This window comes from Rhizobium leguminosarum, from assembly GCF_001679785.1.
In the GTDB taxonomy this organism is placed as follows: Bacteria; Pseudomonadota; Alphaproteobacteria; order Rhizobiales; family Rhizobiaceae; genus Rhizobium; species Rhizobium leguminosarum_R.
On sequence record NZ_CP016287.1, the window covers coordinates 863112 to 975824 of the forward strand.

Genomic DNA, 112713 nt, shown 5'->3' on the forward strand with positions numbered 1-112713 from the left:
CATCCGGGTCGGCAGCGTCGACGAGGCCGTCACGGTTGCCAACGACAACGAATACGGGCTTTCGGCCGCCGTTTTCAGCGCCGACGTCAATGCAGCACTTGCCGTCGCCATGCGGCTCGAATCCGGCATCTGCCACATCAATGAATCCACAGTTTCCGACGAGCCGCAAATGCCGTTCGGTGGCGTCAAATCAAGCGGCTACGGCCGCTTCGGCGGCAAGGCCGCGATCGATGAATTCACCGAGCTCAGATGGATCACCATGGCCTCGGGAAAACGGCACTACCCGATCTGAATTGAGATCGGCCGAAGTGAACACTGGGAACGGGCTGGGAGGCCCGATCAAGAGGGAGGAATGATTTCATGAACGGCATTTTCCGCAACGGAAAATTCAACGCGGCATCGCTGAGCCGCCGCTCTTTCATCGCATCGACCGTGGCGGGTGGCGCTGCGCTAGCGCTTTCCGGCCGCACGGCCTTTGGTCAAAGCAGCGACACGCTGAAGGTCGGCTTCATCAGCCCGCGTACCGGCCCGCTCGGCGGCTTCGGCGAAACGGACGGCTATGTGCTGGAACTGGCGCGCAAGGCGCTGGCGAACGGCCTGCAGGCGGGCGGCAAGACCTGGAAGGTGGACATTCTCGACCAGGACACCCAGTCCGATCCCTCGCGCGCCGGCCAGTTGGCGAAGGACCTGATCAACAACCAGGCGGTCGACCTGATGCTCGCCGTCTCGACGCCCGAAACCATCAACCCGGTGGCCGACGCCTGCGAAGCGGCCGGCATTCCCTGCCTCTCGACGGTCATGCCCTGGGAAGCCTGGTATTTCGGCCGCGGCGCCAAACCGGGCGCGCCCTCGCCGTTCAAGTGGACCTATCATTTCGGCTTCGGCGTCGAAGAGTTCCACAAGGCCTATGTTTCGCAGTGGAACCTGCTCGAGACCAACAAGAAGGTCGGCGTCATGTATCCCAACGACGCCGATGGCAATGCGATCCGCACCCATCTGGCGCCGGCACTTTCCAAGGCCGACTTCACCATCGTCGATCCCGGAGCCTATGAAACCGGAACCACCGACTTTACCGCGCAGATCGCTCTCTTCAGGCAGGAGGGCGTGGAGATCTTCAATTCGTTCCCGATACCGCCTGACTTCGCCGCCTTCTGGCGTCAGGCCGCACAGCAGGGCCTTACCCAGCAGATCAAGATCTGCCAGATCGCCAAGACGGGCCTGTTTCCCTCCGACATCGAGGCGCTCGGCGACCTTGGCCTGAACATCGGCAGCGCCGCCTACTGGCACAAGGCCTTCCCCTACAAATCCACGCTGACCGGCGTATCGGGAGCCGAACTCGCCGACGGCTATGAGACGGCAAGCGGCAAGCAGTGGACGCAGCAGCTCGGCGCCAGCCTTGCGCTCCTCGACGCCGGCTTCGATGCGCTGAAGGCCAGCACCGACGTCAAGAGCAAGGAGGCTGTCGCCAAGGCGATCAGCACGCTGAAGACCACAACGATCGCCGGCAAGGTCGACTTTACCAGCGGCCCCGTCGCCAACGTCTCTCCCGGACCGATCATCGGCACGCAATGGGTGAAAGCGCCGGAGGGCTCGAAATTCGCGCTCGACTACGTCGTCACCGAAAACGCCACCGACCCCAATGTCCCGGTCGGCGCCAAGCTCACCGCCTATAACGGGTAACGCACAGTGCTGCAGCGGGAAGCTCAAAGACGGCCGGGGGGAGCCTTTCTCTCGGCCAAGGGGATCCACAAGCGGTTCGGCGCGCTGGTGGTGCTGGAGAATCTTGATTTTTCCATGGGCGATGGCGAGGCGATCGGCATTGTCGGGCCGAACGGCGCTGGCAAGACGACCCTGCTCAGCGTGCTTGCCGGCGCCTTCCGGCCGAATGAGGGAAGCATCACCTTCGACGGCGTCGACGTCACGCGCCGGACGGCGGCGGAGCGCTGCCGGTCCGGGCTCGTCCGGACCCATCAGATTCCCAAGCCCTTCGGTGGCATGACGACCTTCGAAAATGTCTTCGTCGCCGCATCGCACGGCAATACCGCAAGCCGCGACGAGGCCTATGAGCGCGTGGTGGATTCGCTTTCGCTCTGCGGCATGCTTGGCGTCGCCAACCGCCCCGCCGACACGCTCGGCCTGCTGGACCGCAAACGCCTGGAGCTTGCCCGTGCGCTTGCCACGCAGCCGAGGCTGCTGCTGCTCGACGAGATTGGCGGCGGCCTGACCGATGGCGAGGCGAGCGAACTGGTGGAGACCATCCTCGAATTGCGCCGCCGCGGCATCGGCATCGTCTGGATCGAGCATATCGTTCATATCCTCCTGCAGGTGGTGGAGCGGCTGATCTGCATGGACGCCGGCAGGATCATCGCCGATGGCGAACCGAAAATGGTCATGAGCAATGCGGAGGTGGTCAAGGCCTATCTCGGAGGGACACCCGCATGAGCCTTCTCTCCATCCGCGACCTCGACGTCCGCCATGGCCTGCTCCAGGCAGTGCGCGGCGTCAGCTTCGATCTTCCCAAGGGCGAGGTGCTGGCGCTGGTCGGCGCAAATGGCGCCGGCAAGACGACGCTGCTGCGATCGATCGCCGGCGCCCATCTGCCATCCTCCGGCCGCGTCCTTCTCAACGACGAAGATCTGGCCGCCGTCCCCTCCCACAAACGGATCGCCAAGGGCATCGCCCTGGTGCCGGAAGGCCGGCGCCTGTTTTCGCGGATGACAGTGGAGGAAAACCTGCTTCTCGGAAAGACCTCCGGCCGCAAGGGCGAGTGGAGCATCGACCGCGTCCTCGACGCCTTTCCGAACCTGAAACCCCGCCGTCACGCCAAAACAGGGCATCTTTCGGGCGGGGAGCAGCAGGCGACCGCCATCGGCCGGGCGCTGATGAGCAATCCCGATATTCTTCTCCTGGACGAGGTTTCGCTCGGACTTTCGCCTCTGGTCGTCGATCGCGTCTACGCCCAGCTGCAGGCGCTACTCACGTCGGGAACGACCATCGTGCTCGTCGAGCAGGATCTCGCCCGCGCCATGAGCGTCGCAGGCCGTGTCATCTGCATGCTGGAAGGACGCATCGTCCTCGACCGGCCGGCCGCCGCCGTCACGCGCGAACATGTCACTCAAGCCTATTTCGGATTGCACCGGACATCAGGCGAAAGGAGCGCATCGTGATCAACACCCTGCTCCAGGGCATTCTGCTCGGCGGCTACTACGCCGTTATCGCCTGCGGACTGTCCTTCATGTTCTCGGTCATGCGGATCATCAATCTCGCGCATGGCAGCCTGGCGGTCGCAGCCGCGTACGGGCTGTGGCTGCTCGCCGCCAAAGCCGGCATTCCGCCCTTCGCCGGCCTGCTGATCGTGCTGCCCGTCATGGCGGCCGTCGGCTGGCTGCTGCAGCGCTTCATTCTGGAGCGCAGCGCCCGCGGCGGCACGCTCCTGCCGATCCTGACGACCTTCGGCCTGTCGATCGTCATCGACAACCTGCTGTTCGAGCAGTTCGGCGCCGACACCCGCTCGCTCGCGCCGTTCATCGGCAACCTGTCCTATGCCTCCTGGCAACTGCCGGGGCACATCTACGTCGGCAAGCTTGCCGTCATGATGATGGTGACGGCAGTCCTTATTCTCGGCGGGCTGCAGTTCTTCCTGAGCCGCTTTGCGCTCGGTCGCGCGATCCGCGCCACGGCCGAAGATCCCGATACGGCGGGGCTGGTCGGCATCGACGCCCGCAGGGTAAACGCCGTCGCCACCGCGATCACCATGGTTACGGTCGGGATCGCCGGTGCGTTTCTCGGGATGCGGGCAACCTTCAGCGCCTATTCCGGCGGCCCGCAGCTTCTCTTCGCCTTCGAGGCGGCCGTGATCGGCGGAGCGGGATCGCTATGGGGCACACTTGCCGGCGGCATCGTTCTCGGCCTTGCCCAATCGCTCGGCGCGCAATTGCATCCGCAAGGCTTCCTGATCGGCGGCCATGCCGTGTTCCTGCTGGTGCTTTTCGTCAGGCTATCCCGGTTCGGCATGCCGGTGCTCGACAAAATTGCCGCCTCCCTGCGCACTCGTCTCCGGAGCCCGACATGAGCCCCAACGCGACCCTTGCCTCCAATGGAATATCGATAGAGCGCTGGACGAAAGCGTCACGGGTGGCGCTCGGCTGCATGGCCGCGGTGCTCGCCTTGCTGATGTTCGCCCCCACTGTCCTCGGCGCCGGCGCGATCGACCGGATGACCGCCCTGTTCATTTACGTGATCCTTGCCGCCATGTGGAATGCGCTTGCCGGTTTCGGCGGGCTCGTCTCGGTCGGCCAGCAGGTGTTCTTCGGCCTCGGCGCCTATTTCACCATCCGGCTGGCGGATGCGGGGCTCAATCCCTTCGTCTCGCTGTTTGCCGCCGCGATCGTGACCGGCGCGCTGTCGATCCCGCTTTCGCTGTTCATGCTGCGCCTGAAGGGCGGCGAGTTCGCAATCGGCATGTGGGTGATAGCGGAACTCGCCCACCTGCTCGTCAATCTCGACCGGCTGATCCAGGGGGAAACCGGAACCTCGCTGATCTCGCTCAACGTCTATGACGGCGCGACGCGGCGGGCAACGATCTACTGGCTCGCCTTGACGGCCATGGCCGCCCTGCTCGGTGCGCTCTTCATCCTGATGCGCAGCCGCGCCGGTGCGGCCATGCAGGCGATCCGCGACAATGAGGAGGCGGCAACCTCGCTCGGCGTGCGGGTGATCGCAACCAAGCGGCTGCTCTTCGTGCTCGCCGCCTTCGGCATTGCGGTTGCCGGAGGCCTGTGGCTGGCGACTGCCACGACCTTCCAGCCGAAGACCTATTTCAGCGTTCAATGGACGGCCTACATGATCTTCATGGTTCTGGTCGGCGGGATCGGCAAGTTCGAAGGCGCGATCCTCGGCGCCATCCTGTTCTTCGTGATCGAGACCGTCTTCGGCGCAGCCGGCGTCTGGTACCTGATCGGCCTCGGCGCCACGGCTTTGATATTCTCGCTCTACCTGCCGCGCGGCCTTTGGGGCGAAATCGAGCGCCGCTTCGATTTTCAACTTCTGCCGGTCGGCTACCGGCTGAAATTGCCCGGTCCGCATAAAATCAAATGGGAAGAATGAGCCGGCTTGCTTCCGGATTCTGTTGCGAAAGGTGACGTTCATGCTTTTTGGTAAAACGATCCTGGTGACCGGTGTGGCTTCCGGCATCGGCGCCCGCACGGCGGAACTGGCCGGGCAGATGGGTGCCGAGGTCATCGGCGTCGATGTGCGCGAGCCGGCGGGTGGCAGTGCCGCCTTCATCAAGGGCGATCTGTCCACGGCATCCGGCGTTGCCGAGATCGTTGCGCAGCTTCCGGTGCGCCTCGACGCGCTCGCCAATGTCGCCGGCCTCTCCGGCAACACCGGGGTCGTCTCGACACTCGCCGTCAATTTCTACGGGCTTCGCGCCCTGTCGGAAGCCGTGGCGCCCCGCCTGCGCGAAGGCGGCGCCATCGTCAACGTCGCCTCGATCGCCGGCTACGGCTGGCGCGCCAACCTCGAACGGGCAAAGGCGCTCATCGGCATAGAAGGCTTTCCCGAGGTGGCGGCGCTCGTCGCCGAACACGGTCTGAAGGATGAGGAAGGTTACCCGCTCTCCAAGGAGCTGCTGCTGCTCTGGACCATGCGGGCGGCCCATCAGCCGCTGTTCAAGAACCGCGGCATCCGGGTCAATGCGGTCAGCCCCGGGCCGGTGGAAACGCCGATCCTCAAGCAGTTCCGCGCCGTGCTTGGCGACGCCAGGGTCGACAGCGACATCACCCGCGTCGGCCGCGCCGGCACCTCCGCCGATATCGCACCCGCCGTACTCTTCCTCTGCTCGGATGGCGCACGCTGGATCAACGGCGCCAATCTGCCGTCGACGGCGGCCTCGAAGCTTCCATCAACGCCGAAGTCCTCGGCTTCTAGTTCTTGTCCCAAGGAGACCTCCGATGAATATTTCCCTCCTCATCAACGGTGCAGACCGCGCGGCCTCCGGCGGCCGCACCTATGATCGCATCGATCCCTTCACCGAGAAGCTCGCAAGCCGCGCCGCCGCGGCAAGCCTGGACGATGCTGCCGCTGCCGTCGATGCTGCCAGCGCCGCCTTCGGCGCCTGGTCGAAGACCGGCCCCGGCCAGCGCCGAGCGATCCTGATGAAGGCCGCCGATATCATGGATTCCAAGGTGGGCGAGTTTACCCAATTGATGATCGAGGAAACGGGCGCCACCGCGCCCTGGGCCGGCTTCAATGTCATGTTTGCCGCCAACATCCTGCGCGAGGCCGGCGCCATGACGACGCAGATATCAGGCGAAATCATCCCTTCCGACAAGCCCGGCACCATCGCCATGGGCGTTCGCCAGGCTGCCGGCGTCTGCCTCGCGATTGCCCCCTGGAACGCGCCGGTCATCCTCGCCACCCGCGCCATCGCCATGCCGATTGCCTGCGGCAATACCGTCGTGCTCAAGGCCTCCGAACAATGCCCCGGCACGCATAGGCTGATCGCCACCGCACTGACCGAAGCCGGCCTGCCGGCCGGCGTCGTCAATGTCATCACCAACGCGCCGGAGGATGCGCCTGAGATCGTCGCGGCGCTGATTGCCCATCCGGCCGTCAAGCGCGTGAACTTTACCGGGTCGACCAAGGTCGGCAAGATCATCGCCGAGACCTGCGGCAGGCATCTCAAACCCGCCCTCCTCGAACTCGGCGGCAAGGCGCCGCTTGTCATCCTCGACGACGCCGATATCGACGGTGCCGTCAATGCAGCCGTTTTCGGCGCCTTCATGAACCAGGGCCAGATCTGCATGTCGACGGAACGCATCATCGTCGACGAGACGATCGCCGATCAGTTCGTCGCCAAACTGGCCGCCCGCGCCAGCCAGCTCCCGGCCGGCGATCCGCGCGGCCACGTCGTTCTCGGCTCGCTGATCAGCCTCGACGCGGCGAAGAAAATGGAGGAGCTGATTGCTGATGCGACGGCCAAGGGGGCAAAGCTCGTGGCCGGCGGCAAGCGCTCCGGCACCGTGGTCGAGGCGACGCTGCTCGATCACGTCACGCCCGCGATGCGCGTCTACGCGGAAGAATCCTTCGGCCCGGTCAAACCGATCATTCGCGTCTCCGGTGAAGAAGAAGCCATCCGCATCGCCAACGACAGCGAATACGGCCTGTCGTCTGCCGTCTTCAGCCGGAATGTCCAGCGGGCAATGGCGGTTGCGGCACGGATCGAATCCGGCATCTGCCACATCAATGGCCCGACCGTGCACGATGAGGCGCAAATGCCCTTCGGCGGCGTCAAGGGCAGCGGCTACGGCCGCTTCGGCGGCAAGGCGGCAATCGCCGAATTCACCGACCTGCGCTGGATCACGGTCGAGGATTCCGCCCAGCACTATCCTTTCTGAGCAGGTTTGACAGGCGTCACCGTGCCACGACGCCATTGCGATCGTGGCACGGCCTATGCTCAGACCGGCGAAAGAGATTTCGCACCGCGCTTAGGAAAATGCTTCAACGCTTCGATATGGCGTGGGCGGCGCCTGCTACCGCGATCGATCCGAGCTCAGCTCTCCAGCCATTGAACGATAAGCTTGGCCGCCGCCCGCTTGCGCCCTACACGAATATCGGCGGCGCGGGTATCGAAATCCAGGCCGTTTTTCTCGCGCACCTGTCTCAGCCATGTCGGAAAGGCATAAAGATTTCCGCACCCAAGAACGGGGAGGCCGAGATCGTTCCGGTAGATCTTTTTCTCGCTTTCCGAGAACTCTCCACGTTCGACGATACGCCCGCTCAGCTCCCACTGCCAGTCCGGGTTCGGCCGGATATGCAATCGCACGACGTTCCTGGCGATCAGCGGATGAACTTCGGTGCCGCGCAGCGGGATCGCAATATGGATTCCCCAGTCCTCATCATCGCCAAATGGCAGGCCCAGCCTTTGCGCCAGGGCGACGGATTCGGTGGCATTGCGACGCCCAAACTCAATGTCCTTCAGATATTCGATGAAGCCGCCGATTGAAAAATCCCTGGCGGCGCCATCGCCGCCGAGGCGGAAATGCGGGACCATGGTATAGACCTGATCGGCACTGATCGGCCCGAGCCGCCGGCGAACCGCATCGAAAACGGGCTTGCCAGTTGTGGCATCCACCCAGCCACGACCATCGAAAACGCTGGCGTCCACGGCGGCAGCTACCGCCATATCATCGTCGAAGGGAGGTACGCCCTCAATGACGTGGGTGGTAATGTCTGTGGTGGTGACGGTGCCAAGATTCATATCGAGCGTGATCAGCTTGAATTCGGATGCCAGACGCTGACTTCGCCGAATGCATCACGCATGAAGGGCACCATTCTTGCGACGTCGAATTCCGGATCGCCTGCAAACAGCGCATGCAGAACAGGCATGATCGGCTCGGGATCGCAGATCCAAAAAAGACCGTCGCGCCACTGCCCGCGCCCATGTTCAATCCAGAAATCAACCATGGCGTCAGGCAGCTTCCCGCGATAGCCCGCAGCCTGCGAAGCAGAAACCGCTATACCGTCTTTGAGCGGTCCGAATTCATCCAGTATTTCCTGTAAGGGGCGCCGGGGTATAGCAGACATATTGGCTCCAGATGCTCATCAGCCGCTCGATATGGTCAGGGCGATCCTTTGTCGCCGCCACCCTTGAAGGGCCTCTGCGAAAGCTCTTTCGGAATGTCGTACTGATTCCAACCCTGATCATCGAATGTGTAATAGCGAAGCCCGTAGTCGAACACGTAGAGCTTGTCGTTTTGAACGAAGATCGCGCTCGGCTGCAGCACGAAGGGGGCGGAGCGCATCTTCACCTTGGGCGCGAATGGCTTTGCAAAATGGCCATCGAACCGGAACAGTTCGGTGCCGGTTGCAAGGATCAGTTCGTTGCGCCAGCAAACGCCGTCCTTGAAATTCTTCTCGCGGTCAGCAATGGACGAGATGTCGGTAAAGCCGGCTTGCGGATTGCCCTTCATCACCAGGCCATCGGAACCAATGACATAGTTGGCTCCGTTTCCATCGCTCTCGACATCGGCAACATAGGAATAGGCAGGAAGAGACCGGGCGATACGATCCGGTAATGCCTGTTGCTTCCAGGCGCCGGGGCGGCCGGTGAAAAGTGTTTTCAGGCGTGGATAGCTGTCCAATTCGGCATAAAGTTTTTTCTGAAGCTCAAATTCCTCCTCCTCCGACATATCCTCCCGATAAAGAGCGTGGCCGGGATAGAGATTGAAATGCCGCGTATTCGCCGCCTGCGTGGCGACGATGAAAATATCGCCGTTCTGTTTGGTCCCGAGGATCGTCCAATCGGGCACCTTATAAGGATATTCCGTCTGCAGCGGCGGGGAGACATCCTGCCAGGACTTGTCCTTGCCAAGCTTCAGAAAACCTTCGCCGCCCGCAACCAGCCATTGGTCCTCGACCGGCAAAATGGAGCTGAACAGGATCTCGGGCGCATCATCGGATTCGGCTTGGGTTCCGGGAATGATCGAATGCTCCGCACCTTTGGGCGTGATTACATAAATGTCACCGTTCAGGCTGAGCGTCACATAAGACGGCTCACCTGCGTCATCGGCCCGCGGCACAACCCTGACATCCCGCAATTCGCGCCGCACATCGAGGCGCGAGAATGTCCGCGCTTCGGCGTCGCGCGTCAGGATGATGGTATAGGGATCGTCCCAGCGCGGGCCGCCGATCAAAAGCGCAAAGTACCGATCGTCCGCCATGGCCGCAGCGTAAAGCGTCGGCTCCCATGCTCCGTAGAGCTCCTCGAAATCTTCGTCGTCAGGGGCGTCGGTCATCTTCACTCTTTCGATCTATTAGGGATAGCGGCCATTTCGAAGAACATCTGCAATGCGACCTGAAGGGAGTGGCTTTTCCTTGATACGGCCGGGTGCTCTCAAACCAGTTTTTGCCTTAACCTGCGCTTCCGCGCGGGCATTGGCGGCTTCTGCGCAGACCTTATCTATATCCTTTGTCTGCAAGAGCGCAGCTTGAGATCTTTGAAGAATTCTCCCCATGGGAGCAGTGCCAGGAAATTCCGGATGGTCAATACCGGCAAACTCTTTCCTGATATGTTCGTGCACGCCTCCTGAATCATTCTTATTGCTATGCTCATCGCTCGTCAGACAGATTGACTCGCCTTGGCCTTCAGTTGGCGCATTGGGAACACGTTCCGTCGTCGTAATTCCAGCTCGATCGCCTAACCGGTAGACCATGTCAGGCACTACATGGTGAGTCTTGCCGCCCCGCGCCGTGCATGGTGCAAAAATCTCATCATAAGGTCCTATGAGGCACTCTTTCTTCTTTTTGTCATCGATCCTCGTATTGGAACCGGGATCAAGTGGCGGCGGTGGAACTGGCTTCGGCTTCTTCTCCTCTTCCTCCTTTTTCCGGGCCTCGGTCATCTCCTTGAGCTTTTGCTCGATCTGGTCTTCCGACAACCCCTGAAAGGGAGAGAGGACACTCTGAACTTCGGCATCCGACATTGTGCGGACGTCCATCGGCTTTCCGGCCAACGTAGACAAAATGTCATTGGCGAGCGGAATGCGTTCGCTATCGTTGATAATGAGGCCGTATTTCCCTTCCCATGCTGAAGAATTAAACATGTCCAGAGGATTGCTGACATGTTGGCGACCACCGAGCAGGCGATTCTGAGTCATGACATAATCGCCCGGGCCAGAAAGGATCGTCTGAAAAGCACGCGCTTCAGCACCTTTTTCAGCCTGCGTTTTGCTGAGGTCGTCCAGGACGAGCGACGCAGCGCTGCCCCAAATGCCAAGTCTTTTGAGCACCTGCGAACCAATTTGCGATCCGGCGGTTGGAGTCTGCGTTGTCGGCGGAGCGGTTGTGGTCGCTCCTCTCGTTGTCCCGCCAACAGGCACCCCGCCACCCACACCCGTCATGGTACCGACATTCGCCTGTGCATATTGCGCACCCATGATCAGCGGCTCGGGCGAGGCATCGCTTACGACACGGCCCTCGTCACTGCCATTCGCGCGCAGCGATCCGCGGACAGGATCATCGTCTTTCGGCGGCGCATATGTCTCTGTCCCACGCACAAAGATCGCCTCGCCCTGCGTGTTCCGGTTGTTCATCCAGAAGCGATCAAGGTGGCGGATGACATGCGAGCTTTCGGCACGCACCTGATCGGCATGCCCGATCGGTTCGCAAACATTTTCTACGGTGCCGGATTTGACACCCTTTCTCGTTCCCGGCGCATCGCCATGGACGTGCGTCGTACGGGATCGCATGACCATGGCCTTCTTGCCGGTAAAGCGGACAGATGGCGTGTAGTCTTTGTCGTGCCCGCAATAGTCGACGATCGGGTACGGGATGGGAACAACCGAGGAGCCGACCGGCGTCAGGCAAACATCCGGAGACAGCGAGACGATCTTTGCCTCGTCAAGATCACGCAAACCTTCGCGCGGCTGCTTCGTCGTCCAGGGCGCCGGGTATTCGGGCTCGCCGACATAGTTGTCGCGCGGGATGCTCATGCAGCGACCTCACCGGCATCAGCATTAACTGCCGCTTTGACTTGGACCCGCGTCAACGTCAGCGATGTTTCGCCTGCCTCCTGAAGGGGAAAGCGGGCCCGCCAAGTCAGCATCACGCGACTATCGTCCCGCCAGTCGAAATGCACGCCGTCCAGCGAGAGCAGATACCACTCATCGCGCTCATGACCGGCACATCGGACCCCCAGCGTGATTCCCGGCAGTCGCCCTGCGGCTAGGGCGAAGCTAGGGTGCAGATGATCCAGCTGGTAGTCTTCATCCCCGATCAGATGCGGCATAACAACGAGCTCCGGATGAGCGCATTGCCAGAAGCGTGCGTCGAAATCCCTGGGCAGTAGCGGGTGGCGCTCGCTGAGCCAGACATCGTCATAGGTACCGGCATGTTGCTGGCGGAACCGCCACCAGGGCGATACGAGACCCAGTCCCTGCGGCTCGACCGGCTCTCGCCAGTTCAGCACCTCGCCGGGCGAGGTGATTTGCGGTGCGGCGACGGACGCGTGATCCCACGGCATGTCGAGATTGACGATGCCGCAACCGAGCGGATTGCGCGCTTCGACATCGGCGGGCGTTTCGGTTTCCGGGTCGCCGGTACCGGGAATTTGACCGCCATAAGCCTTGCTCCAGCAAATCGGCACCGAAGATGCCGGCTCGGCTTCGGTAAGTTGCCAATCCGTCAGCACCCGCTTTGCTTCCTTGGCCGAAAAGCCGGCCCATTTTTCCTTGACGACGGAGCGCCAGAAGCGCGCGCCATGGACTTCAAGCTTTTTAGAAAGCTGCCCGACTTGCAGGCCGATCTGCCATGACGGTGCTGGAGTACTGTCCGGTGCATAGGCATTGCCGAGGAAAGTGATGTCGGTTCCGACCTTCTCTGGCGTGAGATCGGTCTGACGCAGGAGAGGGCTGGCATGGGGATCGCCGTCATAGGCGTCCTCCCACAGGAAATCTTCCTGTTTCGAGGCGATGGCAAGCGAATCCCCCTGGCGGTGAACGAAGGTGCCGCGAACCGAGACCACACAATCCAAATCCCCGTTCGCATCGAATTGTCGGAAGGCCATGGCCGGAAAGGGAAGCCGGTTGATCAGTTCCAAGCGAACCTCCTCAGTTCAGATCGATCGGCTTGCCGCGCATCTGGAAGTGTTCGGTAGCAACGAAGTTGAACGTCTTGCCGAGGATGATCACTTCGCCATTGGCTTTCATGATGAATTTGGAATCGCCGCACTCGATGACGAATTCCTCGCCGACGGCGATCTTCTTGAATTTGCCGACGCTCTCCAGCGATGTCTGGCCGACATTGGTCACTTTGCTCACGCCGATCTGCTCGGCGCGAGCAATGCCGATCGTGTCGGATTTGAAAGAGCCGACGATGGTGTTCATGATGCCGGGCAGAGGAAACAGGCCGGAGGCGGCATCGCCCACGCCGGCTCCTGAACCGGCAAGTGCCGTCCCGGCATCGGCGCGCGGGCTTGGTCCCGAGACGACCCCCTCGCGGCTGCCAAGACCACCGGCGCCTAGGAAACCGAGCGCCGACGACGCAAGCGTGCCGGCAAAGGCCGCAAGCCCCGGCCCACCGCCGCCTGCAATTTGCCCGGCCTGCGCCAACAGCCCCGCCGTATGTCCGGAAAGACCGCTGACCGCCCCCATCAGCGCCATCGCCATCGGCCCCGTGCCACCGACGACGGTGTTCATCGAGCCGCCGACTTCATGTTTCTGGTTGCCGCCGACTTCGACCGTCCGATTGGCGCCGATCGCCGAAACTTCGTGCCGATCGATGCGCTTGGTGCGGTCATTCAGCACGCGCGTCGTCTGGTCCTTCTGCGCATGGAAGAACATGTTCTCGCTACCGGCCTCGTCCTCGAACGTCATTTCGTTGAAGCCGGTGCCTTTATGCGTGTTTGAGCGCATGACCATGCGTGTCTTGTTGGCCGGCAGGTCGTAAGGAACCGCGTTGCTGGGATTGGGGACCACGCCGGTCACCAGCGGCCGGTCGGGGTCGCCGTCGACGAAGGCGACCATCACCTCCATGCCGATGCGCGGAATGACCTGGGCACCCCAGGTGCCGCCGCCCCATACCTGGCTGACGCGCACCCAGCAGGTGTCGGAGCCGTCCTTCTTGGCCTTGCGGTCCCAGGGGAACCACAGCTTGATGCGGCCGTACTGGTCGGGGTGGATCTCCTCGCCGGACGGGCCGGCGACGATTGCCACCTGGGTGCCCTCGATCCGCGGCCGCTTCGTCTCGCGATGCGGCGTCATCGCCACCCGCGACGGCACCGCCTCGAATGTGTTCGTGTATTCCGGCTCGTTGCTGTTCGTCTCGTAGGAACGGTCGACGACGGTATGCACCGCCTTGACCACCACATGCTCCTCATAGGCATGGTCGGGATGGGCAACTTCATAGGGGGTGAAGCGACGCCCCGCCTCCAGGATGCGGGATGTGGAGCCGCCGAAGACCCGGTCGTGATCGGCTTCGGAGGCCTGCATCCTGAGTTTTTCCGCCCGCTCCGCCTCGGCGACGGAAGAAATGCGCGCCGGATATTCGTAGAGCTCGCGCTTGGTCGCCTCCGGCATCTGCACCAGCGACGGCGTCATGGTGCCGGGCACCATGCGCGGCGTTTCGAAATTCCAGTCGGCGGCGGCGGTGGCTTGATCACGCCCGAGGTATCGGGCGCCGGGATGCCGTGCTCGGAAAACAGCGTCTCGACGATATCGACCGAGGTCTTGTCCATCCAGATGCGGCAGTCGGAACGGCGCGACAGCAGCCACATCTGCGGCCTGAGCACCATGGAATAAGACCGCAGGCCGCGGGTGATGGGCGGTCCTTCGTTGAGTTCGGTCACCAGCCCGTTGAACGGCCGACGCACACCGCCGCCATCCTCGCCCTGCTGCACCTCGACGGAACCGCGGTTAGTATGCCCCCCGTCAGTTGGAGGGATAGTGGAAATTCTGATGTCGCTCACGTCGACTGCCTGCCGCCGCTTCGACCAGCGCCTCTTCGGCTTGCCTCCTGTTTTGGGCGCACCGCCGCAAATGCCGCAATGGCTGGCGCCGACGCCGCTGCGGCCATGATTGACGGATTTCGAGCCGCGGTCGTCGCGGCCCTCCTCGTCAGAACCCTGGGTGGCCAAGCGTTCGGACGCACCTCGCACTTCCGCCACCGATCACTTCGCTTGCCACATCCGCTCGGGCTTCGATAACCCCAAGCACTCATCAAGCGGCATGAGCAGTCAGCGGTCTGGGCCTCATGAACAATCTGCGAGAATGTGCTGCAGGCATTAGCGCCGCTTCACCGTTCGGTCTTGGCAAGCATCCCGGCGGCGGCGCGACAGCGGCGCTAGGTTTTCACTGCGGGGGGCTTGCAAGGCCTGGGGCGGCCGGGTCATGCAGGTATTCGTCAGCCAAGGAAGAGACGGCTCACGCCGCCTCCTCCTCGTCGAGCTCCGGCTGCAAGGAATGCAGGTAGTCGACGGCGCGCTGCGCATGTGCCGCCGCCGAGAATATGGCGCGCTTGTCGTTGCCCAGAACCTTCAGCCAGCCATCGAGATAGCTTGCGTGATCGGCGCGTGGTTCGAGCTCGGGAACGATGCCAAGATCGGCGCAGAGAAATGAGCTGCCGAGTTCGGCAATGAGCTCTTCGCGGGCGCGTTCGCTCCGGTCTTTCGCGTAGCGGCTGAGATCGCGATCCAGCCGTCGCGGTGCGGCGGTCCAGTGCGCGATCTCGTGGCTGAGGACGGCGACATAGGCGGCATCGTCCCGGAAGGCATCCAGGCATGGCATCTGGATGTAATCACGGTGAGCGGCATAATAGGCAGCCGATCCTCCGTGGCGGATCAGCGCCCCGGTATTGGCAAAAAAGCGGCCGGCATCGCCGATGCGGCTCATCGGATCCTGGTGAGGTGCGATGTCGTCAAAGCGCCCGTTGAGACCGGCGATCTGATCGGTGTTGAACACCGTGTAGGCTTTGAGGAATGGAATGTCCTGTTCGATCTCGGTGCCCGTCTCGGTCGTCTCGGTGCGGACGAACGAACTGGCAAAGACGACGGTTGTGCCGGTTTCGCCCTTGCGGACGGCGCCACCGAGTTCGATTGCCTGGCGAAACGTCATCCACCTCGATGAGGCAAAGCCACGGGCAATGGCTTCGGACCAGAGGAGCAGGACGTTGATCCCGGTGTAGGGTTGGCCGTTGTGGCGCAGTGGCCGGCTGACCTCACTTGCCGCATGTCCCGTCGTCCAGGGTTTGGTCCATGGCCGCACACCCTGTTCGAGATCGGCGATGATCTTGGTGGTGATGCGGCTGTAGATATCGGATCGTTGATTGGTTTGTTGCCTGCTCATGTCTGAACCTCCGTTTCGAGGTCGCGGCCATCGCGACCTGCTACGGCGGTCCGAAAGCCGGGCTGCAAGCGCTGCCTGCACCCGCAGGGCCGCAACGCAGTGGAGGACGGCAAAGCCGTTGCGGGCGGCGCGAGCCTGGCAGGACCAAAAGCCGGGGGCAGGACGCGACGGCCGCAATTCAAGTGGAAGGTTTAGACGGAGGCAGACGTGGCAAAACCCCGAGCCGGTGTTCCGTCGCCCACATCGCAAATGAACCGAGTGCGATACAACATCACGCGCCAATCAAGATCGTCATCCTGAGCGATGAACATCGAGGCATGGCGCGAGAATGGGCTCAACAGCCGGCTGGCAACGATCGATCGCGCTCTTGTTCGGCGAGGCAAGCAGCCGGAGGTATGTCGCTTCAAACTCTCTCAGCGATGTCCCTCGAAGAGCGCGAGGTGGGCTTTGCAATTGTCGCCACGTGGCGGAATGTTCGTGGGATTGTGGTCGGGCAAACTCGCCGGCGATGACTTCACGTCACTGCCAACCGATCAGCCGGGCTGTTGGTGGAGACCGGGGCCGCCAAGTCACTTCAGTAAAGGCAGGCGGAATCGGAATTGAGCACAGCCCTATGAAAGCCCCGCTGCTCGCTCTCTCACATTCGGGCAGGAGGCCAACCAGACCTTATCCAGTTCGCGAGCAACGCGGCTCATACCCGTTCCGAGCCAAGGCAAAATGGCCGCGATTGGGTACGATAGGAAATGACAATTTCAGCGCTCGAACCGATCCAGCATCCTCTTCAGTTGTGTGTTTTGCAGCCTAAGCTTCGTCGCCAGCTGATCCCGAAGCAGCCTGATTTCTCCATCCAGGCTGACTGCGTCGTCAGAAACGGCGGTAGCGCCTGGAGAAGGTGGCAGAACGACAGCAATCGTTTTCGCTTTCTTGCTCCGCCTGCTGCGCTTTCGCGTTGGACCCTCGCCTACTGGCAATGCCTTTGGCGAGGGGTGCCCGGCTACGTCGGCCTCATTGGATAAGGCCGGATCAACCGCTTTCTCAGGCGTGGCGCTTTCGACATCTGTCGTGTCATCAACACTGCTTACCGCTTCTTCGGCATGATGGGGGTCTACCGACCCCGCCTCGTGTTGTTCGTGAGTGACCGGCTTTTCGTTGGCCGCACGGTCTGCGGCTTTCGACCGGTTGTCGGCCGTTTCAGTCGGCTCGGCGATGGCTGATACGTCCGGCTTCACATCATCGGTCGAGCCGTGTTCTTGCCGCGGCTGCCGTCGCGGCGACACTAGCCGAGCAAGAAGTTTCCATGGAGACGCCATTTATTCGACCTCGAATTCTACTGCGTATGCAAACTGCGAGCAAAAACGTTGGCGGCAGAACGAACCGTCGCCAAAATCTTCACTTCAATAAGCATGAGAATGCGGCCAGCGCTTGGCCGTCTGCTGCCGATCAACCGAGGTTGAGTCGCTTTCGCAGATCGGCATTTTCAGCGCGGAGCTTCTCCGCCAGCAGCTTGCGCAGTCTCTGGTTTTCCTCTTCGAGCTGCAGAAGATCCACGATCTCATCAACTGCCGCCACCGACGGTGCAGCCGCTATCGACACAGCCTTCGGAGCACGTTTGACAGGTACACGCTTGGCACTCGTCGTCCCTTCGTCAGGCTTTGCTTTGCGTCCTCTCGTCTGCTTTCCAGCTTTGGCACCCGAAGCCGCTGCCGGTTGCAAAGAAACGGCGGCTGAGGCGGCTTCAGGCACCACCTTCTTGGCGCGAGGTTTGCGCACCTTCTTCGGTACATCGGGCGCCGCGGCGGCCGGCGTGTCAGCATTGGTTGTCGTATCTTTTTCGTCGGCCATTATGGTCTCCTGTAAAGCCGATGCATTTGTCTCCTGCTCAATCGGCAGTGTCAACAACGGCGCGGCCCGTTCTTCTCCGGATACAAGCATCTCGCTGCTTCTTGCCTGAGGAGCTAATGACATAAATGGCATTGCCTCGTCTTCCATATCTTGCGCAACGGACTTGAGATCCGTGTCTGCCCAGATCGAGCTCGGTTTAGAGTTGAGTTTTCGCCGACCTGATTTGTACTCGACGGCGAAGCTGCGCTGCACTTTTTTCACTTTAAAAAAGCCTTGGGTATCTGCGGTGACGTTTCAGCGACGTTTTAACCATCGCAACATGGCGTGCAAATAACGACTATTGCGCCGGCGGTCCACACCTGGCGATACCACAGCCACGGGAGCTGAGACGACAAAAGGCTCCAGTGGGCTCATATGGAGCGAACGTTACCGCTCTGGATGGTCATTCCTGGACGCTGCGGTTCGGCGACGAAGTGCGCCCTGAGGAATCCTACTTCGAAGGAATCGATGAAGAGGCTGACCCCAAGCTGATCCCGCTAGTCCAGCAGTTGATCAAGCAGAAGACCTCCCGGTGGTCCCCGGACATGGTAAGCGACCCCATCCAAGAAAGTCTGCTGAAGATCATTGCGGAAAAGAAGAAGGCTCTCAAGCCCGCCAAGAAGGCCGCGAAGGGCAAGCCGGACGCCGCTCCGGCCTCGAACGTCGTGAACATCATGGACGCGTTGAAAAAGTCCGTGGCCGCAGAGCTGAAATCGAGCAAGGCCCGGTGACCCCATGCACGACGTGAGCACGATACCGATCATGGAAATTGCCGTGTCTTTGCCGGATCGAGAGCATTTCGCAACGGCATCCACGATACCGGGCCTGATGGGCATCCTGATGTCGGAGAGATGGCCCAGGCAGCTAAATGATCCGACATGGAAGCACGCGCTTGCCTCATGTCTGTGGTCGCTTCAAGGCGAACTGCAGCCCACTAGAGCGAGACAAGCTTTCGTGTCTGCAGCTCGAGCCGCCCATTTGAAGGTTCTGCCCGACGACGAACAGCGGCTTCGGAGCCGTGCCGCGTCTTCGCGCCGAGAGGTTGTCGTGCGAAGACGCGACTTGGAAGCCGGGTACGTCGACGGGTGATCCCGATGACGACCTGGACAAGCTGAGGCATTCTCACTTCCAGGATTTCTGCTATCGTCCACAGGTCACGGGAGTAGGCGTCATGGTTGCAGCGAGTTTGGTTCCGCATGCATTTTACTGGGCGAAGTCCTCGAAGTATTTCGACGGACGACCAACGATCGTTCGGGTCTCCACGGTCTTCGGGGAGGATTCGGACTATTGGACGCTGGAGCTCCTGGGAACCGATCAGCACGCCATGCCCGCGGACTTCGAGATCATCGCTCCGGCGGAGCTCCCAGAAGAATACCCTCTCCGGCAAGCCGCCGAGTGAACGTTAATCAGCCCGGAAAGCTGTTCCGCTTGGCGGCACCCGCAGTGCCTCGTGCCCGGCGGTCCCAATGTTGGTGCGATATCGATGATCTCATCGTGCGAGACGGTCGGATCTTGCTTGTTCCCGGCAATAGCGAACCCGATCCTAAAGCCGGCTTCACGACGGTCTGGCAGTCGCTAAAGTTTCTCGACAGGCTCGCCGTTAGGGTTGGGCACCGGCGCCTCCCTTGTATCTCGGGCCGGGTGTTTGCGATCGTCAGGCTCCTGCGGTTCCTTATGGTCGGGGCGATTGACAGGCTGCTCTTTAGGATTGCCCCTTTTTGATGGGGCATTATTCTTTTTGGACATGGCCAGTTCCTCCACTTCAACGGTACGAACCGACTGGGGACATTGAAAGTTCCGAGGCAGCCAAACTGCCGACCAGCGCATAAAACTTAAGCTGAAATACATTCGGTGGCGCTGGCGGAGCGATCCTACTGTCGTCCGAGGAAGTTAAGAACGCTTGGTACCATCGGAAGGCGCCCCCACTCGGATACGGAGCGGTGTTCGTCGGCTCTACGGCCGCCATTCCTGGCTGTTGCGATCGTCGAGCTCGCGATCTAGGTAGAACGCTGCGCTGATCAGAGCGAGATGAGTAAAGGCTTGCGGGAAATTGCCAGCGAGCTGCGCCTTGGTATCAAACTCCTCGGCATATAGTCCGAGATGGTTGGCATAATTCAGAACCGACTCGAAGACCCTGCGAGCCTTCTTGGTGTCCCCCGCTCGTGCGAGACACTCTGCATACCAGAATGAGCAGGCTGAGAAGGCGCCCTCCTCCCCGTCAAGGCCGTCATTACTTCGATATCGGTGCACGACACCGTCGTCCGCTAGTTGGTCGCCGATCGCCGTCAAGGTCGACAGCCACCTCGGGTCCGTGGCACTGACAAACCTCACCAGCGGCATGAGCAGCAGCGAGGCGTCAAGCGTGTCGCCTCCCTTTGTCTGCACAAAGTGCCCCTTCTCCTCGTTCCAGAAATTGCTTAGCCAACTCGTGAGCGCAATTGTTACGCGATTTCTAAGGGCGGAGGATACCAGCTTCGATCGCCGCTTCCTGAAAGGCACGCGCTGCCGCCGCATGATCCGCTTCTCCGCTGAGCGACTTCATGCAGGCGCGTTTTGCAATGGCGAACGACCTCCCGCCTTTTTCGGGCCAGCAGGTCATGAGGGTCTCAAGGGCCTCGCGGCTGTTTTGGATGCTTTTGAAGTGATCGCCGCCCGCGACGGCGATCTCGATAGGTGTTTGCCAGATTTCTGTCGGCATCGAGTCCTCCTGCCAATGAATCTGATAGTACAAATGCCCCACTGCGAACGGCGTTCCAACGCTAGGACCTTGGTCTGATAGGTGCAGTTGATCGCCACCTATACATGCGGGTCATGATCGAGCGGGATTATCAAGAGGAAGCGCGCATCCCCTCGATAGCGGATATACCGATCAGCCATTTAGTGAAGTCGTAACGGCGCGCGCTTCGCGAAAAGCACGCGGGAATAGCATTCTCTTGGGACTGCGCAGAGGCGATGGTCAAACAGGTTTTGGAGACACCTACCAAACGCGCTGCGCCTTCACCGCTCATGCGAAAACGCCCTTTCCGACAACCGGGGTGGACGGTACTGCCATGTCGCGCGGCTCCAGCATGCCGGAAAGATAAGCGAGCCGTCCGGCCTCGATCGCTTTGCCGAACGCCTCGGCCATGGCAGGCGGATCGCCTGCAACGGCGACCGCCGTATTGAGCAGCACCGCGTCGTAGCCGAATTCCATCACCGTTGCCGCATGCGACGGTCTCCCGATCCCCGCATCCACGATCAGCGGGATGTCCGGAAAGGCGCTCCGCATGGCGGCGAGCGCGGACGGGTTGCGCGGACCTGCCGCAGAACCGATCGGCGAGCACCAGGGCATCAAGACCTGGCATCCGACGGAGACCAGCTTTTCACCGACCACCAGATCGTCCGTCGTATAGGGAAATACGCAAAACCCTTCCGCGCAAAGAATGCGTGCGGCTTCGACCAGTTCGAACACATCCGGCTGGAGACTGTCGTGATGACCGATCACCTCGAGCTTGATCCAGTCGGTACCAAATACTTCGCGTGCCATCTTGGCGGTCAGAATCGCCTCCGATGCGCTGTGACATCCCGCGGTGTTGGGCAGGACGTGCACCGCGAGCTGGCGGATGAGTTCGAAGAAGGCTCCACCCATCTTTCCGCCGGCCGTTTCGCGGCGAAGCGAGACCGTGACGATCTCGGCACCGGACCGGTTTACCGCCTCGGCAAGGACGGCCGGTGACGGATAACGCGCGGTACCGAGCAGAAGCCGCGAAGACAACTCAGCATCATAAAGAGAAAGCATGGATCAACCTCCCTGCATCGGGGACAGGATTTCGATACGGTCACCGTCGTCGAGCCGGTGGCCAGCTCGGTCCTCGCGATGGACGAGATCTCCGTTGACGGCGGTTGCCAACCAGTCGCCCTCGTATTCCAGAACATGAAGAAGTTCGGCCAGGGTTGCGGCCTCGCAGACCTGGGTTTCGCCATTGATGATCAGTTCCATGGGGTTAGCCTTTCAGAAGAATGTCGCGCGAGGAGAATATCGGCTGCCCGCACAGCCATGGCGGGTGCCAACAGGAAGCCATGCCGATGCATGCCGGCGATCGCGAGCCCCTCCTCGGTTTCGATTACTTGCGGAATGTTGTTGGCAAACGCCGGACGTATGCCGGTCCCGGTCTCGACGACGCGTGCCTCGCCAAACGCCGGATGCAGCGTATAGGCCGCGTTCAGGAATTCCATTAACGAACGCGCGGCAATCGGTCCGTCATCTTCAGCCTCGATCATCGTCGCCCCGACCATGAAACGGTGATCGTCGCGGGGCACGATGTAGATCGGATGGCGTGGGTGCAGCATCCTGATCGGCCTGGAAAGCGTAACATCCGCAGTTTCCAGGTAGAGCATTTCGCCTCGCACGCCGCGCAGGCCGGAAAGCCGCGGTATCGCCGCTGGCCCGGTGCAGTCGAGCACGCCGGCAAATCGCCGCTCCTGCGGCTGGCGTCCCCCGAAATGGAAGACTACGCCGTATTCGCGGAGTCTGTCGGCTAGCCCGGCCAGTGCGCGGCGTGGATCGAGATGCGCCTCCTGCTCGAAGAAAAGAGCCTTTTCGAAGCGGCCGGCAAGGGCAGGTTCTAAGTCGGTTACGCCCTTGCGATCAATCCAGACATGACCGGTCGTGCGCGCGGCAAACCGGGCGAGATCCGGAAGGTCGCGTGGCTGCGCCACTACCAGAGTACCGCGGCGACGAACCTCGCCGGGCACGGCCTCCTCCCACCATCCGGCCGCGCCCAGCCCCAGTGTCAGGACAACCTCTTCGGCAGCCTCCCGTTCGCAATAGGGTGCGAGCATTCCTCCAGCAAAATGCGAGGCGCCAAGCCCCACCCCGCCAGCCTCCTCGATCACCTCAACCGAAAAGCCCCGCTTGGCGAGTTCATAGGCCGCGGCGAGGCCGGCAACGCCAGCCCCTTTGACGAGAAACGTAGACACTATGTATTACTCGGAGCGTTTTCGACCGGCATGTAAAGATCGCCGCCATCGCGATATTTGGCGGCCATGGCTTGCAGACCCTCTTTCTGCGCTTCGGCGCGGATATCGTGAGAAATCCGCATCGAGCAGAATTTCGGGCCGCACATGGAGCAGAAATGCGCCACCTTGTGCGCCTCCTTGGGCAGTGTCTCGTCATGCATCGAACGCGCCGTTTCCGGATCGAGCGAGAGGTTGAACTGGTCCTCCCAGCGGAACTCGAAACGAGCGCGCGACAGCGCGTCGTCACGCACCTGGGCCGCCGGATGGCCTTTGGCGAGATCGGCCGCATGTGCGGCGATCTTGTAGGTGATGACGCCCACCTTGACGTCGTTGCGATCCGGCAGGCCGAGATGTTCCTTAGGCGTCACGTAGCAGAGCATGGCGGTGCCGAACCAGCCGATCATCGCAGCCCCGATGCCCGACGTTATGTGGTCGTAGCCCGGCGCGATATCGGTGGTCAGCGGCCCGAGCGTATAGAACGGAGCCTCGCCGCAGACCGCGACCTGCTTGTCCATGTTGGCCTTGATCTTGTGCATGGGCACGTGGCCGGGACCCTCGATCATCACCTGGCAATCCTTCGCCCAGGCGATCTTCGTCAGCTCCCCGAGGGTCTCCAGTTCCGCGAACTGAGCCGCATCGTTGGCGTCGGCGATCGAACCGGGGCGAAGACCGTCGCCGAGCGAGAACGACACGTCATAGGCCTGGGCGATGTCGCAAATTTCCTCAAAGTGCTCGTAGAGAAAACTCTCCTTGTGGTGGTGCAGACACCACTTGGCCATGATCGAGCCGCCGCGGGAAACGATGCCGGTGACGCGGTTGACGGTGAGCGGGATATAGGCGAGCCGCACGCCGGCATGGATGGTGAAGTAGTCGACACCCTGCTCGGCCTGCTCGATCAGCGTGTCGCGATAGACCTCCCAGGTCAGGTCCTCGGCAATGCCGTTCACCTTTTCGAGCGCCTGGTAGAGCGGCACGGTGCCGATCGGCACGGGCGAATTGCGGATGATCCAGTCGCGGATATTGTGAATGTTGCGGCCGGTCGACAGGTCCATGACCGTATCGGCGCCCCAGCGGATCGCCCAGACCATCTTCTCGACCTCCTCCGCCATCGACGAAGTGACGGCCGAATTGCCGATATTGGCATTGATCTTCACCAGGAAATTCCGGCCGATGATCATCGGTTCGGATTCGGGGTGGTTGATGTTGGCGGGAATGATTGCCCGACCTTCCGCGACTTCGCGGCGAACGAAATCCGGCGTCACGAAATCCGGCACTTGGGCGCCAAAACTTTCGCCGTCGCGAACGAGCGGTTCCCTGGCCGCCTGCCGGCCGAGGTTCTCGCGGATGGCGACGAATTCCATCTCCGGCGTGATGATGCCGGCCCGCGCATAGGCGAGCTGGGTGACGGCCCTGCCCGCCTTTGCCTTGAAAGGTTGGTTGCGGATCGGGAATTCCGGCGTCAGGTGGCTGCCGGACACGAAGCCGTTGTCCTCCGGCCTGACGATGCGGCCCTCATAGGCCTCGACATCGCTGCGGGCGACAATCCAGCTTTCGCGCAGGCGCGGCAGGCCGGCATCGATACTGATCGCGGCGCCTTCTACCGTATAGGGACCGGAGGAATCGTAGACGGTGACCGGCGGTTCGCCGGAGGTCGGATGCAATGCGATCTGACGGATCGGCACGCGGATGTCCGGGTGGATCGTTCCAGCTTTCAGGACTTTCGTGGAGGCGGGAAGCGGGCCGGTAGTGACGACCGGGGTGAGCTTGGTGGTTGCGATATTCATGGTTCGAGGCTCCAAGGTTTGACGTTTGGAGACCCAGTTCCAGAGTTGGAATGATGGAAGAACACGTCGGAATCCGAAGAACGGAGTCCCGCCCTCGCCGCCGCAGCGCTCGCACCGTCCCTACGCCAGTATGAACTGGATCAGGTTCAACGGGTCACTGCGCCTCGGCCGGCCGAAGCCGATCCGACCAGCAGTATCTCAGCCCCTTGGCGGGACCCCCCTGGTGAATAGGGCTAAGCTATTGTGAGCAATGGCGCTCCGTCAAGTCCTTAGGGTACCGGGACCCATATCCCGACCGTTTGCAACTTGTTTGTCGCCACTCCAAGGATTTCCCGAGACGAGACGCGCGTCCTTACGGCATAACGAGCAAGAAGCCAGATGATTTCCTGGCTGACCTTCATATTGCGTTTCCCGAGGCGCTTCTTTCGAGTGCCAGACTTGCGCGGCTTAATCTGCGCAAGACAACGCCGACGGTTGGTTCATAAACGCGCTTCACCAAAATGGGCTGAAGAAATTCGCAGCCATGCTCCGCCAGGACATCAACCGGCTGGACCGATAAGGATGAATCCGATCAACTTGCCGCAGTCGTCGCTTTCAGTGCTTGAAGCAGTTCTCTCGATGCCATTGCAGGAACTGAGAATGCGGCCGCTCATGCGAACCGCACCCATAATGTCGTCGGTGCTGCGTAACCCTTATTTATGGAACTGCAGTAAACAAATCGGTCGGTTCAGCTTTGCCGCACTACGGCAGTCAACTGAATTTCAACTATTGACCCACTAGGTAACAGCTAACACCCACTGCTGCCCTCGCTCCCACAGCCTCTCCCCCAAGTTTCAGCATGATGAGGTCCGATGCGAAGTCAGCCACTCGAGAGTGATCCCGAAAATCTTGGGACGCTGCGACGAACACCGTCATTGTGATTACTTCTGATATTCGCTCTCCTGGCGTCAACAAACTACCGGCTGCTCTGAGGGTATTCGAAGCCGCAAGTTCGACGGCCCCCTAATCATTTAAGGTCGTCATCGCATCTGACGGTGCCTGTTCGCGCTAGCGCACCGTCTAGTCGAGGCGTCATACCAGTGTAAACGATATCGCGATGACGCTTTGCTAGCCAGTAGTTTGACGCGCGTCGATCTCGGTGATCGTAGTGGAGCGTCATTCGGCGCAGTTTGTCGCGGGGGCTCACAACACCGATTTCTGCGATTGGTCGAGCGCCGCATACCGGGCTGGCGGCGTGAGAATAGGCCGGTCGAAGATGAAAGCAACAAGGACAACTCCAGAGCTTTTTTCCTCGTCCGTTAATACCGCCATCGCTTCATCTGCGTTGTTGGGAAGGATTCGCCATTGGCCCTCAACAACTCTGCATTTACAGGCCCTGCACGGTCCCGCTTGGCAGCTCGATCCTATAGAAAGTCCAGCTCCGCAGATTATTTCAAGAAGCGTTCTGCTACTATCAGTAGCGATGGACAAATCACAGTCCAAGAAACCGACTTTCACGATTTTGGGCACTGGCCCGAGTTCGATTATCCAATGGGCATGGCGTGCGAACATCTTTGCCAGCCAACGAATCTGGCCGAACCGACGAGGCCGGTCCGGCCGCCAGCGCTTGAACGTCAAGAGAGGGAACAAACCAGGTCGTTCATCAATCCGCGAGTTCGGCTCCGCCTGCATCCTTCTTGACCGTGATCGAGACGGGCGCTTCGCCGTTGGCCGCGATCTGCAACTGGAGTGTCTTCGGTGAAGGCGTCGTGTACAGCATGGAGTTTTCATTAGCGCGGTAATGCGTCTGCGCGGCCGCCCAGTCGGCGACACCTTTGAGATCGAAATGCAGCCCGGTGGTTTTTCCCGCAGCCATCGTGAAACCTGACAGGTCGCGATAGATGCTTTCGGTCTTGGCGTTCGTATCGTCGGTCAGCGTCAGATACATTTTCAATCCCTTGAGATCGGCCGTGCCGACGTTCGAGATGGCAATTTCCAGATGATCGGAAACGTCCTTCTTCGTGACCGGATCGAAGTTGTCCTCAACCTTGACGGAGAGAACGCGGATCGTCGCCGGCGTCCCGGTCTGGACAATCGGGTTATCGAGCTCCGTCGGTCTGGCGTCGGCCTTGTCGTTCTGGCCGTCGCCGTCCGTATCCGCGATCAGGGGATCGGTCGCCAGCAGTGTCTCGGCGATATCGGGGATGCCGTCATTGTCGGTATCGAGAGGGGCCGAGACCGCAGGTGCAGCGGAGGCTGTCAGACCCAGGAGAAAGAAGCTCGATACGAGAAAATTCGTCTGTTTGACGTGGGTCATGGTCAGTCCTTTTTGAGGTTTGCGAAGTTGGGCGGAAGCATAAACAGGGCGGCGAGAAGGGCTGTGAATAGGCCGATCAGCCAAGCGGCGTCGCTCCAGCGATCCCGCATGACGGTGACGAGTGGTTGACCGTAGTAGATTTCCTTGATGCCAAGAGCTGCGAAGCTCCAGCGTTCAAGATGTTTGGCGGGAGACAGCTGTTCAATGCCGTCACGGACCGTTTCATAGGTCGCAAAGGACGTCATGATCTGTTTTTCCCGCGGCTTGGCGATGCCGAGTGTACGAAACACGCCGGCGCCAACCTGGTTGTCGGGATCGAGCGTATCGCCGATCTGCGGCGCGATCAGAACTAGGGGAAGCCAGATGGCGAAGGCGGCCATGATGGCGTGCGCCGGCCGGCGCATGTGGAGCGCCAGAATCAAGCCGAGCAGGAAGAACGATCCGACGTACAGGGCGGCGGCGGCAAAGGTGACCAGAATTCTGGCCGTGTCGGCAGCAGTCAGCCCGACCCCGCCGATCAGGGTTATTCCGGCCGCACCGATGATGAACACGATGGCCAGGATCATGACCAGTGCTGCAAGGTTTCCGAGCATTTTTCCGGCGAGCAGAAGCCGGAACGACAGCGGACGGGTCAGGAGGAGACCGATCGTATTGCGACCACGCTCGGAAGCCGCGGCGCGATGCCCCAGGACGATGCCGAGGATGGCACCGATGATCTCCAGATATTCGATGAAGCCGCCCAATAGCGCCAACGGCTTAAACGACGGTGGCGCAAGCGCGTCCGCAGATTTTCCAAGCGAGAGCAGCAAATCGCGCGAGGCGGCATAATCGGCAACCTCCGCATTCATAGCCACCGCGCCAACGATCAGAGCAGTTGCGCCGCAGACTATGAGGAGGAGGCTGACGACGGCAAACAGTCTACCCCGCGCAGCGTCACGGATTTCCTTTAAGGCGATGGTGGTTAGTTGAAACGCGGTATCACTCATCGGTCTGGCTCCGCGTGGGATCAAGGTGCAACACACCGAAGCAGGCGGCGGCAGCCAGTAAAAAATTGGCAACGATCAGGCTCGACAGACCTGCGGCAGTCCAAGCGCTGCACTATCGGCCGGCGCGAAACCAAGAATGGATGCAGCAAGGTCGCGATAGGTCGAGGTCAACGAAACCGGGGCGAATGCAGGCCCTGTCAGGGCGAAAAACCAGCCCCCCGGCGGTGGCACCATCGCCTTAACCGGGTTCAACGCCGCCATCGGGTTGATGTTGGAGGTGATTTGCGGAAGAACGAAGGTAAGTGTCAGCCAAATGGTCACTGGAACGAGCAGCCCCATGGTCTCGGAGCGAAACAGGCTGGCACACGACATGGCAACCCAGCCGAACACTATCAGGAACAGGCCCGACAACGCGTAGAAGGACAGAAAGGCGATCCAATCCTCGGTCGTGGGAGGAAGCGCCGGTAACAGCAGCAGTGTCATTGCGTTGGTGAGCGCCGCACAGAGCAGCAACCATGTCAGCATAACCACCAATGCAAGCCGATATGGCGACGAGCACCGATCGGGTTGGCGACGACATCGATGCCGGACACGAAAGCCTGACCTGATGATGGCTTCAGGAGTGTCGTCAGGATATTGAGGGTCGTTGTCTTTCCCGCACCATTATGACCGAGGAAACCGAAGACGCTTCCTTGTTCGACAGCGAGCGAGATGGATTTCAGGGCCTCATAGCCGTCATAGCGTTTCGACAGCCTGTCGATGGTAATGGCCGGGATCATCGTTTTTCTCCTTTGGCAGCAGGAACGAGCATCGTTCTGAGAAGGCCGTCCTTGAGCCAGAATTGGTGAAACAGTGCTGCGCTCGCGTGGAGGACAATCAGTCCGATAAACACCGGTTTGGCCCAGGAATGAATGTCGCCGAAGGGTCCGTCGGTGTAGAACCCCAGGAGGCCAGTCACTGGGACGGCGACAAGTAGCGCGTAGAAAATCCAGTGGGTGATGTGCGAAACGAACGACATCCAACCGGGAATGCCGCCGGGGTTCGAAGGCGCGCCATGCGTCAGGCGAACGAACAGGCGCAACACAACGAGCGCGAGGATCGCTATGCCGAACCAGTAGTGCAGGTTGGCAATATTCTGGTCGAAGGGTGAGGCAGTCCCGCCTTCGGCCATCGCATCGACGCTCGCGGTCATGCTTTCGCCGAAGGTCAGCTGAAATGCGACAAGCGCGGCAATCAGCCAATGAAGCGCGATTTGCAGACCGGAATAGCTACGCGCACCCGGCTCAGAAGTGTTGGTTGAATAGCTCATAAATATACTTTCTCGCTGGGGCTTGGGCTTCGGAGATGATCGCGTCCGCCCGGCGCCTGGCCGGACGGACGTCGCACCGGGTGAGATCAGGCTTCCAGCACACCGATCTCATCCGAGCTTCGGTGGTTGAACGTCATGTAAACAACGATGGCGACGATGGCTGCCAGGAACAGTGCGCTGGTCATGATCGTGCCGAAGCCCAAGCCACCGTATTCGACTGGCTGCGAAAGCAGATCGCCGAATGACGCGCCCAATGGGCGGGTGAGGATGTAGGCAAGCCAGAACGACAGAATTGCATCGACTTTCAGAGCGAAATGAGCAAAGGCGATGGCGGCGATCACGGCTGCGAAGATCACGCCGGTTGTGAGATAGCCAAGATCGAAGTGCTCAGCGACGAGATCACCGGCGGCCGTTCCGAGCGCGAAGGTGAACAGGATGGCAAGCCAATAGAAGGCCTCGCGCCGGGTGGTGAAGACCGCATGGATCGACAGCGTGCGCTCCGACGCGTACCAGATGACGAACGTGGCGAGGAGTGCCGCACTGAAGGCGATCGTCGTGGTGGTCAGGGGAACCGCAAAATTATCGACCAGATTGTCGGTGATCAGCGTACCTACGACACTGATGAGCACGACGGTCAACCAATAGGCCCAGGGCACATACTTCTTTTGCGAAAACTGAAGGACGAGCGCCACAACCAGAATCGCGCTCATGATGATAGAGGTTGCGGTCAAACCGAGGCCTAGATTGACCGCCAGATAATCGGCGGCGGTTTCACCCATGGTGACGGCCATCAGTTTGATCAGCCAGAAATCGACCGTGACTTCCGGAACTCGGTTTTGACGTATAGTCGTGGATTCGTTTACTGCCTGCAGCATGGCGCATCTCCTGTCGCCTCGTTGACAATGAGGGCGCGCGCCATCGGGCGCGCCGGACGATTTTTTGAGATCAGCGGAACTTTACTTGCCGAGCAGTTTCATCGCGTCCGCGAAGAACACGTCTGCGCGTTTGTCGTCGTCGGCATTGCACCGCTCGACACCCTTGGCCTCCAGGTCGGCAACTGCCTTGGCGTCGGCCGCATTCAACGTTGCGGAGGACGTTGCTGTGCGCAATTCCTTCAGCATGTCTTCGCAGGGCACAGGCGCTGCATAGGCCGACGACACGAAACCGGTGATCGTTGCGATCGCAGCCGCAAGAAGAATCTTTTCCATTGGATATCCCATCAGGTTCAGGCGGCGCACCGACCTGGCGCGTCAAGCCTGATGAACCTTTAAGGGCGCAGACTTAGGACTGAATTAGAGGATAGACGTGGTTAGGCTGGTACGCGGGTCCGTACCTTCGGGAACAAAAGTGTAGCGATTAGCCCGGATCGATCCCGCCTGTTTGAAATCTCTATATGAACGCCGTATCGATCGGCCACAGTTCTGGCGATCGACAGTCCAAGGCCGCTGCCTTCCACTCCCGTATCGGCCACGCGATAGAAGCGGTCGAAAACTCGGTCCTTGAGCTCTTCCGGAATGCCGGGTCCGGTATCTGTGATCGTTAGCAGTGCCGTTTCGCCGTCAACGCACACGGCAACATCGATTTCACCGCCCGGCATCGTATATTTGACCGCATTGTCCACCAGGCATTCGATCATAACGCGAAAATCGGTGGCGTAGCCTGAAACCGTGACTGCGTCCGCGCGGACAAGTCCAAGATCGACGCCCTTGGTGTCTGCAATGGGCGAGAGGACCGCAATGACTTCGAGCGCCAGCGCATCGAGCGCGACACCATCGTCGCGTGCCGGGCGTTGTTCTGCTTCTTGGCGGGCAAGGCGCAAGAGCTGATCCGTCAGCATCGCGGCGCGGCGCACACCGCTCTCCAGATCGACGATACGGTCGGCGGCTTCCGGATCGGTCACTCGCGCCTTCAGATTTCCGACTTGCAGGGTGACTGCTGCAAGCGGCGTGCGCAACTCATGAGCGGCATCCGACAGGAAGGCCCTCTGCTGGTCGATTACGCTACGAAGACGTGACAGCGCGCCATTCATCGCTTCGACAAGGGGACGCGCTTCACCGGGAACACCATCGAGACGGATCGGCGTTGTGTCCGTTGGCGACCGTCGCTCAACGTAGCGCGTCACCTCCGTCAGCCGGCGAATGACCAGCCCGACCAGCCAGTACACCAGCCACCAGGAAAAAGGGATGGCGACAAGGAATGGAACGGCCGCGCCAAGGGCGGCATTTGTGGTCAGTTCATCGCGTACGACAGTCTGTTGTGCAACTTTGGTAACGTGGTCAGCACCGGCAAGCGTAAACAACCGCCAATGCGTGTTGCCGGCATCGAACTCGCTGAAGCCCTCGGGTGAAGGGTTGGGTATGGTAACCGCTGTGGAGGATCTGCGTGTGGCGCGTCCGTCCGGATAAACGACTTCGACGATGTAATCTTCGTCCGCTTCATGCGCCGGCAATGCCGTGGTGCTGACCTTGAGCGAACTGCCGTCACCGACAAACCGGGCGATCTGGTGTTGTTGCAGATCAAGCAGGTCCCAGGTTTCGCCCTGTGCCGACCAGTACGCGAAACCGGCCGCCAGAAAGCCGATCAGGGTCAAAAGCAACGAGAAGGCGAGAACGAGGGAACGGCTGAGCGACATCAGATTTCTTTCCGCACCATCCAGCCGGCGCCGCGAACGTTGCGGATGATATCCTTGTCAAACTTCTTGCGGACATAGTGGATCAGCACGTCAATGGCGTTGCTCTCAACCTCTTGCCCCCAACCATACAAACGCTCTTCGAGTTGCGCCTTAGACAGGATCGTGCCCGGACGTTCCGTCAAAGCCTGAAGCAGCGCGAACTCGCGCGCCGGAAGCGCTTCCGTGATCCCACGGTAAACGACAGTGTGGCTGGCAAGGTCGATCGTGATCTCACCGGCACGAATGGACGACTGCGCCTGGCCTGCATGCCGTCGCTGCACGGCGCGGATACGTGCAAGCAATTCGCCGATTTCAAAGGGCTTTACAACATAGTCATCCGCGCCGATGTCAAGGCCGGCGATCCGGCTATCGAGGCTATCTCGGGCTGTAATAATGATGATGGGCGTCTTTTGCCCAGCATTGCGCGCGCGTTCAAGCACTTTGGTGCCATCGAGTTTCGGCAGGCCAAGGTCAAGCAGGATCATGGCGTGACCGCCGACGGCGATCGCCTCTTCTCCGCTTTCGCCGTCCCTCACCCAGTCGACGCTCATGCCGGCATCGCTCAGCGCCTGAACCAGACTTTTGCCGATCATCAGATCGTCTTCTATCAGCAACATCCGCATACCGAGCGTCCCTCAGATGTCCATATCGCAACTTCTTGTCTGGACGCCGTTTTGCGATTGCGGGGCGGGAAACGCCTATCGTTAAGGGTGATCGCTGTCACCTAAACTTCCTTTACTCTACGGATATCCACGCTGCGGCCACTTCACCTGTAGCGGGATTGAAGTACAAGTCAGCTGGATCACCGCGGGCCGTCAATGCCTTCACCTTGTAGCACGAGCCCTCAATAGAGATAGACTTGACGATAGGGTATCCCGAAGCGCGCGCGCGACGACACCTTTCAATGGTTGTCGGGCGTATCTGCCCGATTGAAGGACTGCGCACAGCGCGATAACAGTTTGGTGGTCCGAACCGGCCACATGTTCGAGCCTCCACAGAGTAATCGCAAATTCACGAAATGCCGACTTGTGACCCGCGGCGTGAGAAAAAGTCCGGGCAAGCGCCCGGACTCCTAGATGGGTGTCTCTAAAGCAGCTGAACTTCGGCACCTTGTACCATGGCTGTCCATGACTGGCAGTTGCTTCGATCCGCACGCTACAAACCCGTTCTCACGCGTGGCCGCTGCAGTTCCGCCACGGCCATGACGAACCGAAGTTCCTCTTTCCCGCAGTTCATGTAGGCATGCTTCTCTTCTACGTGCCAAGACCGATGAACCCGCGTGAACGAGGTGCTCGCTATCGGCCAATTTCAGGGTCAATTCGCCGACTTCCACGTCCAGGAGTTCGAGCGCTCCCGGCGAATGCCGGGCGATTCAAAAATTTTTCCGGGAAACAGCGTCCACTGCCAAAGCGGGATTTCGTCCGGTCCATGCGTTCCAACCAGCAGCGTAGCACTACCACTCTTTGGGCCGAGCCAAAGGATGGAGGCGTCTCCCGGAGGGACAATGCGTACCGGAACCATTGGCGGCCACTCCGATAAAATCCGCCACTGAAACGCCCAATGCAATAGCGGCCCTGCGGAGCGTCGCGATGCTGGGTTGGCGGTTCCTCACAATCTCGACGAACATGCCTTTTGCTCAGCCGGACTTTAGAGACAATTCATCAAGTGTCAGGCCGCGTTGCCACCTGAACGCCACCAAGGATGCCGGACGAGACATTGACTGACTAACCGGGACCGGACATGCTGTGGCGGCTCCGTCCAATGTTGGAGCACAGGATCACTTTGAGGATCGGACGCTTGAGAACTCTGGCCGCAGGAAAAACGCTTTTTGTTTTTATCCCGGGGCTGTTTTTCATGGCGTCGTTAGCCGAGGCCACCGATGTCGGGACAACCTCAAATTTGGGGGAAACCGGCACTTGGATCATGACGCTCGGTGCAGGCATCGAATACGGCCCGAAGTTTCCGGGTTCGAAGCATCACGGTTTCAGCGCTATGCCCTCCTTCGATATCAGGCGTTTCGACGAGCCGGATGAGAACAGCGCGCCGGACGACAATATCGATTATGGCCTTATCGACGTCGGCGGCTTCGAGGCTGGTCCGGTGCTCGGGTTCCGCGACAGCCGTTCGCACTCCGATGACGACGGGCTAAAAGGCATTCATTCGGTGCATTGGGGCGTCGATGCCGGCGTCTTCGCGCAATACTGGGCGATCCCGAACCGGCTGCGGTTCCGCTCGGAAATCCGCCAGGCGGTATCGGACGGCAGCGGTCTGGTCGTCGATGTCGGCGCCGATTGGTTTAAGCCGCTCGGCGAGAAATGGCTCTTCTCGGCCGGTCCGCGCGCCTCTTTCGGCAACGGCGCCTATATGCGGAAATATTTCGGCATCTCTTCGACGGAAGCATCGCAGAACGGTGCCCTGCCCACCTTCGACGCAAAAAGTGGTTTGAAATCGATCGGCTTCACGGCCTCTGCCGCCTATGATGTGACGCCGACCTGGACGCTGCAGCTTTACGACCGCTTCGACCGACCGACAGGCGATGCAGCCGATAGTCCGATCACCTCGAAGCTCGGAGCCAAGAACCAGAATGTGATTGGCATTTCCCTCAGCAAGGCCTTCAGCGTCAATTTCTGATACCCCGCGCAGCAGCCCGTCAGTCGTTCCGCTGCGAGGCCGTTGCGATGCACCAGATGCCGATCAGGATGAGGCCGCTCCCGGCAAGCTGAAGCAGCGGCAATGGCTCGCCAAATGCGTACCAGGCGATGGCCATGATAAAGACATAGCTGATCGCCGTAAGCGGGAACGCCTTGCTGATATCGAGCTCTGAAAGCACCCTCATCCAGATCGCAAAGCAGGCGATCTCCGCCACAATCGCTGCCAGGAACCAGTGCGAGGAGAGGATCTGCACGAGCCAGTTCCCGCCGGAATTGCCCGATTCCTCGGCGCTGCGCTTCAGCAATATCTGCTGCACGGTGTTCAGAAGCGGTACGGCAAGCCAGATCGGCCGCATCACGCTCACGCCTCCACCTCGCCGCCATCGTCGGCGGTTAGCAGCGGCGATATCTTCTTAAGGATGAATTGCAGCACGGGATTGCGATGGCGGAAATAGATCGCATTTGCCGTCAGATGGCTGCCGAGCCGAACCTTGTTGCGATAATAGGCCTGACCGCTCTGATAGCGGCCGATACCGTAGCGCAGGCAGTATTCGAGATTGTTGAACCAGCTGAGATAATAGAGATTGTAACGCCTCCCCTCCTCCGCATCCATACAGAAGAATTTGTCGATCAGCCTGTTCTCGTCATGGACCAAGAGGTTGGCGGCCAGCAATTCGTCATCGACGAAATACATCGTGCAAAAGGAATGTCCCGGCATGCTTTTCAGGATGCCGTCGAAATAGGCTGGTGTCAGCTCTTCGAACTGCCATTCGCTCCGCTGCCGCGTCTCCAGATAGAGTTGCATAACACGCGGCAGGAGATCGCCGAATTCGGCTCGGTATTCCACCCGGACCTTCTCACGGCCGCGCAGCTTGCGGCGCATGTCCTTGCGTGTTCCCGGTGAAAGACTTGCGAAATATTCGTCAATCGTGTTGAAATCGATATCCAGCCATGCTGTCGGCATGCCGCCGATCTCGGCATAGCCGCTGGAGGACAGAACCGGCTCGGTTCGCGACGGGATGGGCTGCGGTAGATCCTTCAGCGCCATCAGCGAGCACCTTTCGGCCTGCGCATGCGCCTCGAAAGCTTCGAGAAGCTGGGCAAGGAGTGCCGGCCGCCGGGCTTGCGCAATTTTCGGATGAAAGCCGATGGCACCCGTCTCGGTGCAGGGGGAACCGAGACAGGCAAGACGAAGCGTCAAGAAGCCATTGAAGGTGCTGCGGATCTTTTCGACCGCCCGTCTGATGCGGCCGGCTTCCAGCGTCGTCTCCAGGGCGTAGCGGCAGAGGAATGCCGGCATGGCAGCAACGATCTCGCCACATTCGCGCACGACCACGTAGCGCCAGTCGAACCCCTCGATGCCGGCCTCCTCGACCACAAGCAGATAGTCATAGGTCTCGATCTCGTCGGGGAAGCAGGCATTCCAGGCTTCGCGGCCAAGCATGCGAATGCTCCGGACGATGGCGGCTCCGGATATGATGTCGCTTGAGGCGACCGCCTGAGGGGTCTGCACCCTAAGTGCTTGCTGCTGCATATTCCGCCTCGAAGAATTCTGCCGTCACGTCCGCAACATGCCTGTGCTGCCGGTCGACATGGATCATGTGATAGCTGTCATCGAGCCAGCGAAGCTCGCGGCGTCCGCCGATATGCGATGCGATATATTGGGCGTGCCCCGGGCCGCTCAGATCGTCTTCGCGCGAATGCAGGATCAAGGTCGGTGTGCGCATCTCGGGAAGACGCGCTTTCAGCGCCCGGCCAAGTTCATGCATCTCGATCAGGCCGCGTCCCGGGAAGGTTTCGAGCATACCCTCGCCGATCATGCCGGCCACCATTCGGCGCATGCGCTCGTCCTTGATGCCCAGCGAGGGTGTTTCCCGAAAACTCAGGCGGTCAATGAAAGGAATAAGCGATATCCAGCGGATATGCGGTGAGAACAGCGAATAATAGCGCGGCACGTTCCACCCATCGTAGTGGAAGCAGGGCGAATAGACGGCGACGGCGCGGATCGACAACGGATTCCGGTCGGCCGCCATCATCGCCAGCTTGCCGCCTACGCAAATTCCGGCGGCAAAGACCATATCGCTGCGTTCGGAAAGCCAGTCGCCTGCCGCCTCGACGCTGTCAAGCCAGTCCTCCCAACGCGAGCGCCGCAGCACCGCTTCGTTTTCGCCATGGCCGGCGAGAAGCGGCGCGTAGACGCTGAAGCCGCGGCGGTGGAATTGCCTGGCCACCAGCCGCATCTCGGCCGGCGCGCCCGTCAGGCCGTGAACGAGGACGACGGCCTTGCCGTTCGTGCCTTCGAGAAAGAAGGAAAGCCCGTCAGCTGGCATGCGGAAACTCTCCCTGCTGCCGGTTCTCCTTCGCCATGAAGCCCAGGGCATGGCATGTACTGATGACATGTGTGCCGGCCGCTTCCTGCTCCTGCTTGAACTGCTCGTGGAAATTCTTGAGCTTCGTCCAATGCGTCTTCGGGCGGTAGTGATGTTCGGCGTGGTAGCCGTTGCCGAACCAAAGCCAGTTGTAGAAGCGGTTATGGCTGCTGACGCCCCAGGCGATCGGCTCGTCGGGGTCGCCGTTCAGGTGCTCGTAATAGCCATTGAGGGAGGAGAGGCAGTTGCCGAGATAATAGAAAGGGAGGAAGAAGAAGGCAGCCTTCCAGTCGTAGAAAAGGGCAAGCAACACGAAGACGACGAAGGCGATTAGCTCGAAGCGCCCCCATTTCGCCTCGAACGGCCGCTTGCTGGCGATGGCCTGGTGGATGTCGCCAATATCGTCACGGAAGAAGCTGAAGAACGTGTAGGAGAAGACGTTTTCTGGCTCGCCATTTTTTCCGTGTTTGTAGATGGACAGGAGGTCCACCGTCTCGCCGTTTTCATTGGGGCGGTCGCTGTTGCCGGAATGATGGCGCATATGGACCCAGTGATAGTAGACCTGCGAAAAGCCGATGGTCACCGATTCCAGCAGACTGAAGGCGTAGTTCATCCACTTCGGTTTAAAGTATGGCGTATGGATGAAATTGTGGGAGATGCTGTTGATGTTCCACGAGATCGACACGGCATAGACCGCGCCGAGGACCGCCGACTGCCAAAGCGGACGGCTCTCGAAGCCTGCGATCAGGTAGATGTTGAAAGCCAGATGCGCGATGGCGGCAAGCACCGGCACGGTATCCCATTTCGTATGTGCGAAGATTTTCATAGTCCCGTCGCTCCGACACAGACCACGCCGAGCGTCACCAGGACGATGCCGAGCGCGTGGCGAAGATTGATGGTTTCCTTGAAGATGGCCGCGCCCGCAAAAGCGATCGCCGCATAACTCAGCGCCATCAGCGGAAATGCCACCGACAGCGCCACCTCTTCCAGCACGCGCGTCCACATCACCAGCTCGAAGCCCCAGAAAGTGATGCCGAGCCAGATCACCGGCTTCTGCAGGGTCTCAGCGAGCACGCTCGTCGCGCCGTGCTTGAAGCACAGTTCACGCCCGGTCTCCGCAAGAATGCAGAAGAGGATGGCCGCGAGCGTCCATCCGGTCCGCCCCGTCGTCATGGCATCAGCTCCGAAAGCACTTCGAGCAGCGCATGATTTGCCGCACTGTTGATATTGCGGGTCGCCATCATATCGCGTCGCCTGAAAGGTTGGTCGATCAGCACTTCGGCCTTTTTCATCGTGCGGGTATAGAAATCGCCACCATATTGCGGCGTGGAATAATCTCCGGTCACGTCAGCGCCGATGACGCGATGGTGTTCGCCGATTTCACTTAAGAGCCAGAGGACATACGGAAGCTGCATGCAGCCTTGGTCCCAATTGGTGACGGCATCGGCGTCGGACAGAGCGTCTTTGTCGATGGTGACATAGACCGCCTCGGTCTGGATGCGTCCGAGCAGCTTGTCGACGAAGTTAGCCTCACCGAGTTCCGATATCGATTGCCAATGCAGGGCACCGTCGACCTGGCTGAAGCTTGGGCCTGACCCATAGCTCGACTTCACTTTGCTCGGCGGGTGCATATAGGGATAGAGCTCCAGTCGGCCGTCGGACAAAGGCACGAGATTGGCGCCCTTGCGCTCCGGCGACTTGAGGTCGTGGCTGCAGACGCCGAGCGTTATCACCTTCTTGACGAGCGGCTGCTCCAGCGCCTTGTTGACCCAGGAGCCACAATGCATGCCGTTGTCGAAATGCACCCAGTCGGGATGGTTGTCGATGTGAACGACGGTCACCGGCTGGCGACAACGCTCCAAAGCGAGCGATAAGAGCAGCGCGGTCACATGATGGAAGTCACCGGAGCCCATGAAGCAGAGCCGTGACCCCTCGCGCGCGAGGGGTGCAGCCTTTGCCAGGTTGCGCCATACCCCGTCCAGCGCCTGCTGCCGGCCCCAGAGCCGGATAGCGCCGCCGCTTTCCTTGTCGCTGACTTCGTGCGCCCCTGCCATCATGCAGGAGCGCACGAAGTCGGGTTGCAACTCCAGCGCATCATCGAGATGAAGAAGAAGGAGTTGCAAGGACTATCTCCGTTCCGCGCGGGCTAGCAGCTGACCGAGAAGCGAAATCGCAAGCTCGATCTCCTCGTGGCTGATCATCAGGTTCGGGGCGAGCGTGATGACGTTCTTGTGGTAACCGCCGACATCGAGCACCAGGCCGTATTTCTTGCCGTCGACGACCAGATCGCCCTTCATGCCTTCATCGGACATCCAGTCGAGCGTGGCCTTGTCGGGCGTAAATCCATCCGGCTTGCAGATCTCCATGCGCAGCGCCAGGCCGAGGCCATCGACATCGCCGATGACTGCGTGCTGCGACTGCAGGTCCTTGAGGCCTTCCAGGAAGTGCGCGCCCTTCACCATGACGCTGGCGCCGAAGTCGTTTTCCGAGACCATCTTCAGCGTCTCGACCGCGACCGACGTCCCCATCGGGTTGCTGGCAAAAGTCGAATGGGTGGAGCCAGGCGGAAAGATCGTCGGATTGATCATCTCTTCCTTGGCCCAGATACCGGAAAGCGGATTGAGGCCGTTGGTGATTGCCTTGCCGAAGACCAGCACGTCGGGCGATACGCCGAAGTGTTCGATCGACCACAGCTTGCCCGTCCGGTAGACGCCCATCTGGATTTCGTCGACCACAAGCAGGATGCCGTGATCGTCGAGAACCTTCTTCAACTCCGTAAAGAAGTTCATTGGCGGGATGACATAGCCGCCGGTTCCCTGGATGGGTTCGACATAGAAGGCCGCATATTCAGACTTTCCGGCCTTCGGGTCCCAGACGCCGTTATATTCGCTTTCGAAAAGCCGGGCGAATTTCTGCACGCAATAGTGACCATATTCCTCCTTCGACATGCCCTTGGGGCCCCGGAAGTGGTAGGGAAACTCAATGAACTGCGCGCGCTCGCCGAAATGGCCGTAGCGCCGGCGATAACGATAGCTCGAGGTGATCGAGGTCGCCCCCAGTGTGCGCCCGTGATAGCCGCCTTCGAAGGCGAACATCAGGCTTTTGCCTTCGCTGTAATTACGCACGATCTTCAGCGAATCCTCGACCGCCTGCGAACCGCCGACGTTGAAATGCACCCGGCCCTTGGTGCCGAATTTCTGTTCGGCATCCTTGGCGATCATCGCCGCGAGCTCCACCTTTTCGCGATGCAGATATTGCGACGCGACCTGCGGCAGCCGATCGAGTTGGCGGTGGGCGACATTGTTCAGGCGCTCGTTGCGGTAGCCGAAATTGACGGCGGAATACCACATCTGCAGATCGAGGAAGGGCGTCTCCGTTGCATCATAGACGAAGGACCCATCGCACGATTCGAAGAATTTCGGCCTTTGCGAATAATGGACGGTGTCGCCGTGGGAGCAGTAGGCCTCTTCGAGCAGGCGCAACTCATCCTCGGAGATGACGAGATCCGTGGTATCGGCAAGTTTCAGATTGGAACGCATGAAGTCCTCTTCTCACGCAGATTTTGCCACGGGCAGCGCAAAGGGCTGCCGTGACGGGCTGGAAAGGATGCCTGCGACAGACGCCTGAATATCGGCGAAGCTGTCATAGGGGATGAAGGGGATGCGCTGCGCGTGGCAGTAGTCGGCAAGTTTCGCCTTGGCAAAGACCAGCATCGGCTCATGCGAGACGCAAAAGTCGCTGCGGCCGTCGCCGACATAGATCTGGTCGCCTGATGGCTTCACCAGGTCACATTTGCAGACGCCGGAGCCGCCAGCGCAGGCAGCGCTCATAAACGGAAAATCGAGATCGAAGGCTGCTTTACCGGCATCAGAGCCGCCGACCAGCCGGTTTGCGATGATCTGGATATCGGACAGGCCATGCCGCGCAAGGACGCGGCTGATGAAATGGTCGACGCCGTCGCTGACGATGATGAGGCTGAGCCCCGTTCTCTCGCAGAACTCCTTGAAGGCCACGAAGGCGCTGTCGATTTCGATCGTGTCGAGGAACGCGTCCAGTTCTTCGCGTGTCGCCTCAATCAACCGGACCTGGCGCCGCATGCACTGGGCCGAGGTGATCTTGCCGTCGATCCATTGATCTTCGATCTCGTGCCATTCGGGAAGCGCGAAACGCTCCAGGACGAGATCGGTCACGTCCTCTTTCGATATGGTCCCGTCGAAATCGCAAAATACCTGCATCGCATGCTCCGTCAAGAATGTGACAAAGCGTTTAGCGCCGCGAACTGAAGGCAGGATGAGGCCAAGATGAAGCGAAACTGAATTCGCGATTCAGGCGGCTGGAATATCCAGATCGACCCTCAGGCCACGTCCCCAGGCGGGCGTGCCGAGGGTGATCCCGATCTCGAGCCGGTTGCCGATATCGACGACGATCGGCAATCCTAGTCCCGCTCCTTCGCCTGCGTGGGCGTCGAGACGGTTGAACCGCTGGAATGCGGTGTCGCGCTGTTCGGGCGGGATACCGGGGCCGTTATCCATGATGGAGAGCCGCCACCCGCGCGCGCCCGGCTCGATGCGCACCTCGATCTTTCCACGGTCGGGCGAATATTTGATCGCATTATCTAGGAGATTGTCGATCATTACGCGCAGCAGGGCGTGGTCGGTCAGGACATTTGCGTCCTGCGCGCCCACAAGCCCGACATCGAAGTTTCGGTTGTTCAGCAAGGCGCCAAAATCCGCGACCGCCGCAGCCGCAATTTCCCGCAGCGGCAGCGGTTCGAGCTGTAGCGGCTGGTGGCTCACCCGCGCCAGCCGCAGCAGCTGCTCGATCAGATGCATGGCGCGATCATTGCTGACGACAAGGTCCTTCAGCAGGGCCCGACGTTCGTCATCGGAATCGGCGCGATCGAAGAGCTGCAGGAGCAGCTTGATGCCCGCCTGCGGCGTGCGCAGCTGATGGGCGGCAAGATCGGAAAAGCGACGCTCCATCGTCAAGGAGCGCCCGAGCTTCCGCAGCAGGTTGTTCAGCGAATGGACAAGCGGTGCCAGATCCCGCGGCAGGCCCCGCGTGGCGATCATCGACAGGTCATCCGGCGTTCGCGCCCGGATTTGCGATACGAGTTCGCGGATGTTGATGAGCCCGTTGTTGATCGCGAGCCAGATGATAATGGCGATGACGGGCACGAGGATCAGGAGCGGAAAGGCAAGATTGAGAAGAATGTTCTCGACGAGACCTTCGCGAAGAACGATCTTCTCGGCAACCTCGATGGTGATGTCGCTGTTGGGGATCGGCAGGGAATAGATCCGCCAGAGCTCCGCCTGATAGGTCACATCGGAGAAGCCGGCTGTGAACTGCTTGATCTCGGCGGGAAATGCATTGCTGCTGGCAAAGGCCAGCGCCCCGCCCTTCCAAGCGCGAAACGAATGAGCGTCGGCGTAATCATCCGCATCCTCGTTCAGGGCAAGCTGGTTGTCCATGTTGAAGTCGAGGTCTGGAACCTGCACCGTCGGCCTTGGCAGCGGCCGTGTCAGCGGATGCTTCATCAACGACCACAGCACGTTGGCATCGTTGATCAGTTGAGCGTCGTAGATATTGTCGATCTCGCGCGTCGCGCTGCGATAGGCGAAAAAGCCGATGACGGCGATCGTGATGATCAGGGTCGGCAGGATGCGCAGAAAGAGGCGTTGGCTAAGTGTCACTGCTGCCGCTCGACCATATAGCCGACGCCGCGGATGGATCGAATGAAATCGGTGCCGAGCTTCTTACGTAGACTATAGACAGTCACCTCGATCGTATTGCTCTCCACGGAAACATCCGTGTCGTAGAGCGCATATTCGATATCGCTCTTGGTGACATAACGCCCGCTCCGCTCCATCAAGAGGCGCAGGAGGTGAAACTCCTTGGCCGCCATGTGCAGCTGAACGCCATTATGGCGGGCCACCATCGCCGCGGGGTCGATCTCGACATTGGCACAGCGGATGATCGTCTCGTTGCGCCCCTGGCGCCGACGCAGCAAGGCGCGGAGCCGGGCGAGCAGCTCGTCGAGGTCGAACGGCTTACTCAGATAATCGTCGGCGCCTTCATCGAGACCGGTGACCCTATCCCGCACACTGTCGAGCGCCGTCAGCATCAGGATTGGAACGTCATTGCCACTTCGCCTTAGCGACCGCACCACATCAAAGCCGCTGGCCTTTGGAAGGTTGACGTCGAGGATCAACGATCCGTATTCGCTGTCGCGCAGCGCATCGAGCGCCGTTTCGGCATCGCGGAACCAGTCGACGCCATAGGCATGTTTCTCGAATGCCTTTTTCAGCGAGGAGCCGAGAATGTGGTCGTCTTCGACCAAAAGTATGCGCAACACCATCTCCTTGCGTTTCAATCTCCGATCCCGTTTCATCCGTCGCGATTGAGGCCGAAATCCGGCTTCATTCGCTCGGGTTCAACGAAAGGCCCTCGGTTTCAATCTCAAATCGTCGACGACATGAGATGAGGCCGGGGCGACCGTATTCGACAGATCCGCCGAGCGTTATGATCCGCTGGTTATCGAGAATTCTCATCCTAACTCAAGGCCGAAATGGGACCCTAGGACGATCAACGGCAACGATAGTGCCGCCGACCGGAATAGCGCCATGCCCGATGAGACCATATACCCCTGCTCCGCGCCTCGAACGTCAGCGAACGATCCCAATTTCGGAGGCGGCACTGAAGTTTTTAGCAATTTTCTCTTCTGCCGACTGCCTTAGGGACATGCAGGAAGATCCGGAGCGCCGCACTTCTTCTTTTCTGCGGCCGGCGGTCTCTTCGCCTGCTGCTCGACGGTCGCCGGCTTGGGCTGAGGCCGGGGCTTGGGTTCAGCCTGAGGCTTGGGCTCAGCCTGGGGTTTCGATTCAGCCTGTATCTTGGGTTCGACCTGCAGTTTGGGTTCGACCTCTGGTTTTGGAGCAGGTACCTGCGCCGGCGCTGCAACATGCGGCTCCCTGGGCAAGGCTGGCGGCGGGGCGACCTCTCGCGATGGCGGCGGCACAACATGGCGCGGATTGCCGAGCTGCGGCTCGCTGTTGTTTGCAACGCTGGATTTTGCTGGCGTATTGTCCATAATTGCCGGTGCCGTGGGCTTCGTCGGCAGGCCGTAAACATCGGGTTTCGGGCCTGCGCCACCTCCCCTCGGCTTCGCATTCGGAGCTGTGGTCGGTGCAGGGGTCTTGGCGATCTGGCTTTGACCGTTGACGGCAGGTGCGTTGGCCTCGGGCGACCGCGGCTGGCCCTTTGAACCTGGGAGCATATGCGCGTCCGGATTTTCGCTCTGAAGCGGTGATTGGGCGATCGTCCTCGGATCATGAGCCGTATTGGGCTCTGCTTTGAGCGGCTGCGTTTTTTCTGCGGCAGCCGCTTCCGGCTTGTTCGCCAGCTTGTCGGCGGGCGGCAGCGGCTGGCCGTTGGCGCCGGGAAGTGCGTGGGTGGCAGGATTTCCGGTCGGTGCCTGCGGCTGAGTTTGGGGCTGGACCGACGGGATGGATGCCGGCGCCGGCTTCTCGGCTGCGACCGGGGCCTGCTTTTGCAAGACCGCCGCCTTTTTCTGCACCGAGGGCGGCAAGGCAACGTGGAGCGCGGCTGCACCTGCCCCGGCGACGACGGCCGCGCCGGCGAGCTTTTCTCCTGTCGTCAATCCGGGCGCAGCCGGTGCGGCCTCGCTCTCGTTGACAACCGTGTTGTTGACGACTGTGTTGTGAATGTTATTGAAAATGATGTTGTTTTCGGGCGGCGCGACATTGCGCGGGGGTTCCACCCATTCGGGGACCGGAACGAAGACCGGAGCAGGCAGCACGTAGAGATCGACCGGTGGTCTGGGCGGCGCAAGCGTCACGAAATCCGGCGGTGGTGGTGAAAGGAAGACGACCGGCGGCGGCGGCGCATAACCGAAGTCGGCATCATCGAAATACAGGACAGGCCGGTCGACATAGACGATTTCCGGTGGTGGTGGCGGCGGCACGTCATACTCGATCACCGAAAATGACGGGGGCGGCTCGAGTGCTGCCTCGAAATGCTCCAGACGACGGCGGGCATCCCAGACGTGGGGACCACGCGGATAACGTCTCAGGTAGGACCAATAGGCCTCTGGCGTATCCGCATTCGACGTTTCGCGCCAGGTGATCGCTTCGCGGCGTGCTGCAATGATCGCACGCACCCGCCTTGCCATGGCGTCGTTCGGATAGGCTGCAAGGAAATCCTCGTACCCACGCATCGTGTCGCGATCGAGCGCGGCGAAATAGGCATCGCGTTCGTCGAAGTCGCTGATCGGCTTCGTCCGGTTAGCGTCATTGTCATAGCTGGACACCTGGTCCGGCGGCGGATTGGGAACACGATCGAAAAACGTGAAGGCGTTCTTGAAGTTGGAGGCATTCCAGGAAATCTGCGCACCCTTGGTCAGATCGCTGACCCGCAACCGTGTCCGGGCGAACACATCATCGAGCGGAAGCCCGCCGATGCGGATCATTTCCGCCAGGGCATGCGCATAGGAACCGTAAGGACCAGCCTCCTGCGGGGCGACCGTGCCCGGCGCGGCATTGAAGGCGATCAGCTGATTGGCGTCCGGGTCGACGAGCGCCAGACCACCGGCCAGCGGCTGAGTGGACTGCACGAATGGATTGGCTCTTGCTGCATCGAGCACGACGATGCTGCCGCGGTTGTTGATGCCGGCCAGCGATCTCGAGAAATCGGTTATCCGCAGAGCTTCGACCGGCACATCCGTAGCGTTGGCGATCTGGGCGTCGACCGGCAAGAAATAGTTATCGCCCTGATACTGCACGCCATAACCCGCCAGATAGACGAAAACGACGGTATTGGGTCCCGATGCATTCGCTTTCGTCAGAAAGTCCCGCATCGCATCCCGCAATCCGTTCTGGTCGAGGTCGCGCGCGCCGATCACGTCGAAGCCGGCGGCCTGCAGCGTTTGCGCAATCAGCCCGGCATCGTTGGCGGGCGTCGGCAAGGCGCCTGCCTTATAGCCGGCGTTACCCACGACGAGTGCTATTCTCTTTTCAGGGGAACCTTGCGCTTCGACTGGATTTACGGAAGCGATACCGGCCAGAACCAGCACAACGACAAAGAATGTCCAGATCGTCCTTTTAGGCGACAATCCTGTTGTCCAAAGAAGGCAAGGCATTCAGGTTTCTCCCAATCAACATGTGATGCAGTTCACTGTGAGCCCCGCAAAGTCGGGGCCAGGTGTATAAGCTTTCGCCAGAGACGGCTGGCGAGCTTTGCATCGCTACTTAGCAATCGTTTATGAGCGCTGGATTAGGCGAAGCTGAAGCGAAACTGAAGACAAGTCTGTCCCTTCGTAAGCCGCAGGCATCAACGTCCCTGGGCTGGGGCGTCTGGCAAGTCGCCGCGCCGTGAGAGAGCCGGGATCGTATAGGTCGTCTGCGTTATTTCGGTGACGGACGACTCGGAACACATATCGTCAAAACTTCCTGGCCAGGCACGTACAGCCCGCCCGGTTGCGCCGATCTCCGCGAATGAACCCCGACTGAATGATGCCTTCAGCTTTCGTTTCAAAGGGAGCGACTAGAAGAAAGTCGTTCAACCGCGGTCTTATCCGCCTGAGGAGACATAGTCATGATCCGCACGTCAATCATTGCAACCGCACTCGTCGCTCTCGTCGGCATCACCGCCGCAGCCCCCGCCATGGCCAATGACGTGCGTATCGAACAATATGGCTGGTCGAACTCTGCCGGTGGGGCACAGGAAGGATACGGAAACCGGATCAGAACCTACCAGAACGGTGGCTACAACCGGATTCTCGGGCGTCAATATGGCCGCCACAATCTTTCAGCTGTCGGTCAGGAGGGCAATGACAACTATGGCGCCACCTATCAGCGCGGCAACCGCAACGTAGCGGGCGTTGGCCAATTCGGCTCCAGCCATACGACCATCCTTACCCAGGACGGTAATGGCAACATCGCGGCCGGCGTCCAGGTCGGCCATGGCTGCAGCGCCAATGTCAGCCAGGGCGGCAACGGCAATGTCGCGGCTTTTGTCCAGGCCTGCCCGTAGGCGGCTGCACGATGACGTAAAAGAGTCAAGATCGCAACAGCAGGCCATCGGGGGAAACGACCATGCCAAATAGCATGAAACATCCGCACCGCGCGATGGCGCTTCTCGCCCTGGTCCTGCTTCCCGTCGGCGCGGTTGCCGCCATGACAACTGCCAACCAATCTGACGGCGCGCAGCTTTGCGAAATCAAAGCAACGCCTGGAGCAGGTATGGTGAGATTGGATGCGCTGGTCCACGCCGACAAGCATGTCGGGGGGACGTACACCTTCCATGTCGAAAAAGTGGGAGACGGCGGAAGCTCCACGATCAACCAGAGTGGCGATTTTGATGCCGTCGAGGGACATACGGCAATCCTTGGTTCGGTCTCGCTCGACTCGAAAGGAGCCAAATACAAAGCCACACTGGACGTCGTTATACGGGATAGGAGTTTCAGCTGCACGAAACAGATCGACGGCGACTAATCGGCCTCCACACGCTGCAATTTTCGTAAAGGGGCGCCGGTTTCCGGCGTCCTTTTGCTTTCAGGTCGAAACGCCTGAACGACAACTGAATGGGCAATTTCGACTGGGTTCAGCTGCAAGATGCGAACTTTGATCATCGGCTGAAGCAGCCGGAGATGGAGATCAGAATGAGCCGCAACATGTTTAAGATCCTTACCGTTACCCTTCTTGCCGGGAGCCTGGCGCAAGTAGCCTTGTCTGTGCCAGCCTATGCCGGCGGCCGAATCTCGTTCAACCTCGCACCGGACAACGCCGACGATGCGGGTCTTTTCTCAACCGGGCTGCGGGTCTATTCGCTCTACCGCGGCCGGAAAGACGCCGACATCCGGCAGCTGGGCCGGGGTAACGCGGCTGGTATCGCTCAGGCTGGCCGTGGCAACCTCGGCTTCATCCGGCAGCGGGGGAATGGTCATTCCGCGACCTTGCGGCAGAACGGCAACAACAATGCCTATGGCATTTTCCAGTATGGGCGAAATGCTGAAACCGACGTGGTGCAGGATGGGGTTAACGGCAGTGGTGCCACCTTCAGCTATGGCTGGTAAGGCGGTTCACAACAGTCCAAAAGGCGATGTCACGTCGTTTCAGCAGCGCATGTTCGCCGCTTTCCCCGAGGCGACCCCAATGGTGATCACCTACACAATCGCGTCGAACATCCGGACATCTCTTGGCCGTTGCCTCAGAGGAAGTCGCGCACAACACTGGCACCGCCCCCAATCCTGACCGGCTTTCCATCAGCAATGGCAACAGCCTGCCGGAGTGGCTCGGCCGGGGTCGTGTTGGGGAAATGGGATGTTGTCCCGCCTGCCGCGCAGACGATCATCGACGTCCAGATCGAGAAGATTCAGAAGATGTCGAATGGGTCGAAGCAAGCGAGCGCTAGTGACCTGATCGGCTATGGGAGCCGCCACGCGATCGCGCAGCTCCCGCTCTCACTCGGCGGTCGTCAGGTATCGACGTGGGAAATCGGCGTAGATTTTATCACCAAATGGTGCTATTTAAAGCGCCAGGACAAGGATAAGAAACGATGCGATCGACTATCAATCTAGACGACACTCTCGTGGAAAGGGCCAAGTCCCTGACCGGCACAAAAGAAACCGCTGCTCTAGGTGTTTAGTCCCGGCATTTGATGGTGCATTATTTTCCTTAGAATGGAGGGAGGCACTATGGGCCAGGTTCTACACGGGAGCGCCACAACGACAGAGGCAATCCGTCGAGCAATACAAAATAGTGAAGAGAGCCTGAGAGCGCTTTCAAAGCGGTATGGGGTCAATCAGAAGACAATAGCCAAATGGAAGAGACGGACATCATTGGCCGATCTTCCGACAGGCCCGAAGGACCCGCATTCGACAATCCTCTCCCTTGAAGAAGAAGCCGTCATCGTCGCCTTTCGCAGGCATACATTGCTGCCTCTTGATGACTGCCTCTATGCCCTTCAACCGACGATCCCGCATCTGACACGTTCGTCCCTGCACAGGTGTCTGCAGCGCCACGGCATTTCACGCCTGCCGGAAGTGAAAGGCGACAAAGAACCGAAGAAAAAGTTCAAAAGCTACCCGATCGGCTACTTCCACGTCGATATTGCCGAGGTGCAGACGGCTGAGGGCAAGCTCTATCTCTTCGTGGCGATTGATCGCACGTCCAAGTTCGCCTTCGCTGAGCTCTATGCCAAAGCTGGCAAGATGAATGCCGCCCAGTTCCTGCGCAACCTGATCGCGGCGGTGCCCTACACCATCCATACTATCCTGACCGATAATGGCATCCAGTTCACCAACCGGGCCTGTGACCAAAATGCCTTCCAGCACATCTTCGACCGAGTCTGTGAGGAATACGAGATCGAGCATCGCCTGACAAAGGTTAAGCACCCATGGACCAATGGGCAGGTCGAGCGGATGAACCGGACGATCAAGGAAGCGACTGTCAAGCGCTTCCACTACGACGATCACGCACAACTGAAAAAGCATCTCGCCGACTTCATCGACGCCTACAATTTTGGGCGCAGGCTCAAGACACTAAAGGGCCTCACCCCCTACGAGTTCATCTGCAAAAGGTGGACTTCCGAGCCAGATCGATTCATCATCGATCCTATCCATCAAATGCCGGGACTAAACACTTTGAAAGCGCTCTCAGGCTCTCTTCACTATTTTGTATTGCTCGACGGATTGCCTCTGTCGTTGTGGCGCTCCCGTGTAGAACCTGGCCCATAGTGCCTCCCTCCATTCTAAGGAAAATAATGCACCATCAAATGCCGGGACTAAACACCTAGTCCGCCAGGCGTTGGAGACGCTTGTCCGAGTAGAGTCCGGAAAACGCCTCATCGCGCTCGGCGGAACTATGCCCGATGCAGAGGCAGCTCCACGTCGCCGGAGCGCAGCTGCCAAGTGATACTGGCAGACACTTCTATATGGATCGATCATTTCCGCCATGTTGATGCGGAACTTCGGACGATCATTGAGGACGATCGTCTACTCTGCCATCCGGCTGTAGTTGGCGAACTGGCGCTTGGCAGCCTTCGAGATCGCGGGCGCGTGATAACGTTTCTGGCAGCCCAGCGCCAAGCGTTCGTTGCAACGCACGACGAAGTGATGACAATGATTGATCGTCACGGCATTTTCAGTATGGGCATCGGCTATACAGATGCCCACTTGCTCGCCTCGATACTGCTTGATCGGCGAGCGGCGTTATGGACCAGGGACAAGCGTCTTCAGGCGGCGGCCAAAAAGGCAGGCGCTTCATTGCATAAGCCGGCCAATGCTCGCAACTAAACACCTAAATAGTTCTGCCGAGCTTTCGCATTTTTCCGATCTTTCGCCTTGAAAGGATCTGAACCGGCGGCGCCTCAACTCAGTAAGCTAAGCCTGATAAACCGAAATTCTCGGCATAACGTTGATTTATGGAACATTCGCCGACGATATTTGCGAGCCAAGGTTGGATTTCTACTGTCAGATCCTCTCCGGACGCGCCGGACACTATCCTGCTCGGTGCAACTTTTTCCGGGCACTCGACATCGACAGTTGAACAATTCCTATTGCATTTGTCTTTTCACCGACGGCGTCCTCAAGGGAGGCCGGAATTGACCTTCCGGGAGGAAGGCTCGACGATCACACGCTGATCGTTGACGATCGCGTATGCATACTTGGGATCGTCGGGAATGGGCGTCACGACCACGGTCTGCGGCAGGGGCTGTCCGACGCCGCCAGCGTGGTCGCGTCATCGGCGCTCGCCCCTTCGCCGACAACGACGAAATCATCAATTTCGGACAGACTGCGGCTCACCCCTTCTCGAAAAAGAGGGTGGTCGTCCGCGATCACGATCGTAAAGGCTGTCAAGCTTCCCCTTCAGGTTCGGCGTCCTATCCAAGGTGAGCGCGGCTACCGTTTGCTCGACGCCATGCTCATCGTGGTTAAGGCGGAGTCTAATCGAGCTCGACAGCGGCGGCGGGAGCGTGACCGACGCCTTGCAGACGATTGCCTCCTCCTGCTTGCGACAATTCCGCTTGAACGAAACCATCCTTCTCGCCAACCAAAATACAGAGGCGCTGCATCAGGCCCGCGTCGCAGACGCCAGCCAATCCTGCAGGACGAGCCGGCTCGTCCCCCCGTGGACGGAACTGCTTCCATAGTTGGGCGTTTTTGTCAGTTAGATCGGGTACTGCTGGCATTCCGCCGGCGCTGCCGAATGGGAGAAAAATCATGAGAACGATATTAATCGCGATAGGTGCGTTAACTGCTTTAACCGGGTCTGCTTATGCCGCCGAGCCGGCCAAGATGGTCGAGACGAAAATGGGCAAGGTCCTGGCCACTGAAAAAGGCATGGTGCTTTACACATTTGACAAAGATACAAAAGGCAAATCCAACTGCGATAGCGATTGCCTGAAGAAGTGGCCAGCGTTCCACGCTGGAGCCAAGGCCAAGGCGGAAGGCGAATGGTCTCTAGTCAAAGCCGCGGATGGCAAAGAGATGTGGGCCTACGAGGGCAAGCCGCTCTACACCTATGTCGAGGATAAGAAAGCCGGTGAAGCCAACGGCGATGGCGTTGGGGGAGTTTGGCACGCAGCCAAATAGCTGAACCGGCGACCGTTGAACGGGCGGTCGTCGGATTGCCTTCAACCGCAAGACCGAGCTTTGAACTTCATGTCCCTTCTACGGCTGTCGCCGACGAACGCGGCCTCCGCCGAATGTTCATTCCTTGCCATCTACTAGATTCCAAGTGCTGATCAGAAGCAGGGATCGGGGACGCAGGTCTGCGGTCTTAGTTTTCCGCGTTGTGCATTTCTTCTGCTGGGTCGGGCGTGATGCGTTGGAGACGGCAATCACTTCCCTTGGCAGGAAATGTATTTAACTTGACGTTCATCGTCCTCAAAAACTCTTGTGCGGCGAACGGCTGAGACGTGCGGAGCCATTAACGATGATCCGGTATGCGTTGAACTGAACGTGGCAAAGCGAAAGACCGTTGATGACCAGGTACGAAATTGAGGAGCATGACGGCGGTTGGACGGTCGTGGACCACATCACCAGACTGCCCGCCTCCGGCGCGGCTCTGACGTCCCGTAGCCGGCTGGAGGCGCAGGCACTTGCAGATTACCGTAACGGTATGGCGAAGCCCACTGCTGAGCGCATAAAGCCGCGCCTCGAGAAAATTCGCCTCCTATGGAAGGCGGTCTTGGGCACCAACCGTTGACGCCTTACCGGAACCCATCGACTCGTCTCCGACGGCACGTCGCGCCTCTACATCGGAACGAAAGCAAGGGTCGCGTCCCGCTAAAGCCTCGAGGACTTCGCAGAGGCGATGGTCAACGAGTTTTTGGAGGCACCTAAAAACACACTGCACCTTCACCGGTGCAGATAATAAGACGACAACATGCGATGTCGCTGTACCTGCGACAGAAACCGGCCGCGCATCGTGATTGAAGTCAAGGGATACGGTGCGACTGGCTCAAAGATGACCGACATCATCGATGATCTCGATGCAATTATCGACGCCATGCGCCGTGACAACACATCTGCCTTTCACAACCGAGGGAATGAGATGAAAGAACCGGCTTTCAGACCTGAAGAAGATCGTCGATCGCATCGTTGCGGAATTTCGCGGTTCAACGCGACGATCTGAAGGCCATTCGCCAGCGAGGCATTTCGCCCCGAAAGTGGTCCGCAAGTTCCAAGCTACTAGCTGCCCATGACACTTGTAAATGATCCCAGTCCGCCGGTCACAAAAACTTAACCGGCACGTCTTTCGTCAGCAGTCTGGCGAGCTCCTCCGCATCCCAGTTGGTTAGGCGAACACATCCGTGCGAGCCAGTTTTGTCGATCCGGCTCGGCTCCGGCGTTCTTCCTGTCCGACGAGGCAACATCCCTATTCCCCCCGCCGCGAAATATCCGATACCTCGGTTTGTAATTGGTTCTCGGCGACCTTTTCGAGTCAGTCGCCTGCGTTATCGTTAAAGGCGAGTCCGCGCATTCGCCAAGCATCTCGAAGGGCATCTTCGATCTCCTCAATGGAGAACTCGTTGAAGCTTGCCCAGAGGCCGACGGCGAGAGCCTTGATATCGACCCCTGTTTCTGGATTACTTTCCGCCCTGTCGGCAAGTAATCCGATCTCTCTGGTGAGTTCTTCGGTTTCTGTCATCTCTTCACCTAAAACGGCCGAAACGTAGCGGCTTGCTGTGAATACACAAAAGGCATGGGAGCCGATTGCGTTCCGTCTCACCGAGCGCAGCGAAGCCGCCAGGGCGTCGGTCCCGCCCTCCTGCTGCAGAACGATTGCTCGCGCATGGAACAAAGCCGCAGCGCCGTTGTTCACCAGTATAGCTTCCTCATCGATCTGCCACGCCAGACGGCGACGCGCGGTCTGAAAGACGAAAACATGAACCCGTATATCGCGCAGTCCCTGTCGATTGCGATCTCGTCGCTCGCCCTCTTTTCGGGCAGCATTGCTCACGCCGACGAGGCCCCCTTCCTCAAATCATTGGCTGGAAGCTGGAATGGAAAAGGCACCGTCAAGGTGCGCGTAAATGCGCCAACCATTAATGTGACCTGTCGCTTCAAGTCGGATACGACTGCCGCATCTCTGTCGCTGGACGGAAAGTGCACCAGCCTCGCCATCTTCTCCCGCGTGATCACCGCGGATCTCAAGGCGACCGGCAACAGGTACTCTGGATCCTATGTCGGCGCGGGCACGGGCACCGCTGGCCTCGGGGGACAACGCTCTGGCGACACTATCAACCTCGGGATCACCTGGGCGAAGGAAGTTAACGGCGACCGGAAAGCACAGATGACGATCGAGAAAGTCGGGGCCTCGGGGATGCGTCTTACGACAGTCGATACCGATCCAAAGACTGGCAAGGCAGTGGTCACGAGCCGCATCGATCTTCGCCGGAGCTGATCTGGAGTAAATCAACTACTGTGCCGCCAGATGTTTCACAGGAGCCGTATTTGGCCGCGATTGAAGAGGCCAGATCAACGACACGAAAAGCAAATCGTTAAGCTCAGGGCCGCCTCTTACTGCAGCGGCGCTGTTTCTGAGCCGAAGAGACGTGAGGCGATGGAGATTTACAGAACGCCGCAAGACGATGTGAATGCTTTCAACACAGGAATACACCATGCGTCAGTCCAATGAAGAACAACTTCGAGCTCGTGCCTATGCCATATGGGAACGCCAGGGGTGCCCTTCCGGCAAAGATCAGGAACATTGGGACCTGGCCGTACAGGAAATGAACGGGCAGACGGCGCCCGAACGCGACCGCGGCCCTTGGCGAACGCCTCAGGAATTCGGGCCGCAGTCGACCAACCCGCCCCTTAAACCTATATCCGAGTAGTGGCCGCCACCAACGCGTGTCGATGTCTATTCGAAGCGAGCGACCATTCTGCGAAGTGTGCTTCATGGACCTTAGTCCTAACCTTCGGGAATGCCGCTCTACTGCGTGGGGAAGCGGCTCGGCATCCGGTCGTGGACGTTCTCAGGCCCCACGATCATCGCAGCAACCGAGATAGCCTTCTCTCGGTCTAAGGCGCTTGTTATGTAGCCCTCGAGCAGGACAACAGGGCCGAGCATCCTGATCTCGATGGCACCGCTGTCGAGGTTCGAATCGGCGGAAATGGCTGCTTCGAGATGCGCGACGCCGGACAGTCGCGGCGGCCGGCTGGGCAGGCCAGGACGGTCGGACGGCTTCGTCAGGGACTGCTTCCGATGCCATATCGATCTTCGGCGTGCTGCAGATGCTGTAATAGCCGCCGCCCTTCTTGATCCAGGTCAAGCCGTTCAGGCTGTTGTTCGCCTTATCCAGCTTGTACTGATCAAGGCAGTACGCCGGAGGCGACTGTAAGTAGAGCTTGGCGGTCCCGTAGCTTTCCCAGGAAGAACAGGTTTTCTGTTTCTTGATTAGCGAACTATTAACCATTTCCAGGGAATGTAATCGTGGGGCGGTTTTCGCCTGCACCAGAGGAATACACCCATGTCGCCACCGTTCGGCTCACTGATTTTCAACGGTGCAATGATCTGGTGCTCGATAGGTGCTGCATTCCCCGTGGCAGCAAGTTCTTTGACGCCGGAAATGATCAATGCCGCACCATTGGATGTTATTCCCGCGATCTATACACCGACGCCAAAGGACATCGATCCGACGTTTACGGCCAGCACGGCGCTGATATCTGTCGATCCGGCCGCAGTTGCCCTACCGTTCGACACGAACACGCCATCCGCGTCTGTCGCACGCCTTCAAGTTCTGCTTGACCGTGCCGGAGCATCTCCAGGGGTCATCGACGGGCTGGATGGTGGAAATCTGCGGAGCGCGCTTGCAGCATTCGAAGCCATGCAGGGTCTCAATGTTGATGGCAAAATCGGGTCGCAGGTAATTGATGCGATTGATGATCCAAAGCAGGTCATTGGCAGTTACGTGATTACCGGCCAAGATATTTCGATGGTTGTTGGTGCGATCCCCAAAGACTACGCGCAGATGGCACAGATGAAATATCTCGGCTATGCGACTGTGACCGAGGGGCTGGCCGAACGGTTTCACATGGGTGAGGATTTTCTGAACGCGCTCAATCCGAATGCACGATACGTAGAAGGCGAAACGATATTCGTTGCCGATCTTGGGGTAAACAAGACCGGCAAGGCGGTCAGGCTCGAAGTTGACAAAACGCAGGGCCAGGTCAGAGCGTATGCAGCCGACGACTCGTTGCTCGTCGCTTATCCTGCGACGATCGGAAGCGAAACAAACCCATCGCCATCAGGGACGCATACGGTCAAGACCGTTGTGTTGAACCCTGAGTATACTTACAATCCCAAGGTCAATTTTCAACAGGGAAACAATGACAGCGTTCTAACACTCCCTCCCGGGCCCAATGGTCCGGTTGGAACTGTGTGGATCGACCTGTCCGAGCCAACCTTCGGAATTCACGGCACACCCGAACCCAGCCGGATCGACAAGACAGGTTCGCATGGATGTGTTCGTTTGACTAATTGGGATGCGGAAGAACTTGCCAAATTGCTGACGAAAGACGTTTTAGTCGAATTCATGTGACTATGTCGGTTGGTTGCGGCTTTGTTCGCTGGGCGAGGCCATGCCGTTATTGCTCCTTCTGCATTGGTCGATAACTGGCAGCTATTCGAAGGCTGGAGCTCCCGCGCCTTGACAGGGATAGAACCGTCGACCCGCACCGCAAACTGTATCCATGAGTATGTCCATTTATGATGGAGATAGTTTGCCCTGTGGATGCCGGCGCATGCTGAGTTCGGAATTTCTGAGATCGTGGCCGTCGAAATAGAGCAGATCGAAGGCCATGAAGATGGCGTCGTTTGAGCTCTTCTTGCCGCCCCGGCCGCCGAGCGATTGCTGCAGCAGGCCGAAATCCGACCGGCCCTGCTTGTCGAGGACCACCGCCTCGCCGTCGAGGATCGCCGTGCCAACAGGAAGCCACAAGGCCGCTTGTTTGATTGCGGGGAAACGATCAGTGCAGTCATGGCCGCCGCGCGTCAGGATGCGAATACCCGTCGGCTCGACATGCACCGACAGGCAATAGCCATCCCATTTGATTTCATAAACCCAGTCGTCGCCCTTCGGCGGTCTCGCTTTCAGCAGAGCAAGACACGGTTCAATGCGATCTGGCATAGGTCGAGGGGAAGGTTCGGCTGCGCAGGATCTCGCGCTTTGCGCGGCCGGGATCGAACCGGTTTGTCGGCATCCCGCAGGAGCGGTTTTGACTTCGGGGTTTTGGTCATGGAACCATCACATCAGCAAGTACTTAAAATGCCGTCTACGGATGAATGAGTCCACGCAATGAGTGGCCCCTACCCCCATTGGGGCGTCAGCGCCTGTCTCTCGTCCGGTACCCGCCGGACGCGGTAATGCAGCGCTCAACAAGCCGCAGGAGGAATGGTCGAAATTCTGATCCGAGCGGAGACAGCACAAGCCCGGGTAGCGATATCCGGGTTGGCCTTATGCCGCGACGCGGCTATGGTTAGGATGCACGATTTGCGAACTATTATTCCTACGCCGGTGGCGGTGGAGACTGGCCAGCAACAAGGCAGACATGTCTATCCAACGTACGAGCTTTTATGTCATGTTAGCGCTGGTGACGATCGCGTTCATCTGGCTGCTTATCCCCTATTACGCGGCGGTCTTCTGGGCGGTGATACTTGCGATCATCTTCTTTCCAGTACACATGCGACTGGCGCGTTTGCTAGGGGGCCGCCGCAGCATCGCTGCCCTGCTGACCGTGCTGATGTGCATTGGTCTCGTCATCGTGCCGGCATTGGTTATTCTCGCTTCTCTCATCCAGGAAGGCACCAGTCTTTACCAACGGATAAGCAGCAACGAAATCGACCTCAATGACTATCTGGTCCGGATTCAGAATGCCTTGCCCGGCTTCGTCGACAACTGGCTGAACTCATTGAAGCTTGGCGGCTTTGCGGAACTTCGCGCTAACATCTCCTCAGGCGCAGTACAGGCAAGCCGGTCGGTCGCCGGCAGCCTGCTGAGTTTTGGCCAAAACACGCTGCAATTCTTCATCAGCTTCGGGATCATGCTTTATCTGCTTTTCTTCCTCTTCAGGGATGGCGCTGACCTCGGCCGCGCGATCCGAGATGCAATCCCGCTAAACGACGACTATACCCGGCAGTTTCGCGACAAGTTTTCCGCTGTCGTTCGGGCCACCGTCAAGGGAAATATCATCATTGCGATTCTTCAGGGCACGATCGGTGGCGTGACATTCTGGGCTCTGGGAGTCGAGGCCGCCCTGTTGTGGGGCGTCACGATGACGTTCCTGTCGATGCTGCCTGCAATTGGAGCAGCGCTCGTATGGGTTCCAGTCGCCATCTGGCTAGTCCTCATGGGTGCCTGGTTGAAAGCAGCGATCCTGGTTCTCGTCGGCGTATTTGTCATAGGGCTAATCGACAACCTGCTGCGTCCGCCACTGGTGGGCCAGGGGACGCGGCTGCCCGACTATGTGGTGTTGATCTCGACGGTCGGCGGTATCTCCCTGTTCGGCATCAATGGTTTCGTCATTGGCCCCCTGATTGCCGCCTTGTTTATCGCGGCATGGTCGCTTTTCGCCGAACAGCAGAACGCGGAGAAATCGAAGAGCAAGGATATTGAATAGAAACTTTATAGGCTTTCCGGCATGTTGGCCAACGGAGGGGCACTGCCCTTCATTGATATTTCATGCCTCCCATGTACTCCACCGACATAGTTCAATCTCGACGACGCGCTTGGATAAGGCGAAGTATCGCTCCTTTTTCGAGATCCCCTGCCTCCGAACGAAAAAGCGGTGACGAAACCAGCCCTGTTTCATTGCCGCTGCATTCGGCGCCATCGGTCTCCGATATCAGGTAGCGGTGCGCGTGACGTGGTTTTTAACGCGCAGGATGGCCTGCTAAACTAGCGAGATGCTGTCCATCTTGTCCATCAAGAACTGGCCGATCGGTTGGAGCTGCCAATTGGGCGGTGCCCTGGAAGTATCGGCCGCGCTCGCCGAGCTTTTATATGTCCACCAACGTTTGAGCGGCGCATCTGGGGTGCCTCCCCGCCTTGAGCTTTCCACTCACGACGTTGCCTCACCAAATAAAGTAAGAGGTTTACGTACTTTTTATCGATGCCCTGACCATATGAATGTCTTAAACGACGGCTTGCGCGCGCTCAGAGGAATCCCACCATGGCGAGAACCACGGCGGAATACCCTGACCCGGCACTTAGAGAGTGGCGATGACGAAACTCAGCATCCGACATAGCACGACCTACCGTTATCGTTATCCGATTGCGCTCGGGCCCCACCGATTGACCCTTCGCCCTCGAGAAGGGCGCGAACTCCTGCTCGTCAGCCATGACGTCGTTTCATGGCCAGATGCAAAAATGAGTTGGGCGACCGACGTGTTTGCGAATGCCGTCGCGACGGCTAGGTTCGCGGAGCCAACGGATTGCCTGAAAATCGACAGCAAAGCGGTGGTCGACCTAACGTCGGCAGCCTGGCCGGTTTTCGATATCGCAGCGTCCGCCATCACTTACCCCTTTTCCTATGGTGAGCACGAATGGAAGGACCTTGGTGGCCTGCGAGAAGTCCAATACCCCGATCCTTCCAACCTGTTTCAGCAGTGGGTACGGGCGTTCGTTAGATCCGGCTCGACTGATACCCTCTCGCTCTTAAAAGACCTCAGCGGCGGTGTGTCGAACGAGATTGCCTATCAAAGCCGGGAGGCCGAGGGGACGCAATCACCACTGGAAACTCTTGCTGTTCGATCTGGCAGTTGTCGCGATTTCGCGGTCCTTTTTGCTGAAGCCGCCCGGCTTCTGGGTTTCGGTGCGCGGATCGTGTCAGGATACCTTTTCAACCCCAATCAGATGCTTTTTGGCTCGAGGGACAGCGGATCGACCCATGCCTGGGTAGACGTGTTTCTCCCCGGCCCCGGATGGATTACCTTCGACCCGACAAATCGCTCTATGGGTGGTGTAAATCTCATCCCTGTGGCAGTGGTCCGTGATATTGCGCACGCAGTGCCGATCTCCGGTGGCTTCACTGGCGCCGCCGATGCGTTTGTGTCCATGGACGTTGCCGTCGAGGTTTCTGAGTTGTGACAGACCCTCAGCGTCACCAGGGGGGCTATATTGCGATTATCGTTTAGTGAGGCTGAACGCGCCGGTGGCCTTCGACAGACGCGGGCCATTGGACCATCGGTCCATCTCATCGTAGGGTCCGCCCTTATACAAGTTCGGGCGACCGGCAACAGGTACTCCGGATCCTATGTCGGCGCGGGCACTGGCACCGCTGGCCTCGGCGGGCAGCGTGCCGGCGACACAATCAACCTTGGCATCACCTGGGCGAAGGAAGTGAACGGTGATCGACGGGCGCAGATGACGATCGAGAAGGTCGGAGCGTCTGGCATGCGACTTACGACGGTCGATACCGATCCGAAGACGGGGAAGTCGGTTGTCACGAGCTGCATTGATCTGCGCCGGAGCTGATCCGGAGAATTCCCGTTGAGTAGCGATCAACCATGTCGTCCCATATAATCAACCCAACTTCAGCCCAGCACACCTCAGCCCCGTGGGTGGCAAGCAGATCGTCCAGTGCGCGATCGAGGCCAGTCCACGCGGATAAGCAGCACTCCGCGCGATGGAAGTGATGCTTCCGATTATTTCTTTCGCTTAGAAGCCGCCCAACCGCACGCCGCGCCAACGGCTATGCCGATTGCCATTCCAATTGGGACGCTGTCGAGCATCGTTGCACCGAATGCCGCCCCCAGACCGGCACCTACCCCGATCCCGAAAGCAGTTGCTCGCGCGGTCACTGGCCGCCCTCTCTCACTGTCGGCGACGCCGATGGACGTGGCTCGACTTCTCCTGGGGTGAAAAAAGTGAGATACGCCACAGCAAGAATGATCGCGATGACGAAGATAGTCAGCACCAATTTGATCATGCCTTTTGCGGCTTTTTGGTCTGTTTGGCTCATGCCGATTACAACATCGAGTTAGCATAGAAGTTCCGGGCACTCGGCATCGATTGCGGTTTGCCCGCGACGGATCGATTTTCACCCTCGGCAGAGTGCCGCTGCTCGGGCGATCCGTGTCGTTCTTGGGCGTCTGGTGAACGGCTGGCGCTCCCGGGTCTCGGGTGGCGGCCGGTTAAGCCGTTAGTAGCTTGACGACTTCATCAAGCGTCTCTTTGACCGGATAATAGCTCGGTTCGCCATCCTTCTGCAACACGGAGACATAGATGTGGGTGCTGCTGGGAAAAGGCCGGACGGCGACAACGTGTTCAGGATTAATGAAGACGAGTGGATCGTTAGGTCCTACGTAGTGGAACCGTACCAGTCTCATCTTGTCCTCCCAAGATTAGCTAGTTTCCGTCCATAAACGCTGGTTTTCTTGAGCTTGCAGCGCACTTGGGTTCCGCTTGGTGGCCGCTTTGAAGCCATGCGGTGTGGCTCATGGGTGCTAATTGCGGCGGCCAGGATTTCTGGTGGACATGCGCGCATTGGCAACTGCCGGCGTCACGCCGGTCCGGTTTTGGCTGGCGACATGGGATGTCAGGTCGGCCTGAGGCGGGCGAAGAGGGCGAGATTGTATGCGACCACCGAGGACCAGACATAAGCCTTGAAGTGGTCGAGCCCACGCCAGGTGCAGCGCCCCAAGCCGTAGGCGCGTTTGAGGCAGGAGATGCCGGCCTCGATGCCGGCGCGGAAGTTGCGCAGCTTGCGATAGACCCAGCGGCTCTTGACCATGTCTTCGATCCTGAGGCCGCACTTCTTGTGGAAGGCCATGTCGCAGATGCCCCAGGCTTTGGCTCGGCTCAAATTATCGCGGCTGGCATAGCCGCCGTCGGCCGCCGCCTGACGCGGCGCCTCGCCCCAGATGCCGATGTGGCGTTCCAGCATCGGCAGCAAGCGCTCGCTGTCGGCCGGGTTGCCGGTTTCGACGACGAGGTCGAGGATCAGCCCGCTTGTGCCGGTGGTCAAATTGATCTTATGGCCATACTCGACGTCGCGGCTGCCTTTGACGATGATGTCGGCATGCGGCTCGAACAAACTGACCAGCTTGTCGCCAGCCGGCACCGCCTCGCCGGCCAGGACCCGCCGCTCGGTCTGGGCGATGATCCGTTCGATCAGCGGCTTATAGTGGCGGAGTTGGGCCTGCCAGAGTTCGACCGCCGGGCCCGCCGCCAAGGGCAGTTGCGCCGCCGCCTGTTCGAGATAGCTCAAGGTGGTGCGCGTGATCCTGAGCAGCGCGCGATAGTGCTGAACTCGTTTCGGACGACCGCGGGTAAATTGGATCGCCCGGGATCGCTTCTTCGCCGCGCGGCAGTGATCGTGCCATGAGATGGCGCTGCCCAAGGAAGCCGCCTGCTGCAACAGCCGCACCATCACCCGCACGCAGTCCCACAAAAGACTACTGTCGCTCGGTTCGTGCATCAGCGCCGAAGTGACGGTGCTGTCGATGCGCACGACCTTGCCGCGTTCCACCTTGTCCTGCCGGGCGCTCGTCAACAGCACGCGATTGATCGCTTCAAAGGTCCCGGCCCGGATCGCGCTGATCGTCTTGTGCAAGACCGACTTCTTCGGGTTCCACCCCCACGGCAGCCGGGCAAAGGCCCGGAACGAGGCGGAATCTTCCAGATGAAAGGCCAACTCCTCATAACTCAACTGACGGTGTTGTTTGAGCAGGGCGCAACGCAGCACGGCCTCCGCCGGCAGGCCCTCGCGGCCGGTCTCCTTGACGCCGTGGCGGCGCAGGTCCTGCGCTACCAGCCCGAGCAGATCACGATGCTCATCCAGCCATTGCGACATGGCTTTCAGCTCGCGGCCGATCTCGTGTTCGGCGAAAAGATCGAATATATTGGCTTGGACGGTGCGTTCTTGGCGCATTGTCGGCTCCGGCGGTTGCGGGTTTGTCTTTAGAATCAATGGCTTGATCTAAAGTATACCTGAAACCGCCGGGCTTTGCCCGTCGCAATATCGCTATTCCTCCAATAATTTCAGTGGTTTACCGTTTGTGGACGGGCACTAGCTATTCCCGCCTAGAACGAGAAAAGTCGCGGTTGCTTGCAGGGCATCTCGTGGTGCCGGCAGGTATTTGAAGGTGCTACGGATCCAATTATGGAGCTGATCTGCGCTTCCGCCTACAAGGAGAACGGACGCTCGCCGCAGTGGCGACGCTCCCGGATGGCTCTGAACCGATCAACGGAGCGGCTACCTTGATCGTCCCGCATGGGATAAGGTTTCGATCATCGTTTTAGTGAACTGAACGCGCCGGTTGCCGCCGAGCGGCTCGGGACCTTCGACCATCGATCCATCTCATCGTGGGAGTAACCGCGATACCGTGCACCACGATCGAAACAAGGATGATCAGGAGCACTGTCGCCCAGACGGTTTGGACGTTCTCGAACTCGGCTTGACCCGTGGCGTATGCGAGATAATAGATCGACCCAAGCCCTCTGATGCCGAAGACGGCGATAATCACAGTTTCGCCGGGCGAATGTCCGGCTCCGAGTAAACTCAGCCAGCCGATGATTGGACGAACGAACGCGATCGCCAAAACGACGAAGGCCGAGACCCGCCAATCGATACCTGCCAGAAGCTGCCCGCTTGCCGCGATCGACCCGAGGCAGACAAGTAGGACCATCATCAGCAAGCGTTCTATCTGCTCCGAGAAATCATGAAGCTGCTCGTGAAAATCGTGGTCTCGTTCACTCGCTCTGAACGCGATCGCCGCAAGGAACACGGCGACGAAGCCGTAGCCACCGATTAGTTGAGTCAACCCATACGTGGTGAAGGTCATTCCAAGAGCGACGAAGCCGTCCTGCGTTTTTGCGAGGCTGCTTCCCATCATCCTGAACGACAAAAAACCGAAAGCCTTCCCCAGCGCCCATCCCATAAAGGCGCCCGCGGCCAGTCTCCAGAACACGTCCAGAAATGCCCAATGTTGCAAAAGGGAGACGCCCTCCTTCACGGCAAGCGCCAGGGCGATGGCAAGGTGGACGAACGGGAAGCTCAAGCCGTCGTTAAGCCCTGCTTCGGAGGTGAGCGCAAAACGGACCTCGTCCTCCTCTCCAGTCTGCGGTGGCCCGACCTGCACATCGCTGGCGAGGACCGGATCGGTCGGGGCAAGGCAAGCTCCGAGCAAAAGAGCAGACGCCGCTCCGAGACCCAGTATCCATGATCCGAGGAATGCGAGAACAACGATCGTCAGCGGCATTGCTATGCCCAGAAGCCGCCATGTCGTCATCCACCGCCTCCATCCAATCGGACGGTCTAGTTTAAGCCCTGCTCCCATCAGCGCGACAATGACGACGATCTCGGTCATCCGTTCGGTGAATTCGCGGTTCTCGAGAGGATTGAACTGCGGCAGAAGTGGGAACGGTGACCACGCAAGAAGCGCGCCAATGGCTAGACAGGCGATCGGGAGAGACAGTGGCAGTCGTCTCATTACCATCGGCAACCAGGCTGTCAGAAGCACGACCACGCCAACGATAGTAAGAGTGATGATATAAAGGTCCATTCACTCTGGTTTCCCGATGATCGATTTCTTACGCTCTAGCACACCGGGGCGAGCGATGTCCGGCGACAATCCGTTTCCAGCGGCCTTGGCCAAGGCGCTCCCGCGCCTTTCGCTGTTTACTGAACGTTCTTAATTTCACTCAGCTAATCGGCGAGAATGATACTTAAGTCAGATGATGCCGCGGGAAAGTCGGACTTAAGTCGGGCTAACAACCTCAGAAGCCACTTGCGTATTTCGGAAGAACGGGACAGTCGTTTCACTAAATCGCGGACAGTGGTTTCACTAATTCCGGGACAGCATGGTGTGGTCGATTTTCGCCTGCCTGGTTGAAGTCATGAGCGATTGATTTCGCCGTTTTCAGCGCCGGTCAAGTGGGATGGTGTTTTTTGCCGTCGCATGCTGTCGCCTTCAAGGGCAATGCGGTGCGCATTGTGGATGATCCGATCGAGGATTGCGTCTGCGATGGTCGGTTCTCCGATCATGTCATGCCACTGGGCGACAGGAAGCTGCGCGGTGATGAGCGTTGATTTCCGGCGATAGCGTTCCTCGAAGATTTCCAGCAGGTCGAGGCGTTGTTGATCTGTGAGCGTGTGCGTTCCCCAGTCGTCGAGGATCAGCAACTGGACGCGGGCGAGTTTGTCGACCAGGCGTGGAAAGCGGCCGTCAAGCCTGGCAAGGCCCAGATCTTCGAACAGACGCGGCATACGCAGGTAGAGGATGGAATGATCGAGCCGGGCAGCCTGACGGCCGAAGGCGCAGGCGAGCCAGGTTTTTCCCGTGCCGGTCTGGCCGGTGATGATCATATTCTCATGTGCCTTCAACCACGCCCCTTGCGCAAGCGACAGAGTGTTGCGGCGGTCGAGACCACGATGAGCGGCAAAGTCGATGTTCTCGATGCAGGCGTCGGGAAAGCGGAGCTTTGAAGCTGCAAGCCGGTTGGTCAGGCGCTTGTCGGATCGCAGAGCCGTTTCCCGATCGAGCATCAGGCCGAGCCACTCGTCGCGGCTGAGATCGCTGCTGTTGTTCTGAGCGGCAAGTTCGCGATAGGCCGTTGCCATTCCGGCAAGGCCAAGGGCCTGCATCTGATCGAGGGTTGGATGTGTCAGCATGGGTCTTTCCTTTCCTTCACTGGTAATAGGAGCCGCCGCGGATGTTGGTGTGCGGCGGGGTGGGTTTTGCCGGGTCTGTCTGGGGTTTGGTTCGATCGAGACCGGATTTGAGAATGGCGGCGACAGAGGAATAGGTGATGGAGTTGATGACCAGCGCCCGCTCGCACGCCGCTTCCAGGCGATCCGTCTCGTAACGGCGGGCAAGGGACAGAATGCCGAAGGCCGAGCGATATCCTTGTTCGGGATGAGGACGATCGCGCATCATCCGCTCGACCAGAATGGCGGTGTTCACCCCGATCCTTGCCGCCTGGTTCAAAAGCGATGCCGGCGTCGTGTTGGCATAACGCTGGTGGGATTTGGGCATATGCTCGTTGACCGTCACATGCCCGGATCGCTGAGAACGCCTGATATGGCTGGCAATCCGCTTGTGATCGAGAAATACCTCGACCACCCGGTGGGTCAGACGCACATCAACCTGTCGGCCGATCAAGCGGTGCGGCACAGAGTAGAAGGTCTTGTCGACCTCGACATGGTAATCGGGATGGACCTTCGCCGATTTCCATTCCGCATAGTCGAACGGCGTTGCTGGCAGCGGCGCAAGCGCCTTTCTCTCTACCTCCTCGAACAGGTCTCGGCGCGACTTTCCGATGTGGCGCATCGGGCGGTTGTTCAAGTCGTCAAGCAGAACCGAGATCGCGGCATTCAGATCAGCCAGACTGAAGAAGCGTCGGTTTCTGAGGCGAGCCAATATCCAGCGCTCGACGATCAGCACTGCACCTTCGACCTTGGCTTTGTCACGCGGCTTGCGGCTTCTGGTCGGCAGGATGGTCGTATCGTAATGTTCGGCCATAGCAGCGAAGGTGGCGTTGAGCGTCGGCTCGAACCACAGCGCCTTGGCGACGCCTGCCTTCAGGTTGTCGCACACGATCGCCTTCGTGACGCCGCCGAAGAAGCTCAGCGCGCGTTCCTGGCCCTCGATCCAGTCCGGCAGTTTCTGGCTGAAGCTGGCACAGGCGAATGTCAACGACGAGGCGGGAAGCATCGCCACAAAGATTTGTGCCGAATGGATGACGCCGGTCGAAGGGTCGATGATGGGGATGGTGTGGCCGGCATAATCCGTCTGCATCACCGCGCCCGCCTCATGACGGTTGCGGAACGTCGCGTGAGCGCGGCGTTCGAAGACGGCAAAACGGTCGCAAAACCATGTGTAGCCGTAGCCGTCGGGATGGCTCGCCCTGTATTCCTGCCAGAGCAGCGTCAGCGTTACACCCTTGCGCTTCAGCTCGGCGGAAACGGACCGCCAATCCGGCTCGACCAAGTCCTGTGGCGGCCGGCCAACGCGCCGGAAAAGATGTCGCTCCAGCGCGGCATCATCGTCCAGGCCCGCAGGCAACGGCCAGACCGAAAGTCCGGTCTCCCTCGCTCGCAACAGATACGTCGCCACAGAGGTTTTGCTGATCTTCAGGCGTTCCGAAACGGCGCGAACCGAAAGGCCCTGCTCGTGCGTCAGTCGCAGTATCGATCGAATGTCTTTCACTGTCGTTCGTCTCGCTTGCTTCCGTCTTGGCATGGCCCCTCTCAACCGATGATGAGGAGGCAATCTGCCAGAACGGCGCTTGCGAAAATCGACCTTAAATCCACGTCCGAGACTGTCCCGGAATTAGCGGAATCGCTGTCCCGTATTTACTGAAATCGCTGTCCGCGAATTACCGGAATCGCTGTCCCGAAATTAGTGAAACACGCACCACTACTCATGTATTAGATTGAGGTCACGTATAGGTCCGCTGAGGGGGGCGGAACGGGAGGAAGATATGAAGTTCAGCTCTGACAGCTACGGCCATGAAGAGTGCTGTTCACAAGGCCATAGTTCGGCGTCGACCATCGCGACAATCGAAGCAGCCCTTTCCGCCGATTCAAACATCGACAGCAGTGCCATCCAGATCAGGATGCTCGGCCCTGTCGTCCTGCTCGAAGGCTACATAACAAACACCGCAGACCGCGAGAAAGCCATCTCGCTTGTGGCGATGATCGTCGGCCAGGAGAACGTCCAGGACCGAATGCTGAGCCGTTTCCCCAGCAGTAGCCGACGGGATTTAGACGGGCTGGGACTAAGGTACTAAGGTAGATAGCCCCGGTATGAAGTCCTCGAACAGTTCCTCTGTTTGACGGTGGCCCCCAGCGGAGCCAACCGCATCAACGGAGGACGGCGGCGCGCTACCGTTTCCCGCAGGCACCGCAATCGTAGAGCACGTTGGCTAAATTCCTGCACCTTGTCGTAAAGCAAGAGAAGTGGTCGACGAAGCATCCGACATCACGTTTGTCGCTCATGTCGCTCCGATGAAATAGAAAAGTGACATATATGGCAAAGGGGTCGCGACCGCGTCGGATTGAAGGCGACTCTTTCAGGGCGGCGGGAAACGAAAGCACCTGCACCGTCAAGGAATACGAGCGGCGAAGGAGAACCGATTTTCAATTCGATGCAGCGGATGGCCTGTCGGAAGGCAGTCCGCGCCGCGCTATCTTCCGAACTACGGTTTTGAGACTTACGGGCGTCGACATGACTAGACCGGATCGGGCCGCCTGCGCTATCGACGTCTCGATGAAGTCGGCATCGATCTCGGACGGGTCGATCGGCGCATAATCCAGACCATTCGCCGTCGGCATGAGAAGCCCTACGCGCAGGTCAGGCTTAAGTCGCTTCAGTCGTCGAACGATCTGACGGGCGCGAGACTTCGAATTGCCGTTTAGAAATATGACGATCGCCGTGTCGACCCCGTCGATGGGAACAGCGAGAGATCCTCGCGCGGCATGATCGGAGTATGATGACGTCGTTGACGTTGCTCCCTGGACCTCCAGCACCTGCGAAAGCATCGCGGCGGCCGCGTCGTCCAAACCGCCGCGGCCTCCGATGCACAATAAGGAGCGGCCCTGGCCATCGGGAAGTTCCCGTTCGGAACCCGTTTCGAGACCGGCGTCCGATGCGGTCTCGTCCTCGTTCTCCTCCTCCTCCGCAATGTCCGACAGGTTCTCCACCAAAGACAGCGAGCTGGACGCCACCAGAATGATCTGGTTTTCCGACAATACGCCGCGCTGACGGTCGGTCTCGCCAAGCAGGAGCGCAGGAAGGCCCACATTGTCGTAATAGTCGACGAGATATTCCTCTTGCAGGAACTCCTCGGCGTTGTCGGAGGCTTCGTTCGGATCGCCCGCGAGGAGACGCTGGTAGAGTTTCTCGTGAGGCTCCAGAACCGGCTCGTTGCCAAGCAGGACATCGAGGACGCCGAACTGGGGAACATGTCTTCCGAGCACGACCAGACAGACAGTCAAAGGCGTCGATAGCATCAGTCCCAGCGGCCCCCACAGCCACGACCAGAAGATCGCCGAGATAATGATCGCCAGAGGCGAAAGACCGGTGTTTGCCCCGTAGAGCCATGGCTCGAGCACGTTGTTGCTGACGAGTTCTGTGGTCAGATAGAGAGCGCCGACCCAGACCACGAGCGACCAGCCAGGCGCGATCGCGAGGGCCAGAAACAACGGAAGGATCATGCCGATGATCGCGCCGATATATGGTACGAACCGCAGAACAAGTGTGAGCAGCCCCCAGAGGATGGCGTTCGGAATGCCGAGCGCCCATAGGCCGATGGAGATCGGCACGGCGTAGAGCGTGTTCACCACCAACTGCATCAGCAGGTATCGCCCGACCCGGTTGCCTGCGTCCTGCAGAGCCGCGGTCGTCCGGTGGAGATCTCCCAAGCCAACCAGCCGGATGAAACGGTCGCGCAGGTCTTCTCGCTCGAGGAGCATGAAGATCACCAGCACGACCACGAGACCAGCAGTCGCGAACGGGCTGATGAGCGGCAGAAGAAGGTTGCCTAGCGTCTGGATCGGATCGGAACGTGTCACGATCTCGACTGGCATTGGTTCGCGGGTCGTGGGCGTCTGGGCGGTCGGGCTCTTGCTTTCGATGGCCCGCGTCTGGATCTCGGCGCCGACGCGTTCGACCGCCCTGCTCAGATGGTCGAGGACGCCGTTTCCGGCGCCCGCTTGGGCGAGGGAATGAACCTTGTCGACCAGATTTCTTTGGTAGGTGGGGATGTTCTCCGCAAGGTTCGTCACCTGCGTCGCCACGACCATGCTGAATACGCCGATCGCGCAAAACGCCGACACGACGGCGAGAAGAACAGCGGCGATCTTTGGAACGGAGCGCTTGCGAAGGAAAGAGACGATCGGGGCCAGCGTGAACGCAAGGAGAAGCGAAAGCGCGAGGGGAACGAAGATCTCCTGGCCCAGCCGGAGGATGACGGCCACTCCAATGAGGATCAATATCGTGCTGCCCGACAGCTTGCTGCGAAGCTCGCCCTCTGCAAGTCGATGGGGATCGCCGGTCGGCGCCTTCGTGGTCTTTGAAAGTTCCGCGCCGTTCACCGCCCGCCCCCTATCTTCAGAGGAAAACCTATACGCTCGACATGGATGGAGGCGCACATCCTATTCGTAAGTGTTCAGTCGTATCGCAGGCTGGCTTTCAAGTCTCTAAGTTCGCCGTCCTGTCTAAGCGCGGCTTGCTCGGTGCCGAGGCGACAGGCTTCGTTGGTCGCCGATATCACCTCGTTCAATTGGTCGATCTGCCCCTGAAGTTCGAATGCCATGCAAGTCGAGGTGAGCCTGCTGCCATCGACGACAGCCTGCCGCCTCATCGCGGTTGCGGGTTGCTTCCACGCATCCGTGAACGCGTCGCGCCAGTAGGCAGGCGCCTCGGCAGACAAGTTGAGAACCATGTTCATCAACGGCCCGCTTTCAGCCGGGCCGGACGCATCTGCATCCAGTTCGGTTATTCTGATGTCCTGGAACTCGGTCACGTTCTTCTCCTTATGGCATGGGGCAGGCGGCGAACGTATCGCCCGCCGAGTGCGGATTAACTGCCTGCGGACAGCAGCATGAGGGCTGACCCCGTCTCCGTCGTACTTCGCGCCAAGCTTCGTCCAGTCGCTTGGTTGGATGTCGCGGCCGTCGTCCTTGTTCGTCATGGAAACCCTTGCTGATTGACGGCGGTGACTAAGAGTGAAGATGTCCGGCCAGGCGAGCCGGCCGGACGAATGGTTAGGCAGCCTTTTCGGCGTTCTGATTGACGACCTTCGTCGCGATCGACGTCAGGGCGATATCGGTCGCCTGTTCCTCGTCGAGCGTCGTCTGCAGGAGCTTCGCGGCGTCCTTCATGCCAAGCTCGAGCGCCCAGGTGCGCAGCGTTCCGTAGCGCGACATCTCGTAATGTTCGACAGCCTGCGCGGCGGCGAGCAGGCCGGCGTCGAGGGCGGGCGTGCCGGCATACTCTTCCATGATCTCCGAGCCTTCCTTGATGATGCCCATTATGGCGTCGCAGGTCTTCTGTTCCGGCTTCTTGCCTATGATCTTGAAGACTTCCTCAAGGCGCTCAACGTGCACCTTGGTTTCGGCCAGATGCTTGATGAAGGCGTCCTTGAGCTGCTTGCTCTGGGCGGCGTCGTTCATCTTTGGAAGCGTGGCGACGATCTTATGCTCGGCGAAATAGACGTCCTTCAACGTGTCGTGAAAGAGAATGTCGAGTGTCTTGGGCTCTTTGGCCATGATGGAGATCCTTGGTTTATGGAGGATGGGATGCGTGGCCACGTCACGGCTGAGTTGAAGCGGTCACTGCGCGAAGGCACTGGGCGACGAAGCGGTGGCTTCGTCTCGGTATGTCATGCTTGATTTGGGAACGCCCTTTTTGGTTCGATCGCGATCACACGACCAGCAACTGCCCCGTAGAGTTTTAGTTCCTTGCATGCCCGAATATACCCCGACTGCGAACAGCGGTTCACGTCGTGGAACATGTGCTTCGAGCCGCCCGAGCGGGCGCTGGTACTCCGCTACCATCACACTCGGGAATATCTTCCCGTCGGGGTGCCTTAACGACCGTCTTGGGGCGCAAAGCAGCCTTCCTTCGACGACGAAAATCCCATCACGGTCTGACAGCGTTCATGCAGCCATCTGCTCGCAATGGCGTTCTTTGCAGTTCGACTCGCGAAATAGCTGAGCGTTTAACTCTACAGGTTCAATTTTAACGCGGAGGAAATTCAAATCCCCCTGTTTGAAGATTTTGCCGATACGCAATGCGTTGTTTATACGGGAAAATTTGACTTGCAATCGAGTCGCAGGTGCAAACCTAGGCGGGCTTACCAACGAGGATGAAGTGCGCGAGGTACTGAGCGCCGGTGACGAGCAAGGAGTAAAGATGTCGGAGCAGGAACCACCGGTCCCGACTATCGGCGTGCCTCCATCGTCAACTTTCTGAAACCTCTTGCATGGTTTGCTTGCGGGCTCGATGAAGACCGCCATATAACGCGCGATGACGTATGATTCGAAGATTTTCGTCGGCCTGAGGCCAACAAGCAAAAAATCAGCTCCGCTCCGCGAGCCTTACCAGTCGAAATGCCAGTGGGACGGTTGCGACAGCGGCGGCGCCAATCGCGCGCCCGTTGGGCGAGATGCGGAGGGTTTGTACCTGGTGTTCTGCCCGCAACATGCGAGGGAATACAATAAGGGATATAATTTCGCGAGCAATCTGTCTGATCCAGCGACCGCCCGCTATCAGAGGGAAGCAGCAAACGGCAGCCGTAAGACGTGGGGGACCCGCGTTGATGAGGCGACAGAGATGCCGCTTCCTTCGACCGTTCGCTCCGGTACGGCAAAAACCCTTAACGCACGCAAGATTGCTGCACGACATCAAGCTACGAAAGCTGATCTCCAGCGGCGTAAGCTCAAGGTATTGGAAGCAAAAGCCTTTGAAACGCTCGGTCTTTCGCAGGACGCGACGCCTGAGGAAATTAGACGTCGCTACAAACTGATGCTCAAGATGCACCATCCGGACGCTAACCGAGGAGATCGAAACTCCGAAGATGAACTCCGCGCGGCAATCGACGCCCATAAGATCCTCAAGCTGAACGGGTTCTGCTAGATCTGAGACACGCTCTCTGCGGTCAATGATGAGTGTGAGCTGGAGGTTTTTGACAGATCGATGCAGAGCAACTCGGCAGCGCGACCGCTCGCGGCAGGAGGTCATCGCGTCTCCGGCCAGGCATCCTGATCTGTTGTAATTGAAATTAACACAAACCTGCCGCGGCATATTTTCTATGGAATTAGCCTATTACAGGATAACCGTTTCGCTGTCACATGGAAGAGAGGATCTGATTGCTCGTGGCAACTGAGAGGCTCCACTAGGTTCTTGGTCGAACCAAGGAGGCCGGAATGTCGTGCACCAAACTCACCAAGTTATTCTTCGGACTTGCTCTTTCAATCTCGGCGCTGACGTCGACACAGGCGTCCGCGGATGCCACGCTGGACCGCATCAAGGGACGTGGTACGCTAACGGTCGGCGTGATCCTCTCGGGTGCGCCTTTCGGCTATATTGATCCGAAGACGCAGGCGCAGAAAGGCTTCAATCTCGACATCGCCCAGGCGCTGGCCGATGACCTCGGCGTCAAGCTCGAGACGGTGACGGTGACGCCGCCGAACCGCGTGCAGTTCCTGCAGCAAGGCAAGGTCGATATCCTCATCGCCAACATGCAGTACACCGAGGACCGTGCCAAGATTCTCGACTACGTACCAACGCCCTATGACCGCAGCGGTGGCGCCGCCGTGGTGCGCAAGGACAGCGGTCTGAAGGACTGGGCCGACCTGAAGGGCAAGCCGGTCTGCGTGTCGCAGGGCTCCAACTATACGCAGCCTCTGATGGAAGAATACGGCGCAGTTGTTAAGGCGCTTCCGAGCCAGCCGGAATCACTGCTCGCGCTTCAGGGCGGCAACTGCGTTGCGGCCGTGCATGTCGGCGCGACAGTCGGCCTCCTGCTTCAGGACCGATCAGAAGAATGGAAGGACTATGCCATTCCCTTCCCCAGCGAGCTGATCCCATCGGATTCGGTGATTTGGTTGCGCAAGGGAGAGAAGGATACGCAGGCGGCCCTGGATGCTGGCGTCAAGAAGCTGCACGCGTCCGGTAAGCTGCTGGAATTCGCCAAAGCCAACCGGCTACTAAATACCCAGTACCTGCAGCAGGCAAACAAGACGCTTTCCGCCAGCAAGTAAGCGGCGGGACCGGCAGAGCACATGCAGGACATCAATCTCACCGACCTGTTCGTTAGTCTGACGGGCAGGCTCGGCCTGAATTACGAATTCCTCGCGACGGGATACGAGGCGCAGATCTGGCGTGATGGGTTCATCACCACGCTCTATCTGATCGCTTTGCTCATCCCTGTCAGCCTGGTGGCCGGCCTGCTCTTTGCCGCCGGCCTGACATCGGGCCGGGTCTGGCTTTCGGCGCCGGTGCGGGCCTTCGTGGAAATCACCCGCAACACGCCGACGCTGGTGCAGCTGATGTTCAGCTTCCTCGTCCTCAACACCTTCGTGTCGGATCTGGTCGGGGGCGCCCAGAACAATCCGCTGTCGCCGTTCTTCTGGGTGGTGGCGGTGGTCGGGCTGCATATCGCGGCCCTGCATGCCGAAGCGATCCGCGCCGGCATCGAGGCGGTGCCCACTTCGACCGTCGAGGCAGCCCGCGGCATTGGCTTCAGCCAGTTGCAGATCCTGCGTTACGTCGAAGTGCCGCTGGCATTGCGGGCATCGCTGCCGGCAATCGTCAACAATCTCGTCAATCTCGTGAAGCTCACCACGGTCGGCAACGCGATCGCGGTGAGCGAAATCACCTATGCCTCGATCATGGTCTGGACGCAGCGCGACAACGTCGTCTCGCTGATGATCGTCATCCTCTTGTTCTTCAGCCTCATCAACATCGTCGTCGCCCGTGTCGGCCTGTGGGTGGAGCGCAGGCTCGCCGTTCCAGGATACGGTCTATGACGGTCGCCACGCGCTTCCAACCGCGCAGGAGCAGCAAGATCCTGCGCAATGTCGGCTTCGTGGCGATGCCGTTCCTCGTTCTCTTCTGGTCGCTCGCCGACCTGACGCTCGGCCGCGAATTGCTCGAATGGGTCCCCTATCTCGCTTCCGGCTTCGGGATGAACATCCTTATCGCCCTGTGCGCCATGGCGCTGGGCACGCTGGTCGGCGTGCTGTTTGGCATTCTCGAACTCGTGCCCTACCGGCTGCTGCGCTATCCGGTCGTCGCCTATGTGCAGATTTTCCGCAACGCGCCGCATCTCGTGCTAATCTTCGCTACGACCTATATCTTTCCCTTCGAAATCGTCGTGTTCGGCAACTACCTGCCCTTTCCCGACTGGGTGAAAGCCGTCATCGGGCTTGCCATTCCGGCCAGCGCCTATGTCGCCGAAATCACCCGCGGCGCGATCCTCTCCATTCCGACCACCCAGTGGGAGGCGGCCAAGGGCCTCGGTTTCTCGCGCAATCAGGCGCTACGCTGGATCATCCTGCCGCAATGCCTGCGCCGTTCGCTGCCGCCATGGATGAACGTCGCAGCCTCGATCACCATGGGCACGGCGCTCGCCTCGCTGGTCGGGGTGCACGAATTGCTGCATGCGGCGACCGATGCCAGCACTGCCGTGCGCCGGCTCGATTTCACGGTCATCGCCTATATCGTGGTGATGGCCGCCTTCTTCACGCTTTGCTACCCGATCGCCCGCCTGACCCGTCGCCTGGAACGTCGCTTCAACGCGGCCTGAGGAATTGAGACGATGAACATATCCGCCGACAATGCGATCGTCCGCCTGGAAGACGTGCATCTGTCTTTCGGCCAAACCAAGGTGCTGAAGGGAATAGACCTTACCGTCAACAGGGGTGAGGCGGTCTCCGTCATCGGCCCGTCAGGCTCGGGCAAGTCGACGATCCTTCGCTGCATCAACGCGCTGGTGCAGCCGCAGAGCGGTCGCATCACGGTCAACGGTACCCGTGTCGACCAACTAACCCGAGAGAGCGAGCGCATCGCGCTGCGTAAGCGCATCGGCATCGTGTTCCAGCAATACAATCTGTTTCCGCATCTGACGGTGCTCGACAACATCGTGCTAGCGCCAACCCGCATTCTTGGCACCGACAGGCGCGAGGCGGAAAAGCTCGCCCGCGAACTGCTGGACAAGGTGCGGCTTACCGAAAAGGCAAATGCCTACCCCGGTCAGCTGTCTGGTGGCCAGCAGCAGCGCGTGGCGATTGCGCGGGCTCTGGCAATGAAACCGGAACTCGTCCTGTTCGATGAGGTGACATCGGCGCTCGACCCGGAGACTGTCGGCGAAGTGCTGTGGGTGATCCGCGATCTCATTCGCGACGGCATGACCAGCATTCTCGTGACGCATGAAATGCGCTTTGCCGAGGAGATCAGCGACACCGTCGTCTTTACCGAGAACGGTCGCATCGTCGACCAAGGCTCGCCCGAGCACATTTTCCACAGCGCAGACAATCCCCGTGTGCGCCAATTCGTCAGTGGGCTTTCCGGGCGCGGCGCGGTGCGCGGCGGCGAAGGCATCTAGGATTTTTTCATGACCACGACATCCGCACCGCTGACCCGCGCCTTTGCCGAGGCGATCGTCGCCTCGGACCCGAAGACCGATGCCGCCGCAATGGAAGCGGCACGTACGGCGATCGTCGATTTCCTCGCCTGCACGATCGCCGGCGCCACCGATCGCACCACCGCCGTCCTGGCCGACGCCGTCGGCGCCAATCTGCCGGGCGAAGCAATCCTGATCGGAGCCAAGCGCCGCACCGATCCGCTGGTTGCCGCCGTGGTTAACGGTTATGCCGGTCATGTTCTAGACTATGACGACGTACATGCCAGCGTGCGCGGCCATCCGACCACGGTGATCGTCCCGGCCCTGCTGGCGCTTGCCGCCGAGCGGGAGTTTAGCGCGGACGCGCTAGTCGCCTCCTATGTGGTCGGGCTCGAGGCTATGGCGCGGCTCGGCCTGTCGATCGGCTCTAAGCATTACGAGAACGGCTTTCATGCCACGGCGACGCTCGGCACGATTGGCGCCGCAGCCGCGATCGCGCATCTGACGCGGGCCTCGGCAAAGGAAGCCGCCATTGCGCTCGGCCTCGCTGCGACCCAGTCCTCCGGGCTGCGGCTGCAGTTTGGTTATGATGCGAAACCCTATCATGCCGGCATGGCGGCGCGATCCGGCCTGCTGTCGGCACGGTTGGCCGCGGCCGCTTTCGGTGGCGCGCCGGATTTCCTCGACAATCCGGTCAGTTTCCACTCGGCTTATGCCTTCGGTGCCGAGCGCCCCGCCGCCGTGACCGAGAACTGGGGGACCCCTTGGCAGATCGTGGCGCCGGGATTGACCCTGAAAGCCTATCCCTGCTGCACCGCCAGTCATCCCGTCGCCTCGCTCGGCATCGATCTGCATCGCGAAGGGCTTGCGGTGGACGCGATCGAAAGCATCACCTTCACCTATCCACCTGGCGCCGATGCCGCGCTGGTGGTGAGCAAGCCGACAAACGGCATCGAGGCTCGCTTCAGCCCGGAATACGTGTTCTCGGCAGCGCTGATCGACGGTGCCCTGCGGCTCGACCATTTCGACCACCGACCGTTGCAGCCGGACCTGATGGCGCTGGCCGGCCGTGCCGGACGTCGCCATGACGAGACCGCGCCGCGCATGTCCAGCGATCCGAAGACGCGCTTCGTGATCCTTGATATTGCGCTCCGCGACGGCAGTACGCTCACCCGCCGCTTCGATGGTCTTCCCGGCGTGACCGATCCGGCGACAAAGTTCCGCGACGCGACCGCCGGCAACCCGGCATTCGCAGAGATTCCCTCGCTGGTCCGCACGATGAGCAGCGCCACCGATCTGAACCGGCTGCTGGCACTGCTCAACCAGGACCCTGTCTGAAAACCAACCGACGAAGGACTTCGCCATGAGCATCGAGAGAGAAATCCATCTGGGCCTGTTTTTGCAAGGCGCCGGTCATCACGTGTCCGGCTGGCGGCATCCGCATGCCGAGGCAGGCAGCGAGAATTTCGACCTTTTGCGCCGCGTGTCGCAGATCGCTGAAAAGGCGAAGTTTGACATGGTCTTCCTGGCCGACGGCCTGACCAGCGGCATCGACGCACATCCCTCGACGATCGCTCGCTTCGAGCCGCTGACGCTGCTATCGGCGCTGGCGCTGGTGACGGACAAGATCGGGCTGGCGGCGACATCATCGACGACCTATGGCGAGCCCTATCATACCGCCCGCGCTTTCTCCTCGATCGACCACCTGAGCCATGGCCGTGCCGCCTGGAACATCGTCACAACATCCTATGCCCGCACCGCCAACAATTTTTCGAAGGCGCATCCAGAGCATGATGAGCGTTATGCCGTCGCGGAAGAGTTCGTCGATGTGGTGCGCGGGCTGTGGGACAGTTGGGACGACGATGCCTTCGTCAAGGACAAGGAGAGCGGCGTCTATGCCGATCCGAGCAAAGTCCACGTGCTCGAACACAAGGGCAAGTATTTCTCGGTCAAGGGACCGCTCAACATCCCGCGTTCACCGCAGGGCCACCCGATCCTGATCCAGGCCGGTTCCTCCGGGCCTGGCCAGGACCTCGCCGCGCGAACAGCTGACGTCGTCTTCACCGCGCAGCAAAGCCTCGAAGAAGCACAGGCCTTCTACAAGAGCCTCAAGGAACGCGTCGCGCGTTTCGGGCGGCAGGCGGACGATGTCGCTGTCATGCCGGGCTTCCTGCCAGTAATCGGCCGCACGGCGAAGGAAGCTAAGGAAAAGTTGGCCGAACTCGACCAATGGACGGATCTCAAGAGCGCCATGCCGCTGCTCGAAGAACGTATTGGCCACAGTCTCGCCGATTGCGATCCCGATGGCCCATTGCCGGACTTGCCGATCTCCGACCAGCTGCGCAGCCGCGCCGAACTCCTGACGGCGCTTGCCCGACGCGAGAACCTGACCATCCGCCAGCTGGCCCTGCGCGTTGCCGCCGGTCGTGGCCACCACATCGTGCTCGGCACGCCGGTGGAGATTGCCGACCGCATGCAGCAGTGGTTTGAAGGGCGCGCCGCCGACGGCTTCAACGTCATGCCGCCCTTCTTCCCGGAGGGGCTGGAGGACTTTACACAGCTGGTGGTGCCGATCCTGCGGGAACGTGGTCTGTTCCGCACCGAATACAGTGGCTCGACGCTACGTGACCACCTCGGACTCCTCAGGCCTGCCTTGCTTTCATTCTAGCTGCGAACTTGCCGTAGGATTGGTCTTCATCCGACCATTCTTAATTCACATTCCGTCTAATTTAAAGTCTAGAGGCGGCCAATTTAAATTTTCATGTCCAATACCACTGAAGGTCTGCGTGGCGCGGGGCTGGTCATATATGGCCTTCCCTGTTGATGAACCTGAGAAGACTACCAGCATCAAGGCCGCTGGCTGATCGAAGCCTGCTTAGGTCTCCAGAAACACAAAAGGCACCATTCGCGAGCGACCTTTCTTGGTACCGGCCAAAGCAAGCGAGGTCAGCTAGCGCCTTGGGCCGTGCCCCTTGGCTTGATTGTCCTCTCGTGTTCCACCGCGGCTGCTCAATCTCGATCAAGATGATCCACCGCGAATTCGCTCAAGAGTGCAACGATCTGCACTTCAACCCCCGGTAGCGCGTCTCTCTCCTGCGGTGTCAAGACGGCAAGATGTAGTTCAACCCATTCTTTGTTTAGAAATGCTGCTTGAAGATTGTCATCGTCATTGTGGACGGCGGCGAGATTTGCTCGAATAGCCATTCGTCTCAACTTGCCTGAAAGCGACTGATCTTGGCGCGCTCGAATTTCGGCTTCTTCTAACATTGATCGCTTCTGGCCGACGTTCTAGCGCCGCGTAGATAAGTCGAGATCGCCGTCATGACCGGAACCAATCTAGCCGCCAGGCAGGCAATGCTGCTCGGCGCGATGCTCGCCGGACAAGGCTTTGCGAACTCGCCAGCCTTGCCATGCGCCTGAGGGACGTCGGAATTCCAAAGGACGGTCTGCGCCTGCTGGCGGACAATATAGGACGCTATGTTGAAACCCTTTTGATCGTCCGGATAGAGGCATGTTACGACGCTGACGTATCACGTGTCGAAGAACCCTTAGCAAACAACGATCTTTCCCTTCGAACTGCTGCGGTGAGTAAGTCGACAGTCTTGCGAATTCGGGCATGACGCCGAAGGTCTTCATGAACCGACAGCCAGTAGCTGCGGCGCAAGAGGAACGACGGCTGCAGGACCGGGACAAGCAGGTGTTTTCCTGCAGCCAGATAGGCCGGCAGAACGCCCATTGCCATGCCGCTTTCAATCATGGCGCATTGGGCAATGATGCTCGTACTCGTGAACCGCATCGCCGGCTTCAGATCCGCAATGTCGAGATAGGCAAGCTCCCTCGTGTGGAGAAGCCCCGCGATGTAGCCGCAGAGCGTGTGGCCGGTCAGATCGTCCAGCGTCTGGGGAAAGCCGTTTCGCCCGAGATAGTCACGGGTGGCGTAAAAGCCCAACTCATAATCGGTCAGCTTGCGTGTCGCCAGGCTGCCTTCTTCCGGGCGATCGAGTGAAATAGCGATGTCGGCTTCCCGCGAAGAAAGCGAATAAGTCTGAGGCAGAGCAACAAGCTCGATGTCAAGGTTCGGATAGTCTTGCATGATGGCTGCAATGCGTCCGCCGAGGTAACCTACGCCGAGCCCCTCCGGTGCACCGATCCGCACGCGGCCCGTCATGCCTTTTGTCGTCTCGGCACCGAGCCCGCCGATCTCCTGGAGGACGATCGATTCCAGCTTGGCCGCCGATCGTCTGAGATCTTCGCCGGCAGACGTGATGCGCAATCGCCGCCCGGCCCGTTCGAATAGCTGAACCCCAAGGCTCTCCTCGAGCTTGGCGAGACGGCGGCTGATAGTTGAGTGGTCAAGCGCCAGGGCCTTTGCCGCATCGATAACCCGGCCAGTTCGAGCAATGTGCAGAAATACCCTGATATTGTCCCAATCCATTTTTCCAGAACTCCTTTTTGCACATGGTATGTGCTTCTCCGCGCCTTGTCTTCAGCGGCGTCGCCGATAAACCGGTTTGGATATCGATCGTAAGGCGGAGAAAAGCGATGGAGGGGGATTATGATTACATTGTCGTGGGGGCAGGGACGGCAGGGTGTATCCTTGCGAACAGGCTGTCTGAAAGCCCCAGAAACCGCGTGCTGCTCCTTGAGGCCGGCAGCAAGGACAACTGGATCTGGTTTCATATCCCCGTCGGTTATCTTTTCACCATCGGCAATCCCCGCTCCGACTGGATGTTCAAGACGGAGGCCGAAGCCGGCCTGAACGGCCGCTCGTTGTCCTACCCGCGCGGCAAAGTCATCGGCGGCTCCTCCGCGATCAACGCAATGATCGCCATGCGTGGTCAGGCGGCGGACTATGATGGATGGGCGAGCCTTGGTCTTGCGGGCTGGGGCTGGCAGGACGTTCTGCCCCATTTCCGGCAGATGGAAGATCATTTTATGGGGGAAAGCGCGCATCACGGCATAGGCGGCGGCTGGCGCGTCGAGGCCCCGCGTCTCTCATGGCCGATCCTCGACGCCGTTCGGGAGGCTGCAGCGGAACTCGGCGTCGCAAAGATCACGGATTTCAATACGGGTGACAATGAAGGATCCGGCTATTTTCACGTCAATCAGAAACGTGGTCGTCGGTGGTCTTCGGCAAGGGGTTTTCTGAAGCCGGTCTTAGCGCGGGCGAACCTGCGGCTTGAAACAGGTGTTCTGGTGGACAGGCTGGTCATCGAAGACGGGCGGGCAACGGGTGTGCGCTATATCCGCGACGGCGTCTTAAGAACGGCGACGGCAAGAGGTGAAGTTGTGCTGAGTGCCGGCGCCATCGGCTCCGTCCAGCTATTGCACCGGTCCGGCATCGGGCCGGCTGAATGGCTTTCTGCCGCGGGCATAGAACCGGCTCTCGCGCGGCCCGGCGTCGGGCGCAATCTCCAGGATCATCTGCAGCAACGCGCCGTCTACAGGATCAGCGGCGCCCGTACGCTTAATGAAACCTATCACTCGCTTCTGCGCCGTGGCCTGATGGGGATCGACTATGCCCTGCGTCGCCGTGGACCGCTAACCATGGCGCCGTCCCAACTCGGTCTGTTCATGCGCTCTGATCGGTCGCACGATCGCGCCAACATCCAGTTTCACGTCCAGCCCCTGTCTTTGGACAGGTTCGGCGAACCGTTGCATCGTTTTCCCGCGATCACCGTCAGCGCCTGCAATCTGAGGCCAACGTCGCGCGGCGAGGTGCGGCTGCGCTCAGCCGATCCCCACGCACCGCCGCTCATCGCCCCGCACTATCTGACGACAGCGGAAGACAGGCGGGTGGCAGCGGACGCTATCCGCGCGACGCGGCGGCTGATGGCACAGCCCGCGCTGAGACCGTACCGGCCGGAGGAAGTTCTGCCGGGCATTGCCGTCGGCGACGATGAAGCATCGCTTGCGAAGGCCGCCGGCGATATCGGCACCACCATCTTCCATCCGGTCGGGACTGCGAAGATGGGTCGCGCGGACGATCCGCTGTCCGTCGTCGATGCACGCCTGCGCCTCCACGGGATAGCGGGTCTTCGCGTGATCGATGCGTCGATCATGCCGACGATCACCTCCGGCAATACCAATACGCCGACGGCGATGATCGCGATGAAAGGTGCTGCGATGGTCCTTGAGGATGCACGCCGATAACCATGCACAGCCTTTCGTTCCGCTATTGTCACCGCACACGGAAACTGACATGATGGATCGGCAGGCTTCAATGAGCCGCTGATATTCCATGAGCAGGGTAGCTCTCGACCGGAAACGGGCGGGAGCTTTTTTATTTTTTGGTGGGCGATGATGCATTCAGAAAACTGGCGGGTCGGTGTGCTGTTCTCCGAAACGGGTGTGACCGGAGCCGTGGAAAAAACCCAAAAGGCCGCGACCGTGCTGGCGATCGATGAGATCAACGCGGCGGGCGGCGTGCTCGGCCGGGCGATCGAACCCATCGCCTACGATCCGCAATCGACGCCCAATCTCTACAAGGAACTTGCAGTCAAGCTTTGCGACGAAGACCGGGTCCGGGTCGTTTTCGGTTGCCATATGTCGAGCACCCGCAAAGCTGTTCTGCCCGTCATCGAGGCCCGTGATGCACTGCTGTTCTACCCGACGCTCTACGAGGGGTTCGAATACTCCCGTCACTGCATCTATACAGGTGCTGCCCCCAACCAGAACTCCGTCCAGCTCGTCGACTTCCTGACCGAGCACTATGGAAAGCGGGTTTTCCTTGTGGGATCGAACTACGTCTATCCTTATGAATCCAACCGGACGATCAGCGACCTGTTTCTTCAGCTGGGTGGACAGGTCCTGGACGAGATGTATGTTCCCCTGAACCTCAAAACCGAGGACGTTGCCAAGATCATCCGGCACATTCGCGCGGCACAGCCGGATGTCATCTATTCGACGATTGTCGGCGACGGTATCATTCCCTTCTACACGGCGTTCAAGGAGGCCGGATTCGATGCGGCGAAAATGCCGATCGCGAGCCAGTCGACCAGCGAGGCGGACGTGATCCGTATGCGACCGGAGGTGGCCGAGGGTCATATCACCGCAGCCCCCTTCTTCGCCTCTCTGGATACACCCCGCGCCCGCGCCTTCGTCTCGGCTTACCAACAGCGATACGGCCTGCAGATGCTGCCAACCGCGCCGGCCGAAGCGGCTTATTTCCAGGTTTATCTCTATGCGGCTGCTTTGCAGCGCGCCGGTGGCGACGGGCTTGAGCAGCTTCTGCCGGCTCTCTATGATGTCGAGTACGATGCCCCGCAGGGTGCGGTGAAGATAGACCGGATGACAAACCACACGCATCTGTGGCCAAGGGTGGCAAGGGTGAATCCACAGGGCGACTACGACATCGTCTATGATCCGTCGCTCCGGGTGGCGCCAGACCCGTTCATGCGAGAATATCGCCCAGACTTGACGCAGACTTTCCCACATCGTGTTCAGGTTTGAGAGGGAGCGACGATGTCTTTCGCTCTTCTCAGAGATTTGCGGGATCTCAAGGTTCTGGTCATCCATCCCTGGACATCCGAAGGAGAGTTTCTCGTCGATCACCTGCGCCGTATCGGTTGTACGGTCAGTTGCCTCTGGCCGGTGCCGGCCGAGTTGCCGCACGGCACGGATGTCGTCTTCCTTGCCATGGAAGATGAGGCGCGACCGGAAATCGAACGCCTGCTGAAGTCTTTCCCCAATCCTGCGCCGACCATGCTTGCCATCGTCGGTTACGAAAACCCCTCGACCTTGCAGATCGTCCTGGAAAGTGGGGCGCTCGCCATTGTCGAGAGACCGATCAAACCGTTCGGCCTGCTGACCAATCTCGCCATCGCCCGCAACCTCTGGCTGGAGCGCCAAAAGCTGGTAAAGGAAGCACGCAAATACAAGCGCAAGGTACTGGGAGACCAGAAACTTGCCCGGGCCAAAGCCATTCTGATGGCCAATCGCGGCACAAGCGAGAATGAGGCGTATCGCGAAATGCGCGACCAGGCGATGGCTCGGCGCGTGCCGATCGATGAAATCGCCAATTCCATTATCAACGCCGAACAGCTCTTGCGCCCGTCCCAAAAACATGATTAGTTTTTCACGTGTTTCCAACAAAACACCTCCGGCACATCCCTTCGTTTGACGAAGCCATGTGCCGCTGTTGCACGCGGCGCAGCCGTGATGCGGTGATGGCAAGGGTGCCCGCAGGCTGTGACAGGCTTGGCGGGTTTTTTGTTGTCTGCTGACAGTGACGTCAGTTCTCTACTCATTTCCGGCATGAAAGCCTTGCCGTTCGGCGGGCCGTGCCGCCGTGCGCGCCAATCAAAAAAGGGGAACCAAGATGGTGTTCAACAGACGAGAATTTCTGAAAACCGCAGCGACCGCTTCCGCCGCACTCGCCCTGCCGGCTCTGGGCAGCCGCGCCTTCGCAGCCGATGCCATCAAGGTCGGCGCGCTCTACTCGCAGACGGGCGGGCTTTCCGTTGCGGAAAAGCTTCTGGCAAACGGCGTCATGATGGCCGTGGCCGAAATCAACGCGGCCGGCGGCGTTCTCGGTCGCCCCGTCGAGGTGGTCGTCGAAGACGGGGCTTCCGATCCGAAGACCTTCAGCGAGAAGGCTTCGAAACTGATCCTCAAGGACAAGATTTCGACCGTGTTCGGCTGCCACACATCGGCCAGCCGCAAGGCCGTGCTGCCGATCTTCGAGCGACGCGGCGCGATGCTGTTCTACCAGACGCATTACGAAGGCTTCGAGTGCTCGCGCAACGTCGTCTATTCCGGCGCCGTTCCGAACCAGCAGCTCTCCAACTACATTCCCTGGATCGTCGAGAAACTGGGCAAGAAGAAATTCTTCATCGTCGGCTCGAACTATGTCTATCCGCGCGAAATGGCCAAGGTTTCCAAGAAGCTGATCGAGGCGGCCGGCGCCGAGTGGGTGGCGGATGAATATCTGGAACTCGGCCATTCGGAATGGGCCGTCATGGTCAGCAAGATCAAGGAGTCGGGCGCCGACGTGGTCCTGTCCAACGTGGTCGGCGACTCCATCATCGCCTTCTACCGAGAGTTCAAGAACCAAGGGCTCTCGCAGGAGGTTCTGCCGATCTGCGCGACGGTCACCTCCGAAATCGAAATCGCGGCGATGGGGGCCGAATATGCGGCCGGAAGCTACACTTCCTTCCCCTATTTCATGTCGATCGACACGCCGGCGAACAAGAGCTTCATCGACCGCTTCAGGACCTTCGTCAACGATCCGAAAGCCGTCACCTACCATTCGCTCGAAGCCGCCTATTTCCAGGTCTTTCTGTGGAAGCAGGCCGTCGAAAAATCCGGCGATCTGTCCGCGGACGCGATCAGGGCCGGCATTCGCGGCCAAACCTACGAAGCGCCCGGCGGCAAGGTGACCACCGATCCCGACAACCTGCATTGCTGGCTGACGCCGCGCATCGGGCAATGGCAGGCGGACGGCCAGAGCAAGGTGGTCGATGCCTATCCGGCGCCGATCAAGCCGCTGCCCTATTCGGCCTATGGCGAGACGGAGAACAATCTGTTTTGCACCAGCAACGGTCTCGACGCCGCAAAGCTCAAGGGCTGACCCCTCCCCGCGTCGTCCCGCCATCCATGGGTGGCGGGATCATGTCTCGAAGGCAGGGGCCCCTCTTCCTCCGCAAACTGTCATCCCGCCGTCAGGATGGGTAAGGCGCAGGAGAGTTCGGCCCGTCCTTCTCACGAACGGTGGCGCTATGCTCGACATTCTGTTTATCGGCCTCAGTCTCGGCTCGATCCTTCTTTTGGTGGCGCTCGGCCTTGCCATCACCTACGGCGCCATGGGCGTCATCAACATGGCCCATGGAGAGATGGTCATGATCGGCGCCTATGTCGCCGTCCTGTCGGGCATCTGGCTGAAGGCAAGCCTTCTGCTTGCGATCCCGCTGGCCTTCGTCGTGACGGCCCTGCTCGGTCTGCTGATCGAGCGGGTGGTCGTGCGGCGGCTTTATGGCCGTCTGCTGGACACGCTTCTCGCCACATGGGGGATCGCCATCCTCCTGCAACAGGCCGTGCGGCTCGAATTCGGCCTCTCCTTTTTCGGCATTCATGTCGAAGGTCTTGGGGCCGGCCTGCAGAACGTCGCGGTGCCTGCCTACCTGCAGGGCACGTTCAGGCTCGCCGGCGCCGACATCAACGCCTACCGCACCTTCATCATCGCGGTTACCGCCGCGCTGACACTGGCGACATGGTTCATTCTCTACCGGACGGCGGCCGGCATGCAGGTTCGCGCCATCATCCGGAACCCGAATATGGCGGCAGCCTGCGGAATCGACGTGAAACGCGTCAACGCCATGACCTTCGCTTTCGGTTCCGGCCTTGCCGGCGTTGCCGGCGTCATGATGTCCGGCTTCAAGACCGTCTTTCCCGACATGGGCACGACGATGGTCGTCGACGGATTCATGGTCGTCGTCACCGGCGGGGTCGGCAGCCTTTTCGGCACCATCCTGTCATCAGGGCTGCTCGGCGAAATCAATGCGCTGGTCGCCATCGGTACGAACGACATCCTGGCACGTGCCGTCGTGTTCGGCGTCGTCATTCTCGTCATTCTCGTCAAGCCCAGCGGGCTGTTCTCGTTCAAGGGGCGCTGACATGAGCATCGAACGGAAATTCCAGATCGCCGCCTATGTGCTTTTCATCGCGGTGATCTTCGCCGCCCCCGTTTTCGGCGACGAATTCTGGCTGAACCGCATTTCGAAATACCTGGTCTACGGCATGCTGGGCGTCGCCATCGCGCTAACATGGGGATATGCCGGTATTCTCAATCTCGGCCAGGGACTGTTTTTCGGTCTCGGCGCATACATGCTGGCCATGTCGCTGAAGCTGTCGAGCCTGACCAGTCTCCAACAGGGCTCCGACAAGCCGGTTCCTGATTTCATGCTCTGGAATGCCGAGCCCGGCGCGCCGACGGAGCTTTGCTGCATCAACAAGGGCTCCTTTATCTGGCTTCCGTTTCAAAGCCAGTCGGTGGGTCTCGTGCTCGGCATCGTGCTTCCGGTGGCGATTGCCGGGGCACTCGGCATGCTGGTTTTCCGCAAGCGCATTTCCGGCGTTTTCGTCTCGATCATCACACTGGCGCTCGTTCTGCTCGTTCGTCTCGTCATGGTCGATGCGCAACCGGTGACGAACGGCTTCAATGGCTTGACGGATCTTGGCTGGCTGACCATCGGCGGCATCGAATTCGATCCCTACAGCCGGGCGACCTATTATCTGTGTGCCGCATGCCTGTCGCTGACACTCATCGGTGCCCGCCTTATCGTGGAAACCCGTGCGGGCATGATCCTGCAGGCGATCCGCGACGATCATGTGCGCGCCCGCTATCTCGGCTTCGATGTCTCGCTCTACCAGGTGTTTTTCTTCGTGATTTCGGCGGGGATCGCCGGCGTTGCCGGCATGCTCTACGTGGTCGTCGCGGAGTTTGCGTCTCCGACGTTCATGGACCTGTCCTTCTCGGTGACGATGGTGGTCTGGGCTGCCGTCGGCGGCCGCTCCTCCCTGCTTGGCGCCTGCATCGGCGCGATCCTGATCAACATGATCGAGACGGAGGTCAGCGAGACCGAAGCGCTGGTCGAGGCATGGAAGGCGATCATCGGTCTCATCTTCGTGCTGGTCGTTCTGTTCATGCCGCGCGGCCTTGGCGGCCTTGCACATGATGTGCTGCGGCAGTTTATCCGCCGGCTCAAGCCCGGCACTGCACCTTCACCGTTGCAGCAACAAAGCGAGGCATTGTGATATGAGTGCGATCGCATTGACCATCGACGGTCTCAGCGTCGATTTCGGCGGCTTCCGCGCCGTCAACAATGTCAGCATCACCATCGTCGATGGCGAGCTGCGTGTGCTGCTTGGCGCAAACGGCGCGGGTAAGACGACCTTGATGGATCTGGTCAGCGGCAAGACGCGCAGCACGCAGGGCAAGGTCTTCGTCTACGACACCGACATCACCAACTGGCCCGAACACCGCATCGCGCGCGCCGGCATAGGCCGGAAATTCCAGATCCCCAGCGTCTTTCGCGACCTTACCGTGCGACAGAATCTGGAGGTCGCCAATTGCCGCAACCCTTCAGTGCTCGCCAATCTTCGCTTCGGCTTTTCACGAGCGGAGGCAAGGCGTGTCGACGACGTCCTTGCCCTCATCGGCCTCGATGCCGAGCACGACGTGATGGCCGCCTATTTGAGCCACGGCCAGACGCAGTGGCTGGAGCTCGGCATGCTCATCGTTCAGGATCCCAAAGTGGTTCTGCTCGACGAGCCGACAGCCGGGATGACCCAGGCGGAAACCCGCAAGACGGCAGAGATCATCAACAATCTCAAAGGTCGCCATACCATTCTCGTCGTCGAACACGACATGGGGTTCGTCCGCGAAATCGCCGAGCGCATCACGGTTCTCCATCTCGGAGAGGTTCTGGCGGAGGGAAGCGTCGAAGATATCGAACGCAATCCGAAGGTTCGCGAAGCCTATCTCGGTTCGAAAGGAATATCCTAAATGCTGTCATTGAAAGACGTGCACAGCTATTACGGCCGCAGCCATATCCTGCACGGCATCACGCTCGACATTCCGGCCGGCAAGGTGACGAGCATTCTCGGCCGCAACGGCACTGGCAAGACGACACTGTTGAAAACGCTGATGGCACTGACCGACCGCATGACGGGCGAGATGCGTCTGCAGGGAAGAGACATGGCCGCATCCCCAACGCATGAAAGGGCAAGGGCCGGTATTGCCTACGTCCCTCAGGGCAGGGAGATCATTCCCGATTTTACCATCCGCGAGAACATCCTGATGGGTGCCTTTGCCCGCACCGATGGCAAACGCGAGATTCCTGCGCTGGTGCCAGAGCTTTTTCCCTACCTGATGGCCAATCTCGATCGGCCGGGCGGCGTACTTTCGGGCGGCCAGCAGCAGCAGCTCGCCATCGCCCGCGCGCTGGCCGCAGATCCGAAAGTGCTGCTTCTCGATGAACCCAACGAAGGCATCCAACCCTCCATCGTCGAGGAGATCGAAAAGATCATCATCCGGCTCAATCGCGAGATCGGCATGACGATCATCCTCGTCGAGCAGAGCGTCGCATTTGCTCGGCACGCGTCTCACCAGTTCGCAATGCTGGAGAAGGGAGGCGTGGTCGCGGCCGGCGCCATCGACACTCTCTCCGACGCGCTTGTTCACCGGCATATGGCTGTCTGAAACAGACCGATATCCTTTCATAGAGACAATGGGAACAACCATGACATCGACACAAAGCTATACCGCGGCCACCATCCAGTTCGAACCGACCATGTTCGAAAAGGCGCGCAATATCAGCCGGCTGGCAGCCCTTTGCGAAGAGGCAGCGGAGGCAGGCGCACGCCTGATCGTCACGCCCGAAATGGGCACGACCGGCTATTGCTGGTTCGACAGGGCCGAGGTGAAACCTTTCGTCGAGACTATCCCAGGAGCGACCACCGATGTTTTCCAGGCCGTTGCCAGAAAACACCGCTGCTATATCGTCGTCGGCATGCCGGAAGTCGATCCGGCGAGCGATCTCTATTACAATACCGCCGTCCTCATCGGTCCCGACGGCGTCGTTGGCCGGCATCGCAAATCGCATCCCTATATCGCGGAGCCGAAATGGGCTGCCAACGGCGACATCGTCCACGAGGTGTTCGAAACGGAGATCGGGCGGATATCGATGCTGGTCTGCATGGATCTGCACTTCTTCGAGACAGCGCGCCTGGAGGCAATGGCGGGTGCCGACATCATCTGCCATATCTCCAACTGGCTGCAGGAGCGCACGCCGGCACCCTATTGGATCAACCGCGCCTTCGAAAACGCCTGCTACGTCATTGAAAGCAATCGTTGGGGACTGGAGAGAACCGTGCAGTTTTCTGGTGGAAGCTGCCTGATCGAGCCCGACGGTACGGTCGCCGCATCCATCGATACGGGCGACGGGATTGCCTATGGCACGATCGATCTTGCCCGCGCCCGCCGCCGCGAGGTCTTGTTCGAACCGGTCTTCAAGTCCCGCCGGCCCGAGCTCTACATGAACATGATGACCAACAGCTTCACCTGGAATCCGGGGGATTACTTCCGTCTCTATGGCTACCAGCCGATCCCGCGCGGACGCGCATCCCGCGCCGCCGTCGCCCAGTTCGCCCCCACCTCCGTCGTCGCCGACAATCTCGCCCGCATCGCCGATCTGGCAGCCGAGGCGAAGGCAACGACAGCACCGGATATTCTGGTGTTCCCGGAACTGTCGCTGACCGGACTGGAGGCCCCGCATGGCCGGGCGGAACCGCTCTCGGGCCCGACGGTGTCGGCCTTCGTTCGTCTGGCGATGAAGCTCGGCTTCTATCTTGTCGCCGGATTTGCCGAAGAGGACGGGGGCAAGGTTTACAACAGCGCTGTTCTCGCTGGCCCCGAGGGGCTCGTGGGCAGCTATCGCAAGACGCATCTCGGCATTGCCGACAGCTGGGCGACGGCCGGCGACGAATGGAAAATCTACGATCTTGCCATCGGCCGCGTCGGCCTGGCGATCGGCCATGACGCGCTCTATCCGGAAGCCATCCGTTCGCTCGCGCTGATGGGATGCGACGTGGTCGCTTGCCCATCAGCGATAGCCGGCACTTTCACCGGCAGCCACAACGGCACGAAAATTCCGCATAACTATCCGATCCCCAAGGGCGCCGATCCCTATCACTGGCATGCGTTGCGCGTGCGCGGTGGCGAAAACAACCTCTATTTCGCCTTCGCCAATGTGCTGGATGCGGCGCGGGGATACCTGGGCAAGAGTGCGGTATTCGGGCCGGATTCCTTTGCCTTTCCGCGTCAGGAATCGGCAATCCTGGACGAGGACGGGATTGCGGCGGCAGCCGTCGACACAACCAATCTCGACACGCCGTATCCGACGAACATCGTCCGGCGAAAGGATCTTGTCGTCATGCGCCAGCCGCATCACTATCGGCCGCTCATCAAATGGCATCAGTGAGAGACCGGCAAGATGTCCACATTCACATTCGCGACCGTCCCGCAGATCATCGCGGGACCGGGTTGCATCGCCAGGCTTTCGGAGCTGACGAAAACGCGACTCGGGCCGCGCGTCATGGTGATTTCGGACGAAGGGGTCGTCAAGGCGGGGCTCGTTCAGCCGGCCGTGGCAAGCCTTGCGGACGGCGGCTCTGAAGTATCGATCTTCACCGGCGTTGTCGCCGATCCTCCGGAAGCCATCATTCATGCGGCTGTGGCGCAGGCGATCGATTTCGGCGCCACGGGTGTACTTGGCATTGGCGGCGGCTCGTCGCTCGATGTGGCAAAGCTGGTGGCCCTTCTCTGCAAAAGCGGCGAAGCGCTCGATGATATCTATGGAGTAGGCAAAGTAAGCGGGCAGCGCTTGCCGCTGGTGCTTGTGCCGACAACGGCAGGCACCGGCTCCGAAGTCACGCCGATTTCCATTGTCACTACGGGTGCGCACGAGAAAAAAGGCGTCGTATCGCCGGTGCTACTGCCGGATGCGGCGCTTCTCGACGCGGAGTTGACCCTCGGCCTTCCTCCAGCCGTGACGGCCGCAACGGGGATCGACGCCATGGTGCACGCCATCGAGGCTTTTACCTCCGCGAGTACGAACAACAATCCGGTTTCCCGTGCCCTTGCCAAGGAGGCGCTTCGGCTTCTCGGGGCGAATATCGAGATCGCCGTGATGAAAGGAACCGATCTCGCCGCCCGACAGGCGATGCTGCTCGGCGCCATGTTGGCCGGTCAGGCCTTTGCCAATTCGCCGGTCGCTGCCGTCCATGCTCTCGCCTACCCGATCGGTGGCCGCTATCACGTTCCGCATGGCCTTTCCAACAGTCTGGTCCTTCCGCATGTGCTGCGCTTCAACGCGATCGCGTGCGGTGATGCCTATGCGGAACTGGCGCCGTGCCTTTTTCCTCACCTTGAGCCCACCGGTCTGGCTGAGCGGCTTTCCGGTTTCATCGAAGGATTGGCAATACTGCCTGTGCGCCTCAACCTGCCCGTACGCCTGAGGGATGTCGGAATTCCGAAGGATGGGCTGCCACTGATTGCGGAAAGTGCCATGGAACAGACCCGCTTGCTGGTCAACAATCCGCGCACGGTGTCGCTGTCGGATGCCGCGAGGATCTACGAACTCGCTTGGTAAAAAGCTGCCTAGTGTCAGGATCGCGCCAACCGAGGCGCCAACATTTCGATTTCCTTAGCCGTTGGGGCGGATCACGGTGCCGCCACCGCCACGTTCAGCTTGGTCGGCAATTTCACCGGGCGTGGCCTTGCGCTGGCCGCAGCGCTTCCTGAAGCCCTCTCGATCGCCACAGAAAGGCCGATCTTGCTGCGATAACGGAAGCTATCGGCAGTTGCTTTGGCGATCCCAAAGACCTTTACAGGGCCGCCTTCGGTCACATGGGTTTCGACGTCATCGTGGAGCAGGCTTTCTGTAAAGCGCACAATGCGAATAGGTGTGCCATATGACTTCGGAGCTCAGTCTTTGCGACCTATGGCAAGCGACACGTGTGTCGGCAGATGATCGGTGCGGCGGTGGAATGCGAGAGCTGAAACAAGGCAGACAACGGCAATCGGAACACGCTCAGCGATCTCTGCCAGACTATATTGTCGACCCGTGCCTTGCCGCGGCCGGGACACTACCCCAAACATGAGCATACCAGGCGAAGGCGCCCCCGCGCTGGCGCCGGTTCGCGCACGGCTTGACCGGTTAAAAGGGCAGCCGCAGGAGGGTTGGCGTAGCGCCGCTCGGGAACGAGCGGAACCCGGGACCGACTGCCCCCGGCAAGCCGTTCCGCTTGGGGCGGCACCCGAGGTGCCCCTCGCCTCACCTACCCGGCCGTGCCAGTGACCTCGCGATATCGACGATGTCATCGCGCGAGGCGGTTGGGTCCTCCTTGTTCCAGGCGACGCCAAGCCCGACCCTGAAATCGATGCCTCTAACCGCCTTCAGCTCGAAGGCCCGGTTCGGCAGGCTCTCGGTTTCCTTCAATCGCTGGCTGAGCTTACCTCTAGCCCCAGTCGCGATCGTGCCCATGAAACAGTGACGACAGAGAATTTTGGCAAACGGTCCCCCAAGCCTTGATCATCAATGCGCGTGGATCTAATGAGACGCGTCAGTGATCCTAGGAGATTAGAATGCAAGTTCTGGTACGTGACAACAACGTTGAGCAAGCGCTCCGTTTTTTGAAAAAGAAGTTGCAGCGCGAGGGCGTATTCCGGGAGGCCCGACTTCGGGAGCGTTTCGAAAAGCCCTCCGAAAAACGTGCTCGTGAGAAGGCCGAGGGTATCAGGCGTGTCCGTAAGCTTGCTCGCAAAAAGCTTGAGCGGGAAAGCGGTATTTCGGCCCCCAGGAAAGCAAGAGCTTCTGGTCGCTAATGGAGACCGAATGACGGATGTTTCGTCTCGCTGATGCCGCCGCTCCGCCGCGACGATGTCGGGCGATGATCGCTTCGCTGCTCTCCGACGACAATCGCCAGGTCAACGCGCAGTTCACCGAGGTATCCGGCGATTTGACGACCTAACTGCCATGATCGACGGCGGTCGCCACGCTCCCATCTTTTGATACGCTTCTCTACCGTCAATCGACAGGCGTAAATATCGCAGTCTGGCGCAATGCAGTCGCCGGAGGTTCAACGCCTGGCGCACCTACGCCGCCATCGGCGACTAAGCCGACTGCCTCGCGACGATTTCGAAATCGATTTCAATCATGGGCTCGACAGTCTCGCCAGAGATTTTTCTTAATATCGACCGCGCGGCCTTTGTCCCGATCATGCGGCGGTCAATGCGAACTGTCGTCAGCGACGGATAGGTGTGTGGCGCGAAGTCGAAGTCGCCGAACCCGACAATTGCGACATCCTCCGGCATTCTGCATCCTCTTGCAACCGCTTCCGTCAGCGCCCCATGCGCCACGACGTCGGAACTTCCAAAGACGGCGAGCGATCCCCTTCCCCGAGCAAGCAAATGCGCCAATGCCTTCCGCCCGTCGCTGAAAGTAGACGGCGAGTTCATCTCGATATCGGGGATTTCCACCGCCGCGACACCAGAGAGCCGCTTGATGAATCCATCCCTGCGCTGAATGGCGCGAGGATCGTTCGCGCCGATTTGCGCATAACGATCATAGCCCTTCCTGATAAAGTATTCGGCGACCAAGGCGCCGACCTCATAGTGCGAGAAGCCGACAGCGGTATCGAGAGGCGACGGCGTGGAATCCCAGATTTCGACGATCGGCAGACCGGCCCCCGTCAACATAGCCCGCGTTTCCTTCAGATGGGTGATGCCGGTCAGGATGATGCCGTCGGGCCGCCGCGCCAGGATGGCGCGCGTTAGTTCCATCTCCCGGCGGTGGTCATAACCGGACAGGCCCAGCAGGAGTTGATAGCCTTCCAAGACGAGTTCTGCATTCAACCCTTCGATCGCCTCGGCGAAGATGGTGCTGGACACCGATGGAACGATCGCCGCAACCAGCCTTGTTCTGCGGGACGCCAGTCCACCGGCAAGGAGATTAGGCACATATCCTGTCATGGCGATAACGCGTTCTATAGCTTTAAGCGTCTTTGGCTTCACCAGGCTAGGTGTGTTGATCGCGCGCGAGACGGTCACCGGCGAGACCCCGGCAAGCCTGGCGATATCCGCCAGCGTCACCGGTCTAGGTAGGCTGCTTCCCTGTCCGGCCATGGTCATCTCCATCCTCAAATGATTTACGCTTTCATTTTGCCGTTTGGCAAGGCTCGCGACAAAAAAAGTTGTCAATCTCACTTAACTGCCAGGAAAGGCTTGCTGATTCATAAGACGTCCAAGTCTTGCGAGGCAAGAATTTGATGATAGAATGAAAGCGCTTCCATTTTCCGGTTGAGGAGCCGGAACGGAATTTCACTCGGGCATATGCTTGCCCAAGCCGGAGGAGAAATCATGCGTTTAATGCGTTTCATCACAGTGGCGGCGATGGCCGCTTCGATCGCTTCCTTAGCCGCAACTGCGGGTAAGGCCCAGGGCCAGGACTATCCCTCTAAAACAGTGACGGTGATCGTGCCGTTTGCCGCAGGCGGCAATACCGATACCTTCGGCCGCCTCGTGGCCGAACAATTGGGTAAGCGCCTTGGCCAGCGCTTTATCGTGGAGAACAAGCCGGGAGCCGGCGGCAATGTCGGCCTTGGCGATCTCGCCCGCGCGGAGCCTGATGGCTATACGATCGGCATGGGCACGGTCAGTTCCAATGCGATCAACCAGACCCTGTTCAAGACCTTGCCCTATGACAAAGAAAAGGGCTTTGCGCCGCTATCGCTGATCGCCCGGCTGCCGAACGTTCTGGTAGTCAATCCGGAAAAGCTGCCGGTCAATTCCGTGCAGGAACTTATCGAGCTGCTCAAGAAGGAGCCGGGCAAGCATACCTATGCCTCGTCTGGCGTCGGCACTTCGATCCATCTCGCCGGCGAACTGCTTGCCACCAAGGCCGGGGTCAAGATCACCCACGTGCCGTACAAGGGCAGCAGCCAAGCAATCATGGATGTGGTCGCCGGACATATCGATTTCATGTTCGACAACATTCCGACGGCAGCCCAGCAAGTCAAGGCCGGCAAGCTGCGCGCGCTGGCAGTCACCAGTCTCGACAAGGCATCGCTGCTGCCCGACGTGCCGACTATGGACAGCGTCATTCCGGGATTCGAGGCAACGTCCTGGCACGGCATTTTCGCACCGCCAGGCACGCCGCCGGAAATTGTCGAGAGGCTCAGCAAGGAGGTTCAGGCCATCCTTCACGACCCAGCCATGAAGGAGAAGATCGAAGGCATGGGCGCAACGCCGGTCGGCAGTACCTCGGAAGAGTTTGCGACCTTTATCAAGGGCGAAACCGAAAAATGGGCAGAGGTCATCAAGGCGGCGAACGTCCCGCTGCAGTGACATTTCCCACCGGCCGGCGCATCGCGCCGGCCGGCGCCTTCTGACCTATGGATCGTAAAGCCATGTTGAAGATTAGAAACGGTCGCGACTTTGTTGGCGGCGCGGCGATGATCGCCGTTAGCCTAATGTTCATTGGGTTCGGGCGAGAGCTCGATATCGGGAACTCGTTCCAGATGGGACCTGGTTACTTCCCGGTCATGCTGAGCCTGCTGCTGATCGGCATCGGAGTCCTCATCATGGTTCAGTCTCTGGTCGTTGCCGTCAGGGATGAGCCGGATGCACCGGCAAACTGGAAAGCCTACATCCTGGTGATCCTGGCGCCAGTCTTGTTCGGCCTGGCGCTCTCGCACCTAGGCCTCGCACCGACCATGTTTTTGATGGTGGGCGCTGTTAGTTGCGCCAGCAGATATGCCGGGTGGCGCCATTCGATTGCGCTCGCGCTGTTCATGGCGATCAGTTCGGTCGTTCTCTTTACACGGCTCCTGTCGCTTCCCGTCAGCGCCTTCGGCCCATGGATCCCTTTCCTGGGCAACTGACCGATTTATCACCCGCCTGGAGTTTCGTATGGACATCTTTTCCGACCTGTTGCTGGGTGCCGCCACCGCCTTCCAGCCCGTGAACCTGCTCTATGGCTTCATCGGTTGTCTGCTGGGCACCGCTATCGGCGTGCTGCCGGGTCTCGGGCCGACTGCGACGATCGCCATGCTGTTGCCGATCACCTTTGGACTGCAGCCGGAGTCGGCGTTGATTATGCTTGCCGGCATCTTCTATGGCGCCCAGTATGGCGGCTCGACCACCGCGATCCTGATCAATCTTCCGGGCGAAAGCTCGTCGGTCGTCACTGCAATCGACGGCTACCAAATGGCGCGCAACGGTCGCGCGGGCGCGGCGTTGGCAACAGCAGCGCTTGGATCCTTCTTCGCCGGAACGGTCGCGACTTTGCTTCTGGCGGTTGCGGCCCCGCCGCTTGCTGCAGTCGCGCTGAAATTCGGGCCGGCTGAATATTTCTCTCTCATGATTCTCGGCCTCGTCGCCTCGGTAGCGCTTGCCAGCGGTTCACTCCTAAAGGCGTTTGCGATGATCATTTTCGGCCTACTGCTTGGCTCGGTTGGCACCGATGTGGAAAGCGGCATGCAGCGATACATCTTCGGCATTCCAGAGCTTTATGACGGTCTCAATTTCGTCGCAGTCAGCATGGGCATATTCGGCATCTGCGAGATCCTCCGCAATCTCGAGAACGAGCATGAGCGTTCGGTCGGAGTGAAGAAAGTTACTGGCCTGATGCTGACCCGCGACGATTTCAGGCGCATCCGCGGTCCAGTCCTGCGCGGCACAGCGCTCGGCTCGTTCCTGGGCGTGCTGCCAGGCGGTGGCGCCATGCTATCCTCCTTCGCCGCCTATGCGCTGGAAAAGCGCATTTCGCCAAACAGGGCCGAATTCGGAAAGGGCGCGATCGAGGCAGTCGCGGCGCCGGAATCCGCCAATAACGCTGGAGCGCAAACCTCGTTTATTCCTATGCTGACACTTGGCATACCCGGTAACCCGGTCATGGCCCTGATGGTCGGCGCGATGATCATTCAGGGCATTACGCCCGGCCCCAACGTCATCTCCGAGGAACCCGAACTGTTCTGGGGCATGATCGTGTCCATGTGGTCGGGGAACCTGATGCTTGTCGTCCTGAACCTGCCGCTGATCGGGCTTTGGGTGCGTATGCTGGCCATTCCCTACCACCTGCTGTTTCCTGCAATCATCGGCTTCTGCTGCATCGGCGCCTATAGCATCAACAACAGCGCCTTCGACATCTTCATCATGGCAGGCTTCAGCGCGGTCGGTTTTGCGCTCTCCAAGCTGCATTTCGAGCCTGCGCCGCTGCTGTTGGGCTTCATTCTCGGCCCGATGCTGGAAGAGAATTTGCGCCGCGCCATGCTTATCAGCCAGGGCGATCCGACCATCTTCGTACGAAGCCCGCTTAGCCTGTTGCTCTTGGGGGTGGCGGTGGTCGTCCTGGGCCTGGTGCTGGCACCCTCGATCAGCCGCAAGCGCGACGAAGCCTTCACGGAATGACGCGATGCGAACGTTACTGACACAAGGAAGATCTCCGATGACCAGCAATTTGCATAGGGCCCTCACAGGCATCTCCGGCATTCTCGTCACCCCCTATGAGAACGCTGGAGAGGTCGATCCTCGGCGGCAGAGACCTATCGTGGACAAGGCGATTGCCGCAGGTGTGCACATCCTCGTTGCGAACGGCAATACGAGCGAATTTTACGCACTTGCAGTCGAGGAGGCCGAGACTATGGTCGGCGCTTCGGCGGATCATGTGGGTGGCCGCGTTTTGCTGTTGGGGCGGGCGTGGGCAGAGGCGTGCGTGACGCCTGCCGGTTGGCTAGCTAGAACCTCAAGGGCAGCAGGGGCATCGGCGTTGATGATCCACCAACCGCCGGATCCATTTTCATCGCCACGCGGCCTGACTGACTATGTCCGGGCAATCGCCGATGCCGCAGAAGGACTGCCCATAGTGCTTTATCTGCGCAACGACGCCATCGGCATCAAGGCCATAAGAGAGCTCTGTGAGCTGCCTGCGGTTGTCGGCGTCAAATGGGCGACGCCCAATCCGCTGAAACTGGCCGAGGCGATCGCCGCCACCGATCCCCACATCGTCTGGGTCGACGGACTGGCGGAGTCTGGGCTCCGGCCTTCTATGCGGTCTGCGCACGCGGCTTTACGTCCGGCCTCATCAATGTCTGGCCCGAGCGCTCCGTCGCCATTCATTCAGCACTCGAAGCGGGCGACTACCGCAAGGCCAACAGCCTGATTCGCGGGAATGAAAGCATTCGAGGAGATCCGCGCCGAGGAATTGAACGGCACCAATGTGACAGGAGTGAAGGCGGCGCTGGCAGCGATCGGTCATAATTGCGGCGCCACCCGGCCGCCTTCGGCCTGGCCGCTCACTCCATCCCAGCATGCGGACTGCAGGCATTCATCACATCAAACGAAATCCGGATCTGACCGAAGCCAATGCGTCGAAGACTGGCCGGAGACGTCAATGACACCGAAAAAGACCTACGAGCAACTGCGATCCGCCCGCTGGATGGTGCCGGACGACCAACGTTCCTTCGGCCACCGTTCGCGGACGATGCAGATGGGCTATGACCCGGCGGACTGGGAGGGACGGCCGATCGTCGCGATCCTCAACACTTGGTCTGATGCCCAGCCGTGCCACATGCATTTCAAGGATCGGGTGGAATGGGTAAAACGCGGCGTGCTGCAGGCCGGTAGCTTTCCCGTGGAATTGCCCGGCGCTGTCGCTCTCGGAAAACTTCGTCAAACCGACCACCATGCTCTATCGCAACTGGCGATCGAGGCGGAAGAGCTGTTGCGCTCGCACCCGGTCGACGGCGCCGTTACGCCGCACAATGCCTTCTAGCCATCCGTGGCTCTATTTCGGAGGTGCCTCCGAGGCTACTGAACGGGTCGTGGCGACCGAGGCCGACGTGCAGCTCTTCTGGGGCGAACCGCTGGATAGCCTGCGAGAGCGAACCGATCGGCTGAAGTCGCTTAGCAAAGCACTTGATCGCGATCTGCCGCCACCGGAATTCGGCTTGAGGATCACCACCCTTGTTCGCGATACGACGGAGCAAGCCTGGGCGGATGCGGAAGCCAAGGTGGCCAAGACGGCGGAGGGAGCGGCGGGAAGCTGGCAGGATCACCGCCACGGCATTGCCGTTGGTCAGCAACGCCTCCTGGATCTTGCACGGCAAGGCGACGTGCTGGATGACAATCTCTATACGGCGCCAGGCAAATTCGGTGGAGGCGGAGCGGGAACGACTTGGCTGGTTGGCTCAGCTGAGGATGTTGCGCGATCTTTGCGCAGATATGAAGAGCTTGGGATCACCCAGTTTGTGCTCTCAGATACACCATACCTTTCGGAAATTAAATGGCAGGGTCACCAGCTACTTCCGCTTCTAACCTAGCTGGCCGTTGATAGGACGTGGCGAGCGCGATGTCCTACCTTGCGCATTTTAGTGGGTGCGTTGCTCGAGCCGGGATCGATTTCTCTCAGTTGCCAGCCGCCTCGAGGAACTGGCCGAAACAGGCTGATCGCCTCCCTTGATGAAAATTCGAACGCCGGCTGATCCGCTTGCTGTCCTCGCCTCTCTTAATTCCTTCTGCCTCAGCATAGCGCTGTCTACAGGAGATTCGTCAGACGCAACCTCCGACGTTGGACAAAAAGAGCCGTCAGATGGTCTGCGTTCACCGGTCTCTGGCAAAATGAAGTCAAGGTGCTGGCCCGGACATTCGCTGAGTTCATAGACGCGATGACCGACGGTCGCGCCTCCTAGCTGAAAATCGAATATCGTGTCCTCGACCGAGTCAGGCGACGATCGCGCGAAATCTATTGTCCTCGCGCGCACGGAGGATTAACAATCATTCCATGAAGCTGCTTGTGTCCACATACGGATATGTCAAGCGCGGGGGCTGGTGGCCTCCGCCGTCGGAATCTCGGGTTCATACGCGATCCTGAAACCGACGGAGAAATTTCATGAATATCGAACGTGTAGAAGCGCGAGGACGCGTTATCGCCGTGCATTGGATTGACGGCACCACGTCATTCTATCCAAACCTCTTCCTGCGTGACAACGACCAAAAGGGGTTCCACCCACAGACCGGTGAGCGGCAGTTCGATCTGCTGTGCGTGCCGCTCGACCTGACAGCCGAAGCGGTCACGCTCGATGGCGACGCCGTTCACATCGATTGGCGAGGAGATCACGACAGAACGACACTGGCCGCTGATTGGCTTTACAACCATCGCCCGGGTGTACGCGCGGCCGACCCCGCCGATATAGCCGCCGAGATCTGGGAAGCGGACTTACACATTCCCAAAGTGTCTATCAGCGATCTCTCGGACGACCACGTCTTCTTCGAGTGGCTTTGCAACACGAAGAGGCACGGTCTTTCGGTGGTCACCGGGCTCGAAGATAACGAGGAAGCAGGCGTAGCGCTCGGGGAACGCATCGGGTTTCTGAGGCGCACGAATTTCGGCCTTACTTTCCGTGTCGAGACCATTCCCGATCCCAACAATCTTGCGTACACCTCGCACGCCCTGCCCCTTCATACCGACCTTCCGAACCAGGAGATGCCGCCGGGATACCAATTCCTTCACTGTGTGCGGAACGGCGCGGAAGGCGGCGAATCCGTGTTCGCGGACGCTTACATGATTGCCGAGAAGGTCCGCCGTAAGGACGCCGAGGCGTTCCGGCTGCTGACGTCGATACCAATTCCGTACCGCTTCCACGATCGCCAATATGATATTCGCGTGCATAGACCGATGGTCAGTGTTGATGAGCGGGACCGCGTTTTCGATGTCCGCTACAGCGCCCATCTCATGGACAGCTTCGATATACCCGACACCGTGATGGCCGACTACTATGCCGCCTACAGACGGTTCATGGCCGAGACTCGCGACCCGACGAACATCATCACATTCAAAATGAAGCCTGGAGAGATGGTCGTCTTCGACAACAGGCGGATCCTGCATGGTCGAACCGCTTTCGATCCGATGACAGGTCACCGGCTGCTCAAGGGCTTTTATGTCGACCGTGGCGAGTTCGACAGCCGGATCAGGATGCTGGCGCGACAAACTTGAACGGTTGCGCCGACCCATTCTCATAAAGGCCGGCAATCGCAAACAGCCAGGCGGCCGACTGCGGGTTCGACGAAGTCATGACCCTCCCGCGCTTACTCAGAGCGCGGCATCGGCCCCGCGGTGCATAGCACACTTGGCATGCTTACAGCGCTTGATAGCAAGGAAACCGCGGGCACAGCTATCCCCCAGGCGGCTCGCCTTGAAGGGATCGAACCTGGGGCCTGTTTTCATCGACACCGTCGAATTTTCACGGTTTCTCTTTTGCCCTCACAATGGCGTCCGCTTCCTTGCCGTATAGTTCCTCGAAGTGATCGAAGGTCTTGGAAAAATAACCAATACCCTGTGTCGCCGAGCGCAGCGCCCGCGCCAGATCGTTAAGTGCGCCACCCGGAACGAGCGCCCGGAAGATGTCCCATCCCTTGGCGGTTTCATCACGGTCGAAGCCGAGAACCTGACCGTTGAGAGCGGAGACGATCTGGACAAGGCTGCCTGAAAAGACCGACGGGATGTGGAACTCGCAGCGGAAGACCGGCTGCATCAACACGGTCGATCCTTCGGAAAGCGCCTGGCGCACCCCCATTTTCGAAGCAGTCCGGAAGGCGTGTTCCGAACTGTCAACGGTATGGTGCTGACCATCTAACAGCGTTACGCCGACATCGATGACTTCGAAGCCTAGCGGCCCTTTCTCCATCGCTTCGCGCGCGCCCGCTTCGACGGCAGGGATGTAATTGCGCGGAACGGCGCCGCCCTTGATGGTTTCGCCAAAGGTGAAGCCCTGGCCGCGCTCGTTGGGGTGAATGCTCAACTTCACATCCGCGAATTGCCCGGCACCGCCGGTCTGTTTGCGATGGCGGTAATGAACCTCCGATCGTTTCGCGATCGTCTCGCGGTAGATTGGGCTGGGCGTTCGGTCGGTCACGGAGATATGAAAGACATCGGACAGCGTTCGGCAGAGATCACGCAGATGCACCGGCCCCTGGGCGCGGACGAGTTGAGCGCCCGTGCCTTCCTCCTGCAAGACTTCCAGACCGCGATCCGTCTCGGAAAGTTTCGCCAGCGTTTCGGAAAGTTTGTTTTCATCGCGCTCGCTACCCGGAATTAGGATCCTTTCAAGCATCGGCGTGGGTGGTTCCGTCCACTCAGGCGGGGCGACCACCGCGCCGGAGGTCAACAGCGAAGGGACGGGCAGGTGGTCGGACTTGACCGTTGCGAAGACATCCCCCGGCGCAGGCAGAACCGTCGAATTGGACCGCCCGTTTGCGAGATTTTGAACGGCGCCGAGGCTGGAGCCGCCCAGTGATGCGCCTTGCCGCAGTCCCTCGCCAAGTGCGCGCACGAGCACCGTCTTGCCGACATTCTGGCGATGATAGGAGTGGAAGCTCACGGCCGCCAGCTTGCCTTCATCGACAGTTCCCGTATGAGCGAGACGCTGCCGAAGAACCCCTACCGGCGGCGCCTCGTGGCGCAGCGCCTTCATCAGCCTCGTCATGCCGTTGCCGTGAATTGCAGCACCGATCAGGACCGGGATAATTCTGTTTTCCCTTAGAACCCGTGATGAAATAGCATAGAGCGCATCGCTGGATGGCTCGCGGTCCTCGATCAGTTCCTCGAGAAGCCAGTCATCAAATTCGGACAGGTGTTCCAGGAGCTCGGCGCGCGCTTCGTGCTCGCGGTCGGCAGTGCTCTCGGGGATTGCGATCAGCGCCGAAGTCTGGCCTTCCCGGTATCGCCACGCCCGTTCCGAAATCAGATCGCAACTGCCAATGACCCTGTCCCCCTCGCGGATCGGGATCTGGCGAAGCAAAAGGGTGTGGTTGGCGTAGTCTTGAAGCGCGGCGATCACGTCACTCAACCGCCCTCGCGGTTCGTCCATCCGGTTGACGAAGAGGATGCAAGGCGTCCCCGAGGCTTCGACTATCCGCAGATAGGGCGCGGCGAGCACAGCCTCCGCGGGTGCCGATGAAACGCACAGTATGCAGGCGTCGCTGGCAAGAAGCGCGTGCTGCGCATGCGCCAACGCTTCGTTGGGTCCTGGCGCATCCAGTGCACACCACGCCTCGCTTCCAAAGGTGAATTCTGTGAGGTTCAATCCATAAGGCGAGCTGGATTTTCTCGGCGTCCCCTCCAGGGAGCCGAGCCTTTCCACGACTGTCGATTTTCCGGTCTGCGAGGGTCCAAGCACGGTGAAGCAGCGCATCGGCCTTCCTCCAACTGCCATAAACACAATTTTCAGCCATCATAGAATGCCCTGAACCGCTGCAAGGCGCCAGAGGTGTTCAGTGTCACAACGCTTGATCTGGACTTGCATTTGAGGCTGATCCATTCAGGGGCTGAGAACGCATTGACGAATTTGCGATATCGACGTCTATGCGCGACGAACCACTGACATTGTTTGCAGCCGCGGCCGAACGGGCGATCGCCGGGCAGCAGGAGCCGAATGCCTGAACCAGCACTGGTTCCTGACCCTTGCGGATGCCCGCAAAAGATGGAGGATTGGCGTAGAGACTACAATGAGGTTCGGCCACATGGCGCGATCGGCAACAAGGTACCGATTTCGCTTATGAACGGCTCATCGGCACCCCCGCCGAGCTGAGCCATAACCCCGAAAATTCCAGCTCCCGCTGACCCAAAGTCGGGGAGCATTTCAAAAGAACCCTGGAGCGAACTCAAAACTGGATAAAACTTAGGGGCAAGGTCAGGAGGCATGAAGCACGATAGTCGTGCAGCCTGGCCCCGCAGATTGTCGAATCGCAGGAAAGCCTAGCCCGCATCTCTCACAGCGCCTGTGGCGTTGGTTGACGTTGGGCTGTTGGCGGCGGTCGGGGCTGGGCTCCCCGCCGAGGACGCGGGCGGCCGTCGCCGCGATGTTGGGCGTTTTGTCTGGTCCGGCGATGTATCCTCTGTCGTTGGCGGGAAGGGCTCGGGTCCGGTGGCATCATCGGGCCGCGGCGCATATTCGGGCGTGAGCCAGGGCAAATTCCTCGGCATATGGGCAGGCCGAAGCCATCGCCACCTTGATGCGGCGGACCGAGATGCGGACCTGGGCGCCGATCTTCAAGAGCTTCAATCGGATCGTGCCGCAGGTGGCATCGGCAAGGCGGCTACCGGTGAGGCCGAGGCGGCGTAGCGCACAGATCAGCACATAGGCCAAGGATGCAAACCAGAGCCGCAACTGATTGGCGCGCATGGTGTGGGCGCTGGTGCGGTCGGCATAGAGATCGAGCTGGCATTCCTTGATACGGTTCTCCATATCGCCACGGGCGCAGTAAAGCTCCTCGTAAAGCGGTTGTGCCGCCCAGTATTCCGGTTCCAGCGAGGTGACGATGAAGCGCGGATTGGCCCCCGCCATCGTCCATTCGGCCTTGGCCACCACCCGCCGTCGGCATGACCAGCTGCCCTTCGTCGACCACAGGAAGTCGCGGAAGACGCGGGCAGCCTGGCCGCTTGCCTTGGCCGCAAGGCTCGCTTCCTCCAGGGCCTCGGCGATCTTCTCTTCCAACCGCTTGTTGCGGGCAAGGCCAAAGACATAGTCGACGCCGTTTGCCTCGCACCAGTCCATCAGTTCGTCGCGGGCAAAGCCGGAATCGGCCCGCAGGATGATGCGCACGTTGGGCCAGCGCGCGCGGATCTGCTTGACGATCCGCCCGACCTCCTCGACCGCGCCGGCGCTGGCGTCGATATTGGAGCGTCGCAGCTTGGCCGAAAGCAGATGCCGGCCGCAAAAGATGTAGAGCGGCAAATAGCAATAGCCGTCATAATAGCCGTGGAAGAACCGCCCTTCCTGATGGCCGTGCAGCGGATCGTCGGTGGCGTCGAGATCGAGCACGATCTCCTCCGGCGGCCTGTCGTGTGCGTCCACGAACAGCTCCACGAATAGCGCTTCCAGCGCCCCTGCGTCATAGGCGATCTTATGATAGCGCGTCGGCGCGCCGGGGCGGCCGTGCTCCAGCCGGTTCAACGTGGATTTGCCGGCAAGCACCGCACAGTCTTGTCGCTTCGGCGTCAGCCGCTCCGACAGCAGCGCAAGTACCGGGTCGTGGCGCAGCGTGTCGTGATCGTCGACATCCTCATAGCCCAGCGCGATCGCTGCAATGCGCTGCCCGACCAGCGTGCGCATGCTGTGGACCGTGCACTTGCGATCGCGGCCATCAATGAAGCAGCCGGCCACCCGGTCGAATAGCCCGATGGCCCCATCGACGTGGCGAAGCAGCAGCGCACCGGCATCCGAGGTGATCGCGCCGCCGTCGAAACCAGCGATAACTTTGTGGCCGTCGAAGCCTTCAAATCCGAACTGCGCGGAGATACAGTGTGTTTGCATCGGGCCTCCGTAACGAATCTGGTAAGCCTTTGTCGTAAAAGCAGTTTCTCAGATTCGCAGGCCCGATGCACCCCTTACTTTGAGAGATTCAGGCTAGCGCTTTTCCTCGGTAGAAGGCCGTGCGTAATCAGACGGTATAAAGGTTTCCAGCCGGCGAATGGGTTCGAGAACCTCCAGATGCGACGGCTGTCATGCGACGAATCTTGCAGGTCCTAAATCGTTCGTTCCACAATCAGGTCATGGACCGTCTCCAACCATCTCCCGAACCGCGACGGATCGCCGCCAACCTTCATCTCGCCCGAACTCTGAAAATCTTGAAGTGCGGTTTGGTAATCTGGATCGCCGCTGCGCAGGACATTGAGCGCTCGCGCAGCGCTGGCCGTTATCTCGATGGTGACGTCGCCCCGCTCGTCCCGGCGAACTCCGATCCTGAATGACGGTTGGCCATTGATGATGGCAAACCGAATACTCTGGACATGGCCGCCTGCCAGTTCAACGCCATCCGTATAGCGCTCGACAAGCGTGAGATTGACGTCCAGCGTGAGCCCGGCGTCCGAGGCGGCTTCGCACATCAGGGTGCCCACCATCTCGAACCAGGCGACTGTTCCTTGGCGAAATTTCGCTTGCGCGTCCATGTTCATCAGTCCTTCTGAAAGACCGCCGTTTGTCTTGCCGCAGGGGTCAATTGGGGATGCTTTTGAGAGGCTCGGCTCATTCGACCGTGAGGACGATCTTGCCCTGGATGTGACCCTTCGCCGCCTTCTCATGAGCCTGGCGCGCCTCAGGGAGCGGATAGGTGCTGTCAATGACAGTCCGGATCGTGCCATCATCGAGCAGGCGCCCGATTTGTTCCAGCTGCGCGCCGTTGGAGCGAACCTGGGTCGTCGACACAGTCATGCCCCGTGCCGCCGCCTCGTCCGCGCCGGCGAATCCAAGGGGGAAAATCGGAAACAGCGAACCGCCACGCTTTAGCGTGCGAAGGAAACGCTCTGTCTCCGGGCCACCGACGGCATCGATGACAAGGTCGAGATCGCGAACCACGCCCTCTGGAGCCTGCTTTCCATAATCGATGATCTCGTCAGCGCCGAGGTCACGCAGAAGAGTTTCGTTCTTGCCGGAAGCGACAGCGATGACATGAGCACCCTTCCACTTGGCCAGTTGCACCGCGAGATGACCCACGCCTCCGGCTGCACCGTTTACCATCACTGTCTTGCCAGCCAGCGGCACCGGCTCATGGCGGTTCGGCTGTAGCGGATTGGGTTCGTTGTGGCCAAGTTCGATCAAGAACTGCCACGCGGTGAGCAGCGACATCGGTGCCGCCGCAGCCGACACGTGATCGATGCCGGACGGCTTGCGAGCCAGTTCGGACGCGGGCACGCTCACATATTCCGCATAGCCCCGGCTCTCCCCTGCCAGACCGCTCGGAAACCGCACCATGGAATAGACTTCGTCGCCGATCGAAAACTTCCCGACATCTTCGGCGATGGCGTGGACCACGCCGGAAATGTCCGTGCCTGGAACGACAGGAAACGAGACCTTCGGCTGCCACTCCTGCGGAAGCATCTTGTAGCCCTCGCGCAAGTACCAGTCGGGCGGATTGAGGCCGATCGCATGGACCCGGACGAGGACCTCGCCAGCCGTGAGCGCCGGTCGCGGCGCCTCTTCGTACCGAAGCACCTCGGGGCCCCCGAACTCATGAAACCGTACTGCTTTCATAACCTGGCTCACGACAATCTCCATCGATGCATTCCTCTCAGACCGTTATACCCACTCGATTGCCCGTTGATAATGTTGGTGACTTTCGCTTTAATAATGCCATGAAGGAACAAATAGCGCTGGAACGCTTGACCGGTTTGATTGCGTTCGCACGCGCAGGATCGATGGGAAGCTATACGGCTGCCGCACATTCCCTGGCCATCTCGCCCTCGGCCGTCAGCAAAAGCATTCAACGGCTCGAACAGCGGCTGGGTGTGTCCCTCTTCACCCGCACGACACGATCACTCACCCTTACGCCGGAAGGCCGCGAGCTTCACGACCGCGCGCTCAAGCTGCTCCAGGACGCTGAAGCCATCGAACAGACGGCTATGGCAGCGCGGTCGGAGCCCTCCGGGACCCTGCGGGTCGCTGCGTCGCTGCTCATCGGCGTGCATGTGATAGCGCCGGCACTGCCGGCCTTTCGAGCCCTCTACCCCAAGGTGAGCGTCGATCTGCGGCTCAGCGACCAATATCTCGACATGATCGAACAAGGCATAGACGTCGCCGTGCGTATCGGTGATCCCGCGGACTCGCGGTTGTTGTCGCGCAGGCTGGCGCCATACCGGCTGTGCGCCTTCGCTTCCCCTGCCTATCTGGCGGCTCGTGGAATCCCAACGCACCCGGAGGAACTGGAGGGACACGAAACCGTCAGCCTGCGCTACCAGAGCACGGGCCAGACTTTTCGATGGCCTTTCAAGATAGGCGATAGAACCATTGAAATCCTCCCGCGGTCCAAGCTGATCGTCGACGCGAGCGATGCGCTGGTAGAGATGCTTGCCGCGGGTGGCGGCATTGGCGTTGCCGCGACCTTCGTGACGGCGCCGCACGTGGCGCGCGGAGATCTGGTTCCGGTCCTATCCGAATTTGCCGTCGAGCGGCACAACATCACTGCGCTCTGGCCCGAGAGCCGCAAGACAAATCCAGCCGTGCGCGCTTTCATTGCTCGGCTGCAGGATGTGTTCCGAGAGCGAATGAATGCTGCGTCGACGCCTTAACGTGTTGAGCTAACAGGCAGAAATATGATTTGCGTCATCACCTTCTCCAGATCGTTCTCGCGTGCGAGATTAGCGCCGGCACGATTGAGGATCTCCAAAGCCCGGGTGCGCTCCCGAAGGGCGATCTCGATTTGCCGCTGCTCGGTGCGATCTCTCAGGATCTTCACGAACCCGACCAACTCTTGCCCGTCACCGAAGAGCGGCGTCGTCTCTCCGACGGCCCAGATCCGTCCCCATCTTTTCGCATCCGCCAGCCTTCACCTCCTCCTTTGCCGTTCAGGCGAGCATCGGCGAGCGCAGCTGCCAGCAAATCGAGGGCGCCCTCGTCACTTGGGAAGATTTAGATCAGCGTCTTTCCGAGCATCTCCTCCTGCGACCATCCGAGCAGCCTTTCGGCACCTTTGCTCCAGCTGGTGATATTGCCTTCAGCGTCGAGGGTTATGATCCCGGTATCGATGGCGCTGTTGAGGATTTGTTGAAGGCGTTCGGCGGGAAAATTGATTGGGGATTTCATCGTGCCTCGTGGCTGACCTGCATTGCAGGCAGAACTACCACAACGCAAAAGCCTCGGAAGAGTTCATGCGAGAGGGTGTCCGATGGTCCGACCACGCCACGCGCCGCAAAGGGGAACGCTGATAGAATTCGCATGGATATTGAGATCGCGGCCGGGATCGCCTTATGGCCTCGCGCTCGGTGAACCACTCTGGCTGAATCGGACGGCGCAGGAACAGTGCTGCCTGAACAGATGCTAATCTGCCGTACCGTGGTTTTGCGGCGTAACGCGCGATAACGGACCACTCACGCTGCACTGAAAGCCATCTGGGGCAAAGGAGATGTCGGGAAGCGATCCGAACAAGGACCCCAAAGCTGATCGAACATATCTGGTGCCATAGCCTTGCCGCGTCGGTTCACGCACCGGCGGACCGCCCGCTTCGATCCAGTTCAAGTACAAATTGGGGCCGCCCGCTTCCGCGATCGTCCAGACGATTTCGACCGTCCCGTCGGGCTCGGACAATGCGCCATATTTGATGGCATTCGTTATGAGTTCGTGCAAACACAGTGCTATCGTGGTTCCGGCCTCGCGGCTGACCGTGATCTCCGGGCCGCTGACGTTGATGCGGCTCATGCCATCACCGTTGTACGGAGAAACCGTCAGGCCGACGACGTCGTACAGCGAGACCTCCTCTCCGCCGGCCTCGAAGACAGCAGTATGGACATTGGAAAGCGCCTGAAGACGGCTTGTGAAATCGTCGGCCAAGTCATCGATAGATGCAGCGCCGCGCCTGGTCATCCGGAAGATCGAGCTGACACTCGCCAGGATGTTCTTTACCCGATGATTAAGCTCCAGACGCAGCTCTCGCTCCCGTTCGATGGAATCGCGAACCTGGCGCTGGCGCAGTCGCACCAGCATATTCGACTGGATCGCGTTCACGAATTCCAACGGTGCGATCGGACGCGTATGGAACAGTAGGCGAGCATCCGGCCAGGAAGCCTGCAGTCGGGTGCGTATTCTCGCGACAGGCGCAGAACGCTCCAACAATACGAAGATTGGAACTTCAGACCAGCCAGCCTGCTCCGCGAGATGTTCGGCGATTTTGTCTACGACCTCGGAACTGAGCGCCTCGTGGGTGATAACGATGATCCCGGGTGACAAGGAAAGATGCTGGACCAGATCCTCGTCCGCCTTGACTGCTTTGACCTCAACCGCCTGCTCATGAAGGGACGCTGCTATATACTCGGCATCCTTGCGAAAAGGAGCGAGGACGAGAACCCAGTCCAGTTCGCTTTCGGGCGTAACGATGTTCATTTCGGATCAGGCAAGGGATTGTAGGCCACAACACTCACGCTGCCGCTCTCGATCAGCAGCTCGCGGACGTTGAGATCGTGCGGTCCATGACGCTCTTGACCACCGTGATGTTTCGGCGCAGGCGGCCTTCGTGCTCAACGATCCGAAGCAGGAGGACGGTGTCGCCGAGAAAGCTGACATCGACGTCGATCCCGACATTTTGGCCGAGCAGGCCGTGTTGCGCGACGATGAGCATGGTCAGGACACCGGACCTGGCGAGGTATTTCAGGAGCGATTGGATGTCGCGAACGGCTTTCTCCCGATGCGGCAGAGAGTTGAGGTAACCGGTCAAACTGTCGATCACCACGACCCGCGACTTGTTTTGGGTGACCGCCTCTTGAACGATCTGCCCAAATTCACCGGGCGAAATCTCGTTCGGGTTAAAATCCCGCAGGACCAGCTTACCATCCTTGTGGAATTGCCGCAGTTCCATGCCCAAACCTTCGGAGCGGCGGAAGAACGTCTCCAATCGCTCCTCAAACAGAAACAGCGCGACATTCTCGCCTCGTTCCAGCGCCGCCGTCGCGTAGAGGGACGACATGGTCGATTTGCCGGTGCCTGACTGGCCGATTACCAGTGTGGTAGTTCCGGCCTCCTGACCACCACCGAACATCTCGTCGAGTTCGGCCACGCCAGACTTGATCAGTTGTGGCTTGGCGATTTCTGGCGCTGTGCTCGGTGTGATACGAGGGAAGACGACGACGCCCTCACCTTCACGTATCGCCATATCGTGGTAGCCGTCAGCCACAGGCACGCTACGCATCTTGGAGACCTCGATGCGGCGGCGTATGCCGCCATATTCTTCCAGTGATTTGTCGAAGCGAATGACACCGTGCGCCAGCCCCTCGACCTCCTCACCGCTGCGGTCGTTGCCGGCTGTCTGCGTATCCAACAACAGCGCCACGACATCCTGTTTCGCCAGGAAGGACTTGAAGCCGATCAACTCGCGACGGAACCGCGGCGAGTCACCGGTGATCAAGCGGATCTCAAGAAGTGAGTCGTAGACGAGGCGGCGAGGCTTATGTTTTTCAATCGCGACTTCGATGGCTTTCCTGGTCTCGTCCAGCCGGAGATCAGTGGTCAAGAATATGCTCTGGTCGTCGGCCTCGTTGACCGCGCCGGATGTGGACAGCTCTTCGACGCGGATCCCGTCGAGCGTCCAACCGTGCGACACGGCAATGGCTTCGAGTTCCGCAGCTGTCTGCGAAAGCGTCACGTAAATGCAGCTTTCGCCCGCCTCGACGCCGGCGCGCAGGAATTGCAGCGCGGCCGTTGTCTTGCCCGATCCCGGCGCGCCCTGCAGCATATAAAGATTGGATGCCGGCAGGCCACCGCGTAGGATTTCGTCAAGTCCACCAATCCCGGTGCTGACGATCGAGGTCCTTTTCCGTTTTGTCATATTCGTCTTTCGCTAGGATTGTGTTGCGCAAATGGGACCGATGGCGCGCATCGTCTGGGAAGGGACGCAATTGCTGTTATATTTCTGTTTCTCAAAACATCAACAGCAGTGGATGGCCCAACCGACCCGCATTCGCTCACCTTCCAAACGCAGCCGCGGCGCTGTGCAAGCCATGTGACGGGTTGTTCAGACCTATCTACGCATGGCCTGCAGCAATTCAGCGGCCTGTTAAGTCGGGCTGCCGCTCGACGTTGAGAAAAATGTGCCTCGACTTCATCATCCGAGACGTCCGCTCGAGTATCGTTCAGCGCTTCAAGTACCTTGGTGCGAAACCAGGCGTCATGGGCCTCACTGCCTGAAAGAAGCTCCAGCGGCAGCGCACCCTCGTTGGCGGTCCGGGTTAGTAAGATACGAACCGCGTCCGATACCGTAAGCCCCATATTTCCAAGCACTGCGGCGGGGGATAACGCTATTTTATGGAACTCGTAGCAACGGCTTCGCTGCAGGCAAGCCAATCGACATCGCAATCGACTGCTCACAGCGGTCTGTGCACTCTCAGTCAAAACTAACTGCAGACGTGGACACGACACCTCCGGCGCTTTCGGCCATGATATTCCTCAAGGTGAGAGGAGAGATCATGCGCTTCAAGAACAAGACGGCCTTGATTACGGGCGGGGGAACGGGAATCGGTGCGGCGGTCGCCCGCCGGATTCGATTGGAAGGTGGGAATGTCACGCTCGTGGGGCGACGTCCCGATCCACTCCACGCAGTTGCCGAAGAGATCGGAGCCACGGTCGTTGTCGCCGATGCAGCCGACGGCGCCAGCATGAAGTCTGCCGCCCTAGCCGTTGCCGCGCAGTTCGGCAGCCTGGATATTCTCGTGGCCAATGCCGGCGGCCATGGTGTCGGCCCTACTGTCAGCATGTCAGACGAGACTTGGGATCTGGCGACCAGGCTCAATCTCAACACGGCCTTCGTCAGTGCGCGCGAAACGCTGCCGCATTTGATCGAGAGCAAAGGTAATATCGTCGTGATTGCCTCGATCGCGGGGCTTTTTGCCGGTCCGGATGCCGCAGGCTACGTCACCATGAAACATGCTTGTATCGGCCTGGCGAAGTCGCTGGCTCGGGACTACGGCCGCCTCGGCGTGAGGACCAATACCGTTTGCCCCGGCTGGGTGACGACGGCGATGGCCGACGAGCAGATGGAATTCATCATGGAAAAATTCAAGCTGAAGAGCATCGAGGACGCTTATGCCCTTGTGACGAAGGACGTGCCGCTCGGCTGTCCCGCAACGCCTGAAGATGTCGCCAATGCAGTCTGCTTCCTGGCCTCGGCGGAAGCCGCAATGGTCAACGGCGCCATCCTGACCGTCGACGGCGGAGCCGGAACTGTCGATCTGCCCACGCTCGCATTCACCTGAGGAGGAGACTATAATGAACCAGAATCCGAAAGACTG

General features: G+C 59.8%; 108 protein-coding genes, 17 pseudogenes and 1 riboswitch (2 of these 126 running past the window's edge). Of the genes and pseudogenes, 59 read left to right on the forward strand and 66 right to left on the reverse strand.

Features of this window, described 5'->3' with window-relative positions:
• The 8 genes and pseudogenes from BA011_RS28460 to BA011_RS28495 all read left to right on the forward strand — a co-directional run.
• Positions 1–292 carry the end of an aldehyde dehydrogenase gene (locus tag BA011_RS28460; protein WP_065283282.1) on the forward strand. The gene continues 1172 nt to the left of window position 1, outside the view, so only the last 292 of its 1464 coding nucleotides appear in the window; its start codon lies beyond the left edge, outside the window; it ends in the stop codon at positions 290–292.
• A 68-nt stretch (positions 293–360) separates the two neighbouring features.
• A complete protein-coding gene (locus BA011_RS28465) occupies positions 361–1680 on the forward strand; it encodes an ABC transporter substrate-binding protein (protein ID WP_065283283.1) in 1320 nt (439 codons plus the stop codon).
• Positions 1681–1686: 6 nt separating this feature from the next.
• Positions 1687–2442 (forward strand): ABC transporter ATP-binding protein, encoded by a 756-nt coding sequence (locus BA011_RS28470; protein WP_186806571.1) that lies wholly within the window; start codon positions 1687–1689, stop codon positions 2440–2442.
• Positions 2439–3167, forward strand: a complete 729-nt coding sequence (locus BA011_RS28475; RefSeq protein ID WP_065283284.1) for an ABC transporter ATP-binding protein — start codon at positions 2439–2441, stop codon at positions 3165–3167. The genes BA011_RS28470 and BA011_RS28475 overlap by 4 nt, the downstream gene beginning before the upstream one ends.
• A complete protein-coding gene (locus tag BA011_RS28480; RefSeq protein WP_065283285.1) occupies positions 3164–4072 on the forward strand; it encodes a branched-chain amino acid ABC transporter permease in 909 nt (302 codons plus the stop codon). Before BA011_RS28475 ends, BA011_RS28480 begins: the two co-directional genes overlap by 4 nt.
• The gene (locus BA011_RS28485) at positions 4069–5106 is read left to right on the forward strand and encodes a branched-chain amino acid ABC transporter permease (protein ID WP_065283286.1); all 1038 of its coding nucleotides are present in this window, start codon (positions 4069–4071) and stop codon (positions 5104–5106) included. The genes BA011_RS28480 and BA011_RS28485 overlap by 4 nt, the downstream gene beginning before the upstream one ends.
• Positions 5107–5146: 40 nt before the next feature.
• Positions 5147–5931, forward strand: a pseudogene (locus BA011_RS28490) (coniferyl-alcohol dehydrogenase).
• A 23-nt stretch (positions 5932–5954) separates the two neighbouring features.
• Positions 5955–7400 carry an aldehyde dehydrogenase gene (locus tag BA011_RS28495; RefSeq protein WP_065283287.1) on the forward strand — a complete coding sequence of 482 codons (1446 nt, stop codon included), beginning with the start codon at positions 5955–5957 and terminating at the stop codon, positions 7398–7400.
• Positions 7401–7555: 155 nt separating this feature from the next.
• On the opposite strand, the gene BA011_RS45335 is transcribed toward BA011_RS28495, so the two are convergent.
• From BA011_RS45335 to BA011_RS28540, 9 genes and pseudogenes are all read right to left on the reverse strand, one after another.
• Positions 7556–8263 (reverse strand): hypothetical protein, encoded by a 708-nt coding sequence (locus BA011_RS45335; protein ID WP_237352711.1) that lies wholly within the window; start codon positions 8261–8263, stop codon positions 7556–7558.
• Positions 8264–8274: 11 nt separating this feature from the next.
• Positions 8275–8589, reverse strand: coding sequence for a GAD-like domain-containing protein (locus BA011_RS45340; protein ID WP_237352712.1), 315 nt, complete (start codon positions 8587–8589; stop codon positions 8275–8277).
• 35 nt (positions 8590–8624) lie between these two features.
• Positions 8625–9800, reverse strand: coding sequence for a hypothetical protein (locus tag BA011_RS28510; RefSeq protein ID WP_065283288.1), 1176 nt, complete (start codon positions 9798–9800; stop codon positions 8625–8627).
• An 18-nt stretch (positions 9801–9818) separates the two neighbouring features.
• Entirely contained in the window at positions 9819–11495 is a 1677-nt protein-coding gene (locus BA011_RS45345) for a DUF4150 domain-containing protein (RefSeq protein WP_065283289.1), read from the reverse strand.
• Positions 11492–12601 (reverse strand): DUF2169 family type VI secretion system accessory protein, encoded by a 1110-nt coding sequence (locus tag BA011_RS28520; protein ID WP_065283290.1) that lies wholly within the window; start codon positions 12599–12601, stop codon positions 11492–11494. Before BA011_RS28520 ends, BA011_RS45345 begins: the two co-directional genes overlap by 4 nt.
• 10 nt (positions 12602–12611) lie before the next feature.
• Positions 12612–14467: pseudogene (gene tssI / locus BA011_RS28525) on the reverse strand (type VI secretion system tip protein TssI/VgrG).
• 454 nt (positions 14468–14921) lie between these two features.
• Complete coding sequence (locus tag BA011_RS28530) at positions 14922–15842, reverse strand: ArdC family protein (protein WP_065283291.1); 921 nt, start codon at positions 15840–15842, stop codon at positions 14922–14924.
• A 752-nt stretch (positions 15843–16594) separates the two neighbouring features.
• Positions 16595–17152, reverse strand: a complete 558-nt coding sequence (locus BA011_RS28535) for a hypothetical protein (RefSeq protein ID WP_065283292.1) — start codon at positions 17150–17152, stop codon at positions 16595–16597.
• Positions 17153–17282: 130 nt separating this feature from the next.
• Positions 17283–17945 carry a transcriptional regulator gene (locus BA011_RS28540; protein ID WP_065283293.1) on the reverse strand — a complete coding sequence of 221 codons (663 nt, stop codon included), beginning with the start codon at positions 17943–17945 and terminating at the stop codon, positions 17283–17285.
• A 188-nt stretch (positions 17946–18133) separates the two neighbouring features.
• On the opposite strand from BA011_RS28540, the pseudogene BA011_RS28545 reads away from it, so the two are divergent.
• The 3 genes and pseudogenes from BA011_RS28545 to BA011_RS28555 form a co-directional block, all read left to right on the forward strand.
• Positions 18134–18454: pseudogene (locus BA011_RS28545) on the forward strand (Ku protein); the annotation flags it as partial.
• A gap of 109 nt (positions 18455–18563) precedes the next feature.
• Entirely contained in the window at positions 18564–18812 is a 249-nt protein-coding gene (locus tag BA011_RS46585; RefSeq protein WP_420493448.1) for a DUF982 domain-containing protein, read from the forward strand.
• Positions 18813–18894: 82 nt separating this feature from the next.
• Positions 18895–19122 (forward strand): hypothetical protein, encoded by a 228-nt coding sequence (locus tag BA011_RS28555; protein WP_065283295.1) that lies wholly within the window; start codon positions 18895–18897, stop codon positions 19120–19122.
• Positions 19123–19676: 554 nt separating this feature from the next.
• Here BA011_RS28555 and BA011_RS28565 read toward each other — a convergent pair.
• From BA011_RS28565 to BA011_RS46595, 17 genes and pseudogenes are all read right to left on the reverse strand, one after another.
• A pseudogene (locus BA011_RS28565) lies at positions 19677–20177 on the reverse strand (glycoside hydrolase family 15 protein); the annotation flags it as partial.
• A complete protein-coding gene (locus tag BA011_RS28570) occupies positions 20176–20421 on the reverse strand; it encodes a DUF982 domain-containing protein (protein WP_065283298.1) in 246 nt (81 codons plus the stop codon). The pseudogene BA011_RS28565 and the gene BA011_RS28570, both read right to left, overlap by 2 nt.
• A gap of 306 nt (positions 20422–20727) precedes the next feature.
• The gene (locus tag BA011_RS28575; protein WP_065283299.1) at positions 20728–21501 is read right to left on the reverse strand and encodes a thiazole synthase; all 774 of its coding nucleotides are present in this window, start codon (positions 21499–21501) and stop codon (positions 20728–20730) included.
• Positions 21502–21504: 3 nt separating this feature from the next.
• Positions 21505–21702 (reverse strand): sulfur carrier protein ThiS, encoded by a 198-nt coding sequence (thiS, locus tag BA011_RS28580; RefSeq protein WP_065283300.1) that lies wholly within the window; start codon positions 21700–21702, stop codon positions 21505–21507.
• Entirely contained in the window at positions 21693–22682 is a 990-nt protein-coding gene (thiO, locus tag BA011_RS28585; RefSeq protein WP_065283301.1) for a glycine oxidase ThiO, read from the reverse strand. Before thiO ends, thiS begins: the two co-directional genes overlap by 10 nt.
• Positions 22682–24505 carry a phosphomethylpyrimidine synthase ThiC gene (thiC, locus tag BA011_RS28590; RefSeq protein ID WP_065283302.1) on the reverse strand — a complete coding sequence of 608 codons (1824 nt, stop codon included), beginning with the start codon at positions 24503–24505 and terminating at the stop codon, positions 22682–22684. Before thiC ends, thiO begins: the two co-directional genes overlap by 1 nt.
• Before the next feature lie 99 nt (positions 24506–24604).
• Positions 24605–24737, reverse strand: a riboswitch (TPP riboswitch).
• 950 nt (positions 24738–25687) lie between these two features.
• Positions 25688–26176: a 2Fe-2S iron-sulfur cluster-binding protein gene (locus BA011_RS46590; protein WP_065283303.1), complete on the reverse strand. Its 489-nt coding sequence runs from the start codon at positions 26174–26176 to the stop codon at positions 25688–25690.
• Entirely contained in the window at positions 26148–26801 is a 654-nt protein-coding gene (locus BA011_RS44495; protein ID WP_065283304.1) for a hypothetical protein, read from the reverse strand. The genes BA011_RS46590 and BA011_RS44495 overlap by 29 nt, the downstream gene beginning before the upstream one ends.
• Before the next feature lie 2 nt (positions 26802–26803).
• Entirely contained in the window at positions 26804–27787 is a 984-nt protein-coding gene (locus BA011_RS28605; RefSeq protein WP_151343608.1) for an ABC transporter permease, read from the reverse strand.
• Between the two features lie 75 nt (positions 27788–27862).
• A complete protein-coding gene (locus BA011_RS28610) occupies positions 27863–28312 on the reverse strand; it encodes a hypothetical protein (protein WP_065283306.1) in 450 nt (149 codons plus the stop codon).
• Positions 28306–28566: an ATP-binding cassette domain-containing protein gene (locus tag BA011_RS28615; RefSeq protein WP_065283307.1), complete on the reverse strand. Its 261-nt coding sequence runs from the start codon at positions 28564–28566 to the stop codon at positions 28306–28308. Before BA011_RS28615 ends, BA011_RS28610 begins: the two co-directional genes overlap by 7 nt.
• Positions 28563–29096, reverse strand: coding sequence for a cytochrome b (locus BA011_RS28620; protein WP_065283308.1), 534 nt, complete (start codon positions 29094–29096; stop codon positions 28563–28565). Before BA011_RS28620 ends, BA011_RS28615 begins: the two co-directional genes overlap by 4 nt.
• A gap of 86 nt (positions 29097–29182) precedes the next feature.
• The gene (locus BA011_RS28625; protein WP_065283309.1) at positions 29183–29971 is read right to left on the reverse strand and encodes a hypothetical protein; all 789 of its coding nucleotides are present in this window, start codon (positions 29969–29971) and stop codon (positions 29183–29185) included.
• Between the two features lie 81 nt (positions 29972–30052).
• Positions 30053–30304, reverse strand: coding sequence for a hypothetical protein (locus tag BA011_RS28630; RefSeq protein WP_062945500.1), 252 nt, complete (start codon positions 30302–30304; stop codon positions 30053–30055).
• Positions 30305–30405: 101 nt separating this feature from the next.
• Positions 30406–31728: an ATP-binding protein gene (locus BA011_RS28635; RefSeq protein WP_065283310.1), complete on the reverse strand. Its 1323-nt coding sequence runs from the start codon at positions 31726–31728 to the stop codon at positions 30406–30408.
• Positions 31728–32390 (reverse strand): response regulator transcription factor, encoded by a 663-nt coding sequence (locus tag BA011_RS28640; RefSeq protein ID WP_065283311.1) that lies wholly within the window; start codon positions 32388–32390, stop codon positions 31728–31730. Before BA011_RS28640 ends, BA011_RS28635 begins: the two co-directional genes overlap by 1 nt.
• 112 nt (positions 32391–32502) lie before the next feature.
• Positions 32503–32763 (reverse strand): PepSY domain-containing protein, encoded by a 261-nt coding sequence (locus BA011_RS46595; protein ID WP_420493437.1) that lies wholly within the window; start codon positions 32761–32763, stop codon positions 32503–32505.
• A 927-nt stretch (positions 32764–33690) separates the two neighbouring features.
• Here BA011_RS46595 and BA011_RS28645 point away from each other — a divergent pair.
• Positions 33691–34398 (forward strand): MipA/OmpV family protein, encoded by a 708-nt coding sequence (locus BA011_RS28645; protein ID WP_237352713.1) that lies wholly within the window; start codon positions 33691–33693, stop codon positions 34396–34398.
• A 19-nt stretch (positions 34399–34417) separates the two neighbouring features.
• Here BA011_RS28645 and BA011_RS28650 read toward each other — a convergent pair whose 3' ends face one another.
• The 11 genes from BA011_RS28650 to BA011_RS28700 form a co-directional block, all read right to left on the reverse strand.
• Positions 34418–34774, reverse strand: a complete 357-nt coding sequence (locus BA011_RS28650; RefSeq protein ID WP_062945505.1) for a DMT family transporter — start codon at positions 34772–34774, stop codon at positions 34418–34420.
• 5 nt (positions 34775–34779) lie between these two features.
• A complete protein-coding gene (locus BA011_RS28655) occupies positions 34780–35862 on the reverse strand; it encodes a peptidogalycan biosysnthesis protein (protein WP_420493441.1) in 1083 nt (360 codons plus the stop codon).
• A 70-nt stretch (positions 35863–35932) separates the two neighbouring features.
• Positions 35933–36748, reverse strand: coding sequence for an alpha/beta hydrolase (locus tag BA011_RS28660; RefSeq protein WP_065283314.1), 816 nt, complete (start codon positions 36746–36748; stop codon positions 35933–35935).
• Positions 36738–37613, reverse strand: coding sequence for a fatty acid desaturase family protein (locus BA011_RS28665; RefSeq protein ID WP_065283315.1), 876 nt, complete (start codon positions 37611–37613; stop codon positions 36738–36740). Before BA011_RS28665 ends, BA011_RS28660 begins: the two co-directional genes overlap by 11 nt.
• On the reverse strand, positions 37610–37960 hold the full coding sequence (locus BA011_RS28670) for an EamA family transporter (protein WP_065283316.1): 351 nt from the start codon (positions 37958–37960) through the stop codon (positions 37610–37612). The genes BA011_RS28665 and BA011_RS28670 overlap by 4 nt, the downstream gene beginning before the upstream one ends.
• On the reverse strand, positions 37957–38910 hold the full coding sequence (locus BA011_RS28675) for an arginase family protein (protein ID WP_065283317.1): 954 nt from the start codon (positions 38908–38910) through the stop codon (positions 37957–37959). The genes BA011_RS28670 and BA011_RS28675 overlap by 4 nt, the downstream gene beginning before the upstream one ends.
• A 3-nt stretch (positions 38911–38913) precedes the next feature.
• Positions 38914–40326, reverse strand: coding sequence for an aspartate aminotransferase family protein (locus BA011_RS28680; protein ID WP_065283318.1), 1413 nt, complete (start codon positions 40324–40326; stop codon positions 38914–38916).
• A 12-nt stretch (positions 40327–40338) separates the two neighbouring features.
• On the reverse strand, positions 40339–41022 hold the full coding sequence (locus BA011_RS28685) for an MtnX-like HAD-IB family phosphatase (RefSeq protein WP_065283319.1): 684 nt from the start codon (positions 41020–41022) through the stop codon (positions 40339–40341).
• A 90-nt stretch (positions 41023–41112) separates the two neighbouring features.
• The gene (locus BA011_RS28690; protein ID WP_065283320.1) at positions 41113–42480 is read right to left on the reverse strand and encodes an ATP-binding protein; all 1368 of its coding nucleotides are present in this window, start codon (positions 42478–42480) and stop codon (positions 41113–41115) included.
• The gene (locus tag BA011_RS28695) at positions 42477–43139 is read right to left on the reverse strand and encodes a response regulator transcription factor (protein ID WP_065283558.1); all 663 of its coding nucleotides are present in this window, start codon (positions 43137–43139) and stop codon (positions 42477–42479) included. Before BA011_RS28695 ends, BA011_RS28690 begins: the two co-directional genes overlap by 4 nt.
• 381 nt (positions 43140–43520) lie before the next feature.
• On the reverse strand, positions 43521–45944 hold the full coding sequence (locus BA011_RS28700) for a caspase family protein (RefSeq protein ID WP_065283321.1): 2424 nt from the start codon (positions 45942–45944) through the stop codon (positions 43521–43523).
• 455 nt (positions 45945–46399) lie between these two features.
• Between BA011_RS28700 and BA011_RS28705 the strand changes: the two genes are divergently transcribed.
• The 3 genes from BA011_RS28705 (at position 46400) to BA011_RS28715 (ending at position 47879) form a co-directional block, all read left to right on the forward strand.
• Positions 46400–46837 carry a curlin gene (locus tag BA011_RS28705; RefSeq protein WP_065283322.1) on the forward strand — a complete coding sequence of 146 codons (438 nt, stop codon included), beginning with the start codon at positions 46400–46402 and terminating at the stop codon, positions 46835–46837.
• A gap of 62 nt (positions 46838–46899) precedes the next feature.
• Complete coding sequence (csgH, locus tag BA011_RS28710) at positions 46900–47298, forward strand: curli-like amyloid fiber formation chaperone CsgH (protein WP_065283323.1); 399 nt, start codon at positions 46900–46902, stop codon at positions 47296–47298.
• Positions 47299–47465: 167 nt separating this feature from the next.
• On the forward strand, positions 47466–47879 hold the full coding sequence (locus tag BA011_RS28715; RefSeq protein WP_065283559.1) for a curlin: 414 nt from the start codon (positions 47466–47468) through the stop codon (positions 47877–47879).
• A 137-nt stretch (positions 47880–48016) separates the two neighbouring features.
• Here the strand turns inward: BA011_RS28715 and BA011_RS45350 are convergent.
• Positions 48017–48142: pseudogene (locus BA011_RS45350) on the reverse strand (deaminase); the annotation flags it as partial.
• 219 nt (positions 48143–48361) lie between these two features.
• Between BA011_RS45350 and BA011_RS42415 the strand changes: the two are divergent.
• The 4 genes and pseudogenes from BA011_RS42415 to BA011_RS28730 form a co-directional block, all read left to right on the forward strand.
• Positions 48362–48442: pseudogene (locus BA011_RS42415) on the forward strand (type II toxin-antitoxin system VapB family antitoxin); the annotation flags it as partial.
• Between the two features lie 58 nt (positions 48443–48500).
• Positions 48501–49541 carry an IS481 family transposase gene (locus BA011_RS28725; RefSeq protein ID WP_065283324.1) on the forward strand — a complete coding sequence of 347 codons (1041 nt, stop codon included), beginning with the start codon at positions 48501–48503 and terminating at the stop codon, positions 49539–49541.
• Complete coding sequence (locus tag BA011_RS42420) at positions 49531–49719, forward strand: type II toxin-antitoxin system VapB family antitoxin (protein WP_420493442.1); 189 nt, start codon at positions 49531–49533, stop codon at positions 49717–49719. The genes BA011_RS28725 and BA011_RS42420 overlap by 11 nt, the downstream gene beginning before the upstream one ends.
• Positions 49716–50099 (forward strand): type II toxin-antitoxin system VapC family toxin, encoded by a 384-nt coding sequence (locus BA011_RS28730; RefSeq protein ID WP_033182978.1) that lies wholly within the window; start codon positions 49716–49718, stop codon positions 50097–50099. The genes BA011_RS42420 and BA011_RS28730 overlap by 4 nt, the downstream gene beginning before the upstream one ends.
• A gap of 292 nt (positions 50100–50391) precedes the next feature.
• Here the strand turns inward: BA011_RS28730 and BA011_RS42425 are convergent.
• Positions 50392–50526, reverse strand: a pseudogene (locus BA011_RS42425) (DUF1236 domain-containing protein); the annotation flags it as partial.
• Positions 50514–50663: pseudogene (locus tag BA011_RS42430) on the reverse strand (response regulator transcription factor); the annotation flags it as partial. The pseudogenes BA011_RS42430 and BA011_RS42425, both read right to left, overlap by 13 nt.
• Positions 50664–51026: 363 nt before the next feature.
• On the opposite strand from BA011_RS42430, the gene BA011_RS28740 reads away from it, so the two are divergent.
• The 3 genes from BA011_RS28740 (at position 51027) to BA011_RS44500 (ending at position 52443) form a co-directional block, all read left to right on the forward strand.
• Entirely contained in the window at positions 51027–51398 is a 372-nt protein-coding gene (locus BA011_RS28740) for a hypothetical protein (protein ID WP_065283326.1), read from the forward strand.
• 391 nt (positions 51399–51789) lie between these two features.
• Entirely contained in the window at positions 51790–52014 is a 225-nt protein-coding gene (locus BA011_RS28745; RefSeq protein WP_065283327.1) for a hypothetical protein, read from the forward strand.
• A gap of 261 nt (positions 52015–52275) precedes the next feature.
• A complete protein-coding gene (locus BA011_RS44500; protein WP_186806575.1) occupies positions 52276–52443 on the forward strand; it encodes a hypothetical protein in 168 nt (55 codons plus the stop codon).
• 97 nt (positions 52444–52540) lie between these two features.
• On the opposite strand, the pseudogene BA011_RS42440 reads toward BA011_RS44500, so the two are convergent.
• Both BA011_RS42440 and BA011_RS46360 read right to left on the reverse strand, forming a co-directional pair.
• Positions 52541–52660: pseudogene (locus BA011_RS42440) on the reverse strand (L,D-transpeptidase); the annotation flags it as partial.
• A 92-nt stretch (positions 52661–52752) separates the two neighbouring features.
• On the reverse strand, positions 52753–53133 hold the full coding sequence (locus BA011_RS46360; RefSeq protein ID WP_335727684.1) for a hypothetical protein: 381 nt from the start codon (positions 53131–53133) through the stop codon (positions 52753–52755).
• Between BA011_RS46360 and BA011_RS28755 the strand changes: the two genes are divergently transcribed.
• Together BA011_RS28755 and BA011_RS42445 are read left to right on the forward strand one after the other, a co-directional pair.
• Positions 53104–53715 (forward strand): hypothetical protein, encoded by a 612-nt coding sequence (locus BA011_RS28755; protein WP_420493438.1) that lies wholly within the window; start codon positions 53104–53106, stop codon positions 53713–53715. The two genes, BA011_RS46360 and BA011_RS28755, sit on opposite strands and share 30 nt — an antisense overlap.
• A 217-nt stretch (positions 53716–53932) precedes the next feature.
• Complete coding sequence (locus BA011_RS42445; RefSeq protein ID WP_151343611.1) at positions 53933–54148, forward strand: DUF2934 domain-containing protein; 216 nt, start codon at positions 53933–53935, stop codon at positions 54146–54148.
• Positions 54149–54246: 98 nt separating this feature from the next.
• Here the strand turns inward: BA011_RS42445 and BA011_RS28760 are convergent, their stop codons facing one another.
• A complete protein-coding gene (locus tag BA011_RS28760; protein ID WP_420493443.1) occupies positions 54247–54480 on the reverse strand; it encodes a BON domain-containing protein in 234 nt (77 codons plus the stop codon).
• Between the two features lie 403 nt (positions 54481–54883).
• On the opposite strand from BA011_RS28760, the gene BA011_RS28765 reads away from it, so the two are divergent.
• Complete coding sequence (locus BA011_RS28765) at positions 54884–55855, forward strand: L,D-transpeptidase family protein (protein WP_065283561.1); 972 nt, start codon at positions 54884–54886, stop codon at positions 55853–55855.
• Between the two features lie 168 nt (positions 55856–56023).
• Here BA011_RS28765 and BA011_RS28770 read toward each other — a convergent pair.
• Positions 56024–56553 (reverse strand): annotated as a pseudogene (locus tag BA011_RS28770) (ATP-dependent DNA ligase); the annotation flags it as partial.
• A gap of 311 nt (positions 56554–56864) precedes the next feature.
• On the opposite strand from BA011_RS28770, the gene BA011_RS28775 reads away from it, so the two are divergent.
• The 3 genes and pseudogenes from BA011_RS28775 to BA011_RS28785 form a co-directional block, all read left to right on the forward strand.
• Positions 56865–57932, forward strand: a complete 1068-nt coding sequence (locus BA011_RS28775; protein WP_065283330.1) for an AI-2E family transporter — start codon at positions 56865–56867, stop codon at positions 57930–57932.
• 602 nt (positions 57933–58534) lie between these two features.
• A complete protein-coding gene (locus BA011_RS28780) occupies positions 58535–59401 on the forward strand; it encodes a transglutaminase family protein (protein ID WP_065283331.1) in 867 nt (288 codons plus the stop codon).
• 144 nt (positions 59402–59545) lie between these two features.
• Positions 59546–59788: pseudogene (locus tag BA011_RS28785) on the forward strand (hypothetical protein); the annotation flags it as partial.
• 322 nt (positions 59789–60110) lie between these two features.
• On the opposite strand, the gene BA011_RS44505 reads toward BA011_RS28785, so the two are convergent.
• From BA011_RS44505 to istA, 5 genes are all read right to left on the reverse strand, one after another.
• Entirely contained in the window at positions 60111–60275 is a 165-nt protein-coding gene (locus BA011_RS44505; RefSeq protein WP_170964850.1) for a hypothetical protein, read from the reverse strand.
• A gap of 576 nt (positions 60276–60851) precedes the next feature.
• On the reverse strand, positions 60852–62186 hold the full coding sequence (locus BA011_RS28795; protein WP_065279157.1) for an ISNCY family transposase: 1335 nt from the start codon (positions 62184–62186) through the stop codon (positions 60852–60854).
• 367 nt (positions 62187–62553) lie between these two features.
• Positions 62554–63819 carry a cation:proton antiporter gene (locus tag BA011_RS28800; RefSeq protein WP_065283333.1) on the reverse strand — a complete coding sequence of 422 codons (1266 nt, stop codon included), beginning with the start codon at positions 63817–63819 and terminating at the stop codon, positions 62554–62556.
• A 332-nt stretch (positions 63820–64151) separates the two neighbouring features.
• The gene (gene istB / locus BA011_RS28805; RefSeq protein ID WP_065279981.1) at positions 64152–64928 is read right to left on the reverse strand and encodes an IS21-like element helper ATPase IstB; all 777 of its coding nucleotides are present in this window, start codon (positions 64926–64928) and stop codon (positions 64152–64154) included.
• A gap of 16 nt (positions 64929–64944) precedes the next feature.
• The gene (gene istA, locus BA011_RS28810) at positions 64945–66498 is read right to left on the reverse strand and encodes an IS21 family transposase (RefSeq protein ID WP_065279982.1); all 1554 of its coding nucleotides are present in this window, start codon (positions 66496–66498) and stop codon (positions 64945–64947) included.
• A 241-nt stretch (positions 66499–66739) separates the two neighbouring features.
• Here istA and BA011_RS28815 point away from each other — a divergent pair, with 241 nt between their 5' ends.
• Positions 66740–67048 carry a BON domain-containing protein gene (locus BA011_RS28815; protein WP_065283334.1) on the forward strand — a complete coding sequence of 103 codons (309 nt, stop codon included), beginning with the start codon at positions 66740–66742 and terminating at the stop codon, positions 67046–67048.
• Positions 67049–67397: 349 nt separating this feature from the next.
• Here the strand turns inward: BA011_RS28815 and BA011_RS28820 are convergent, their stop codons facing one another.
• From BA011_RS28820 to BA011_RS28830, 3 genes are all read right to left on the reverse strand, one after another.
• Positions 67398–69353 (reverse strand): AI-2E family transporter, encoded by a 1956-nt coding sequence (locus tag BA011_RS28820; protein WP_065283335.1) that lies wholly within the window; start codon positions 69351–69353, stop codon positions 67398–67400.
• A 74-nt stretch (positions 69354–69427) separates the two neighbouring features.
• The gene (locus tag BA011_RS28825; protein ID WP_237352715.1) at positions 69428–69952 is read right to left on the reverse strand and encodes a hypothetical protein; all 525 of its coding nucleotides are present in this window, start codon (positions 69950–69952) and stop codon (positions 69428–69430) included.
• A gap of 73 nt (positions 69953–70025) precedes the next feature.
• A complete protein-coding gene (locus BA011_RS28830; protein WP_065283336.1) occupies positions 70026–70529 on the reverse strand; it encodes a ferritin-like domain-containing protein in 504 nt (167 codons plus the stop codon).
• 760 nt (positions 70530–71289) lie between these two features.
• On the opposite strand from BA011_RS28830, the gene BA011_RS28835 reads away from it, so the two are divergent.
• The 7 genes from BA011_RS28835 (at position 71290) to BA011_RS28865 (ending at position 78056) form a co-directional block, all read left to right on the forward strand.
• Complete coding sequence (locus BA011_RS28835; protein WP_065283337.1) at positions 71290–71898, forward strand: J domain-containing protein; 609 nt, start codon at positions 71290–71292, stop codon at positions 71896–71898.
• A gap of 290 nt (positions 71899–72188) precedes the next feature.
• Positions 72189–73025: a transporter substrate-binding domain-containing protein gene (locus BA011_RS28840; RefSeq protein ID WP_065283338.1), complete on the forward strand. Its 837-nt coding sequence runs from the start codon at positions 72189–72191 to the stop codon at positions 73023–73025.
• Positions 73026–73046: 21 nt separating this feature from the next.
• Positions 73047–73793, forward strand: a complete 747-nt coding sequence (locus tag BA011_RS28845; RefSeq protein WP_065283339.1) for an amino acid ABC transporter permease — start codon at positions 73047–73049, stop codon at positions 73791–73793.
• Between the two features lie 65 nt (positions 73794–73858).
• Positions 73859–74572 (forward strand): amino acid ABC transporter permease, encoded by a 714-nt coding sequence (locus BA011_RS28850; protein ID WP_237352742.1) that lies wholly within the window; start codon positions 73859–73861, stop codon positions 74570–74572.
• 12 nt (positions 74573–74584) lie between these two features.
• Entirely contained in the window at positions 74585–75370 is a 786-nt protein-coding gene (locus BA011_RS28855; RefSeq protein WP_065283341.1) for an amino acid ABC transporter ATP-binding protein, read from the forward strand.
• Between the two features lie 9 nt (positions 75371–75379).
• The gene (locus BA011_RS28860) at positions 75380–76726 is read left to right on the forward strand and encodes an MmgE/PrpD family protein (protein WP_065283342.1); all 1347 of its coding nucleotides are present in this window, start codon (positions 75380–75382) and stop codon (positions 76724–76726) included.
• Positions 76727–76751: 25 nt separating this feature from the next.
• Positions 76752–78056, forward strand: coding sequence for an LLM class flavin-dependent oxidoreductase (locus tag BA011_RS28865; protein ID WP_065283343.1), 1305 nt, complete (start codon positions 76752–76754; stop codon positions 78054–78056).
• 341 nt (positions 78057–78397) lie between these two features.
• Here the strand turns inward: BA011_RS28865 and BA011_RS28870 are convergent, their stop codons facing one another.
• Positions 78398–78655: a hypothetical protein gene (locus BA011_RS28870; RefSeq protein WP_151343613.1), complete on the reverse strand. Its 258-nt coding sequence runs from the start codon at positions 78653–78655 to the stop codon at positions 78398–78400.
• Positions 78656–78902: 247 nt separating this feature from the next.
• Entirely contained in the window at positions 78903–79823 is a 921-nt protein-coding gene (locus BA011_RS28875; RefSeq protein WP_065283345.1) for a LysR family transcriptional regulator, read from the reverse strand.
• 107 nt (positions 79824–79930) lie between these two features.
• Between BA011_RS28875 and BA011_RS28880 the strand changes: the two genes are divergently transcribed.
• The 10 genes from BA011_RS28880 (at position 79931) to BA011_RS28925 (ending at position 91539) form a co-directional block, all read left to right on the forward strand.
• Positions 79931–81541 (forward strand): GMC family oxidoreductase, encoded by a 1611-nt coding sequence (locus BA011_RS28880; protein ID WP_065283346.1) that lies wholly within the window; start codon positions 79931–79933, stop codon positions 81539–81541.
• 147 nt (positions 81542–81688) lie between these two features.
• Entirely contained in the window at positions 81689–82840 is a 1152-nt protein-coding gene (locus BA011_RS28885) for a transporter substrate-binding domain-containing protein (protein WP_065283347.1), read from the forward strand.
• 12 nt (positions 82841–82852) lie between these two features.
• Complete coding sequence (locus BA011_RS28890) at positions 82853–83461, forward strand: ANTAR domain-containing response regulator (protein ID WP_065283348.1); 609 nt, start codon at positions 82853–82855, stop codon at positions 83459–83461.
• A 247-nt stretch (positions 83462–83708) separates the two neighbouring features.
• Positions 83709–84959: a transporter substrate-binding domain-containing protein gene (locus tag BA011_RS28895; protein ID WP_065283349.1), complete on the forward strand. Its 1251-nt coding sequence runs from the start codon at positions 83709–83711 to the stop codon at positions 84957–84959.
• 148 nt (positions 84960–85107) lie between these two features.
• Positions 85108–86001 (forward strand): urea ABC transporter permease subunit UrtB, encoded by an 894-nt coding sequence (gene urtB / locus BA011_RS28900; RefSeq protein WP_029874484.1) that lies wholly within the window; start codon positions 85108–85110, stop codon positions 85999–86001.
• 1 nt (position 86002) lies between these two features.
• Positions 86003–87142, forward strand: coding sequence for an urea ABC transporter permease subunit UrtC (urtC, locus tag BA011_RS28905; RefSeq protein ID WP_065283350.1), 1140 nt, complete (start codon positions 86003–86005; stop codon positions 87140–87142).
• 1 nt (position 87143) lies between these two features.
• The gene (gene urtD, locus BA011_RS28910) at positions 87144–87893 is read left to right on the forward strand and encodes an urea ABC transporter ATP-binding protein UrtD (RefSeq protein ID WP_065283351.1); all 750 of its coding nucleotides are present in this window, start codon (positions 87144–87146) and stop codon (positions 87891–87893) included.
• Positions 87894–88589 (forward strand): urea ABC transporter ATP-binding subunit UrtE, encoded by a 696-nt coding sequence (gene urtE / locus BA011_RS28915; RefSeq protein WP_065283352.1) that lies wholly within the window; start codon positions 87894–87896, stop codon positions 88587–88589.
• A gap of 28 nt (positions 88590–88617) precedes the next feature.
• Entirely contained in the window at positions 88618–90369 is a 1752-nt protein-coding gene (locus tag BA011_RS28920) for a nitrilase-related carbon-nitrogen hydrolase (protein ID WP_065283353.1), read from the forward strand.
• A 12-nt stretch (positions 90370–90381) separates the two neighbouring features.
• Entirely contained in the window at positions 90382–91539 is a 1158-nt protein-coding gene (locus BA011_RS28925; protein WP_065283354.1) for an iron-containing alcohol dehydrogenase, read from the forward strand.
• A gap of 54 nt (positions 91540–91593) precedes the next feature.
• Here BA011_RS28925 and BA011_RS28930 read toward each other — a convergent pair.
• Both BA011_RS28930 and BA011_RS28935 read right to left on the reverse strand, forming a co-directional pair.
• Positions 91594–92054: pseudogene (locus BA011_RS28930) on the reverse strand (type IV toxin-antitoxin system AbiEi family antitoxin domain-containing protein).
• A gap of 169 nt (positions 92055–92223) precedes the next feature.
• Positions 92224–92379 (reverse strand): annotated as a pseudogene (locus BA011_RS28935) (LysR family transcriptional regulator); the annotation flags it as partial.
• A 155-nt stretch (positions 92380–92534) separates the two neighbouring features.
• On the opposite strand from BA011_RS28935, the gene rpsU reads away from it, so the two are divergent.
• Complete coding sequence (gene rpsU / locus BA011_RS28940; RefSeq protein WP_028734557.1) at positions 92535–92774, forward strand: 30S ribosomal protein S21; 240 nt, start codon at positions 92535–92537, stop codon at positions 92772–92774.
• A gap of 17 nt (positions 92775–92791) precedes the next feature.
• Entirely contained in the window at positions 92792–92920 is a 129-nt protein-coding gene (locus BA011_RS46140; protein WP_257785319.1) for a hypothetical protein, read from the forward strand.
• A 142-nt stretch (positions 92921–93062) separates the two neighbouring features.
• Here the strand turns inward: BA011_RS46140 and BA011_RS28945 are convergent, their stop codons facing one another.
• Positions 93063–94073, reverse strand: a complete 1011-nt coding sequence (locus BA011_RS28945) for a LacI family DNA-binding transcriptional regulator (RefSeq protein ID WP_065283563.1) — start codon at positions 94071–94073, stop codon at positions 93063–93065.
• A 234-nt stretch (positions 94074–94307) separates the two neighbouring features.
• Here BA011_RS28945 and BA011_RS28950 point away from each other — a divergent pair, with 234 nt between their 5' ends.
• The 7 genes and pseudogenes from BA011_RS28950 (at position 94308) to BA011_RS28980 (ending at position 100941) form a co-directional block, all read left to right on the forward strand.
• On the forward strand, positions 94308–95294 hold the full coding sequence (locus BA011_RS28950) for a Bug family tripartite tricarboxylate transporter substrate binding protein (protein WP_065283356.1): 987 nt from the start codon (positions 94308–94310) through the stop codon (positions 95292–95294).
• A gap of 62 nt (positions 95295–95356) precedes the next feature.
• Positions 95357–95830, forward strand: a complete 474-nt coding sequence (locus tag BA011_RS28955) for a tripartite tricarboxylate transporter TctB family protein (RefSeq protein WP_065283357.1) — start codon at positions 95357–95359, stop codon at positions 95828–95830.
• A 28-nt stretch (positions 95831–95858) separates the two neighbouring features.
• Complete coding sequence (locus BA011_RS28960; protein WP_065283358.1) at positions 95859–97358, forward strand: tripartite tricarboxylate transporter permease; 1500 nt, start codon at positions 95859–95861, stop codon at positions 97356–97358.
• A 37-nt stretch (positions 97359–97395) separates the two neighbouring features.
• Positions 97396–98109, forward strand: coding sequence for a dihydrodipicolinate synthase family protein (locus tag BA011_RS28965; protein ID WP_237352716.1), 714 nt, complete (start codon positions 97396–97398; stop codon positions 98107–98109).
• A gap of 231 nt (positions 98110–98340) precedes the next feature.
• Positions 98341–98721: a dihydroxy-acid dehydratase gene (locus tag BA011_RS28970; RefSeq protein WP_065283359.1), complete on the forward strand. Its 381-nt coding sequence runs from the start codon at positions 98341–98343 to the stop codon at positions 98719–98721.
• Between the two features lies 1 nt (position 98722).
• A pseudogene (locus BA011_RS28975) lies at positions 98723–99268 on the forward strand (LLM class flavin-dependent oxidoreductase); the annotation flags it as partial.
• Positions 99269–99837: 569 nt separating this feature from the next.
• Positions 99838–100941 (forward strand): TauD/TfdA family dioxygenase, encoded by a 1104-nt coding sequence (locus BA011_RS28980; RefSeq protein WP_065283360.1) that lies wholly within the window; start codon positions 99838–99840, stop codon positions 100939–100941.
• Positions 100942–101188: 247 nt separating this feature from the next.
• Here BA011_RS28980 and BA011_RS28985 read toward each other — a convergent pair whose 3' ends face one another.
• Positions 101189–103138 carry an elongation factor G gene (locus BA011_RS28985; RefSeq protein WP_065283361.1) on the reverse strand — a complete coding sequence of 650 codons (1950 nt, stop codon included), beginning with the start codon at positions 103136–103138 and terminating at the stop codon, positions 101189–101191.
• Between the two features lie 235 nt (positions 103139–103373).
• Between BA011_RS28985 and BA011_RS42465 the strand changes: the two are divergent.
• Positions 103374–103534, forward strand: a pseudogene (locus BA011_RS42465) (integrase core domain-containing protein); the annotation flags it as partial.
• 342 nt (positions 103535–103876) lie between these two features.
• Here BA011_RS42465 and BA011_RS28990 read toward each other — a convergent pair.
• From BA011_RS28990 to BA011_RS29000, 3 genes are all read right to left on the reverse strand, one after another.
• Positions 103877–105259, reverse strand: coding sequence for an IS1380 family transposase (locus BA011_RS28990; RefSeq protein WP_065281161.1), 1383 nt, complete (start codon positions 105257–105259; stop codon positions 103877–103879).
• Between the two features lie 212 nt (positions 105260–105471).
• A complete protein-coding gene (locus tag BA011_RS28995; RefSeq protein WP_237352717.1) occupies positions 105472–105900 on the reverse strand; it encodes a hypothetical protein in 429 nt (142 codons plus the stop codon).
• Positions 105901–105970: 70 nt separating this feature from the next.
• Positions 105971–106975: an NADP-dependent oxidoreductase gene (locus BA011_RS29000; protein WP_065283565.1), complete on the reverse strand. Its 1005-nt coding sequence runs from the start codon at positions 106973–106975 to the stop codon at positions 105971–105973.
• Between the two features lie 101 nt (positions 106976–107076).
• Here BA011_RS29000 and BA011_RS29005 point away from each other — a divergent pair, with 101 nt between their 5' ends.
• Positions 107077–108009, forward strand: a complete 933-nt coding sequence (locus tag BA011_RS29005; protein ID WP_065283362.1) for a LysR family transcriptional regulator — start codon at positions 107077–107079, stop codon at positions 108007–108009.
• Here BA011_RS29005 and BA011_RS45355 read toward each other — a convergent pair.
• The 5 genes and pseudogenes from BA011_RS45355 to BA011_RS42480 form a co-directional block, all read right to left on the reverse strand.
• The gene (locus BA011_RS45355; RefSeq protein ID WP_237352718.1) at positions 108006–108176 is read right to left on the reverse strand and encodes a hypothetical protein; all 171 of its coding nucleotides are present in this window, start codon (positions 108174–108176) and stop codon (positions 108006–108008) included. The genes BA011_RS29005 and BA011_RS45355 overlap by 4 nt on opposite strands.
• A gap of 173 nt (positions 108177–108349) precedes the next feature.
• Positions 108350–108523 carry a PAS domain-containing protein gene (locus BA011_RS45360; RefSeq protein ID WP_237352719.1) on the reverse strand — a complete coding sequence of 58 codons (174 nt, stop codon included), beginning with the start codon at positions 108521–108523 and terminating at the stop codon, positions 108350–108352.
• Between the two features lie 234 nt (positions 108524–108757).
• Positions 108758–109816, reverse strand: a complete 1059-nt coding sequence (locus BA011_RS29015) for a sensor histidine kinase (protein ID WP_065283364.1) — start codon at positions 109814–109816, stop codon at positions 108758–108760.
• Positions 109813–111254, reverse strand: a pseudogene (locus BA011_RS29020) (ATPase domain-containing protein). The gene BA011_RS29015 and the pseudogene BA011_RS29020 overlap by 4 nt, the downstream one beginning before the upstream one ends.
• A 230-nt stretch (positions 111255–111484) precedes the next feature.
• A pseudogene (locus BA011_RS42480) lies at positions 111485–111769 on the reverse strand (type II toxin-antitoxin system RelB/DinJ family antitoxin); the annotation flags it as partial.
• 122 nt (positions 111770–111891) lie between these two features.
• Here BA011_RS42480 and BA011_RS29025 point away from each other — a divergent pair.
• The gene (locus BA011_RS29025; RefSeq protein WP_065283365.1) at positions 111892–112677 is read left to right on the forward strand and encodes an SDR family NAD(P)-dependent oxidoreductase; all 786 of its coding nucleotides are present in this window, start codon (positions 111892–111894) and stop codon (positions 112675–112677) included.
• Positions 112678–112690: 13 nt separating this feature from the next.
• On the forward strand, positions 112691–112713 hold the beginning of the coding sequence (locus tag BA011_RS29030; protein ID WP_065283366.1) for a MoaF C-terminal domain-containing protein. It continues 757 nt past the right edge of the window; 23 of the gene's 780 nt are visible here — the first part of the coding sequence; it begins with the start codon at positions 112691–112693; its stop codon lies off the right edge, out of view.

Excerpts from the sequence above, each read along its gene's own strand:
- urtC (WP_065283350.1), top strand. The coding sequence starts at position 86,003 with ATGAGCATCGAACGGAAATTCCAGATCGCCGCCTATGTGCTTTTCATC.
- BA011_RS28845 (WP_065283339.1), top strand. The coding sequence starts at position 73,047 with ATGCAGGACATCAATCTCACCGACCTGTTCGTTAGTCTGACGGGCAGG.
- BA011_RS29000 (WP_065283565.1), bottom strand. The coding sequence starts at position 106,975 with ATGAAAGCAGTACGGTTTCATGAGTTCGGGGGCCCCGAGGTGCTTCGG.
- BA011_RS45360 (WP_237352719.1), bottom strand. The coding sequence starts at position 108,523 with ATGAAATCCCCAATCAATTTTCCCGCCGAACGCCTTCAACAAATCCTC.
- BA011_RS28880 (WP_065283346.1), top strand. The coding sequence starts at position 79,931 with ATGGAGGGGGATTATGATTACATTGTCGTGGGGGCAGGGACGGCAGGG.
- BA011_RS28890 (WP_065283348.1), top strand. The coding sequence starts at position 82,853 with ATGTCTTTCGCTCTTCTCAGAGATTTGCGGGATCTCAAGGTTCTGGTC.
- thiC (WP_065283302.1), bottom strand. The coding sequence starts at position 24,505 with ATGAATATCGCAACCACCAAGCTCACCCCGGTCGTCACTACCGGCCCG.
- BA011_RS28620 (WP_065283308.1), bottom strand. The coding sequence starts at position 29,096 with ATGAGCTATTCAACCAACACTTCTGAGCCGGGTGCGCGTAGCTATTCC.
- BA011_RS44500 (WP_186806575.1), top strand. The coding sequence starts at position 52,276 with ATGACCGACATCATCGATGATCTCGATGCAATTATCGACGCCATGCGC.
- BA011_RS28920 (WP_065283353.1), top strand. The coding sequence starts at position 88,618 with ATGGGAACAACCATGACATCGACACAAAGCTATACCGCGGCCACCATC.
- BA011_RS28575 (WP_065283299.1), bottom strand. The coding sequence starts at position 21,501 with ATGCTTTCTCTTTATGATGCTGAGTTGTCTTCGCGGCTTCTGCTCGGT.
- urtD (WP_065283351.1), top strand. The coding sequence starts at position 87,144 with ATGAGTGCGATCGCATTGACCATCGACGGTCTCAGCGTCGATTTCGGC.
- BA011_RS45335 (WP_237352711.1), bottom strand. The coding sequence starts at position 8,263 with ATGAATCTTGGCACCGTCACCACCACAGACATTACCACCCACGTCATT.
- BA011_RS46590 (WP_065283303.1), bottom strand. The coding sequence starts at position 26,176 with ATGCAGGCGGAGCCGAACTCGCGGATTGATGAACGACCTGGTTTGTTC.
- BA011_RS28570 (WP_065283298.1), bottom strand. The coding sequence starts at position 20,421 with ATGCCGACAGAAATCTGGCAAACACCTATCGAGATCGCCGTCGCGGGC.
- BA011_RS28925 (WP_065283354.1), top strand. The coding sequence starts at position 90,382 with ATGTCCACATTCACATTCGCGACCGTCCCGCAGATCATCGCGGGACCG.
- BA011_RS28635 (WP_065283310.1), bottom strand. The coding sequence starts at position 31,728 with ATGTCGCTCAGCCGTTCCCTCGTTCTCGCCTTCTCGTTGCTTTTGACC.
- BA011_RS28475 (WP_065283284.1), top strand. The coding sequence starts at position 2,439 with ATGAGCCTTCTCTCCATCCGCGACCTCGACGTCCGCCATGGCCTGCTC.
- BA011_RS28860 (WP_065283342.1), top strand. The coding sequence starts at position 75,380 with ATGACCACGACATCCGCACCGCTGACCCGCGCCTTTGCCGAGGCGATC.
- BA011_RS28885 (WP_065283347.1), top strand. The coding sequence starts at position 81,689 with ATGATGCATTCAGAAAACTGGCGGGTCGGTGTGCTGTTCTCCGAAACG.
- BA011_RS28850 (WP_237352742.1), top strand. The coding sequence starts at position 73,859 with ATGCCGTTCCTCGTTCTCTTCTGGTCGCTCGCCGACCTGACGCTCGGC.
- BA011_RS45345 (WP_065283289.1), bottom strand. The coding sequence starts at position 11,495 with ATGAGCATCCCGCGCGACAACTATGTCGGCGAGCCCGAATACCCGGCG.
- BA011_RS28815 (WP_065283334.1), top strand. The coding sequence starts at position 66,740 with ATGAAGTTCAGCTCTGACAGCTACGGCCATGAAGAGTGCTGTTCACAA.
- BA011_RS28840 (WP_065283338.1), top strand. The coding sequence starts at position 72,189 with ATGTCGTGCACCAAACTCACCAAGTTATTCTTCGGACTTGCTCTTTCA.
- BA011_RS28830 (WP_065283336.1), bottom strand. The coding sequence starts at position 70,529 with ATGGCCAAAGAGCCCAAGACACTCGACATTCTCTTTCACGACACGTTG.
- BA011_RS28765 (WP_065283561.1), top strand. The coding sequence starts at position 54,884 with ATGATCAATGCCGCACCATTGGATGTTATTCCCGCGATCTATACACCG.
- BA011_RS28725 (WP_065283324.1), top strand. The coding sequence starts at position 48,501 with ATGGGCCAGGTTCTACACGGGAGCGCCACAACGACAGAGGCAATCCGT.
- BA011_RS28465 (WP_065283283.1), top strand. The coding sequence starts at position 361 with ATGAACGGCATTTTCCGCAACGGAAAATTCAACGCGGCATCGCTGAGC.
- BA011_RS28645 (WP_237352713.1), top strand. The coding sequence starts at position 33,691 with ATGACGCTCGGTGCAGGCATCGAATACGGCCCGAAGTTTCCGGGTTCG.
- BA011_RS28630 (WP_062945500.1), bottom strand. The coding sequence starts at position 30,304 with ATGGAAAAGATTCTTCTTGCGGCTGCGATCGCAACGATCACCGGTTTC.
- BA011_RS28700 (WP_065283321.1), bottom strand. The coding sequence starts at position 45,944 with ATGCCTTGCCTTCTTTGGACAACAGGATTGTCGCCTAAAAGGACGATC.
- BA011_RS28875 (WP_065283345.1), bottom strand. The coding sequence starts at position 79,823 with ATGGATTGGGACAATATCAGGGTATTTCTGCACATTGCTCGAACTGGC.
- urtB (WP_029874484.1), top strand. The coding sequence starts at position 85,108 with ATGCTCGACATTCTGTTTATCGGCCTCAGTCTCGGCTCGATCCTTCTT.
- BA011_RS46585 (WP_420493448.1), top strand. The coding sequence starts at position 18,564 with ATGTCGGAGAGATGGCCCAGGCAGCTAAATGATCCGACATGGAAGCAC.
- BA011_RS44495 (WP_065283304.1), bottom strand. The coding sequence starts at position 26,801 with ATGACCCACGTCAAACAGACGAATTTTCTCGTATCGAGCTTCTTTCTC.
- BA011_RS28615 (WP_065283307.1), bottom strand. The coding sequence starts at position 28,566 with ATGATCCCGGCCATTACCATCGACAGGCTGTCGAAACGCTATGACGGC.
- BA011_RS28655 (WP_420493441.1), bottom strand. The coding sequence starts at position 35,862 with ATGCTTGGCCGCGAAGCCTGGAATGCCTGCTTCCCCGACGAGATCGAG.
- rpsU (WP_028734557.1), top strand. The coding sequence starts at position 92,535 with ATGCAAGTTCTGGTACGTGACAACAACGTTGAGCAAGCGCTCCGTTTT.
- BA011_RS28895 (WP_065283349.1), top strand. The coding sequence starts at position 83,709 with ATGGTGTTCAACAGACGAGAATTTCTGAAAACCGCAGCGACCGCTTCC.
- BA011_RS28740 (WP_065283326.1), top strand. The coding sequence starts at position 51,027 with ATGAGAACGATATTAATCGCGATAGGTGCGTTAACTGCTTTAACCGGG.
- BA011_RS28985 (WP_065283361.1), bottom strand. The coding sequence starts at position 103,138 with ATGCGCTGCTTCACCGTGCTTGGACCCTCGCAGACCGGAAAATCGACA.
- BA011_RS28965 (WP_237352716.1), top strand. The coding sequence starts at position 97,396 with ATGACCAGCAATTTGCATAGGGCCCTCACAGGCATCTCCGGCATTCTC.
- BA011_RS28660 (WP_065283314.1), bottom strand. The coding sequence starts at position 36,748 with ATGCCAGCTGACGGGCTTTCCTTCTTTCTCGAAGGCACGAACGGCAAG.
- BA011_RS29025 (WP_065283365.1), top strand. The coding sequence starts at position 111,892 with ATGCGCTTCAAGAACAAGACGGCCTTGATTACGGGCGGGGGAACGGGA.
- BA011_RS28970 (WP_065283359.1), top strand. The coding sequence starts at position 98,341 with ATGACACCGAAAAAGACCTACGAGCAACTGCGATCCGCCCGCTGGATG.
- BA011_RS28995 (WP_237352717.1), bottom strand. The coding sequence starts at position 105,900 with ATGAACATGGACGCGCAAGCGAAATTTCGCCAAGGAACAGTCGCCTGG.
- BA011_RS44505 (WP_170964850.1), bottom strand. The coding sequence starts at position 60,275 with ATGAGCCAAACAGACCAAAAAGCCGCAAAAGGCATGATCAAATTGGTG.
- BA011_RS28825 (WP_237352715.1), bottom strand. The coding sequence starts at position 69,952 with ATGACGAACAAGGACGACGGCCGCGACATCCAACCAAGCGACTGGACG.
- BA011_RS28625 (WP_065283309.1), bottom strand. The coding sequence starts at position 29,971 with ATGCTGCAGGCAGTAAACGAATCCACGACTATACGTCAAAACCGAGTT.
- urtE (WP_065283352.1), top strand. The coding sequence starts at position 87,894 with ATGCTGTCATTGAAAGACGTGCACAGCTATTACGGCCGCAGCCATATC.
- BA011_RS28685 (WP_065283319.1), bottom strand. The coding sequence starts at position 41,022 with ATGCAGGTATTTTGCGATTTCGACGGGACCATATCGAAAGAGGACGTG.
- BA011_RS28800 (WP_065283333.1), bottom strand. The coding sequence starts at position 63,819 with ATGGACCTTTATATCATCACTCTTACTATCGTTGGCGTGGTCGTGCTT.
- csgH (WP_065283323.1), top strand. The coding sequence starts at position 46,900 with ATGCCAAATAGCATGAAACATCCGCACCGCGCGATGGCGCTTCTCGCC.
- BA011_RS28530 (WP_065283291.1), bottom strand. The coding sequence starts at position 15,842 with ATGAGCAGGCAACAAACCAATCAACGATCCGATATCTACAGCCGCATC.
- BA011_RS28865 (WP_065283343.1), top strand. The coding sequence starts at position 76,752 with ATGAGCATCGAGAGAGAAATCCATCTGGGCCTGTTTTTGCAAGGCGCC.
- BA011_RS28485 (WP_065283286.1), top strand. The coding sequence starts at position 4,069 with ATGAGCCCCAACGCGACCCTTGCCTCCAATGGAATATCGATAGAGCGC.
- BA011_RS28665 (WP_065283315.1), bottom strand. The coding sequence starts at position 37,613 with ATGAAAATCTTCGCACATACGAAATGGGATACCGTGCCGGTGCTTGCC.
- BA011_RS28495 (WP_065283287.1), top strand. The coding sequence starts at position 5,955 with ATGAATATTTCCCTCCTCATCAACGGTGCAGACCGCGCGGCCTCCGGC.
- BA011_RS28535 (WP_065283292.1), bottom strand. The coding sequence starts at position 17,152 with ATGGCGTCTCCATGGAAACTTCTTGCTCGGCTAGTGTCGCCGCGACGG.
- BA011_RS46140 (WP_257785319.1), top strand. The coding sequence starts at position 92,792 with ATGTTTCGTCTCGCTGATGCCGCCGCTCCGCCGCGACGATGTCGGGCG.
- BA011_RS28680 (WP_065283318.1), bottom strand. The coding sequence starts at position 40,326 with ATGCGTTCCAATCTGAAACTTGCCGATACCACGGATCTCGTCATCTCC.
- BA011_RS28605 (WP_151343608.1), bottom strand. The coding sequence starts at position 27,787 with ATGAGTGATACCGCGTTTCAACTAACCACCATCGCCTTAAAGGAAATC.
- BA011_RS28510 (WP_065283288.1), bottom strand. The coding sequence starts at position 9,800 with ATGACCGACGCCCCTGACGACGAAGATTTCGAGGAGCTCTACGGAGCA.
- BA011_RS28640 (WP_065283311.1), bottom strand. The coding sequence starts at position 32,390 with ATGCGGATGTTGCTGATAGAAGACGATCTGATGATCGGCAAAAGTCTG.
- BA011_RS28950 (WP_065283356.1), top strand. The coding sequence starts at position 94,308 with ATGCGTTTAATGCGTTTCATCACAGTGGCGGCGATGGCCGCTTCGATC.
- BA011_RS28980 (WP_065283360.1), top strand. The coding sequence starts at position 99,838 with ATGAATATCGAACGTGTAGAAGCGCGAGGACGCGTTATCGCCGTGCAT.
- BA011_RS28780 (WP_065283331.1), top strand. The coding sequence starts at position 58,535 with ATGACGAAACTCAGCATCCGACATAGCACGACCTACCGTTATCGTTAT.
- BA011_RS28945 (WP_065283563.1), bottom strand. The coding sequence starts at position 94,073 with ATGGCCGGACAGGGAAGCAGCCTACCTAGACCGGTGACGCTGGCGGAT.
- BA011_RS42445 (WP_151343611.1), top strand. The coding sequence starts at position 53,933 with ATGCGTCAGTCCAATGAAGAACAACTTCGAGCTCGTGCCTATGCCATA.
- BA011_RS28855 (WP_065283341.1), top strand. The coding sequence starts at position 74,585 with ATGAACATATCCGCCGACAATGCGATCGTCCGCCTGGAAGACGTGCAT.
- BA011_RS28715 (WP_065283559.1), top strand. The coding sequence starts at position 47,466 with ATGAGCCGCAACATGTTTAAGATCCTTACCGTTACCCTTCTTGCCGGG.
- BA011_RS28705 (WP_065283322.1), top strand. The coding sequence starts at position 46,400 with ATGATCCGCACGTCAATCATTGCAACCGCACTCGTCGCTCTCGTCGGC.
- BA011_RS28670 (WP_065283316.1), bottom strand. The coding sequence starts at position 37,960 with ATGACGACGGGGCGGACCGGATGGACGCTCGCGGCCATCCTCTTCTGC.
- istB (WP_065279981.1), bottom strand. The coding sequence starts at position 64,928 with ATGCTGACACATCCAACCCTCGATCAGATGCAGGCCCTTGGCCTTGCC.
- BA011_RS28775 (WP_065283330.1), top strand. The coding sequence starts at position 56,865 with ATGTCTATCCAACGTACGAGCTTTTATGTCATGTTAGCGCTGGTGACG.
- istA (WP_065279982.1), bottom strand. The coding sequence starts at position 66,498 with ATGCCAAGACGGAAGCAAGCGAGACGAACGACAGTGAAAGACATTCGA.
- BA011_RS45340 (WP_237352712.1), bottom strand. The coding sequence starts at position 8,589 with ATGTCTGCTATACCCCGGCGCCCCTTACAGGAAATACTGGATGAATTC.
- BA011_RS28755 (WP_420493438.1), top strand. The coding sequence starts at position 53,104 with ATGGAACAAAGCCGCAGCGCCGTTGTTCACCAGTATAGCTTCCTCATC.
- BA011_RS28610 (WP_065283306.1), bottom strand. The coding sequence starts at position 28,312 with ATGCTGACATGGTTGCTGCTCTGTGCGGCGCTCACCAACGCAATGACA.
- BA011_RS28955 (WP_065283357.1), top strand. The coding sequence starts at position 95,357 with ATGTTGAAGATTAGAAACGGTCGCGACTTTGTTGGCGGCGCGGCGATG.
- thiS (WP_065283300.1), bottom strand. The coding sequence starts at position 21,702 with ATGGAACTGATCATCAATGGCGAAACCCAGGTCTGCGAGGCCGCAACC.
- BA011_RS28835 (WP_065283337.1), top strand. The coding sequence starts at position 71,290 with ATGACGTATGATTCGAAGATTTTCGTCGGCCTGAGGCCAACAAGCAAA.
- BA011_RS28990 (WP_065281161.1), bottom strand. The coding sequence starts at position 105,259 with ATGCAAACACACTGTATCTCCGCGCAGTTCGGATTTGAAGGCTTCGAC.
- BA011_RS28870 (WP_151343613.1), bottom strand. The coding sequence starts at position 78,655 with ATGTTAGAAGAAGCCGAAATTCGAGCGCGCCAAGATCAGTCGCTTTCA.
- BA011_RS28960 (WP_065283358.1), top strand. The coding sequence starts at position 95,859 with ATGGACATCTTTTCCGACCTGTTGCTGGGTGCCGCCACCGCCTTCCAG.
- BA011_RS28745 (WP_065283327.1), top strand. The coding sequence starts at position 51,790 with ATGACCAGGTACGAAATTGAGGAGCATGACGGCGGTTGGACGGTCGTG.
- BA011_RS29015 (WP_065283364.1), bottom strand. The coding sequence starts at position 109,816 with ATGAACATCGTTACGCCCGAAAGCGAACTGGACTGGGTTCTCGTCCTC.
- BA011_RS29005 (WP_065283362.1), top strand. The coding sequence starts at position 107,077 with ATGAAGGAACAAATAGCGCTGGAACGCTTGACCGGTTTGATTGCGTTC.
- BA011_RS28795 (WP_065279157.1), bottom strand. The coding sequence starts at position 62,186 with ATGCGCCAAGAACGCACCGTCCAAGCCAATATATTCGATCTTTTCGCC.
- BA011_RS28650 (WP_062945505.1), bottom strand. The coding sequence starts at position 34,774 with ATGCGGCCGATCTGGCTTGCCGTACCGCTTCTGAACACCGTGCAGCAG.
- BA011_RS28555 (WP_065283295.1), top strand. The coding sequence starts at position 18,895 with ATGGTTGCAGCGAGTTTGGTTCCGCATGCATTTTACTGGGCGAAGTCC.